The following is a 115,343-nucleotide window of genomic DNA, read 5'->3' on the forward strand; positions in this document are numbered from 1 at the left end:
TCGTTGTGCGCGATGCTCGTGGCGAAGGCAATCGCTTTCTATTGCCCGCAGGGCCACTACGTGAACCCGCCACTCGTGAACGAGATGCCACTCTATTTACAGGCAATTCAAAGCCAGTAAAAAGTATTGATGGATTGAGCGACTATTTTCTTGGTCGAAGAGCCTTTGCTTTAAAAGCACAATTAGGCACTCCCTATCAACTCATTAATCAAAGCAATACCAAATCTCTCGGAGAAATTGCCCAGTCCTACTTGCCAAACAAAATTCAGGCCGTTGCTGCTTTAGGAAATCCTCAAGGATTTTTTGATGATTTACTTCATCATGGTATAGCTGCTAAGTGCATTCCTTTACCGGACCATGCAACTTACACCCCTGAATTTTTTGCCAATATGAAAGCTGCATGCATTCTGATTACCGAAAAGGATGCCGTGAAGTGCACTCATATCCATGATGAGCGTATTTGGGTGGTGCCTATGAGTTTACGCATTCCAGACGACCTGGCTGATTGGCTGCAGTCCATTCTGCAAAGACCCGATCCAAACCGTTACACTTTGTAAACATCTGCAACTTCATACCTCACACTACACAAGATCATGGATAAACGCCTTCTCGATATTTTGGTTTGCCCTTTATGCAAAAGCCCCCTGCACTTAGATGCCGAGAAAAAAGAATTGATCTGCAAAGCCGATCGTTTGGCCTACCCAATTCGCGACGATATTCCAGTCATGCTCGTGGACGAAGCCCGCAGCCTGACTGCTGATGAAGTTTGAGAACACTCTAGTAACATGCCTGATTTTTTAGTCGTCATTCCTGCAAGGTTGGGCTCTACTCGTTTACCGAGAAAGCCACTAGCTGATATCGGCGGAAAACCGATGGTTGTCAGAGTTGCGGAACGCGCCAAACAATCTCTTGCGCAAAACGTAGTCGTTGCTACTGATTCTCCTGAAATACAGGCGGCGTGCGATGAGCATCGCATTGAATGCTTACTTACTAGCCCCAATCATCTAACAGGCACCGATCGAATTGCTGAAGTAGCGCAGCTACTCAAATTACCAGGTAGCGCCTTAGTTGTAAATGTGCAAGGTGATGAGCCCCTTATTCCGCCCGAACTCATTAATGAAGTTGCAAATGCTTTAGCTAACAATCCAAACTGCGCTATTTCTACCATTGCGACACCGATCACCCATTCATCTGAAATTGAAAATCCGAATGTTGTGAAGGTAGTACTCAATCGCGCCAATGAGGCACTTTACTTCTCCAGGGCGCCGATACCGTTTGTTCGCGATGAAAGCGCGGCATCAGCAACCACCCACTTACGCCATTTAGGAATTTACGCCTACCGAGCTGATTTTTTACAGGCCTATACCCGCCTTGAACCAGCACCTCCTGAGCAAGTAGAGGCTCTAGAGCAATTAAGAGCACTATGGAACGGCTATCGTATTGCCGTTCATACCACCCTAGATGCGCCTCCTGCAGGGGTAGACACCCCAGAAGACCTAGAACGGGTCCGCCAGATTTTTGCAAATTCCCAATAGCTACAGGTTCTTGGGGATAATCCTAGGAACAAGATGGATGGGTACTACCCAAAATACGCGACAATTACAGGTCTTCAAAGGGGAAAATAATGCGATTAATTCTGCTCGGTGCACCAGGTGCTGGCAAGGGCACACAAGCTCAATTCATTTGCGCAAAATTTGCAATTCCACAAATCTCCACTGGAGATATGTTGCGTGCTGCAGTTAAAGCTGGAACAGAATTAGGAATTGCAGCCAAAAAAATTATGGATGCAGGCGGCCTCGTGTCAGATGACATCATCATCGGCTTGGTAAAGGATCGCTTAACTCAGCCTGATTGCAGCAAAGGTTATTTGTTCGACGGCTTTCCAAGAACCATTCCTCAAGCGCAAGCCATGAAAGATGCTGGCGTGCCAATCGATTACGTTTTAGAAATTGACGTGCCATTTGATGCCATCATCGATCGCATGGGTGGACGTCGTGTTCATCCAGCCTCCGGTCGCACTTATCACATCAAGTACAACCCACCTAAGGTGGCTGGTAAAGACGATGTTACAGGCGAAGATTTGATTCAGCGCGATGACGACAAAGAAGAAACTGTGCGTAAGCGCTTGCAGGTATATGACGATCAAACTCGTCCATTGGTTGAGTACTACTCCACTTGGGCAACACAAGCCAGTCCAAGCGACAAAGTAAAAGCGCCTGCCTACCGCAAAGTTAGCGGCACCGGCAGTGTTGAAGACATTACGGCATCTATTTTTGCTTCACTAAAATAGAACTCTGTTGGCGTGACAACATCTAAGAAGCCAATTTACGCACATCGGCTAGTATTACTGCTTTTTTTAGGGGTCGGAGTACTTGGGTATTTAATGAAAGCCATCGATGGCTTTCATGCCACCCCAGGAGATCTGATTGACGCCAGATTCAATAGCGTCATTCTTGAACATCTTTACAACTGGCTTCGGCATGGACTAAATGGCAATTGGGCTGATATTTGGAGTCCTGCCTTTTTCTATCCCTATCAAAACGTTTTAGCTTTTAGTGACAATCATTTTGGAACGGCTTTCAGCTATATCCTTCTGAGGTACTTAGGACTTTCACGAGAAATTTCTTTTAGTGGTTGGTACGCCATTGGGTTTTGCCTAAACTTTGCCTGTAGCTTTTTAGTCTTTAGACGCCTTCAATTTAGCGCATTTGCCTCGAGCGCAGCAGCGTTTGTATTTGCATTTGCACTACCAGTAATTGCACAGGATGGGCACAGCCAATTTAGTTACCGTTTTGCTATCCCATTTGCATTTTTAGCATTGTGGAATTTTGGAATGAATCGAAACTTGCGCTCACTTGCATGGCTAGCATTTTGGACGAGTCTTCAGTTCTTATGCTCAATCTATATGGGTGTATTTCTTACCATCTTTCTAGCTACATGCTTGTTGCCCATATACCTATTAACAAGGAATACTGGCGTGATCTCAGCTGCAGGGGCACGGGTAACATATAACTCCAAATCTAATTGTATCTATCTTGCGTTACTCATCGTCAGCGTCTTAGCAAGCCTGACCCTCGTCATGAAATACCAAGCCGTTTCTCAGGAATACGGCTTTGTTTCAGATCCGTGGGAAATAAATCAAATGACGCCTAGGCTTGAGAGCTATTTAATCGCAGATCGCTCTGAATTAAGCGGCTTTATTGGCAAGGCTTTAGCAGAAAATCTCTCAACATCACCTTATCGAAGTGAACATCAACTCTTTTTAGGTGTTGGGGTAGTAATTTTTTTACTCCTAGGCACCCTCTTTTGTTGGACAAGCAAGACAACGCAGAATAGTCACCCAAATCAGATACAAATTCAGGCGGGCAAAATTGCTTGCATAGCTCTTATTACACTTTTTTTTGGCACATTAATGTATGGTGTTGGGAGTATCTGGATGTCATTAACTATCATCCCCGGGCTTAATGCTATCCGCGCTGTTACACGAATTATTTTAATCATGGTATTTCCAGTCTCCATCATGGTCGCGATAGCATGTGAAAAACTTTATTACAGCGAGACTTTCAACACCGACGCAAAAAAGACCTGCCTCATCATCGGAACCGCTATTTTGCTTTGCAGTGAGACTGTATTGTTTCAAAACAGTAGAACTCCAATTGAAGCATGGTCTCAAAGAATTCACATTCTTGAAAATGGCCTTGAGGCTCCATTGAATAGAGATCATATTTTGTTTGTAGTCAAAGATGAAGCAAAGCTCGGCTATGAACTTCCAGAGGTTGATGCCATGGTCTTTGCACAGGACAGGGGCATACCCACAATCAATGGTTATTCAGGCAAATTTCCGCCAGGCAATGACCACAACCCCATTGAGCGATGTATTTCTGCACAAGAAAGGCTCAGTAGCTATGCAAAATTTACAAAGGTAGAAAGTAACTCTACAATAGTGACATTAATGAAAAAAATTATTACCACTCCAAATATATCTTGTGGTCTTAAAAAGTAAGCATCACAACAACTAGTTGCCTGGAATTTAATGCGCCTCTCCATCATCATCCCTTGCTATAACGAAGTAAATACCATTGACACCATTATTAATGCCGTCAATGCCGCCCCTTATCCCGATAAAGAAATCATCATCGTTGATGATTGCTCAAAAGACGGCACTCGCAACAAGCTCAAGAATGAAATTGAAAATTCTGGCCGGGTAAGTCAAGTGTTATATCACGAAGTGAACCAAGGTAAGGGCGCTGCGCTACGTACTGGCATTGCTGCGGCTACAGGCGATCTAGTCATTATTCAAGATGCCGACATGGAATATGATCCCAATGAATATCCTTTGCTGGTAGAGCCCATCCTGAACAATCGCGCTGACGTTGTATTTGGTTCGCGCTTTTTAGGTGGGCATGCACACCGCGTTCTATATTTTTGGCATCGCGTAGGCAATGGCTTCTTAACTCTCCTCTCAAACATGTTCACTAACTTGAACTTAACTGACATGGAGACTTGCTACAAAGTTTTCAGAAGAGAAATAATTCAAAGTATTAGCATTGAAGAAAATCGTTTCGGCTTTGAGCCCGAGATCACAGCAAAAATCGCAAAATTGCATTGTCGAATTTATGAAGTTGGCATTTCCTATTACGGTCGCACCTACGATGAAGGCAAGAAAATTGGCTGGCGCGATGGTTTTAGAGCCATTTATTGCATTGTTAAATATCGCTTCAAATAATGCGGATTGTTAAGTATTTTTTTGTTGGCGGAGCAGCCACCGCAGTTGATTTTGGAATTTTTGCTCTTTTTGCAGGCTACTTAGATTACCCGTGGTTTATTGTTTCCATCTGCAGCATGATTGCGGGAACTTTAACCAACTATTTTCTATCGATTCGCTTTGTATTTAAAAGTGGATCTAAGCACAGCAAGCATTTAGAAGTTATGGGTGTTTTTATTGTTAGTGGTTTAGGCATTCTTGCAAATCAATGCATCCTTTACATTGCGATTGAATTAGTCGGTCTTGGTCTAATCCTCTCAAAATGTATCGCCACGGGAATTGTTTTTTTCTGGAACTACCTAGGACGAAGCAAGCTCATCTTTAGCAAATAGAATTATTTCAATTCTTTTAGGGCGCTCTCAAAAGACTCAATATCGGCAAAGCTTCTGTAAACAGAGGCAAAGCGAATATAAGCAACCTTATCAAGACGCTTGAGCTCACGCATCACCAACTCACCTACGCGCTCACTAGGGATTTCTTTTTCACCCAGACTTAGGAGTTTCTCTTCGATACGGGCAATCGATTCATCTACTGAATCAGATGAGACTGGGCGTTTGCGCAAAGCCAACTTTAGTGAGCTGGCTAATTTATCGTGACTGTACTCAACTCGGCTGCCATTTTTTTTCACAATGGCGGGGAGCACTAATTCAACACGCTCATAAGTCGTGAATCGCTTGTCACATTTAGCGCAGCGGCGGCGGCGGCGAATGGTATCGCCCTCGTCAGATACCCGGGTATCTAGAACCTGGGTATCTTCGTTATGGCAAAAAGGGCAGCGCAATGAACTCTTCTTTTCTTAGTTGGGTTACTTATTGCTTAAATAGTGCTTAACCGTAAACCGGGAAACGCTTAGTCAGCTCAGAAACCTGTCCGCGCACTTTAGCGATATTTTCTGGATCATTTGGATTATCCAAAACATCGGCGATAAAGTTACCTACTTGTCTAGCTTCCGCTTCTTTAAATCCACGAGTAGTCATCGCCGGGGAACCCAAACGAATGCCACTAGTCACCATCGGTTTTTCTGGATCATTTGGAATGCCGTTTTTGTTACAAGTGATATGAGCCTCACCTAATACTCGTTCAGCCTCCTTACCAGTCATTTTCTTGGCACGTAAATCTACCAACATCACGTGTGAATCAGTGCCGCCTGAAACAATACGCAAGCCACGCGCAATTAAAGTTTCAGCAAGCGCTTTAGCATTAGCAACTACTTGCTTTTGATAATCTTTGAAGCCTGGCTCTGCTGCCTCTTTAAATGCCACTGCTTTAGCAGCAATGACGTGCATTAAAGGACCGCCTTGTAAACCTGGAAATACTGCAGAGTTAATTGCTTTCTCGTGCTCCGCCTTCATCAAGATGATGCCGCCACGCGGGCCACGCAAGCTCTTGTGGGTTGTAGAAGTCACGATGTCTGCGTGTGGCACTGGGTTTGGATAAACACCAGCAGCAACCAAGCCAGCATAGTGGGCCATGTCCACCATAAAGATTGCACCCACCTCTTTTGCTAATTTTCCAATGCGCTCAAAGTCAATTTTCTTTGAGTACGCTGATGCACCAGCAATAATCAATTTAGGTTTGTGCTCGCGAGCAAGACGCTCCATTTGCTCGTAATCAATTTCTTCATTCTTGTCCAGGCCATAAGCAATAGGATTGAACCACTTACCACTCATATTTAAAGCCATGCCATGAGTTAAGTGGCCACCTTCAGCCAAACTCATGCCCATGAACGTATCGCCTGGCTTTAAGAAAGCCAAGAACACCGCTTGATTCGCAGATGCGCCGCAATGGGGCTGTACGTTTGCTGCTTCAGCACCAAATAAGGCTTTAACACGATCAATTGCCAATTGCTCAGCAACGTCAACAAACTCACAGCCACCGTAATAACGCTTGCCTGGATAACCCTCGGCATACTTATTTGTTAACTGGGAACCTTGAGCTTCCATAACCGCTGGTGAGGTATAGTTTTCAGAGGCAATCAGCTCAATATGGTCTTCTTGGCGACGATTTTCGTTCTGAACGGCTGCCCACAATTCTGGGTCGGTTTTAGATAAAGTTTTTTGACGGTCAAACATAGCGATAATCCTGGTGTAGTTGAGCTGCTTTAGTAAAATCAACCTACATCATACAAAATCCACCATGAACCCTACACAAGACCTCTCATTCCTCTCCCTAGTCCTCAATGCCAGCCTATTAGTCCAGTTAGTAATGTTGTTATTACTCAGCATGTCTATCGCCTCTTGGACCATTATTTTCAAAAAAACAGCTGTTTTGCGAGGTGTCAGACTGGATACCGAGCGTTTTGAGCGCGATTTCTGGTCTGGTGGCGATCTAGGCACCCTCCTAGAGGCTGCACAACGTAATACCCGTAGTGATGCGGTTCTAGAGCACATTTTTGAAGCTGGAATGCAAGAGTTCAACAAGGGTCGTGAGATTGATGCTGCCCGCCGCGCCATGAAAGCAACTTACCAGCGTGAAATGGATACCCTGGAAGCCAACCTCCCATTTTTGGCCTCAGTTGGCTCGGTTTCCCCTTACATCGGCCTTTTTGGCACCGTATGGGGCATCATGCACTCCTTCCGCGGCTTAGCAAACGTTCAAAACGCCACTTTGTCTGCAGTAGCACCTGGCATCGCTGAAGCATTGATCGCAACAGCTATTGGTCTTTTTGCCGCGATTCCAGCAGTAGTTGCCTATAACCGCGCCGCAACCGATGTTGATCGCCTATCAATTCGTTTTGAAACTTTTATCGAAGAGTTCACCAACATCTTGCAACGTCAAACTGCAGCACGCTAAAAAATAAGAGATCAATAAGTTATGGGTGCTTCCTCTTTGCGTAAATCTAAACGTCGAGCAATGTCTGACATCAATGTAGTCCCCTACATCGATGTGATGCTCGTTCTATTGGTGATCTTCATGGTTACCGCGCCAATGGTCAATCCAGGGGTCGTGAATTTACCCACAGTGGGCGGCGCTAAAGTGCAATCACTACCTCCTGTCTTTTTAACCATCGATGAAAACGAAAAAGTGATTGTTCGTAAAGATGGGGAACCAGTACAAACATTAGATAAATTTGAACTTGGCGCCTTCGCGCACTCCCAAGCAGAAAAATCCGCTGAGCAGCCAGTAGTATTAGCTGCCGACAAATCCATTAAATACGAAGTTGTGATGGATGTGATGTCCAAACTCAAAGAGAATGGCGTCAAGCGGGTTGGCTTAGCAGTAAAGAGCCAATAAGTAATACCAGTTTGCCAATAGCGATGATGCAATGACCGGCGCACAACTTTCTCAGAATCCATTTGGTCGTGGAAGCAATGGCGGGCGAGAGCGTGGTCGCCTCACAAAAGCAGAAAGCACTAAGCGTGCTTTTACTTTCTCTTTAGTTGCGCATTTAGGACTCCTTGCTTTTCTAGTGATTGGCATCAGCTGGAACAACAGCACGCCTTCAGGAGTAGAAGTAGAGCTTTGGGATTCAACTCAGCAAGTTGAAGCACCGCCTGTACCAGAACTCAAAACTGAAATGAAAGAAGAAGCTGCTGATATTGCCATCAAGAAAAAGAAGGTAGAAAAAGAGCCGCCTAAGAAGGAAGTAGTTAAGGAGGCACCAAAGCCAATAAAACCACCTCCTCCCAAAGAGATCCCCAAGAAAGTTGAACCGCCTAAGAAGGAAGTCGCCAAAGAGACTCCTAAACCAGCAGCTCTGACACCAGCTCAGATCAAAGCTAACGCAGAGGCTGACAAACGCAGAGAAGCGAATATTGCCAGCCTACGTGGCATGGCAGCCAAAGATGGTGGCACTGGGGGATCTGTTGGCAGCGGTGTGGGCGGTGGCGGAAACGCACCCCCAGACTGGAGTGATAAGGTGATTAAAAAGGTGCGAGCCAATATCACCTTTAACGCCGATTCTTTTAAAGGCAATAAGCAAACCATCATTCAGGTACGACTTGCGCCAGATGGAGCCATTCTATCTAGGACAATGACCAGCAGTAGCGGTGATAATGCATGGGATCAAGCAGTTTTGAGTGCAATAGATGCTACTCAAAGCTTGCCTAGAGATGATGATGGCAAGCTTCCAACATTAACCCCTGAACTTAAATTAAAACCAAAGTAAATTTAAAGACATGATGAATTTAATCGCACGCACTTTGCAAAAAATTATTTTGACTCTCGGTGTGATTTTTCTCGGCACATTTAGCGTATCAAGCTTTGCTCAAATGAGTATTGAGATTACTGGCGTTGGACAATCACTTTACCCAATCGCTGTAATGCGTTTTAAGGATGAGAATAAGCTTCCCACCAATATCACCGACATCATTCGCCAAGATTTAGCGCGCAGCGGCTACTTTAAAAATACCGAAAATGGTAATGCTGCTGAAAGTGACGATGGCACACCGAATTACAAATCTTGGGCAGCGCGTGGTGCAGACGCCTTAGTAGTTGGCTCTGTAGTGCAAAAAGGTGACCAATACGAAATCCATTACAAGTTGTTTGATATTCGGAAGTCACTAAGCTTAGGCGGTTTAAACCTTACCTCTAGCGCCGACAATTTACGTTCTGTTGCCCATAAGATTGCAGACGACATTGTCATGAAGTTATTGGGTGAGCGCGGCATCTTCTCTACCCGCCTCTCCTATGTCATCAAGGACGGCAAGCGCTATCGCCTCGTCATCTCAGATGCGGATGGACAAAATATTCGTAATGCCATGGCCAGTGGTGATCCCATCATTTCTCCATCTTGGTCTCCAGATGGCAAAAAAGTTGCTTATGTATCTTTTGAAGATCGTAAGCCAGTTATTTACGTTCATGAATTAGCAACTGGTCGCCGCATTTCCCTTTCTAATCAAAAAGGAAATAACAGCGCACCTGCATGGTCGCCAGATGGCAAGAAATTAGCCATCTCATTATCTAAAGACGGTAACACCCAAATCTATGGCATCAATGCGGATGGCACTGGTTTGCATCGCCTTACTCGCGGCAACACCATTGATACGGAGCCACAGTATTCGCCCGATGGTCGCTTTATTTATTTCACTAGCGATCGTGGCGGCAATCCTCAAATCTATCGCATGAGCTCTGAAGGAGAACAAGCAGAGGGTGCAAAACGCGTGAGCTTTAAGCAAGGATTTGTGACCTCGCCTCGTATTTCTCCAGACGGGAAATATCTCGCCTATATCGCGAACGTAGGTGGCGCATATCGCTTATACATTTTGAACTTAGCGACCGGCGACTCACAGGCACTCACCGATGGCACTAGCGATGAATCCCCATCGTTTGCTGCCAACGGCAAATATGTTCTTTATTCCACCAAGGTGGGCGGTAAGCGCGTGTTGGCAGCAGTTTCTGTAGATGGAAATTCTAAGCAGGTGTTAAGCATTCCAGGATCTGACGTTCGTCAGCCATCCTGGGGTCCATTCATGGATTAAGTGTTCTGAGCGAGAGGAAGGATTTCAACCCTGAAATCCCCTCATGAGATCTTCCCTACCACTTACCTCAACTTTTTGAAGCGAATTAGCCACTTTTATGCCTCTTAGGGGCATAATATTGAGTATTAACTCGTTTAGTTAACCAGTTTGTAGGTGGAAGAAATAAAGGAAAAATCATGAGCTTGTCTATTACCCGTCGTTCAGCAACACTTCTCTTGCTAGGTGCAACAGCGCTAGCTTTATCCGCCTGCTCTAGCGTTAAGTTAGACGACACTGATGGTGATGGTAGCGGAAGCGGCAGCTATGGTTCGCAACCTTGGAATGATCCAAAGAGCCCATTATTTGAGAAGAGCGTTTATTTCGGCTTTGACGAATACACCGTCCAAACCAAATATCAAAAAATGTTGTCCGCTCATGCTAGCTACCTCAAAGCCAATCCAAAGCAAAAAATTATTATTCAGGGCAATACCGATGATCGCGGCACAGCTGAGTACAACTTAGCTTTGGGTCAACGTCGTTCTGAGGCAGTGCGCAAGTCTTTGAATCTCATGGGCGTATCTGACAACCAAATGGAAGCAGTAAGCTTTGGCAAAGAAAAGCCTAAGGCTGACGGTGATAACGAAGCGGCATGGGCAGAAAATCGCCGTGCTGATATTGTTTACATTACAAACTAATGCTGACACTGTTTACCTCCAACAAACAAACGCTCTCACGAGCGTTTTGTTTAAGTACTTTTGTAATTTGCGTTGGTGCCTCTAGCAATGCTTGGGCACTCTTCTCTGATGATGAAGCTCGCAAAGCGATTCTAGATCTGCGCAAGTCAGTAGCTACGACCCAGCTTGAGCTTCAAGGTCAAATTGATAAAATCAAGCAGGAGAATGCAGAGCTACGCGGCAAGATTGAAAACCTTGAAAAGCAAGGCGAGGATATCAGCACTAGTCAAAAAACCTATTACCAAGATCTCGATAATCGTCTGGGTAATTTTGAACCACGCACTATCACGATTGAAGGCGTCAGCGGCGTAGTTCAGCCGGCCGAAAAGAAAGCTTACGACGAAGCATTAAAAGCATTTCAGACGGGTAATCTCAAAAAGGCAGATGATTCATTTTCTGCATTTGCCGCTCGCTATCCAAAGAGCCCCTACTATCCCCTCGCGTTATTCTGGGGTGGCAATAGCAAATACGCGAACAAGGATTACAAAGGCGCTATTACTCAGCTTCAAACCTTAATTACACGCTTCCCAAATCATCCTCGCATTCCTGCGGCGATGTTGACTTTAGGCAATTCCCAATTGGAAAGTGGTAACAAAGCGGCAGCTAAGAAAACTTTTAGCGACATCATCGCTAAATATCCGGATACAGAGGCTGCACAACAAGCGCAATCCCTCTTACCAGCTACCAAGTAAGCTGTCACAGCCCTCCTTATGTCATTGTTGTCTGCGGCCTTTGAACAGTTTGCTCCTCGCAAACCCAATGCGCCTGCAGTCATTCTTTTTTCAGGCGGCTTAGATTCCAGCACTATTTTGGCTCTGGCAAAAGATTTGGGCTACGCGCCCTATGCTCTCTCTGTTGGTTATGGTCAAAGACACTCCTCAGAGTTAGCTGCAGCAAAACATATAGCCAAAAGGATGGGGGTCATTCGCCATGAAGTAGTGAATTTAGATCTCACTCGCTTTGGCGGTTCAGCGCTAACAGACTCTGCAATAGCGGTACCCACTACACCGAGCGCTGACCAAGAAATTCCAGTGACTTATGTGCCTGCTCGTAACACCATCCTGCTTTCACTAGCACTAGGATGGGCAGAATCATTAGGCGGCTTAGATATTTTCTACGGCGCTAATGCCGTAGATTATTCTGGTTACCCAGACTGTCGCCCTGAATACGTAGCCTCATTCGAAAACATGGCTAACCTAGCCACTAAAGCGGGTGTTGAGGCAATCAATCATGACAATCGCTTCAGAGTACATGCACCAATCATCGAGATGAGCAAGTCTCAAATTATTAAATTAGGCAATACTTTAGGTGTTGACTACTCACAAACAGTATCTTGTTACCAGGCCAATGATTTGGGAGAAGCCTGTGGAGAATGTGAGTCTTGTCGTTTGAGACAAGCAGGGTTTAAACAAGCCAAACTAGCTGACCCAACCCGCTATAGATAAACCCGCTTTAATAAATTAAATCCATGGGGCCATAAGGCCCCTTTTTTTGTTTGACATTTCTAAAAAAGCACATAATAATGCACTAAATTATGAGTATTTTTATATGAGCCTTACACAGACTATTCACGCCAAAACTACAGTCAGCATGACTGACTTAAGACGCAATCCCAGCAAGATCATGGAAATCGCTGGTGATCTTCCTGTGGCTGTCTTAAACCACAACAAGCCAGAAGCCTACCTTTTGTCGGCAAAGGCTTATGAAGCACTGCTCGACCTGATTGACGATGTCTCGCTTATTAAAACTATTCAGGCTCGCAAAGGCGGCAAAACTGTGAAAGTGAAGCTTGAAGAGCTTTAATCTTGAGTTTCATACTCTTGCGCTAAAAGAATGGCAAAAATTAGATAACTCAATAAAAGAATAATTTAAAAAGCAGCTACAAAAACGTCTGGTTAATCCAAGAGTACCTTCAGCAAAACTTCATGGTGACTTAGACAACTTTTATAAAATTAAACTGAGAACCGTTGGCTACAGACTCGTTTATGAAGTTATTGATCACAGGCTTATAGTTCTTGTGATTGCAGTCGGTAAGCGAAATCAAGATGCGGTATATCGAAAAGCAGAAACCAGAAAATAAGCAGTAAATCTTATTTACCTTGAGTTTCAAGCATCCGAGCTACATAGCGCGCAATGAGATCCACTTCCAAGTTTACAGCATCGCCTGGTTTTAAATTACCAAGCGTAGTGTTTTCTAATGTATGCGGGATGATGTTGATATTGATGATGCAAGAATTTACCGTGTCTTCAACTTGATTTACAGTAAGTGAGACGCCATTAACAACAATGGATCCTTTGTAAGCTAAGTATTGCCCCAGTTCTTTTGGCGCTTCGATACGGAGCAACCAAGATCCATATGCATCGTTAGCTACTTGAGAAAAGTGAGAAACCTTTCCAACGCCATCTACGTGACCGCTGACCAAATGACCCCCAAGCCGATCATTTAAACGTAAGGCCTTCTCTAAATTAACTGCGCCTACTTTATCCAAGCCGACTGTTTTATTCAGAGATTCACGAGAGATGTCTAAAGAAAATGAATTTTTTGTTAATTGGGTAGCGGTCATACACGCACCCTGAATCGCAATACTGTCACCTAAAGCGACATCATCAAGGTAGCCTTCTGGCACCTCCACAAGAAGATGAAGACCATCGCCTTTTGCTTGGGCGCTTTTGATTTGACCGATGGCCGTAATAATTCCTGTAAACATGAGGTGATTTTAGTTCTTAATTAAACGCAAGCGCAGATCGGAGCCAAAAAGAGCTTGATCAATCATCTGCCAATTCTGGCGCTGGCTCAATTCATTTAATGGGCCGACATTAGCCATGCCAATACCGTCGCCCATTAGAAATGGGGCGTAATAAAGCAACAGTTCATCTACGCAATCTTCCCTGAGCATTGAACCGTTTAACTTAAAGCCAGATTCGACATGGATTTCATTCATCTCTCGCTCTTTGGCAAGATAGGAGAACAGGGTGGGTAAATCCACCTTACCGAAGGGATTTGCCATTGCAATCACTTGAATACCGCGCGCTTCAAAATTCTTAGCCTTTGCTTGTATCTCAGGACTATCTAGACCTGCACACACGATCAAGACATCAGACTGCTCTGCGTTTTGCAAAATCTTAGCTGTTAGCGGGACCTCTAATTTGGAATCAACAATAATTCGCATCGGTTGTCTTTGAGTCTCAACCTCTCTCACATCCAGACTGGGATCATCCTCCTTTACCGTGCCAACACCTGTGACGATTGCACATGCTTGTGCGCGCCAGTGGTGGCCATCAGCTCGGGCAAGTTGACCTGTAATCCATTGACTGCGACCATCTTGCAAGGCAGTTTTGCCATCTAGGCTAGCCGCAATCTTCATGCGCACCCATGGTAAGCCGCGCGTCATCCTGGAAATAAAGCCACGATTAAGTGATTGCGCTTCTGACTCCAGCAAACCACACTCCACTTCAATGCCGGCAGATTTTAATTTTTCCAAACCTTTACCCGCCACAAGAGGATTGGGATCTGACATTGCCACAATTACTTTGGCAGGCTTTACTGCTAGTAAAGCATCGACACAGGGGGGCGTTCTACCTGTATGGCTGCATGGCTCTAGGGTTACGTAGATTGTTGATCCAGCAGCATCATTGCCTTGGGCCTTAGCATCTACAAGGGCTTGTATTTCTGCATGGGCATTTCCGACTGCTTGAGTAAAGCCGCGACCAATCACTTTTCCATCTTTCGCAATAATGCATCCTACCCGCGGGTTCGGATTAGAAAGATAAAGTGCTTTTTGAGCTTGTGCCAAAGCTTCACTCATCATTTGGTGGTCAACTGCGCTGTACATAGGGTCTATTAAACCATTCAATGGCAGCGCTTTGCATCCCTAGCGGGATCACAGATACGCCAACGTCCACCACTGCCCAGAATCATTTGCCTTTCTAGATGGGGGGCCCTTTGGTGGCCGAGTATCAGGCGATTGGCCACAAATCCACCTTTATCGGTCTTGGCAGCGCCAGCAGCATTAAACAATATGCCCCTCTTACCAGAGTGCGGGTCAGAAAATTGCCTGCCTCCCCCCTTAAAGTAAACGGGATGAATATTGCCTTGGGAAAGCCAATTTTTAGGATAGCAGTTGGAGCTCGAACGCTTATTAATGCAGCCACTTTGAATAACCCAGCCATCCTCCCAGAGTTCACCATTCATAGGAGTAAGTTTGACAGACTCCCTTATATGTAACGCTTGCTGACGTGCAAAGTGGGCATGCATGATAAAACTACGCGCAGCAGTATCGATTTCACGAGCGGCAATTTGTTCTTGCAAGAGCGGCATACCCATCGTCGCACTAATAGCAATAATGAGTACAACAGCCATTAACTCAAGCAAGGTCGATCCTTTTTGACATACGTAGTTTTTACTCAAAGACTTGCCGCCAATTTAAGCGAGTAACAATCCCTGTTTTTTCATCGACTGCAACACCAATCTGAATGCCTGGTTTTTCTTTACTGGATATGAGCCAACGATAATTACCAGCCGGTTGTATAAAACAGCGATTGCTTTGTAATTGAGTAAGCGCAGTGATATTTTCTTCGCACTCTTGAACTACTTTTTCTGCAGCAATAAATGCTTTCTGGGATTCGGTCATCGCATTAACCTCAATGATGCGCAATGTCCCAAGGCGCTCAATGCATGAGATGAGAGAAGAGTAAAGTAATAACAAAGAAACCACCCAAGCCAAAATCACGGCATATTCCTAGTGGCAAAGGTTCTCTCAAAATCCAATTTGATCAGTGCACCATCGGTCATTTGCAGGCTGATTTTATATAGCCTGGGGGCGCTATCACCCATACCAACTGTGCTTTGAGGAGGGCTAATATCATCAACTAGCAAATGATTAATGCCATTCATGAGTGTGGTGTTTTGCACTCTTCCTTGCCGATCAAGCGACTGACAAATGAGCGAACCCCCATTCACTTTCGCACCTTTAGCGATACCTGCTTGCCGCTCAACAATAAAACCTTGAAACGCCAAATCTTTTCTGGTCCGCTCTTTACTCAGAACATTTCCAATGCAATCAAAATCAACTCCATCAGATAAACCATGTTGAATACTTAACGAATCTGATCCTCTGTAGCCTACTTTTTTATTTACCTGAATAAACCACTTTGAATCAGTGGGTTTATTAGATGAATTTTTAGTTCTGATGTTTTGATATCCAGCTACTCGAATAGCGTGTCCCATGAGTTCAAAAGCGCGCTCCGCTTCTGAGATTAACGATTGGGTCTTTTCATACTGCATTTGCTTAGTTGCTAGTTGAGCGCTTGCCCTTAGCAGAGGATTGAGAAGAAGAGCGCAAAGCATGATTCCGACCAGACAATCTAGCAAGCTCATTCTTTATACCCCCTGCGTTATTTGAGGCGACTGTCTTAGAGTAAATTTCAATTTCATGTGCATCCATTTCTCTCCTAATCTGAGATCTTTTGCTTTCTTGCTGGCTCAGGGTCAATGCCAATCGCTGATAAGCATTGGTGGAGACCGTCCAGGCACCCATAATCAGACTCATTGCCACCAAAACCTCAAGCAAGATGAACCCGTCCGACCCTGAAACCTGGCTAATTGTGTGACAGCAGTTTTGCGTGATCATTGCCCATTTTCTAAGGGCTATAGCCTTGCTAAAACAGTCCTGTCTAGCTCTTGCCGTCTGAATGGCTGGATATTGCCGTGAGACCTCACGACAACCCTGTCCTGAGCTTAAAATAGAGGGCTATGCCAAATACCCTAGCCTCCACCGAAGAAATCATTACCGACATGCGTGCCGGCAAAATGGTGATCCTTGTCGACGAAGAAGATCGTGAAAATGAGGGGGACTTGGTACTGGCTGCCGATCATGTGACTGCAGAAGCGGTTAATTTCATGGCCAAACATGGCCGTGGTCTCATTTGCCTCACCCTGACCCGCGAGCGTTGCCAACAACTCAATTTGCCCTTGATGGTGAGAGATAACGGCACCTCCATGGGGACCAATTTCACAGTTTCGATTGAAGCTGCCACCGGCGTTACTACTGGCATCTCTGCAGCAGACCGTGCGCTCACGATTAAAACTGCGGTTGCATCAAATGCAAAGCCCAGCGATTTAGTGCAGCCCGGGCATATTTTTCCTTTGATGGCTCAACCTGGCGGCGTATTGATTCGTTCAGGTCACACAGAAGCCGGTTGTGATCTCGCCGCTATGGCTGGCTGCTCTCCTACTTCAGTCATTTGTGAAATCATGAAAGACGATGGCAGCATGGCGCGCCTTCCGGACTTGCTAGAGTTTGCAAAAGAACATCAACTGAAGATCGGCAGTATTGCTGACCTTATTCAATATCGCAGCCAACATGAGAGCATTGTGGTGCGCGAGGGTGCTCGTGAATTTATTACCCCTTGGGGAAAATTCCAGGGAATTATTTACCGCGATACCCCAAGCTCATGTGTGCATATTGCATTAGTCCATGGCAAGCCTTCTGAAGCGCAAGAAACTTTAGTGCGAGTTCATGAGCCCGTTACTGTTCTGGACTTTTTAGACTCGAATGTGAGCACCCATTCATGGCCACTAGCTCAAGCACTACAAGCGATTGCTGCAGCCCCTGCTGGCGTGGCTGTATTGTTAAATGCCTCTGGAATTGCAGCGCCAAGCGATACCGATTGGCTCGCGCAATTTGAGAAGCTCAATCGCTCTCATGATGCTGAACAAAAGCCTTTGGCGCGAAAAACGGATTTTAGAAGCTATGGTATTGGCGCGCAAATTCTAAAAGATATTGGCGTAGGAAAAATGCGCTTGCTAGCCAATCCAAGCCCTGTACCAAGTCTCTCAGGCTACAAGTTAGAAGTAACAGGCTACACCCCATTTAAACCTTTAATCTAAAAATACCATGACTGACTCCACTAATGATTTTGTAGGCGTATTAGAGGCCGATTTAAATGGGCAAGATCTACGTATCGGCGTTGTACAAGCGCGTTTCAATGAAGATCATTGTGTAGCCCTCACAAATGCCTGTATTAATGAATTAATTTCCCTAGGTGTCAATCAATCGGATATCAAGCTCGTCACTGTGCCAGGTGCATTAGAGATTCCATTTGCACTACAAAAAATGGCTGAGACTGGTGAATTCGATGGCTTAGTCGCCTTAGGAGCCGTAATCCGTGGCGAGACCTATCACTTTGAATTAGTCTCCAATGAATCTGCAGCAGGCATTACTCGTATCTCCATTGATTCTGGCTTGCCAATTGCAAACGGCGTGCTCACTTGCGATACCGATGAACAAGCTCAAGCACGCGTACAAGTCAAAGGTGCTGAATGCGCTCAAGCTGTTGTAGAAATGGCTAACTTGGCGCTAGCACTGACACCCGATATTGATATCGAAATTAATTCGAGCCAAGACCAAGAATAACTACATGCCTAAATCCATCCAAAATCCAGAAAACTTAGTAGCAGCCAAGGATGCCAAGGCTCCAGCTAAGCGCTCTTTAACTCCACGTCGTCGTGCTCGTGAATACGCCCTTCAAGGCGTGTATCAAAGTCTGGTCATGCGTCGTGCTGGCAGCATTCCAAATGCCGTAGCTATTGCCAAACAGCTATCCGAAGATCCTGCATTCCGCCGCTGCCAACTGGATTTGTTTCAGGGCATCTTTGATGGTGTTTTAGCTCGCACAGATGAGCTTGAAGCAATCATCACCCCAGCACTTGATCGCCCTATTAATGAACTGTCTCCTGTAGAGCACGCAGCCCTCTTGATTGGCGCTTATGAACTGGCAGCAGATCTATCAGTGCCCTACAAAGTGGCAATCAATGAAGCGGTTGAGCTTGCCAAAACCTTCGGTGGCACAGATGGTCATAAGTACGTCAATGGTGTATTAGATCTACTCGCCCAAAAACTACGCACTGCAGAAACACAAGCAAAGTAAAGCTGCTAACCTAATAATTTAGTAACTTTGTAACTTAGCGTCCCAGCCTCTAGGTCTAAAGCCTGGAGGCTTTTTTACTTACAAAGGGATAAAATGATTTGTATTCTTATCTAGGTCAGACATCATGCAAAAAGTAGATATTCGCGCGCATCTAAAAGACGCCAGCCTTTTTAAAGAGGCTGCCTTTATAAACGGTCAATGGCATGACTCAAAAAATACCTTTGCAGTTCACAATCCCGCTACCGATGAAGTCATCGCCAATGTTGCCAATCTTGAAACGCAGGATGCCGAACTAGCCATCACTGCCGCAGAAAAAGCCCTACCAGCATGGCGCAGTAAGTTAGCAAAAGAACGCGCGCAAATCATGCGTAAATGGTTTGATCTGATTATTGCTAACACACAAGATCTCGCCACCTTAATGACACTAGAGCAAGGCAAGCCCCTTGCTGAAGCAGCGGGCGAAGTAGCCTACGGCGCCTCTTTTGTTGAATGGTTTGCAGAAGAAGCTAAACGTGTTGAAGGTTCTATTTTGAGCACCACCTGGGGCGATAAGCGCTTGATGGTTCTCAAGCAACCGATCGGGGTTTGTGTAGCGATCACTCCTTGGAACTTTCCGATTGCCATGATTACTCGCAAAATTGCTCCAGCTATGGCTGCTGGCTGTACGATTGTGATTAAACCTGCAGAACTAACACCCCTATCAGCATTGGCATTAGCTGAACTGGCAAAACGTGCCGGTGTACCTGATGGCGTCATCAATATCCTCACGGCCGATGCCAATCAATCGATCGCCATAGGCAAAACACTCTGCGCATCACCTATGGTTCGCCACCTTTCTTTTACGGGATCAACAGAAGTCGGGCGCATCCTCATGGAACAATGTGCGCCTACAGTTAAGAAATTGGCTCTCGAGTTAGGCGGGCATGCGCCATTCATTGTGTTTGAAGATGCCGATATTGATGCAGCCGTGACTGGCGCCATGTCTTCTAAATTCAGAAACTCGGGCCAAACTTGCGTTTGTGCGAATCGTTTTTATGTTCACAAAAAAGTACATGATATTTTTGTGGAAAAATTTGCTAAAGCCCTCGAAGTGATCAAGGTGGGCAATGGTATGCAAGCAGGCGTTACCCAGGGACCACTGATTGAAACGGCTGCACTTGAAAAAGTGAAAAAGCATGTAGCAGACGCAATTAGCAAAGGCGCCAAATTGGTTACTGGTGGCAAACCATCCATTGAGGGCAAAAACTTTTATGAGCCCACCATCCTATCGAATGTAAATGGCCAAATGCTCATTACTTATGAAGAAACCTTTGGCCCTATTGCACCAATTATTTCTTTTGAAAGCGATGAAGAAGTTATCCAGCTAGCGAACAGCAGTCAATTTGGTCTTGCTTCTTACTTCTATAGTCGTGACATCGGTCATGTCTGGAAGGTAGCCGAGGCTTTGGAATACGGCATGGTGGGTGTGAATACCGGCCTCATCTCCAATGAGGTTGCTCCATTTGGCGGCATAAAGCAGTCAGGCCTGGGGCGCGAAGGCAGCGTCTACGGCATGGATGAGTATCTGGAAATGAAATACGTCTGCGTAGGTTTGTAAATCCAACTACTTAAATCACTGCTTATTTTTTCTTGTAAACCAAGTCCCAAACACCGTGGCCAAGTTTGATGCCACGGTTTTCAAACTTTGTAACTGGGCGATAAGCTGGTCTCTGAACATATCCAGCGTGCAGTGTATTTAACTGATCAAGGCTTGGCTTAAATTCATTTGGCATTTCGTTTGGTTTGGCAATGTCGGAAACATCAAAGGTCTCAATCTTTACTAAGTCACTTGAAGTATTTTGTAAAGTGGACTCAGCATTCAATACCAAAAGCATTTGCTCAGCATAGTTATGCCAATCGGTAGCCAAATGTAAATAGCCGCTAGGCTTTAATCTAGAAACCAGGAGACGAACAAACTCCGCCTGAATCAAGCGACGCTTGTGGTGACGCTTCTTATGCCATGGGTCTGCAAAATAAATATGAATGCCATCTAAAGAATCTGACGCAATCATCTGCTCTAGCACTTCAACAGCATCGTGGCGGATGAGCCTTAAGTTAGTGAGGTCGTTTTCGCCTATGAGCTTTAGTAAAGCACCAACGCCAGGTGAATGCACTTCAATAGCCAAAAAGTCTTCGCTAGAACGTAACGCTGCAATTTTGGCAGTGGTTTCTCCCATGCCAAAACCAATCTCTAGGACCTTTGGTTTTGTGGATCCCCCAAAAGCTGAGGGCAAATCCAGTAATGCGTTTTGGAACGGAAGCAGGAACTGAGGTCCCAGCTCGTCTAGAGCACGTTGTTGACCGGTGGTAACTCTGCCGGCCCTTAGTACAAAAGAACGGATGCGCTCCATTGAGTGAGACGACAACTTACGCTAAAACCTTTTTGAAATAAGCGATCGTTTCTTTGAGACCATCTTCAAGATTAACTTTTGGCTCCCAACCTAACTTCGATTTAGCCAATTCAATATTAGGCTGACGTTGTTTTGGATCGTCGGAGGGAAGTGGTTCAAATACGAGTTTTGATTTGCTGCCAGATAACTTAAGAATAGTCTCCGCGAGTTGCAGCATAGTGAACTCACCTGGATTGCCAGTATTTACTGGGCCAGTAAAACCTTTTTCAGTATTCATCATGCGTACAAATGCTTCAATCAAGTCATCCACATAACAAAAGCTTCTAGTTTGCTGGCCATCACCATAAATCGTAATGTCTTTACCTTGCAGCGCTTGAACAATAAAGTTGCTGACAACACGCCCATCATTGGGATTCATGCGCGGGCCGTAGGTATTGAAAATACGTACTACTTTGATATCTAAACCATGCTGACGATAATAGTCAAAAAATAAAGTTTCAGCGCAACGCTTTCCCTCGTCATAGCAAGAACGAATTCCAATTGGATTCACTCGTCCCCAATATTCTTCTGGTTGTGGATGTACTTCTGGATCGCCATAGACTTCACTGGTAGAGGCTTGCAAAATACGTGCTCTCGTACGCTTTGCCAAACCCAGCATATTGATTGCGCCATGTACGCTGGTTTTAGTCGTTTGCACCGGGTCATATTGGTAATGAATTGGTGATGCAGGGCAAGCCAAGTTATAGATTTGATTGGTTTCTACATAGAGCGGGAAAGTAACATCATGACGCATCACCTCAAGGCGACTATCTCCCAATAAATGGGCTAAATTTTGTTTAGACCCCGTAAAGAAATTGTCGACCACTAAAACCTCATTCCCATCCTTGAGTAGCCTTTCGGTGAGATGGGAGCCTAAAAAGCCAGCACCGCCGGTAATAAGGATTTTGTTCATAAGTAGTCTTAAATTAAATGATCAGTCAATTTTAACTGCATAAAACAGTCATTGGCCTGGCGATTCCCAGCCTGCAGAGCGGTAGGCATAGACGATCTCCGCCAAAATAATACTTAAAGAGGTCATAAAAGACATGAGACCCAAAACAAAGGTCCAAATGACATAGGCAGTCTGGAGAGAACGCACTGCGCCTGCCTGAAAGAAGAATAGTTCCAATACAGTCAGAGAGATAAAAATTCCGCTCAAAACATCAAAGAAAATTGCAGCAGTACACAATCTTCCCCGCATCTTTGCCTCATTTGCCTCAACAATGAAATGCTGTCGTGATCCATCCGATATCACTTCACCAGAGTGAATAATTTTTTGAATAGCGCGCATCCGATCTACCGATCTCGCTAAACGCGCAGATATAGCATTGAGCAAAGTAGCAACTGCAGTCAGCAGAAAAACGGGGGCAAGCGCTAATTGAATATTATTTGTTATAGCGTCAATTGATACATCCATGTCAAACCTATCAATCTTGATTGTTAATACGATTAATGAGACCAGGCAATTAAGCCGGTATAGGACGTGAATAAGATTACTAAACCAAATGCTATGCGATACCAAGCAAAGGGTTTGAAATTGTGATGCGCCACATAATGCAAGAGCCAGCGCACACAGATAAATGCTGAGATAAATGCCGCTACAAAGCCGATAGCTATTGCAATTCCAAAATCTCCGGAGATAGCAACTGGTGACTTCCACAACTTGAGTGATTCATAAAGGGTTGCAGCTCCAATGACCGGAATAGCTAAGAAAAAAGAAAACTCCGTTGCAACTGTACGCGGCAAACCAAACAACATGCCGCCAATAATCGTTGCGCCCGAACGAGAGGTTCCCGGAATTAACGCAGCGCATTGAGCAAGGCCGACCTTTAATGCATCCAAAGAAGTCAAATCATCTACAGATTGAATATATGATTTTTGATTAGCTTGGCCGGACGCTTGTCGCCTCTCAGCCCAAAAAATAATCAAGGCCCCGACAATGAAAGCAGTAGCAACCGGAATGGGAGCAAAGAGAACGGCCTTAATATGTTTACCAAATACAAAAGCCAATGCCATAGCAGGGGCTGAGGCAATCAATAGATTAAGCACAAAACGTCGTGAGAGAGCGCTAGTTCTGATTGAACCCAACACACTCCAAAACTTGGCACGAAACTCCCAGCAAACTGCCAAAATGGCACCAAACTGAATGATGACCTCAAAAGCTTTGCCCCGCTCATCATTAAAGTCGAGTAAATCCCCCACCAAAATCAGGTGACCGGTACTCGAGATGGGTAAAAACTCGGTTAAGCCCTCAACCACCCCTAAAATTAAGGCCTTTGCTAGCAATATTAGTTCCATGGTTGAATTTTATAGGCAAGCCACCCAAAGCCATAAATTTGGCAAAATGAGTGGTCCAAATTAAAGCCTTTATCTGAAATAAGCCTTAAACTTCACTGCACAAATTAAAAGTAGCTGAAATTACATGACTGAAGCACGCTTTAGACTTTCGAGACAAACCTTTTTTAGCGTATTCCTGATCCAAGCGCTTGGATTTGGCGCCCCTATAAATTCGGCTTATGCACAGGTTGCAGTAGGCGGTCGCCCAGCCCTTCCTACCACCATTAGCCCACAATCACTGACCGGATTAGAGATGCCACCCCAATTTGTGGCAGCACCAAAATCTGCACTTCCAAATGATGCAGCACCTTCTAGCCTAAGCAACAATCCGAACTCCGCAGCTAACGTCGGTCAAATGGCGGATTTGATTCGTCTTTATCAAGATGCTGCTTTTAGTGATCCAGTTCTCAATGCTGCACGCTTCAATTACCAGGCTAGCAAAGAACTCTTTTGGCAGGGCTTATCACTCCTACTTCCTCAAGCGAGTGCATCGCCTGGGGGCACACGTTATTACCAGCATGGCGTAGGCTCTACAGTGGTACAAGCAGGACCGGGTAATTCACGGGTATTTGATCAGAAGAACTACACGGTGACTTTGACTCAACCCGTATTCAATATGGCGGCACTTGAGGCGTTTAAACAAGGCGACCTGAATACCAAAATTGCTGATATGAATTTCTTTCAGGCCCAGCAAGACCTCATTTTGCGGGTCTCACAGGCTTATTTTGATGCGCTTACCAGTCAGGATAATGTTGAGCTATATCGCAATAAGAAAAGCCTCATCAAACAGCAACTAGAGGTTGCTCAGGCGAAATTCGATGCTGGCTTAGCAACTATTGTGGATGTGAATACTGCGCAAGCCAGTTATGACTTGGCAAACTCGCAAGAGATTGGCGCACAAGCAGATCTTGTAGTAAAGCGTGGCATCCTTGAGCAATTGGTTGGCCATCCTGTCGGACTGCTTAAGCCTTTGGTAAAAGATGCCAAGATCGATGGCGTTCTCAAAGATCCTCGCACAATATCTAAGGATGCCAAAGGCAACATCATTGCTGAAAGTGTTAACCCGCAATTACCTCCCGGACAAACACTCAATGATTGGGTCAATCAAACAGAAGCGGCTAACTTTAAGGTGCTAGCTGGTCAACTATCGGTATCGCTTGCAGAGAGCACCTATCGCGCTGCGCAAGCACTAAATTACCCTTCGCTGAACTTGGTAGGCACAAGTGGTTACAACACCTCCAACGGCACCCCAAATAGCTATCAACCAGCCCAAACGAATGTTTATAACAACACTGTTGCCCTGCAATTGTCCATCCCCTTGGTGTCCGGTGGATTCAATAGCTCCGTGATACGCCAAAATGCAGCGTTAGTAGATGCTGCAAAAGCGAACTATGACAATGCACGCCGCACCGCCGCTCAAAATACCCGCGCCGCCTTTACTGGATTCTACGGTGGTCTAGCTAGCGTGAAAGCTTATGAGGCGGCTGAACGTTCATCACAATCCGCTTTGGACTCGAGCAAATTGGGCTTCCAAGTAGGTACTTTAATTAACATTGATGTACTGATTGCACTCGATACGCTGTTTACTACACGCTCACAATTGCAGCAAGCACGTTACAGCACTATTTTGAACGCACTTAGACTGAAAGCGAGCGCCTCATCTCTTTCGGACGAAGACTTATTGGCCATTAACTCACTATTGCGTTAAGAGTTCAAAAGATTTAAAGCCGCAGCTAAAACCTCATCTTCACTTGGTGGGGTTTGAATATCCCCTAAATTCACGATCCGATTTGACCAGTAGCCTTCGGTCTTCCAGAGCGGAGAGTCGCAATAGATTTCGATAGTAGGTTTGCCCAATACCGCAGCCAAATGGGTTAGACCAGTATCCACCCCAACCGTTAAAGCAGCAGAAGAAATTACTGAAAAAGCTTCCTCTATTGAAAAACGGGGTGGCACAAAAGCACCTGGAATTTGCTCAGCCAACTCTTGACTGATTTCTTTTTCAAACTCATTACCCCAGGGTAATACCACTTGATAGCCTTTGTTAGAAAGTGTTTTCCCTAAAGCAACCCAATCTCTATTGGACCAACGTTTTGCGGCTCTTGCAGTAGAGTGGAAAAAAAGAACGTAGGGATTTTTCAACCCCAAAATACTGCAAGCCCGAATATTGCTTACAAACTCAGGTGAATAAAAATGAGGTACTTCCGACCTGCTCAATAAAGGCCAATCCATAGCAGAACAGGTCACCCAACGAGAGCGATCTACCGCATGACATTGTGCTGGTACCTGAACCGCTTGGTTGTAAAACAATCTCGCTAGGGGTTCATAACCAGAAAACTGGGTGGCATTGGCAAGACCAGCCACCACGGCATCAGAACTCTTTTTTGTAAGGGCGCAAACTAAGGCAGACTTTAAAAGGCCTTGGGTTTCAATCACAACATCATATGAGACTTCTTGTAACTGTGATTTAAATGCAAAAAATTCTCGCCAAGTGCAGAGATTCAATAACTCTTTTTTCCAGCGACGTAACCCAAACGGAATAATTCGATCAATGCCCCGAAAGCCAGGTTTAGTTAGCAAAGGCTCCAGTAAGTGAACATACCCTTCTTCGACCACCCAATCAATTTGAGCATCAGGCAAACGTGCTCGCAAATCCCAAACAATCGGCAGATTGTGCAACACATCCCCTAACGAAGAAAGCTTCACCAACAATACTTTTGGGCGGCTGAGATTTAGAGATGAGGACGAAGAAATGCTCATGGAGGCATTATCGCCTGTTTGAGGCTCAACTAAAACTTGGGAATAGCATCCCAAGATAGCCCTGCTGCATCCTTAGCATTCACATTGGGCAATACACCCGAAGGCAATGGCCAATTAATGGCAATACTAGAATCATTCCACGCCAAGCAAACCTCGCTTTGGGGATGATAGTAATCAGTTGTTTTATACAGGAACTCAGCAGCCTCAGACAGCACCAGAAACCCATGCGCTAAACCTGGTGGAACCCATAGCTGCCGGTGATTTTGTGCGCTCAATTCAATCCCAGCCCACTTACCGAAAGTTGGAGATGTTTTACGAAGATCTACCACAGCATCAAAGACCGCACCAGCAATGACACGCACCAACTTACCTTGAACATGCTCTTGCTGAAAGTGCATCCCGCGCAAGGTCCATTGCTTTGAAAACGAATGGTTGTCCTGGACAAAATCAACTGACAATCCAGTTGCTTGTGCGAAATCTAGAGCATTGAAGGACTCAGTAAACCAGCCTCGCTCGTCACCAAACACCTTGGGCTCTATCACCAATACGTCATGTATGGCAGTAGCTTCGACTTTTAACTTATTCGATGTAGCTGGATTGGACACGTTAGACTTTATTGGAGTAATGTAATGTTATTGACAAAGACTAATGAGAGCTATTGAGCTCTTGCAGAATCTTATTTAGATATTGTCCGTAACTATTCTTGCTTAATTGAGAAGCTACTTTTTGAACAGCATCTGCAGTAATCCAACCTTGTCGATAGGCGATTTCCTCAGGACAGGCGACCATTAGGCCCTGACGCTTTTGAAGTGTGGCAATAAAGCCAGCAGCATCTAACAATGAATCGTGTGTCCCCGTATCAAGCCATGCGAAGCCTCGACCCATAATCTCTACATTTAATTCGTTTCTCTCGAGATAAAAACGATTTACATCAGTGATTTCAAGCTCTCCTCGAGGACTTGGCTTAATAGATGCAGCAATATCGCAAACTTGCTGATCATAAAAATATAAGCCAGTAACTGCATAACTGCTTCTTGGCTTTAGCGGTTTTTCTTCAATAGAAAGTGCTTTAGCATTCTGATCAAACTCAACTACCCCATAGCGTTCAGGGTCAGTTACGTGATAAGCAAAAACAGTTGCGCCCTTTTCTCGTTGATCACCACTTTGAAGATGATTGACCAACTCATGACCGTAAAAAATATTATCTCCAAGTACTAAAGCACTAGGATGATTGCCGATAAATGATTTACCCAAGATAAATGCTTGCGCTAAACCATCTGGTGATGGCTGAACGCAGTATTCAATATTGAGACCCCATTGAGATCCATCACCCAAGAGCTCAGAAAAACGCGGGGTGTCATGAGGGGTAGAGATAAGTAAGATGTCACGAATTCCCGCCAACATCAATGTAGTTAAAGGGTAGTACACCATAGGCTTGTCATACACCGGCATTAACTGCTTTGAGACCGCCTGAGTGACGGGATATAGGCGTGTTCCTGAGCCACCAGCCAAGATAATGCCTTTTCGCTTAAGTCCCATGATCACTCACCCTTTAAATAACTCACTCTTTAACCAGCTCTTGCACATAGGATCGAACCTGATCAGCCCAAGACATATTCCATCGCTGCAATTTTGACACATCAGCATCCATGGCGATGGCTTCCTCTAATTTTTTTGAAGACATTCGGGAATTCATAGGCCTTTGGGCTGGCGTTGGATACTCCACCGTCTGAATGGGTTTGATATTGGCAAGATCAATTTTGAGTGACGATCCAGCCTCAAGCGCTGCACTAATTGTCAAGCGAGCCAATTCATACCAATTAGTCTCGCCTGGAGGAACTGCGTGATAGATGCCGGAAGTAAATTTGCGCACTTGCCATTGCGAATCAAGTATTAAATCTAGACTTACAGCAGCAAGCCAGTCAGCTGCGGTGGGCACACCCCACTGATCCTGAATAACCCCAAGTGCTTCTCGCTCTTTTGCCAAACGCAAAATCGTTTTAATAAAATTACTGCCATCACCATATACCCAACTAGTGCGCAAAATGGCGTACTGGCCTTTTGAGGCACCTTCAAAAACTTTTTCAATAGCCTGCTCACCCTCAGCTTTACTCTTGCCGTATTGACCAAGCGGATTACGTAAATCATCCTCAATATAAGAACCTGATTTGCTTCCATCAAATACATAGTCAGTCGAGAAGTACAAAAGGGTTGCGCCATGATCTGCCGCATATTGAGCCATCAACTTAGGGGCGATAGTATTTATCGCTTTTGCTAACTCAGGCTCACTCTCCGCTCTATCAACGGCTGTATAGGCTGCAGCATTAATGATGAGATCGGGTTGAGCGTGATTTAATAGATTGGCAAGAGCGCTCGAATCAGCAAGATCACAATCTGCTCGGCCAACATATCGAATCTCAATATCGCGCGACCTCTCTGTGATCTCAAAAAATAGCTTTTGAAATGCCTTTCCTAGCTGACCATCTTTACCGAAAACAAGAATATGCATAGAAAGAGATGGATGATGTGAAGGAAATTAACTCGGCAGAATTTTAGTTGTAGTGCTTTTTTAACCAGTCACGGTAGGAGCCACTCACAACCCCCTCAATCCAGACAGGATTATCCAAATACCATTGCACTGTTTTGCGTATGCCAGTATCAAACGTTTCTTGCGGCTTCCAATTAAGCTCTCGCTCTATTTTTCTAGCATCAATTGCGTAACGACGATCATGCCCTGGACGGTCCGCTACAAAAGTAATTTGCTGAGAATATGACTGATGGTCAGAGCGCGGCCTTAAGGAGTCCAGCACCGCGCAAATGGTATTAACAACATCTAGATTAGCTTTTTCATTCCATCCACCAACGTTATAAGTTTCACCTATCTGACCGCTTTCCAATACGCGACGAATAGCAGAGCAGTGGTCTGCAACATATAGCCAATCTCGAATTTGCTGACCATCACCATAGACAGGCAATGGCTTACCATTCAATGCATTCAAAATGACCAGGGGTATCAGCTTTTCAGGGAAATGATAGGGGCCATAGTTATTGGAGCAATTAGTAGTTAATACAGGCAGCCCATAAGTATGAAACCAGGCTCGAACCAAGTGATCAGAAGCTGCTTTGGAGGCCGAGTAGGGGCTATTTGGTTCATAGGTATTGGTTTCGCTGAAAGGCGGGTCATCCGCTTTCAGTGATCCATATACTTCATCGGTGGAGACATGCAAAAACCGAAAAGAAGATTTTTGGTTGTCCGGCAAGGGGCTCCAATAAGCTCGAGCACTTTCCAACAAATTAAATGTTCCCAAAACATTCGTTTGGACAAAATCAGCGGGGCCATGTATTGAGCGATCAACATGACTTTCAGCAGCAAAATTAACAATCGCTCGGGGTTGATATTTTTGCAAGAGGCTCTCAACTAATCCACGGTCACCGATATCGCCATGAACAAAAATATGTCTAGGGTCATTCTCAAGAGAGGCTAGCGTAGCCAAATTACCAGCATAGGTCAATTTATCAAGGTTAATAATCTCTTCAGCTTTTGGATTGGCCAGCCAGTCCAAAACAAAGTTTCCCCCAATAAAACCTGCGCCCCCAGTAACTAAAATCATGATTCAATTGGCCTCAAAATAGACTCTGCGAATGCCTCGGAAGTAAATGGAGCAAACCTAGGAGAATTTAAAAAATCCCTACCTGCATGTTGATACCCTAAAAAAGTGGCTTCATTCATATTCTTGATGTAACTATACAGCTCTCCATAGGGGTCTGATTTATTCTGGAATTCCCTAAAATCAATAAAGCAGGCCTTAGGTACGAACTCTTCAATCGCTGAATCTCCCAAATAAATCGGTACGCAACCAGCAAACAAACAGTCAAATATTTTCTCGGTAATGTAACCACGAATGTCTTTAGCATTTTCAAAACATATACTGAATTTCGACCGGGAATACACTTCAAACTTGGTACTCGCTGGGCCTTGGTAACTAGGGAAAACCGATCTTCTGGTTACAAAGGGAATAATTTTTTCTAATCGGTATTGAAGCTTGCCGATGGCACCTAAGCGCTTTTGTGGGACGTGCCAGCCATTGCCAAATAAAGAAAAATCACCTGGGGCATGAGATTCAAACCAGCGTATGGCCTTCACTCGTTCCGAATAGAGCTCTCGAGAGTCCGCTACATTTGCATGGCGATTACTACCAATTAGCGCGCAAAATATATCGCGATTGGCAAAACCAGGATTCACAATCGCATTGAGTCTGAAGTCAGCAGGCGATACATTTGGATAAGTAATAGGAAATTTTGGAACTTCCCTCAGCTCTTGCGATAAGGCGCTTTTTGAATTGAGGTCTAGCAACTCAAAATCCCAGGTAAACACGCCATCAAATTGCTTCAGATAACTTGAATCACCATTAATTCTCACCGTTAATTCAGTCTCAAATCGAACGAGGTAATTTTTACAACCCTCAATCGGAATAAGCGGTAGCGATTCAATATAGAGATTGAAATTAGGTGAAATACCTCTATTAGAGAGAGTATCCAGAGTATGCAAATGAATATCGCGAGCTAGTGCCTGCGCGCGCAAAACCCTAAAAGGTTCAAGGCAGTTATCGCGATTTCTGAGGCTATTGGGGTCAAAGATGTCATCATGACCCTCCCCCCATCCGACAATCCCTCCAACTAACATAGACAGCCATTCATTTAAGGTTAAGCGCTGGAATGAGTTTTTTACTCGTGTTAATGGTCTAATTATATGGTTATGGCCATTTACTCCTACCTTCAAGGGGGGCTCGGCAATCAAATGTTTCAATATGCGATTGCTAGAGCTCTTTCAGAGCGCTATCAGACGGCATTTATCTTAAACCGTAGCTGGTTTAATGCGCCACAGGGTAACGCGACCCCCCGAGAACTGCAATTAAGCCTTTTAAATATTAAAGATATTCCGTTTACGGGTGAAGTCTTCCCTAAAAAGCTCGGCAAAATTTCCCGTATTCTGCAACCATTTCTACCAACACAGTCGCTAGTAATTTATCAGCGAAATGCATTTGATTTTGATCCAATGCTATTTAAGCTAAAAAATATCTCCACTAAAAATCTTTATCTTTCTGGTTATTGGCAGGCTTTCCCCTACATTGAAGCTATACGAGAGCAATTAAAAGAAGAATTTAAAACTAGAAGTGCTATTGCAGATTCATATCAAGATTATTTGCAGAAAATTCATTCTTCAGAATCAGTCATGGTGCATATTCGTAGAGGCGATTACGTCCACTCCCCTGCAGCAGCCCAATACCACGGCACCTTGCCAATTGATTATTACCAGACTGCCATTCAAGATTTATTAGCAACCAAGCCTAATGCCCATTTTTTTATTTTTTCTGATGACCTAACGTGGGCCAAAGAGGCTCTGGGGGCGAGTGCACAAAAGACTTATATTGAACACGCTTCTTCAGCTGATGCAGCCGCACAGGAACTTCAACTGATGTTTGCTTGCAAACATCATATTATTGCGAACAGCTCTTTAAGTTGGTGGGGGGCCTGGCTAAAGCAAGATACAGGTGGATTGGTATTTGCACCGAATCGCTGGATTAATGATCAACATCTTGATCTATCCAACCTACTGCCTGCTCAGTGGAATAAGGTGGCTATTGAATGATCAAGTTAGCCCTTAAAACTACCAACTAAGCTAGCAGTAGCGGCAACCAGCAATCGCTCTAAACGGGTAAATGGGGTCAATATTCCATTGCCACGAAATTGGAAGCGTGCATACAGCTCTTGATTAGTCCGAATAGAGATCCCAGAAATCTTTTTATTCATCAGCACCATAAATTTGACGCCATATTTCAAGCGCTCGAAAAAAGGCAGTGCTCGCGGTAAACAATCTTGTGGAATGTGCAGCCCCTTTAAATAGCTGGCCTGCGCCCCTGAAAATACATTTCGTGCAGCTTGAAGATGGTTAACGCTCGTCTGAGTTGAATGCAATCGATACGTAATCAACTTCTTTTTAATATTGGCAAACCGATAACCTGCAAGAGCGATTTCCGTCCACAAGCAATAGTCCTCGGCATGTAAATAAGAAGCTTTATAGGGAAACCGTCTAAAAATATCTAAACGACCCATCATTGCAGGATTGCAAACGGGGCTACATACGCTCAATAAGGCATGAATATCCGCATTGGCGTGCCTCTGTTTTGAGGACTTGAGTTGGCCAGTCACCTGATTTAAGGTCCAATGGTCGGCACCACACAAATCCGCATTATCAGCCTCCAAAAAAGCGACCTGTAAAGCAAGCCTCTCTGGGAATGCTCGGTCATCAGCATCTAACAAAGCAAGGTATTTGCCTTTAGCCAGTTGGGCAATTCGATTGCGGGTCGTAATAAGCCCTCGGTTCTGGTCAGAATAAATCTTAATAATGCGGGGATCTGTGAAGCCTTCAATAATCTCGCGAGTGCGATCAGTGGAGCCATCATCAACAATAATTAACTCAAAATTTTGATATGTTTGAGCCAAAATACTTTCGATTGCCTCAGCAATATAGCGCTCAGAATTAAAAGCGGGCATTGAAACAGTAACCAAAGGCATGACTTCGTCAGCAAACATATTATTCATTAGAGATAGCTTTGCAATAAACGAAGGAAGCGCTTTATTTTTCGCAATAATCTAGATAGCAAAGACTTGGTAGGCGCCCCAAAATCCATCTCAGCCTCCCAGGCAGACTGATAAATGACACCAATGAAGTTTTGCTGAAGCTTCTCTTTAGTTTCACCCCAGCGACGCGCCAAATAATATTGCCAATCGTAGTGATAAATTCGAAATAGAGGCTCAATCATCCGAACTGGGATCGCCTGATAAGCCAACAGAGTCTCTCCGTAAACTAAACTCTCTGGGTGTTCAGGGGTAATTAAGTCCCACAAAGTTATCCCTTTGGGTTCCAGATAATTGTGATCTAGGGATTCCCATACCTTAGCCGACCATATAAATGGGGCAGGCGCGCAATAGTAATTTGGACCAACTCTGCCAAATAATGCTTTTACTGTTTCTGCCTCAATACGTAAATCACGCTCTACCCTCAAATGGCCACGATTACTCGCCATCTGAAAAAATTCTTTGTTTTGATGAAGAACGGTATAAGGATCTCCATCGGGAGCAAGAAAATCAGATTTTGTGAAATCACGTATAAAAACACTATCCGAATCAATGCATAAATAATTCTGGGAAATACCCAAACGCCAAAACTCAGATTTAATGACTTGCTGCGCGATGCCACCAGGTTTGGTGCGTTGAATATCCTGAGGAACGCGAGGGTTGGCGCGCACAATCGATTCATCCGAAACCCACTGAAAATCGTTGCCCGTTCCTAACAGCCCAAATAATGCCTCTCGGTCCGACTCGGGGGTAGATATATAAAAAGGAATCGATTCAATATTGTGTCGACGCAAAGAATTTAATAGACGCTTAACACGCAGCAGATCTTTACGATAGGACTTGCAGTAGAGAGCGAAGTCAAGAGCCATCTAGGATTCGTAACCCATTGGGTTTTGTGATTGCCAGCGCCAACTATCTGCACACATTTGTTTTAAGCTGCGCTCCGCACGCCAGCCCAAAAGAGCCTCTGCAAGAGAGGGGTCAGCGTAGTAAAGAGCTACATCACCCGGCCGACGAGCAGTTACCTGATACTTAATTGGGCGCCCGATTACTTCTTCGTAAGCGCGAATGACATCCATTACGCTATACCCCACTCCCGTCCCAAGATTCACAGTTAATGAAGGTTTGCCTGATAATAAATAGTCAATTGCTTTGACGTGACCGCGAGCCAAATCGACCACATGAATGTAATCTCTCACACCAGTCCCGTCCGGAGTCTCCCAATCATTGCCGTATACCTTCAACTCCTCCATCCTTCCAGAGGCTACTCTCGCAACTAAAGGAGATAGGTTATTCGGAACACCCATTGGATCTTCTCCAATCAAGCCGGACTCATGTGCACCAATAGGATTGAAGTACCGTAAATACGCAACACGCCAATTGGGATCTGATTTTTCAAGATCGCGCAATATTTGCTCGCTCATGAATTTCGTTTGACCATAAGGATTTTCAGGTCTTAATGCAGCGTCTTCTTTAACAGGGCTCTCATCGGGATCACCATATACACAAGCAGATGAACTAAAAACAAAATTGCGGCAATCATGTGCTCGCATGATTTGCAAGAGGGTAATTAATCCGCCTAAATTATTCTCGTAATAGCGCAATGGATTAGAAGAAGATTCACCGACTGCCTTTAAGGCTGCAAAATGAACAACTCCTTTAATAGGATGAGACTGAAACACTGACTCTAAGAATGCAGGATCACAAACATCACCCTGAATAAATTCTAATTTTTGACCTGAGAGCGATTCGAGACGCGTCAATGCCTTTGGGCTAGAGTTAACAAAGTTATCCACGCCAAGCACTTGATAGCCAGCTAGCAATAACTCCAGCCATGTATGGGAGCCGATATAACCCGTTGCACCCGTTAAAAGAATCATCGCAATATTTCCGCCAATTAAGCCGCTTAATCAATTGGGCTAAACTGGAAATCTGCCTTACCCATCAACCTCTATTGGTCAACACTACATGGGAAGAGCCTAATAGGTCCAATTTAGCCGTTATTATTGAATTATATGAAACCCACCGGCTCAAACCGCTCTTTACCTGTTTTGAGCGTACTTTTGATTCTCATTAGCAGTATCTTGCTTGCCATATGGTCAATCAAAAATACGATTGCCTTGCGCAATAGCCTCTTGGCGCTTGGGGCCATCGCCGGTCTCCTATTTTTCATAAATTACCCAAAAGACTCTAGAAAAACTCCCCATTTAGGGCGCCTTTCCCAATTTACCCCCTTAATTCTTTCCGGCTGTATGTTTATCTGGGTGCTCATTCATTACATCGGGTTTAGCCAAGAGTTTGCACTCCAGTCGCAGGAGTTGACCAGTACTTGGTTGAGAGTCCTTCTAGCCACCATCATTGGCGCGGCTACTGGACTCATATTGCGCGACCACCCCATTCGAAGTCAATTTTTGTGGGCTGGACTACTTTCAAGCTTTATTTACTTACTAATCCACTACCTAGGGGCATACAGTCAGTCTGGTCTAGCCTTCATGCCCAACTATTACTTCTCTAGTCCTTTTGGCAACAAAATTAATACCGTGCTGATGGGCAACCTTTTTATCAGCGCAATCTGTGGCTGCTCTGCTGATGCCTTTAATCAAAAGCAAATCAAACTTACATGGGGACTATCTCTCTTTTGGTTATTGGGGGCTTTAACTATTCTATTTAGCTTTACCACCATCATTGATACACGCAATGGAATTGGTATAGCGCTTATTTTGATTGGTTCGTGGATACTTTATGTTGGAAGCTTTATTCTGAAACGACAACTATCAACACGAGAGCACAGCTGGAAATCCAGCATCATTTTGTTTATCCCCCTTTTGATTGGAGTTATTTTTGTACAGCAGCACTTAAGCATTAATCGCGGCTGGAATCACTTTATTGACGATGTGAGTGTTGCAGTTCAAATCAAAGAAGTACCAAACTGGCAGGATGTTAAGAAATATGGATACCCCCGGACCAATTCGGGAGAGTCGGTATATCCAAACAACTATGAGCGGGCCGCTTGGGCAACAGCGGGTATAGAAACGATTGCTGCAAATCCCCTTGGGTATGGACTTTTAGAGCACTCTTTGGGCAAACTCATCCGCAAGTCTTATCCAGAAGCAGTTATTCAATCAGCCCACAGCGCCTGGATTGATTACGGCCTTGCATTTGGATTACCAGGTTTAATTTTCACGATCGGAGCATTGCTCTCCATCATCGTAATCGCCATAAATTCTCAATCCCCTCAACGTCTAACAGCCATCTGGATAGCTGGGGGTATTTTACTTATCTTTACTTTTGCTGAAGTCAGCAGCAAACATACCATTGAGATTTTGTTTTTCTGTATTGCACTACTCAATACCATGGTGCTGAAAAAGAAAAACTAGTACGCGTTTTTATTTACAAAGCCACGGAAGATGGTTAGGAAGATAATTTTTAGATCTAACCACAAAGACCAATTTTCAATGTAGTACAAATCATGCTCAATGCGCGCGTGAAGATCAGTATCTCCACGCCAACCATGAATTTGCGCCCAGCCAGTAATGCCCGCTTTGACTAAGTGCTTCTTCATATAGTCCGGGATCTCCTTTTTGAACTGCTCAACAAAGATCGGACGCTCAGGACGCGGCCCTACAATCGACATCTTCCCTTGGAGCACATTAAAAAATTGAGGTAATTCATCAAGGCTAGTAGAGCGCAACCATCTGGAGAATGGGGTAACTGATTTTTTAGCTGAACCACCCCAAACTACTGCGCCCTCCTCTAGATCCACTGGCATCGTTCTAAATTTATAGATTTCAAATAACTCACCATTCCAACCCACCCGCTCTTGTCGATAGAGAATGGGTCCAGGGGAGCTCAGCTTTACGCCAATTGCCAAAATTAATAGAAGAGGGCTAATGAATATTAAGATCAAGGTGGATATGCAGAAATCCTCCAGTGATTTCAGGAATAAATTCATTCCCGTCATCGGGGTGCCATACAGATCGATCATCTGCATGCCTAAAACTTCGCTGACTCCATGATTAATGAGTCGGAATGAAAACCAGTCTGGCACAAAACGAATTGTTGCAGTACTCATCTTGAGGTGCTCCATCACCATCCGCATCTGTGATCCATCACCCATTGGCAATGCTAACCAGATTTCATTTAATGGCTCTTTTGCCAATTGATCCAATTGAGCTGGATCTAATTCTTTCATTACTTTTTGTATGCGATATCCAGACCAGGCAGACTCATGAATTCTGCGTTCGATCTCATGAGCAGTATCACCAGAACCAACGATCGCAATATGGCGAAGATTGATTCCCTTGCTGCGATAACGACGTATTAAGAGATAACCAAATAATCGACTGCTACACAAAACAAATAGACTAATTAGCGCCCATGAACCTAACCAAAGACGCGAATACATCTCGGTAGATTTACTAAACACCAACCAAATTAATATCAAGATCCAAGTTTTTAAAACGCCACTAGCAACTTGTCCAAATAGAGCCATTAAGTTGCCACCCCGCCAAGAACGATACGCTCGATTGGTCAAGAATAAATACGCCAAGCTTGCCAACAACATCAAAGAGGCATAACGCTGCAAATCTAAATCCGGATCCTTGAAAACCTGAATTGCAAAGAACGTGCAAAAACCCACCAAGTTAATGGCGACAAAATCAAAAATACGAATGATGTAAGAATTAATTAGATAGGATGCAGCCATCGCCGTATTTTGCAGTACTAAGCAATGTTTATGGAAAATTTGCGTAAGGCGTTGACTACCGCCTCCACAGAAATCCGGTCCATCAGGTAGATGGGATTATCTGGGTACTCAAATCCCAAATTAAGATAAGCGCCACCTTCTTGTGTACCGGGTCCCAAAATGATGGTTTTATGCTGATGTGCGCTACCTGGGTAGTTGGGGCCCCAACGATCTGGATTAGTAGGCCCATGCAAGGCGACCAATGGGGCGCCAAGCAAAGCAGCCAAATGCATCGTTCCCGTATTGACTGACACCACTGCAGCTGCCGATTTGAGATAGGCGGCCGTATCCAATAAGCTGGCCTTGCCGGCCAAACTCAACAACTCACCAGACAAAGTCCTGCCAATTAGATCGCATAGATCCTTGGCTCGACGCTCGTCACTTGGACCCCCGCTAATCACAATCTCATATCCTGCATTAGCCAGTTTTTGGGCTAACTCAACCCAGCGCGTCTGAGGCCACTCCCTCAACTCAAAATGATTGCCACTAGCCCAGGGATGTAAAACTACATAAGGTTGCTTAATTTTTAAGCAACCTGGTCCTAAAATCCGTGACATTGCCACTGGCGGCGTGAAGTTGGCTTTTATCCCCAAAGGCTTCAAAAGCGCGCCAAAATTACTCAATTCATGGACTTTTGAGCTGTGTTTTACTGCAAAATCAAAGACATAGTGACGTTTTTGACCCTCAGTCTCAAAACCAATGGTCCAACCGGCACCACTTAGACCGGCCACCAGAGCCCCTATTCGAGACCATTGGGACGTATCTATCAATATATTTACCGGATGCTCTCGCAACTTCTGAATAGCTGCCAAGGGCTTGGTAATGGGCACCAATACGAGATCGTCACAACCTTCCACTAGATCGAAAGCCACTTTATTTGCTTGAGTAGCAAAAACGGTGATTTTGACGCCTGGGAGGGCTTTTTTAAGGTCTGCAATTAGGCTGGAGGCCAATAAAGCATCTCCAATGGCAGCAAAAACACAGATTCCAACGCTCTGAAAATGTTGGGGTTTTGCTCTTTTCTTGCGAAAACGAGATAGAACCAGGAGGAGGGGTACGCCAACCCAGCGATCAAGCTTTCGCAAGAACCCTCTGCCACGTTCAGCCTTTTCTGACAAAGCCACCGATATCCACCCTTAGAATTTACGAAATCACTGATCCCATTGTATTTCCTCGGCTTTCTGGATGCCCGGCAACACGGAATGCTATTTAAAACAATTTACAATAACGCATTTACTCACGTATTGATTTACTAACCAATTTCTGAAGAAAATCCCATGTCAAAATCAAAAGTTGCCCTAATTACCGGTATTACTGGCCAAGATGGCGCTTATCTAGCAGAGCTATTGCTCAAAAAAGGTTATGAAGTTCATGGGATTAAACGCCGCACTTCTTTATTCAATACCGATCGTATTGATCATCTATACCATGACCCACACATTGAAGGTTCTAAGCTAACTCTTCACCATGGTGACTTAACTGACTCCTCTTGCTTGATTCGTATTATTCAGCAAACTCAGCCAGATGAAATTTATAACTTGGCAGCGCAATCTCACGTTGCCGTTTCTTTTGAAGAGCCCGAGTACACCGCCAATTCAGATGCATTAGGCGCATTACGCATTCTTGAAGCCATTCGCATTTTGAAGCTTGAGAAGAAAACCCGTTTTTACCAAGCTTCTACTTCTGAACTCTATGGCTTGGTACAAGAAATTCCACAAAAAGAAACAACCCCTTTCTATCCACGTAGCCCTTATGCAGTTGCAAAACTCTATGCTTACTGGATCACAGTGAACTACCGCGAAGCTTATGGCATGTATGCCTGTAACGGCATTCTCTTTAATCATGAGAGCCCAATTCGTGGTGAAACATTTGTTACCAGAAAGATTACTCGCGCTTTAGCGCGCATCAAGCTCGGTCTCCAAGAATGCCTATACCTCGGTAACCTCGACGCTAAACGCGACTGGGGTCATGCACGCGACTATGTAGAAATGCAATGGCTGATGTTGCAGCAAGAACAAGCTGAAGATTTTGTTATTGCTACTGGCGTTCAGTACAGCGTACGTCAATTTATTGACTACGCAGCTGAAGAGCTCGGCATGAAGATCACCTGGAAGGGTGAGGGCGTTAATGAAAAAGGTTTTGATGCGACTGGTAAGTGCATTGTTGCTGTTGACCCACGCTACTTCCGCCCAACTGAAGTAGAGACCTTGCTCGGTGATGCTACCAAGGCAAAAGAGAAATTAGGTTGGACTCCTGCAACTTCATTCCAAGACCTAGTTAAAGAAATGGTTCGCGAAGACTTAAAAGGTGCGGAGCGTGATGAATTAGTTAAAAAGCATGGCTACACCTCTTTAAGTCGACATGAATAAAGCAGCAAAAATATATGTAGCAGGCCATCGTGGCATGGTTGGAAGTGGTATCACGCGTTTACTCAAAGCCCGCGGCTATGAAAACGTCATTACTCGTACCCATGCTGAGCTCGATCTTCTAAATCAAGCAGCAGTACATGACTTCTTGACCACCGAAAAGCCTGACTACGTCTTTATTGCCGCTGCCAAAGTGGGCGGTATTCAGGCGAACAATATTTATCGCGCTGACTTCATTTATCAAAATTTAATGATTGAGTGCAACCTCATTCATGGCGCCTATCAAGCTGGTATTAATCACTTAATGTCATTGGGGTCGAGCTGTATTTATCCAAGAGATTGCCCGCAGCCAATCAAAGAAGAATATTTATTGACGGGGCCGCTCGAGCAAACCAATGAGCCTTATGCGCTCGCCAAAATTGCCGGTATTAAGCTTTGCGAAAACTACAACCGCCAATACGGTACAAAGTATGTCAGCGTCATGCCAACCAACTTATATGGTCCTGGCGATAACTACGACTTAAATAACTCTCACGTTTTGCCTGCGCTCATTCGCAAGGCCCATGAAGCTAAACTCCGCAAAGACCCCCATTTAATGGTGTGGGGATCTGGTAAACCGCGTCGTGAGTTCTTGCACGTTGACGATATGGCTAGAGCCTGCGTCATGCTCATGGAGCAAGGTTACGATGGCTCATTTGTGAATATCGGTTGCGGCAACGACATTACGATCCGCGAATTAGTAGAGCAAGTGGTCTCCGTTGTTGGATTTGAGGGGGAGTTGCAATTTGACACCTCCAAACCCGATGGCACCCCACAAAAACTGCTTGACGTGAGCAAAGCAAATGGTTTGGGCTGGAAAGCTGAAATTGAGTTGCGCCCTGGCATCCAAGATGCCTATAACTGGTTCTTAGAGCAAATTGCCCCCAAACTCCAGCAATAAATTCCAATCCAAGGCAATTAATTGCATTTAGGGGTCTATATGACCTCTTTTCTTTGGGTAAAATTCCCCCATGAATCTGAACTTTTCGATGGTAATTATTTGTGGGGGAGCAGGCTCCCGTTTGTGGCCAGTTTCTCGTGAGAACCGCCCTAAGGTTTTCATGCCAGTTGCAAGCAAGCAATCACTGCTGAGCGAAACTGCCAATCGAATTGAATCCAACGATCCTTGGCTCTGTATTGTTACTTCCGAAAGTCTTGGCTTTCAGGTGGTGGCGGATCTCAAAAATTCCGAGCAAGCAGCCAAACTCACCATCATTGAGCCGCTTCGTCGCAACACTGCCCCTGCCGTACTCTTTGCCGCCTTAGCTGCCCAAGATGCTGGACGCGGCGATATTCCGATGTTGGTATTACCAGCAGATCACGTCATTCATGACAAGGTTGGTTTTGAAATGGCTGTTGCCAAAGCAGTTGATTTTGCCAAAGAAGGTAATTTAGTTACCTTTGGTATTCCGCCAACGCATGCGGAAATCGGCTACGGCTATCTGAAGCTGGGTAAAGCTGCACATACCCCGCGCAATGCCGAAGGTCGTATCGTAGAACAGTTTGTAGAGAAGCCAGCATTTGCCTTGGCTGAACAATACGTAGCGGCAGGCAATTATCACTGGAACTCTGGGATGTTCTGCTTTACCCCGAACACCCTGCTGAAAGTTGCTGGTGACATTGCACCCAATCTATTAAAGCAAGTCGAGAGCTGCTGGAGCGCAAGCATCCAGGGGAAAAATAATGCTACCTCGCTCACGCTAGATAAAACAACCATGACTGCAGTCGAAGATATTTCTCTCGATTACGCGATTATGGAAAAGGCGCCTAATGTTGTCTCCGTGAATGCCAGCTTTGACTGGGACGATGTGGGCTCATGGGATGCTATGGCAAAACATTTCCCCGAAGACGAGCACGGCAATGCCTCTCAAGGAAAAGCGATTTTTGTTGATTCAAAAAACAACTTTGTATTTGGTCGTGAGCGCTTAATTGCAGCAGTAGGCTTAGACAATTTAATCATCGTAGATACTCCAGATGCTTTACTTGTGAGCGCCAAAGGGCATTCCCAATCAGTCAAGAAAGTGGTTGATTCTTTAAATAAGGATCAAGACGAGCGCGCTAGCTATCACAGCACCGTGCATCGCCCATGGGGAACCTACACTGTCATTGAAGAAGGTCCTGATTACAAAATCAAAAGAATTGTTGTGCACCCAGGTGGCAAGCTATCCCTGCAAATGCATCACCATCGCAATGAGCATTGGGTTGTTATTACTGGTAAAGCGGAAATTGTTAACGGTGACAAAGTCTTGCATCTCAATGCCAATGAATCAACCTACATCCCCAAAGAGACTCAGCATCGGCTGACTAATTTAGGTGATACACCTTTGGTTATTATTGAGGCGCAGGTTGGGGACTACTTAGGCGAAGACGATATTGTCAGGTTTGAAGATCAGTACGGTAGAGCCTAAATACTCTCTAGGCTGCACTCTTTAAGTGGCGCTACACTGTTTCTAGAATTTTTTGGACCGCCTGATTGACCCCAATCGGACTTCCTAATACTGGATTCAGGTTTTTCTGTTGCCAGTCCCGCCAAATTTTCTCTAATGTAAAAGCAAGTTCTGATGCATCTCCGCTGGTGCTTAAATAGGCATTCCTAGCGCTGAGCATTTCATTTAGTTGTGGATTTCGATGGGTAACGGCCCAGATGGGGCGTCTCGTCCATAAATAGTCATAGAGTTTTGAAGGAATGTACTCTGCGCACTCCTCACCATTACCATGTAGCAATATCAAAATATCTGCCTGCTGCATTTTTTCAATGACTTGCTCTCTGCCGGATTTACCTAAAGCGGAATCCTTTTCTAAGCGACCATGTGCAATGACAAGGTCATCATATCCAAAGCGCTCAATCGCTTGGACCGTCAATGGATCCAAAGGTGCGCCATAGGCATGAATACGAATGCTTGCGCGCGCTTCAGGATACTTTTGCAACAAAGTATTAACTGCAGCCAAGATGACTGATAGAGAACGATCTTTTGCCAAAGAACCAAAGTGGCAAAGATTGAGGTGCTCGCCATATTGATGCTCAGCTGCAAAATTTGATTGGCTCGGCGGCTGTGCACCAGGCATCACCACAAAACCATGGGCATTTGCTGAGGTATTGAGATTGGGATTGCGAACCTTAGCATAATGCAAAGCGCCTTCAGTAAACCACCAGAGGTGATCTGCATGCGCACATAAATTAGTCTCAAGTTTCTGACGAAAAGCAGCATCTCGATTGCTTGGTTTTGCAAACCCCATATCTTCAGGGGTTTTTCGAATGACCAGTGGATCATGGATCTCAGAAATTAATTCAATACCAGTAGATTTTTTTAACCAAAGGCCTGCCAAGTGAGCAGACCAGGCCCCGCCAGTCGAATACACCACATCTACTTTGCCAGCTTTAATTAAACGGCGCCCATATATATAGGCAGGTAAGGCCCAAGACCACTGGCTAGAGTAACCCAGGCACAACTTCTCAATCGCAATCAAAGGCACCAACAATAAGGATACCGTTCTCGTGGTGACTTTATAGAATAAGCCTCGCCCATATTTATTGGCCACCCAATGACGAAAATCGAAACGGAAACCTGACGGGCCCCAAGCTAAAAATTGACGGTGCGGAAAACGTTGATCTTTAATGCCGGTAATGGCACTAAAAACAATTGGCTGAATTCCAGCATCTATTAGATATGGAATTTTATCGGTAATCGTTTGGCTCGCTGCACGTCCGTCCATATTGAAACCATGCGACAGAATGAGCCAGCGCTTTTCTGTCGTCATCGTATTTGAGTGAGTCTCGAGCAATTCAATGAATCTAGTTAGTTACTCGCAACAATCGACATCACAGCCATCCGCACTGCAATACCAAAGGTGACTTGATTCAAAATAACTGACTGTGGACCATCAGCAACAACTGAGTCAATTTCTACACCACGATTCATGGGGCCTGGGTGCATTACGATGGCATTGGATTTGGCTAAAGCTAAACGACCGGGGTTTAAGCCATACTGCTGAAAGAAAGCATCGCCTTCAGGAACCTGTCCAACTTCCATGCGCTCCTTTTGAATGCGCAGAGTCATTACAACATCTACATCCTTTAAGCCTTCTTCCATGCTATGGAAGACTTTGACGCCCAACATGTCTAGATCGCTTGGAAGCAAGCTTTCTGGACCAATGGCACGAATATCTTCACAACCCAAAGTCGTGAGCGCGTGGATATTTGATTTAGCAACACGGCTATGAACAATGTCGCCCACAATCGCCACCTTCAAACCTTTAAAGGTTTGCTTAAAGTGACGCATCGTATACATATCCAACAATCCTTGCGTTGGATGTTGATGGCTTCCATCACCTGCATTCACGACATGCACATGTGAGGGTACGTGATTCGCGATTTCAATTGGAGCTTTAGATACGCTATGACGCACAACAAAAATATCAGCCTGCATTGCTACTAAATTATCAATGGTATCGAGTAAGCTCTCACCCTTAGCGGTAGATGATGTTGAAATATCTAAATTAATCACATCCGCCGACAAGCGTTTAGCAGCAATCTCGAAAGTCGTTCTAGTACGTGTGGAGTTCTCAAAGAACAAGTTAAATACGCTCTTGCCACGCAATAGAGGAACCTTCTTCACCTCACGAGAAGGATCGGTGACACTCACAAACTGTTGCGCAGTATCCAAAATATGGAGAATCTGCTCTTTTGGGAGGCCCTCTAGAGTCAGAAGGTGCGTTAATTCTCCGGCCGCATTAAATTGATTCACTAGCTGATTCATTGCTCACGCTCCTCTAGCTGAAAGCTGAACTTGCCAGCGGTATCTTTTTCTAAAACCAGAATTTGGTTTTCTGGAACCTGCACCTGCTCACCAACAAAATTGGCAGTTACTGGTAATTCACGGTTTCCTCTATCAGCAAGGACCATGAGTTCAACTTGAGCCGGTCTTCCAAAATCAAATAACTCGTTCAAAGCTGCTCGAACAGTCCTTCCAGTAAGTAGCACATCATCAATCAAAATGACATTGGCACCGCTTACATCAAAAGGTAAATGCGTCGTCATGGTGCTAGCGGTACGCAAGGCAGTCATACCCTTCTCCGCATAGTCATCTCGATGAAAAGCGACATTAATAATCCCAAAGTGTGGAAGCCTTAAATCATGAGCGAGCCGCTCTGCAATCCATGCACCACCCATAGCAAGCCCAGCAAGCTCAAAAGAACCCGCTTGCACTCTCTTGCGCAAGTTCTCTAGTAATTTTTCGTATAACTGTTCTGCATTCATTCTTTAGTCCGGGCTTTATATGAGATCTATTTCTTTTTCTGGTGTTTAACTTAATCTAACTGAGGGGCTTCACGCTTTGTTCTGCAAAATACTGCTCCAAAATGAGCGCTGCAGAGTGCGAGTCTAGATTGTCGTGCATCTTGGAGTCCCCTTCCAAAACTGCTGAGGTATAGCGCTCATCCACCCAGGAAACCGGCAACTGGAAGCGGCCATGCAACTGATTGCCGAAGCGGACTGCCTTTGCAGTCATCGCATGAGAGCTACCATCTGGGTGCACCGGCCTACCAACCACCAATTGATTTGGCTGCCACTCTTTCAAAAGCTTTTCAATCGTCTGAAAAAGAACATCGCTACTTGGCGCTGTAATGGTCTTCAAGGCTTGGCCTGCTTTTGTAACAGAGTTTCCGACAGCCACACCCACTCTTCGCGTTCCATAATCAAATGCCATCACCGTCAACGCGTCATGCATGCCCAGCCTCTCCTGACAGATGAGACAAATCAAATCCTAAGTGACTTACAGATTTTTCGTAACGCTGACTTGATGGCGTATTGAAAATAATCTCAATCATTTGTTCGCATGCCAGAGGCACATTCATCCAGCCATTCAGAGTGATTTCTTCCTCGAGCTGACCAGCACCCCATCCGGCATAACCCAAAGTCATCAAAAAATGTTGCGGGCCTTTGCCTGCAGCAACCGCCTCAAGGACGTCCTTTGAAGTAGTCATCGTCAAGCCGCCTGGAATGATTAATGAGGAGCTATAAGGTGATAGTGAATCAGACTCATGTAAAACAAAGCCGCGCTCGATCTGAACGGGGCCACCAAAATATACTGGCTGCTTTAATAATGGAGCAATTTCTAATTTCAACTCAATCTTGTCAAAGAGAGTTTGCAAATCAACCTCGGTAGGTCGATTGATGACCAAACCCATCGCACCCCTCTCGGTATGCTCAAAGAGATAGATTACCGAACCAGCAAAATTGGGGTCCACCATACCAGGCATCGCAATGAGGAACTGATTGGCAAGATGATCTGCAGAAAAAGAAATGGATGACTCTGATACAGAAGCGCGTTCTGAAGCAGGGGGTGCTTTTTTAGCAGAAGTCATAAGGCTTATTTTACAGAATATCTAGATTTTTCCGGTAATCCAGTAAGCAAAAAGGCCAACTATTTCATGAACCAGGATGTTCCAGTTGTGAGCACCATCTACCAAGTCAAACATCGTCCACTGAAGGCTATTAGCCGTTTGATAATCGACCAACATTGGAAGCACTTCTAAACCCTGTTTTTGGAAAATCTTGGTAGAGCGGTACATATGGCTAGCGGAAGTAATTAGAAGCCATGGCTTAAGCTCCCCTGATTCTGTTTTTAAGCCAAACTCCTCAATCATTGGCTTCATATGAAGCACATTTTCATAGGTATTGCGAGACTGATTTTCGTAATGTGCGTTTTGCTCACTTAAGCCCTGCTCTTGAATCAGCCGCTTAAATGCATCTGCCTCAGAGATTCCCTTGGGAGTAATTCGCCCCGAGAATCCACTGTAGACAAAAGGCAAATCAGGATTCTTGCGGATCATCTCAAACGCCTTAGTCACTCTTTCGGCAGATGAGTAGATTGAAATCTCGCCACGGTCAACGGCTATCCCCCCTCCATCAATTGCGCCACCCAGAATAATGATGCCGCCTAATTCATTATTGGATGATTTTGAAATCTCAGTGTTTGTCACAGCATTTTCAAGCGCCCTAAGAAACACTTCAGATATAGGCAGCCAACCCACCAGAGCAAGATCTACCAAAGCCAGCACCAAAAATCTTTTGCAGAGATGCGGTTTTCGTAAGTACAAAAAGAAGAGCGCCAGCAATACAAAAATGGGCACCCAATTAAGCGGCTCAATGCAAAATTGCACTACCTTCGAGAGAATAAAAAAGATCGTATCCATAATTCCTTAGGATCTTAACCTGTCTTACCTGCCCAGCCGCCTGCATTTACCCTGAATAAGCCCTAATATAGAGGCTATGCAAAAAGCTCTCGTATGGCTCCGCCGTGACCTCCGCCTCTATGACAATGCCGCACTTCACCACGCCCTCAAAGAATGTCGCCAAGTTTGGCTTACTTTCATTTTCGATACCAATATTCTCAAGCCTTTATTGAAAGGTGATTTAGATGCCAACGGGCTCAAGCATGACCGCCGCGTGGATTTCATCTGGCAGGGCATAAAGCAAATTGATGATGAGCTTCGCAAGCAAGGTGGCGGACTCATCGTGCGCTTCGGAAAACCCACTGAATGCATTCCTGAAATTGCCAAAGAGCTGGGTGTCGAAACCGTCTTTACAAACCATGACTACGAACCTTCAGCGATTGAGAGGGATGAAGCTATAAAAGCATCCCTAGAAAAGTTGGGAATTCATTTCGAGAGTTTTAAAGACCAAGTCATTTTTGAGAAGAAAGAAATTCTCACAAACTCAAACACAGTCTTTTCAATCTTTACGCCTTATAAAAATAACTGGCTCAAGACTCTCCAAGAAAAGGATCTTGCTGCATATGAGTGCAACCCAAAACCTGGACAATTAGGTGCCTTACCAAAAAAATTAGATCAAATACTGCCCTCACTAGAGTCGATGGGATTTTGCCCCACCGGCATTGAAAGCTATCTACCGCCTGGCTCTGAGGGTGGTCAGGCTTTTTTAGAAGACTTCCTGCCCCGCATTGATCAATACCAAATCGGTAGAGACTTCCCAGCAATTAAAGGCGTCAGCTACCTCTCCACGTATTTACGCTTTGGCATGCTCTCTATCAGAGGCTTGGTACGTGAAGCCCATCGTCGTATGTTGGCTGGTAGCATGGGTGCAACCATTTGGTTAAGCGAACTGATTTGGCGTGATTTTTATTTCATGATTCTGGCTAATCATCCTCGCTTAGCCACAGGAGCATCTTTTAAGCCGGACTATGACAACATCGTTTGGGAATCTGGCTCTAAAGCAAAGAAGCTATTTGCCGCTTGGTGCGAAGGTAAAACAGGCTACCCTTTAGTTGATGCCGCTATGCACCAACTCAACAAAAGTGGCTATATGCATAACCGTTTACGTATGGTGGTAGCAAGCTTTCTGACTAAAGATTTGGGAATTGATTGGCGCTGGGGCGAAGCCTACTTTGCTGAACATCTCAACGATTTTGAGCTTTCTTCCAATAACGGCGGATGGCAGTGGGCTTCTTCCTCAGGATGTGATGCCCAACCCTACTTCCGTATCTTTAACCCCATCACCCAGTCAGAAAAATTTGATCCAGAAGGTAAATTTATTAAACGCTACCTGCCTCAATTGGAAAAGCTCTCCAAAAAGTCTATTCACGCCCCCTGGAAAGCTGGCCATATTGAGCTGGAGGCTGCCGGGATAGTAATCGGACGAGACTATCCACTTCCAGTAGTGGATCACGATGAAGCGCGCAAAAATACCTTAGTGCGTTATAGCGTGGTTAAAAAAGTCGCTCAATAAATAGAATCATTAGAGCCCTAATCACAGTTCCGATTTAAGATAGAGCATGAGCAAGATCTACGCCGTAGGCGATTTACAGGGCTGTGCGCCCTCTCTCAAAGCCCTAGTCAAGAAGCTTCCTAAAAAATCGAAGATGATTTTTTTAGGAGATCTCGTCAATCGCGGTCCAGACTCACTCGGAGCTTTACGTCAACTGAAAGCCCTACAAGAATCAGGTCGCGCCGAATGTATCTTGGGTAACCATGATCTACATCTCCTGGCTATCGACGCAGGTCTTCGAAAATCTAAGGGCTTAGACACTATTGAACCAATACTGTCAGCGCCAGATCGCAAAGAACTGATTGCTTGGATTCGCAATCGACCCTTGGCCTTGAGTAATGGCAAAGTACTAACGGTTCATGCAGGAGTGCTACCCCAATGGGATCTTCAGCAAACGATTGAATGCGCACAAGAAGTGGAAAAAACTTTACGTGGCAAATCCTATAAAGATTTTCTAGCCAATATGTATGGCAATACGCCAAATCAGTGGAGCAACTCACTGAAAGGTTATGAACGCCTTCGTGTGATTACCAACACCCTAACTAGAATGCGTTTTTGCACACCAACTGGAAAAATGGAATTTGCAAGCAAAGAAGGCTTAGAGCAAGGTCCTAAAGGTTATATCCCCTGGTTCACAGTCCCAAATAGGAAGACTCAAAACATTCTTACCTACTTCGGCCATTGGTCAACCCTGGGCTTATTGCGCCAAGATAATGTGATTGGCCTTGATACTGGTTGTGTGTGGGGCGGTAAGCTCTCTGCCCTTGAAATCTCCAACTCAAATAAAGACTCTAAAAATCTGGAACTTATTCAAGTCAGCGGTTACGACCACCCACTCAGAATGTAAACAATCAGAAATCTTGATTATTTAATACTTAAAGCTCAAAGCTTTTTAAAGGATTTCTCTGCAGCAGCAATAATGGCGTCAACTACTGCATTGTCGTGCGCTATTGAAGTAAATCCAGCCTCATAAGCTGAAGGTGCCAGATAAACTCCCTCATCTAACATCAGATGAAAGAATTTCTTAAAAGACTCAATATTAGTTTTGGTAACCGCCTCGTAGGTAGTTGGCACTTGATCGGCAAAGTAAAAGCCAAACATACCACCAATACTATCCACAGCAAAAGGAACATTGACCTTATCTGCAGCTTGTTTTAAGCCTGCCATTAACTTTTCTGTTTGGCCAGTCAAGCATTCGTAGAAACCGTCGCGAGAAATAATCTCCAAAGTCTTTAATCCTGCAGCAACTGCTACCGGATTACCGGATAAAGTGCCCGCCTGATAAACATTCCCCAAAGGGGCAAGCTTATTCATGATCTCTTTCTTGCCACCAAACGCCGCCATAGGCATGCCGCCGCCCATAACCTTGCCAAGGCAAGTGAGATCAGGGGTTATGCCCTGCAAGGACTGAGCGCCACCTAAGGCGACTCTAAAACCAGTCATCACTTCGTCGTAGATTAAGACGCTGCCATGCTTACTCGTCAAACTTCGAATAGTCGATAAAAATTCTTTTGAAGGCTGAATGAGATTCATATTGCCGGCAATCGGCTCCAAGATCACGGCAGCGATCTGATCTCCCTGCTTTTTAAAGACTTCCTCAATTGCTGCCACATCGTTATACGGCAGAACTAAGGTGTGCTTCACCAAATCCTGCGGAACGCCACCAGAAGAAGGTGCATTTTGGGTAGAGTCTGCAAAGGTAAGTAAGCCCGAACCTGCTTTGACCAAGAGACTATCGGCATGGCCGTGATAGCAGCCCTCAAACTTAATGATCAAGTCACGACCAGTGTAACCACGAGCCAGACGCAAAGCACTCATCGTTGCTTCAGTTCCACTAGAAACCATACGTACCTGTTCGACGCTCGGCATAAGTGCACAGATACGCTCAGCTAATTCAATCTCGCCTTCAGTCGGGGCACCATAACTAAAGCTGGTCTCAGCGGCTTTCTGAACCGCAGCCACCACCTCAGGATTGGCGTGGCCCGCAATCATTGGTCCCCAAGACATAATTAAATCGATATAACGCTGATCATTGGCATCCCAGAAATAAGGGCCTTGGGCTCTGGTAACAAAACGGGGGGTTCCGCCCACCTGACGAAATGCTCGCACTGGAGAGTTGACGCCCCCAGGAATCGTCTTTTGTGCACGCTCAAATAAAACTTCGTTTTGATCTACTTTTGCCATCATGACTTCCGAATTAAATTGCCATCATTTCAAAATCTTCTTTACGAGCACCGCACTCTGGGCAAGTCCAGTTCATCGGAACATCTTTCCAAAGTGTTCCAGGTGCAATGCCTTCATCAGGCAGACCAGCGGCTTCGTCATAAACCCAACCACAGATCAAACACATGTATGTTTTAAATTCCATTACTTAGCTCTCCGAATATTTTTTTGCTGCTTGAATTTAGCTACATTAAGATTGGTCCATTATTTTAAGGTTTTTGAGTGCTTTAAGCCGGTCGCTTTGCATGCATCTCAAACTTGAATAATCGGCACTCCAAAGGACCATTAAATAAAGGTGTGCGCTTAGATTCTTTAATACGTAATTGGCCTGGCAAAGCCATGTCTGCTGTCAACACAAAGATATTCCAGCCACCAAAATCTTCTTTGAGGTGTTGGCCAAACTGACGCAAAAACTCCACAAACTTTGGATCCTGCTCTTCTTGAGCTTGAAGCTTCTTCAAGGACTCACGACTTGAACGCTTAGCACTTTGACGACCAGTCTCTAAATTCAATTCAAAACGATTATCAGGTTCGTCATCGTAATTAGCATCTTCACTAGAAGCTCGATCCTGACCGCGTCCACCTTTAATTACCAAACGCTCACCATAAGGAGGATTTAATAACATTACACCCTCACTAAGATTGCCTGGTGCTTTTGCAGCCAAGGCATCCACCTGACGTACCACCGGCTGATCGGGTAATTGGGCTCTTTGCCAATTACCTTTGAACATCGATACTAATTTCTCATTGATATCACCACCAGATATTTTCAGAGCATCAACACTTGGATATTGCTTGCGCTTTTCTAACATCAAAGCAAGTGCCGCTTCTTTCAAATCTACCCAGCGTTTTTGCTCGGCAGCTTCATTAAACGGCTTAAGTCTTAGAAATCCAAAGCCATGAGCAGATGTCACTAAAGGACGATAAGCCAATCGACTTGGCTTGGCATCGTCGCCATACATACCAGCACGAATTGCGCCCGGTGGAACACCTAATGCTATCTGCGCAGCCTCAATCAAGAAGGTGCCACTACCGCACATAGGATCAAATAAAGTCTGACCCGGCTTCCAAGAGGTAATCGATAAGATACCGGCTGCTAAATTTTCCTTCAGAGGTGCGTCGCCCTTTTCATCACGCCAGCCCCGCTTAAATAATGCCTCACCCGAAGTATCTAAATAAATCGTGATTTGAGTGGCTGTTAAATGGGCTTGCACTCGTACGTCCGGAAAGGCGGTATCGATGCTAGGGCGGTCACCAGTTACATCACGTAAACGGTCAACGATGGCATCTTTAATTTTGAGAGTTGCAAAATTTAAGCTCTTTAATGGGGAGCGATGGGCTGTCACATCAACTCGTAAAGTTTGCTTTGAGCTAAACCACTCCTCCCACGCCAAGCCGCTCGCCAATTTATATAAGTCCTCTTCCTGCCTATAAGGCGCTTGTGCCATTTGCAATAACACCCGACTCGCAATCCGGGAGTGCAAGTTTAGTGCCATGGCAGCAGAAATTGGCGCAGCAAGGCCAACACCTCCAGTAGGGCTTGTAGGCGTAGGATCAATTACCCATGTCCCCAAGGCCTTACATTCTGGGCGTCCAGCAATCTCTGCTAGCTCCTGGGCAAGCGGCACTTCCAAGCCACCTGGACAAACAACAAAAAATCTCATGGTGCTAACAGTCTATAAATGGGAGATTAAAAAAATAAAACAGTATTTAGCAGTATTAAAAAGCTGGGCTTAAGGCTTAATCAATACTAAGGCAACAATAATTACCAATAAGATCACTGGGACTTCATTAAACCAACGAAACCAAACGCCAGATCGTTTATTGACACCTGTACGAAACTTCTTGAGTAGACTAAAACAGGCATGGTGATAACCAATCACCAAAATTACAAAGAACAATTTGGCATGCATCCAGCTATCTCCAGCACCAATGCCAAAGTAAAGCCATAGCGTAAGACCTAGCAGCACCGCTGGCACAGCCAAGATAGTCATAAAGCGGAAGAGGCGATCCGCCATACCCAATAAGCGGACATAAGCGTCAGGGTTTTTCTCTTCGGCCAAGTTCACAAAAATTCTGGGCAGATAAAACAAACCGGCGAACCAAGAGGTGATGAATACGATGTGAAAAGTTTTTACCCAGAGGTAGGCATTGCTCATATGTGGTTTGCTCTATTTATCTTTTTACTTTATGTCCGAATCTCGCCATGACCCATGACCACATACTTCAATGAGGTCAGGCCATCCAGGCCTACAGGGCCACGCGCATGCAATTTGTCATTAGAGATACCGATTTCAGCCCCTAAACCATATTCAAAGCCATCTGCAAAGCGAGTGCTGGCGTTGACTATCACGCTGGCGCTGTCCACTTCACGCAAGAAGCGATCGGCCTGCGCTTTGTTATTAGTAATAATGGCATCTGTATGTTTGCTGCCATATTGCTCAATATGATTCATTGCTTCATCGATATTGGCCACCGTCTTAATAGATAAGATGGGAGCCAAGTACTCAGTTTGCCAATCTTCCACTTTGGCATCGACCAGATTCTGAAAACCATTTGCCTCAAGAGTTTTGCGAGTCAATTCATCAACCCGTAACTCCACACCTTTATCTTGATAAATCTTGCAAAGGGTTGGCAAGACTTTCTGCGCAATCTCTTGATTGACTAACAAGGTCTCCATCGCATTGCAAGGGGCATAGCGTTGAGTCTTGGCGTTGTCACATACCTTCACTGCCATTGCTATGTCTGCATCAGCATCAATATAGGTATGACAAATTCCATCCAAATGCTTAATCATCGGCACACGCGCTTCAGCCATAAGGCGGGCAATCAAACTCTTACCGCCGCGAGGCACGATCACATCAATAAATTGGGTCATGGTGATCATCTCGCCGACGGCACTTCGATCGGTAGTAGTCACCACTTGCACAGCATCTTTAGGTAAGCCAGCAGCAGCCAGACCTTCTTGAATAATCTGGGCTAGCAAAGTATTTGAATCAATTGCTTCGGAACCACCACGCAAAATCACAGCATTGCCAGACTTTAAGCATAAGGCGGCCGCATCAATAGTGACGTTTGGGCGAGACTCATAAATAATGCCAATAACACCCAGTGGAACACGCATCTGACCCAGCTCAATGCCAGAAGCCTGCTTTTGCAATGCGGAAATTTTGCCAATTGGATCATCCAAAGAAACAATTTGCTCTAAACCCAAAGCCATGGTTTCAATCGTTTTAGGAGTCATAGTTAGGCGATCAACAAAAGCAGGATCTTGCCCATTGCCTTTTGCCCGCTCTACATCCACTTGATTAATCTTCTGTATTTCAGCCGCTTGCTGACGAACTGCTTCAGCAATATGTAATAAAGCCCGATTCTTTTGCTCACTTGATGCGCGCGCCATTGCACGCGATGCGGCACGCGCTCGCATCCCAATGTCCTGCATCATTTCTTGAATGGATGAACTCATTTCATAATCTCTTATTTCTTAACGAAGTAAATTTCCAACTAAACGCAAACCATCCCATGGATCAGCAGGTAAATCAGCCGCATACAAACCCTTTACTTGGCGATCTAATCCTGCTGCAACCTGCATCGCTCTTCGCAGCTTGAGGGGCTGAACTCTTCTCAATGCCGCTGGGTATAAACGCTCTTTATTACCCCAAATTCGGTTGGCCCGCATCAAGTTCTGCACTGATTCACCGGCGTCGCTTGCAGACTTCAATTTAGATAGTATCCGAAGCTCTTCAGTTACGCTCCACAGAATCAATACCAGGGGCTCTCCCTCACCTTTGAGGCCATCAAGCATACGATTTAGCCTAGCGAGATCTCCAGCCAGCATTGCTTCAGTCAATTCGAATACGTTGTAGCGCGCTACTTTCAGAATGGAAGAACGAATTTGTTCCTCGCTTAGTTTTCCGACGGGATATAGCAATCCCAACTTCAAAATTTCTTGATGAGCAGCGATGAGATTTCCTTCTACCTGATCAGCTATAAATTCAAGTGCGCGCTGACCTTCTGGGCCCGCCTCCACTTCTTGATCTTGGCGCTTCAGTCGTCCAGCAATCCACTGTGGCAAATGGCTACGATCCAAAGAATCTATCTGAATAGCCATACCGGCATCGTCCAAAGCACTGAACCACGCAGAAGTCTTAGTCTTACCATCCAAGCGAGGCAACACAATACAGACAACGGTATCCGGGCCATCAGGCGCAACTGATTGTGAAGCAATTTGAGCGGCGAATTGTTTTAAAGCGTCAGCGCCATCACGCCCAGGCTTACCGGTCGGAATGCGCAACTCGACCCAACGCTTATCCCCAAACAAAGACATGGTTTGACCTGCGTTCATCAGGGCGCTCCAATCAAAACCACGCTCCTGAAGTAAGACTTCACGTTCGGTATATCCGTGCTTCTTAGCAAACAAACGCAGTTGATCCATTGCCTCCATCATCAATAGTGGCTCATCACCACTAAAGACATACAACGGTAATAAAGGATTGCCTGCCTGCGATTGCTTAAGATGAGTTAGTAGCGTGTCGACTTTAACCATAGGGTTTATTTAGTCTGCAAAATTTAGAAGCTTTTGTTTTTTGGCGCATTAGCAGAAGCTGCTACACGACGCAAAATTTGAATCGCTAAATCACGACGCATTAAGCCCAAGAATCCTTGAATCTGGGCATCGTTTGCCAAAACAGTAGAGACTGAAAAGTCCAAGTCTCGGGTAATATAAATTTCTGACTCAGGCACAACTTCGTTGCCGGCTGTATCAAAAGCTCTAAAAACTACACGAACATTTAAGCGATAAGCGGAAATCTGGCCATTGGCGTTAAAGGCCAAGATTTCTTGATTCGTAGTTTCATTCAGAATATCCAACATCAGATCTGCATCTCGTGGATTAATGGCGACCTTTACAGCAGTACCAGTCAACACGGCAGTTTGAATATCAGCCCGTAACTGAGGCGAAGGATTGCCCGTAATTGCAAGCGCCTTATAAGGCAGATCAACCGCTCCCTTCAAACGAAAGCCACAAGCTGTTACTGAGCCGATTACTGCAGCTCCAAACAGGGCTAATGTAGAACGTCGCGCTATATTAATCGGCAATACGCCGCGCTTTGCAATGTGCTCCGTCTTCATAGTTTTCTCATCTTCCCTAGGCAACAATGTTTACTAGTCGTCCAGGTACCACAATGACCTTTTTAGGATTGCCACCATTAATAGCCTTAAGGGCAGGCTCACTTTGCAAAGCTAGAGTCTCAATTTGCTCTTTTGATGAATCAGCAGGCACTTTAATTTCACCGCGTAACTTGCCATTAATCTGAAGCATCAAAGTCAGCTCAGTCTGCACCAATGCCGCTTCATCTACCGAAGGCCATGGAGCATCAAGCAAAGGCCCGTAAGTCTTTGTATAACCAAGATCTTTCCACAACACATGGGTCATGTGTGGAACTACTGGATAGAGTACACGCAATAAGATACTTAAGCATTCACGCAAGACTGGCGGGCTAATGGCAGTATTCTGCTCCAACTTGATAGGCTCAAGAATATTAAGCATCTTCATCGCAGCAGAAACCACCGTGTTGTATTGACGACGTTGATAGTCAAAGTTAGCTTGCTTCAAAATCGTATGCACTTCACGACGCAGTTCTTTTTCGGCATCACTAAAGTTACTAGGCAAGCCATCAGAAGCATCACTTAAAGCATTTGCCTGACTGCTGGAATATATCCAGACCCGGCGCAAGAATCTAGAGGCGCCATCTACACCAGCGCCAGACCACTCTAGCTGTTGCTCAGGAGGAGCAGCAAACATCACAAATAGACGCGCAGTATCAGCACCATGTTGATCTATCAGGGCCTGGGGATCAACACCATTGTTCTTGCTCTTAGACATCTTCTCAACACCACCAATAATTACGGGCGTATTGGAGGCATCACCTATCAACTTGGCACCTTGCGGACGACCCTTTTCATCAAGATCTAGTTCCACATCCAAGGGATTAAGCCAAGTCTTTTTACCCGAAGCATCTTCAGAATAATAGGTCTCATTGAGGACCATACCTTGGGTCAGCAAATTCTGAAAGGGCTCATCAAAAGTTATGAGATTGAGGTCGCGCATGACCTTAGTCCAGAAGCGCGCATAAAGTAAATGCAAAATCGCATGCTCAATGCCGCCAATGTACTGATCCATTGGCATCCAATATTCATTGCGCTCATCAACCATGGTTTTAGCATCAGGTCCGGTATAGCGCATGAAATACCAAGAGGAATCTACAAAGGTATCCATAGTGTCAGTTTCGCGACGCGCAGGCTTGCCGCACTTTGGACACTTCACATTCAAGAAGTCAGCGCGCTTATTGAGCGGATTACCACTGCCGTCAGGTACACAATCTTCCGGCAATACTACTGGCAGGTCTGCCTCCGGCACGGGTACGGCACCACAGCCAGGATTGCTCTCGTCGCCACAATGAATAATCGGAATTGGCGTACCCCAATAGCGCTGACGAGAAATACCCCAATCCCGCAATCGATAGGTAGTCTTAATTTCGCCAATGCCAAGCTTTTCAAATTCTTTCGCAACAGCGCTCACCGCTTCTTCATGGGATAAGCCATCAAACTGAGCACTGTTAAAACAAACTACACCTTCTTTTTGGGCATACCAATCTTCCCAACGGGTGGCATTAAACATTGGCGAGTCGCCATTGAGGGCAATTACTTGCTTAATTGGCAACTCATACTTCAGCGCAAAAGCAAAGTCGCGCTCATCGTGAGCTGGCACCCCCATTACCGCACCATCGCCATAAGACATTAATACGTAATTACCAACCCAAACAGGTACTGGCTCATGAGTCAAGGGATGCGTGACATACAAGCCAGTAAACATCCCCTCTTTTTCTTGAGTAGCTAAATCAGCCTCGATCACGCTACCTGTTTTGCATTTCTCAATAAATGCGGCGAGCTCTGGATTGTTAGCAGCTGCCTTGGCAGCCAATGGATGCTCCGCTGCTACTGCGCAGAAGGTAACACCCATGATGGTGTCTGCGCGCGTAGTGAACACATACAAAAGACCGTCTTGAATAAAGTTACCGTGATCATCAGCAATGTCATGCTTAAAAGCAAAACGCACGCCGCGGCTCTTGCCGATCCAGTTTTGCTGCATGGTCTTGACGCGCTCAGGCCAGCCTAAGCCATCTAAACCAGAGAGTAATGGTTCTGCATAAGCAGTGATATTGAAGTAGTAACCAGGAATCTCACGCTTCTCTACTAAAGCGCCAGAGCGCCAGCCACGACCATCAATCACTTGCTCATTTGCTAATACGGTTTGATCAATTGGATCCCAATTCACCACTTGTGTTTTGCGATAAGCGATACCCTTTTCGAGCATCTTTAAAAATAGCCACTGGTTCCAACGATAATAGTTAGGGCTACAGGTAGCAACTTCACGTGACCAATCGATTGCTAAACCCATAGCAGCCATTTGCTTTTTCATATAAGCAATGTTGTCGTAGGTCCATTTAGCGGGGGGAACTTTATTTTGTATCGCTGCATTTTCAGCCGGCATACCAAAGGCATCCCAACCCATAGGCATGAGAACGTTATAGCCTTGCATGCGGAGCTGACGTGCCATCACATCGTTAATGGTGTAGTTGCGTACGTGCCCCATGTGGAGCTTGCCAGATGGATAAGGCAACATTGAGCAGGCGTAATACTTTGGCTTCTGCTTACCCTGCGCATCCACTGCGTTCTCGGCTACTTGATAGACTTGCGCACTTTCCCAATCAGCTTGCGCTGCCGCTTCAATACTGCGGTAGTCGTAATCCTTACTCATTCTTCAACAACTCTTTTCTTCTATTTTTGATTGATTGACTAATTATTTACGTAAGCCAAGAACATCTTGCATGTCGAATAAACCTGCACTTTGGTTTTGCAAGAAACGGGCTGCACGCAATGAACCTTGCGCATAGGACTGACGGCTTGAAGATTTATGACTAATTTCAATACGCTCGCCATCACCAGCAAATAAAACAGTATGGTCACCAACAATATCGCCACCGCGAATCGTTGCAAAACCAATAGAGCCTTCTTTACGTTCACCGGTATGACCTTCACGTGCAAACACGGCAACGTCATCGAGCTTTTCACCTAAAGCATCCGCAATCACTTCACCCATCTTGAGTGCAGTACCAGAAGGAGCATCCACCTTATGCTTATGATGAGCCTCAATAATCTCAATGTCATAACCTTGATTGAGCATCTTTGCAGCGATCTCTAGTAACTTAAAAGTCGCATTCACACCCACACTCATGTTTGGCGCAAAAACGATCGCTAACTTTGCCGACGCTTTTTTCAAGCTAGCAATTTGATCGGTAGTTAGGCCTGTTGTACCGATAATCATTTTGGTGCCGGCCTTTTCCGCAAAAGCCAAATGGGCCATAGTGCCTTCAGGCCTAGTGAAGTCAATTAAGAATTGTGCATTAGCTAAAACCTGGGCAACATCAGAGGAAATGAGCACGCCAGTTTTTTTACCCAAGAAGGCGCCAGCATCTTCACCCAACTGTGGGCAAGCATTATGTTCAAGCGCACCAACCAACTGCGCATCAGTTGTATTGAGAACAGCCTCAATCAACATCTTACCCATACGGCCTGTTGCGCCTGCTATTGCAATCTTCATCATTTTTCTTCGCTTCTGATTAAAAGTGGCTGAAGAAACTGACTTCAGCATCAACACATAAGTAATTTCTACTTGGCTTCACTAGCCTGCGGAACATTAAGAGCGCCAGGCCCCAATGGCTCAGACTGAACATTTGGATCCTTTTTAGAAAAACTAAAATAGTCCCAGAATGAACTGCCAGTTTTAGCTGGCGGTATGGCTACACCAGCCGCTAAATTATCCGTTTTACTTGGCACCATCAGTTCAGGTTGCTGCAATGGCGGGGTAACTGGTGGCTTATTGGAGCCCGTGATGACTTCCCAGAACGAACGCTTGGTTTTGGCGTAGTTATCAATCTCGGCAACCATCTCAACTTCTGTAGGCAAAGCATCACCTTCAAACTTCACTACTTTGTCGCCATCAAAGAACACTGTGACATGACGATCTTTGCCCATGACCTGACCAGCGCGCTTGAATTCAAAAATATAATCCCAGCGATTCGCATGGAAATAACTTGCCAATAATGGTGTACCTAAAATTTGGCGCACCTGTTCACGAGTCATGCCCAATTGCAACTTAGCGTACTGCTCGCTAGAAATAAAGTTGCCTTGCACAACATCCGGAACATAAGGTCTAAAAACCTTATTCATCCAAGCGCGTTGAGTTTCATCAACGGCAGAAGTGCATCCAACCACCCCCATCAATCCCAATAGGGCCAGGGAGACCAGCCCCAATCGGGCAGGGGAATAAACACCCTTCAAAAACGGGTTCAAAAAGCGGGTAAAAAGTTCAAGGCAATTTTGCATGGCTGGCCGTATCATTAAGACATTGATTTTAGCTCCCAATGCCATAAATATGACCCAAAACCCTAGTCCTGAAGATTTACGCGATATTGGCCTAAAAGCTACCGGCCCAAGGATGAAAATCCTCGATTTTTTTCATCAAAACGGCGGAACCCACTTTAGCGCCGAAGATGTCTTCATGGCCTTAGCCAAAGAAGACAAAGAGATAGGCTTGGCAACGGTTTACCGGGTACTCACCCAATTTGAGCGGGCTGGCCTCCTATTGCGAAGCCATTTTGAATCCAGTAAGGGTGACAGCAGAGCCATCTATGAATTGAATGAGGGCCAACACCATGACCATCTGGTTTGCATTGATTGTGGGCATGTAGAGGAATTTGTGGACGAAGCCATTGAAAAAAGGCAGCGCGATATTGCCAAAAACCTGGGTTTTAAGCTCCAAGAGCATTCTTTGGCCATGTATGGCCAGTGCCTGAAGAAAAATTGCCGCAACAAACAAGCTAAATAAAACAGCCAAAATAAGCAGTTTTCAGCACTATAGAAGCAAAAAAGACCTCAAATTGAGGTCTTTTTTACAAAATGAAGCCTAAAAAGAAGATTTAAGCGTTTTTTAACAACTTTTAAGCACTCTTAACTACTCTCATCTATTTTTTCTTACTTGACAGCCATTAATGCTTCAGCAGCATTGAGCATCTGCACTGAATAACCCCATTCGTTGTCATACCAAGCTAGTACTTTGACCAACTTGCCGTCTGCAGAGACGCGAGTTTGGGAGGCGTCATAAATACTTGGGCGTGGGTCATGGTTAAAGTCGATGGATACCAATGGCAAAGTATTGAAGCCCAAAATACCTTTGAGATCACCTTCGCTAGCAGTCTTGAGAATGGCATTCACTTCGTCAACGCTGGTGGCGCGACTAGCAGCAAAAGTGAGGTCGACAACAGACACGTTAATCACTGGTACGCGCATCGCGAAACCATCAAAGCGACCTGCCAAAGCTGGCAGAACTAAACCAACCGCCTTAGCGGCACCAGTCTTCGTTGGAATCATGCTGGTAACAGCAGAACGTGCACGACGCATATCCTTGTGATACACATCTGTTAATACTTGGTCATTAGTAAATGCATGAATCGTAGTCATCAAACCAGATTCAATACCAATCTTTTCTAAGAGCGGTTTAACTAATGGAGCCAAACAGTTTGTTGTGCAACTGGCATTAGATACAACCACATCGCCTGGCTTCAATACATTCTGGTTTACGCCGTACACAATAGTTGCGTCTACATCTTTTTCGCCAGGAGCAGAAATCAATACTTTCTTCGCGCCCTGCTCAATATGAATCATGGCCTTTTCTTTTGAAGTGAACTTACCAGTACATTCCAAAACTAAATCAACGCCCAACTCACCCCATGGGGTTTCTGCGGGATTACGTGTGCAGAACATTTTGATACGGTCGCCATTGACCACCATGCAATCACCATCAACAGAAACGTCTGCTGGGAAGCGGCCGTGCGCAGAGTCATATTTTGTGAGGTGGGCATTAATTGCAATATCACCCATCGCATTAATTGCGACGATCTGGATATCACGACGCGGCTTACCGTTTACTTGATCTTCATACAAAGCACGCAATACCATGCGGCCAATACGCCCATAACCATTAATTGCGACACGAATTGTCATTTATTTCCCCTTACTAATATTGAATTTACTTTGTACCGTGAATTATTTCTTTGCGACGCATTGTTTAACTGTCTTCGCAATCTGATCAGCCGTTAGGCCAAAATATTCATACAACACTGGTGCCGGCGCTGATTCACCAAAGGTATCTACGCCATGAACTGCTGCACAACCATACTTCCACCAAAAATCGCTCACGCCCGCTTCAACTGCAATGCGCGGAATATTCGCAGACAATACTTTTGCTTTGTAGTCAGAATCTTGTTGATCAAAGACAGTGGTTGAAGGTATCGAGACCACTCGAATACCGAAGCCTTCTTTTTCTAACTGCTGCGCAGTTTGTAATGCAAGTGCAATTTCAGAACCAGTCGCAATAATGACTGCATCAATCTTGCCAGATGGATCACGCAAAACATAACCACCACGTGCGATTTCTTTAATTTGCGCAGGGGTACGAGATACAAATGGACAATTCTGACGACTAAAGATCAGGGCGCTAGGTCCATTTTTACGTTCAATAGCTGAGCCCCAAGCTACAGCAGTCTCTGTGGTGTCACAAGGACGCCAAACCATCAGGTTCGGTATGAGGCGCAAGCTAGCCACATGCTCCACAGACTGATGGGTTGGGCCATCCTCACCCAAACCGATTGAATCGTGGGTAAAGACAAAAATGCTGCGCAATTTCATCAAAGCAGCCATACGCAAAGCGTTACGACTGTAATCGGAGAAAGTTAAGAATGTGCCTCCAAATGGGATGTAACCACCATGCAAGGCAATGCCGTTCATGATGGCACTCATGCCAAATTCACGGACACCATAATTAATATGGTTACCCCATTGATCACCGCGCACAGGTTTACAGGTTGACCAATTAGTGAGGTTGGATCCTGTTAAGTCAGCAGAGCCGCCCATAAATTCTGGTAAAGCAGGTGCCAAAGCTTCGATCGCGTTCTGACTTGCTTTACGAGTCGCAATGGTTTCTGCTTTAGTTTGGCAAGTTTTTAAGTACGCATTTAATGTAGATGAAAAATCTTTGGATAGATCACCTGCCATACGACGTTGCAATTCAGCAGCAAGTTCTGGAAATTTATTTTTGTATTTCTGAAATTCTTTATTCCACTCATGTTCAGCTGCTTGACCACGCTTTTTAAAATCCCAAGCAGCATAAATATCTTTTGGAACTTCAAATGGTGCGTATGGCCAATTCAATGCAACACGAGTAGCTGCAATTTCAGTCGCGCCCAATGGCGAGCCATGCACTTTATCGCTGCCAGCCATATTTGGCGAGCCTTGACCAATCGCGGTCTTGCAGCAAATCAGGGTTGGCTTATCGCTCTTTTTAGCCTTGGCAATCGCGGCAGATACAGCTTCTGCATCATGCCCATCAACAGCACGAATCACATTCCAACCATAAGCCTCAAAACGCTTAGGGGTATCTTCGTTAAACCAAGAAACGACTTTGCCATCAATCGAGATGCCGTTGTCATCCCATAATGCAATAAGCTTATTGAGTTTGAGTGTGCCAGCCAAAGAACATACTTCATGGCTAATGCCCTCCATCAAACAGCCATCGCCTAAAAATACATAGGTGAAGTGATTAACAATATTAAAGCCAGGGCGATTAAATTCTTCTGCCAATAATTTTTCAGCAAGCGCCATTCCCACTGCATTCGAAATTCCTTGACCCAATGGACCAGTAGTTGTTTCTACGCCAGGAGTAATTCCATACTCAGGATGTCCTGGAGTTTTGCTATGCAATTGACGGAAATTTTTCAACTCTTCAATCGGCAAGTCGTAACCGGAAAGATGCAAGAGTGAATACAACAACATAGATCCGTGGCCATTAGATAAAACAAAACGATCGCGATCAATCCAATGGGGATCTGTTGGGTTATGTTTTAAATGTTCATTCCAAAGACCAACAGCAATATCTGCCATACCCATTGGCATGCCAGGGTGACCTGAATTTGCCTGCTGTACTGCATCCATGGATAAGGCGCGAATGGCATTGGCCATACGAATTTGAAGATTTGACATCGTAAAAGTGGTCTCTGGAAAATTAATTGGCTATATTTCAGTAATGCCTCAATTTTATCTTCCCGGACCATGGGAATCCCAAAAGCCAACCGCCCTCACCCCAGAGGTTGCCCACCATTTGCGCGTTAGACGCGTCCAAGTAGGGGAATTTTTCCCCGTATTTGATGGAAAGGGGCAAGTTGCCAAGGGTGAGCTCCTCTCTTTGAGTGGGAAAACGGGTCAAGTCCAGCTAACGGATATCCGCACCGACACCCATCGTGAGACCCCATATGCCATTACTTTGGCCCAGGGATTGGCTGGTGGCGACAAAATGGACTGGATTGTTGAAAAAGCGGTAGAAACTGGCGCCCAAAATATTGCCCCATTGCAATGCGAGCGCTCCATCCTCAAACTCACCCGCTCTAGCGACCAAGAACGCGGTCAAAAGCGTCTAGCTCACTGGGAAGGGATTATTCAAGCTGCATGCGAACAATGCGACCGCACCGTCTTTACCAGCCTAGAGCCCATTCAAACTTTTGAAAGTTATTTAATAGCGACTCCAAAACCCGCACTCAAACTACTACTCAGTCCTGATGCGTCGAAAAGCCTGTATTCAGTACTCTTTGAAAATGATCCACAAGATATCGTCTTAATGATCGGCCCTGAAGGCGGTCATTCGCCTGAAGAAGAGGCGCAAGCGCAAGCAGCAGGCTATCAATTGGTTTCACTGGGGGAGCGGGTACTCAGAACAGAAACAGCGGGTGTAGTGGCTATTACAGCCGTACACAGCATATGGAATCCTGAAATGCAAAATCGCCTCAAATAGAGGCGATTTATAAGGCTTGCAGGACTTTAGCGGTTAAGCAAAAGAATAGAAGACGCGGTATGGAGTGCGGCGCTCTGCCCAGAAATCAACGGCATCGCGGAAAACATCTAAAAGCGTTTCACGAGCTTCTTTGTCGAACTTCTGAGTGCAAGGCAGTCCTTCGAGCACCACTACAAATCCAGGTTGTGGACCAGACTTGTCTACGGTAGTTGTCAAAGCATCTAACAAAGGATCGTAATTTTTTGCCTGCTGCTTAGTAAATGAGTAAGCAATAGCAATAGATTCCAAAACCTCACCTTTAGTCATTGCATTTGCGCAATTGGCATAAATGAAGTGTTGACCCAATTCAGTTGCCGCTTCCTGCAAATCAGGAGTGCGGAAAGCGCGAATGGATTGAACGATATTAGGGCGCACACTGCGCAACATTGCCGGCGGTCCGGCATCGCGAACGGCCAAAGCGGCACGCCAAGAAGCTGTCACTTTTTTCCCCGAAACTTGATTTGCTGCATAGGTTTGTAAACGAGATAAACCGCCTTCGGCATAAATGTTGGCAGCGGATGATTCGGTTTCCAGTCGATCATTGCTATCCCAACTTTCAGCACGGCTATGTTCATCGAAGCTGGCTGTATTGCTGTTTTCAGAGCGATTATTCATGATGGGTGCTAGGTTACCCGTAACACGCCATCAAATCAAGCCCAAATACAGTGCATTTTATGTAAAGCACTGATTTATATAGAAATAATTTATGTAAGTTATTACTAACTTACATAAATTACCAATTCTTAAGAAATGCCTCTGGCGTTACTTGCTGCCTCTACAACCGCCAAAGTTGTCACATTCACAATACGGCGCACAGTTGCGGCCGGAGTGAGGATGTGAATTGGCTTAGCAACACCCAGCAACAACGGGCCGATTGCAATGCCATTGCCTGCTGCTGTTTTTAGCAAGTTGTAAGAAATATTTGCTGCATCAATGTTTGGCAAAACCAATAGATTGGCATCACCCTTCAGTGAAGACGAAGATACTGCACCTTCACGAATGCTTGCATCTAAAGCGCTATCGCCATGCATCTCTCCATCAACCTCTAAAGTTGGATCCGCCTTCTGAAGCAATGCCAATACTTCGCGCATTTTGACTGCGGAAGGGGCGTTGCTAGAACCAAAATTCGAATGGGACAGAAGCGCAACTTTAGGCGCTAGCCCTAGCTTTCTCATTTCGCTTGCCGCCATGAGAGTGAGGTCTGCTAACTGTTCAGCAGTAGGATCAAGATTGATATGGGTGTCCACTAAAAATACTTGGCGACCCGGAAGGATCAAACCTGACATCGCACCATATACATTTGCACCAGGCTCATGCCCAATCACTTCATCAATATATTTCAAGTGCGTAGCGATATTGCCGACCGTGCCGGAGATCATGCCATCGGCCATGCCTTTTTGAATCAACAAGCTTCCAATCAAGCTGTTGCGGCGACGCACTTCCAACTTAGCAAACGACTGAGTTACGCCCTTACGCTCTGTGAGTCCAAGGTAGGTTTGCCAGAAATCACGGAAGCGTGAATCATTCTCTGGATTCACAATTTCAAAGTCATCGCCCGCTTTCATGCGCAGGCCAAACTTCTCAATACGATGTTCGATCACCGCTGGGCGACCAATCAGAATTGGGGTTGCAAGATGCTCATCAATGATGATCTGCACTGCACGCAATACACGCTCATCTTCACCCTCAGCGAACACAATACGTTTTTGATTTGCTGGTACACGTTTAGCAATGCTAAAGAGTGGCTTCATCAAAGTACCTGAGTGGTACACGAATTGCTGCAACTGATTGCGATAGGCATCGAAATCTTTAATTGGACGTAGAGCTACACCATCATCCATCGCCGCCTTAGCAACTGCAGGAGCAATCACAGTAATGAGGCGAGGATCGAATGGCTTCGGAATTAAATACTCTGGGCCAAAGGATAAGTTATCGAGACCGTAAACAGACGCCACCACTTCGCTCTGTTCTGCTTGAGCCAATTCCGCTACAGCCTTGACCGCTGCGACTTCCATGCCACGGGTAATCGTTGTTGCACCCACATCTAATGCACCGCGGAAGATGAACGGGAAACACAAAACGTTATTCACTTGGTTCGGATAATCAGTACGACCTGTTGCCATCACTGCATCTGGACGAACCGCTTTTACTTCTTCAGGCAAGATTTCTGGGGTTGGGTTTGCCAAGGCATAAACTAATGGCTTTGGCGCCATCTTCTTCACCATGTCTTGCTTAAGCACACCGCCAGCGGAAAGACCTAAGAAAATATCTGCACCTTCAATCGCTTGATCAAGCGTGCGCAGATCCGTCTCTTGGCAGAATGGCTCCTTCTCAGGATCCATCAACTCTTTACGGCCCTTGTATGCAACTCCAGCCAAGTCAGTAACCCAAATATTTTTACGCTGAATACCTAAATCAACCAATAGGTCTAAACAGGCTAGCGCAGCAGCGCCCGCTCCTGAAGTAACTAACTTCACTTCTTCTACTTTTTTGCCAACCACCTTCAAGCCATTGAGGATGGCGGCTGCAACCACAATCGCTGTACCGTGCTGATCATCGTGGAAGACTGGAATCTTCATGCGAGCTTGCAACTTACGCTCAACGACAAAGCAATCGGGCGCTTTAATATCTTCTAAATTAATGCCGCCAAAAGTTGGCTCTAGTGCCGCAATAATTTCTACTAATTTATCGGGATCGTTTTCATTCACTTCAATATCGAAAACGTCAATGCCAGCAAACTTCTTAAAGAGAACTGCTTTACCTTCCATCACTGGCTTACTTGCCAGCGGTCCAATATTTCCCAAACCTAAAACGGCTGTACCGTTCGTAATAACGCCAACTAAATTTCCACGTGCTGTGTACTTGAATGCATTTGCAGGATCTTTCACAATCTCTTCGCAAGGGGCTGCCACACCAGGCGTATATGCGAGCGCTAAGTCTCGCTGATTGGTTAATTGTTTTGTTGGGGCAATTTCAATTTTTCCCGGAGTCGGAAACTCGTGGTACTGAAGCGCTGCCTCTCTTAAGGCTGCAATTTGTTGCTCTTTATTATTTTCTTTGCTCATCCACTAACTCGCTAAGTTCTGTCTTATCTTCGTTTATCTAAGACTTATAAGACTTCAATTCTATTCCTCTCGGACATTCACCCCATAACCACCATAAAATGGGGTATGTCTTCTCACTCTAAATCCCTTGGGGAATTTGATCTCATTGAGCGTTTTTTCAAAACGGGTGCGGATGCATTGCGCACCAATGTGGATCAAGGCATTGCCTTGGGTATTGGTGATGACTGCGCCCTGATCAAGCCACCAGCGAATGAAGAAATAGCCATTACTAGCGATATGCTGGTTGAGGGCAGGCACTTTTTTGCAGGCGCTGATCCTGCCCTATTAGCCCGCAAAGCCCTAGCAGTCAACCTTTCAGACTTAGCTGCCATGGGGGCAAGTCCGCTGGGCTTTACCTTGGCAATCGCTTTACCAAAAGTAGATGAAGTCTGGCTGGAAGCTTTCTCTAAAGGGCTTTTTGCCATTGCTAAGGAGTATTCCTGCCCCCTTATCGGCGGAGATACCACTGCAGGCCCCCTCACCATCTCTATCACCGCCTTTGGCAGCATCCCTGCCGGGAATGCTATTCGCAGATCTGAAGCAAAGATGGGTGATGACGTTTGGGTCTCGGGTACGGTTGGAGATGCCAGACTTACTCTTGCTGCACTGCGTCATGAAATAAATCTATCCAGTGAAGATTTACAAAGAATCGAAAACCGTATGCATCAACCAAAACCGCGCATTGAATTAGGCATTCAACTGAGAAATGTGGCGAGCGCAGCTTTAGATATCTCTGATGGCTTGTTAGGTGATTTACGCCACATCTTGAAGCAATCACAAGTTGATGCGCAAATTCATCTGGATCAATTACCAAAATCGAGCATCTTGAAAAAACAAGAATCTTCTATTCAAAATTTATTTGCTGCATGCGGTGGTGATGATTATGAGCTTTGCTTTACTGCACCATCAAGCCAGCAGAAAAAAATACAGGAGATTGGTAAGTCACTTAACTTGCCACTAACGCTCATTGGAAAAATACTTCCGAAAAAAGATGATCAGGCAAGGGTATATTTAATAGACGCATCAGGAGCCCTCCTGAGTGGTTTACAAGCAGCCTCTTTCCTCAACTCATTTGACCACTTCGCATGATGACTAATGTTGAGCATTCCGCAGAAGTGAAACCAAACTTCAAATGGGTTTTTAAAACCGCTAGTCGTACTATTGCCTTTGGCTTTGGAAGTGGGTTAAGCCCTATAGCTCCAGGCACTGCGGGCACCCTCTGGGCCTGGGCTGCATTTCTAATAGGCGAATACTTTTTCAGCACGGCAGACTTTCTCTGGATCATTGGTGGCGGCATGTTGCTCGGCTGCTGGATCTGCGGCCATGTCAGCGAAGATCTGGGTAAAAAAGATTTTGGCGGTATTGTTTGGGATGAAATCGTCGCGTTCTGGCTGGTGCTTATCTTCATCATGCCAGCTAATATTGGGATGCAGTTGATTGCTTTTGCGCTATTCCGATTTTTTGATGCCATCAAACCAGGCCCTATTGGCATGATTGATCGTCACTTTAAAAATACTTCGAGTGATAGCGCTCAGCGATCAAGCTTCTTGCAAATTATTTGGCGGGGATTTGGAATTGTGGTGGATGATCTTGCCGCCGCCTTTTGTACGCTGCTTGCAGTAGCCTTGATACAGTTTCTCATTAGATAATGAACTCAATTGATCTCACCAAAACCTTAGCCGAGATTTTGCTTTCCAGAAATTGGATAGTGTCGCTCGCAGAATCTTGTACTGGTGGTCTTGTATCTGCCAGCTTGACTGAACTTGCAGGCTCAAGTGAGTGGTTTGAACGTGGCTATATCACTTACAGCAATGAAGCAAAAACGGAGTGCCTGGACGTCCCAGCCCAGTTAATTGAGTCCCATGGGGCTGTCAGCGAGCCAGTGGCCAAAGCCATGGCCGAAGGTGCGCGGATCAATTCGGGAAGTGATGTGGCTATTTCTATCACTGGGATTGCCGGCCCTTCAGGCGGGACTACTGAGAAGCCCGTAGGTACAGTCTGTTTTGGCTGGGCGACTGAAAATCAAACCCTCACTAAAACCATGCATTTTGACGGTGATCGTCAAGCAGTAAGGCAGCAAGCAACCGAATTTGCACTGACTGAGTTAATCGCACTACTCAGAAGTTAAGCGCAAATCTAGGCCGCCAATTACTTCATCCATCCTTTGCTATGGAAATACCAAAGAGGGATGATTGCTGAAATTACCATTGCAACAATTGCCATTGGATAACCCCAAGTGGCATCTAGCTCAGGCATGTGCTTGTAATTCATTCCCCAAATACTGGCAAGCAAGGTTGGCGGCATTAAGGCTACGGATACCACCGAGAAGATCTTGATGATCTTGGATTGGTTCAAGTTAATGAAACCGACGGTAGCATCCATCAAGAAGTTGATCTTATCGAATAAGAAAGCAGTATGGTTTTCCAGGGAGTCAATATCGCGCAAAATTTGACGCGCTTCCTCTTGCTGCTCATCAGAGAGTAACTTGCTGCGCATGAGAAAGGATAAGGCTCTGCGGGTATCCATCACATTACGACGAATGCGTCCATTGGTATCCTCTTCCTTGGCAATAGTCTCTAAGACCTCTGCAGCATCAGCATCATTAATACTGTCAGAAAGTACTCGTTTACCAGCTTGCTCCAGGTTTTCATAAACCTCTTCCAAAGCATCGGCAGAATACTCAGCATCGGTTGAGTACAAATCTAGTAACACATCTTTTGCATTGCTCACTGAACCAGGACGCAAACGGGCACGCAAGCGAACTAAACGGAACACTGGCAAATCTTCGTCATGAATTGAGAACAATACTTGCTTGGTCAGAACAAACGCTACTCGAACGTTGCGAGAGGTTTCTTCTTCATCCAATAAGAAATCAGTACGGATGTGGAGGTGGCCATCATCTGCTTCAAAATAACGCGCAGATGCTTCTAAGTCACCCAAGTCATCTAACTCAGGCAAAAGTACGCCAAATGCCTCTTTAATCCAAATTAATTCCTCTTCTTCTGGATCAACCACATCAATCCAGATAGGATTGGCATATTGCAACAATTCATTGCGATCTTCGACTTGCTCTTGAGAGAGGCGGCCATTTTGCAGGACGAACAAGTTGATCATGGTGAACTCCTAAGGAATGTGCGCTAGTTTATCCTATAGGACATGACAGTTTCACTAAAATAAGCTAAAACCAATGAACTCTCGCTCAAATACCTTTAACCAGCAACTCCAGTCCGCATGGGCTTCCCAAGGCAGCATGCTGTGCGTTGGTTTTGACCCAGACCCAAAGCGTTTGCCCTCCTCCCTACAAGGGAATGCCGAAGGCATCTATGAGTTCTGCCGAGAAATTGCTGATGCGACCGCAGATTTGGTCTGCGCCTTCAAGCCTCAATTTGCTTACTTTGCCTCCCAAAGAGCAGAGGCTCAACTAGAAAAACTGGTCAAGCACCTCAAAGATAAATACCCACACATCCCAGTCATCCTGGATTCCAAACGAGGAGATATTGGCAGTACTGCTGACCATTACGCCTTGGAGGCCTTTGCTCGCTACGGCGCTGATGCTGTGACCGTTAATCCATACATGGGCTTTGATACGATTGAACCCTACCTAAAGTACACAGGCAAAGGAGTTATTGTCCTCTGCCGCACATCCAACCCTGGCGGGTCAGATTTGCAGTTTCTGAATGTGGGGCCCAATGGCGAGTCTCTTTATCTGCATGTGGCTAAGCTGGCTGCACAACAGTGGAATAGTTCTGATCAGATCAGCCTAGTAGTCGGCGCTACTTTCCCAGAAGAAATTGCCAAGGTACGCGCCATTGTTGGTGATATGCCCTTATTGATTCCAGGGATAGGGGCTCAAGGTGGTGATATTGATGCCACTGTCAGCGCAGGAAAAATAACCGGTAAACCAGGGACAGGGATGATCATCAATTCTTCCCGAGCGATTCTGTATGCCAGCTCAGGCGCTGATTTTGCTGAAGCAGCTAGAGTTGTTGCCATGAGTACTCGGGATGCACTTCGAGCTGCTGCAAACAAATAGTTAAGTAAAAAAATTATTTACCCGAACCGCTCTTTGGGTAAGGGGCCAAGGCAACTCTATCCATGTTTTCTAAGACAAATTCTTGGCGAGCGGAATAGTTAATACTTCCTCGACGGCAATACTGCTGCTTGTCAAAACACTTTGGCGCTGGGAGCGCTGAAGCTAGAGCGGCAGCTTGGTCCCGATTCAGGGCTGCTGGACTTGTAGCGAAATAATGCTGAGAGGCAGCACCAACTCCAAAAATGCCTTCACCACACTCTACTAAATTGAGATAAATCTCAAATAATCTCTGCTTAGAAAGTATTAATTCCAAAAGCCCGGTGATGATGAGCTCCTGGCCCTTGCGCAAATAATGTTGCTCCGAAGAGAGAAATAAATTTTTTGCTAATTGCTGAGTAATCGTAGATCCACCCCGTAACGCTATTTTGGATTTATTGCCTGCTTGGGTTTTTTGCCGATTCTGCTGTTGATTTTTCTGCCAGGCTTTTTGCATATCCTCAACTCGCACACCCTTGTGTTGAAAGAAGATATCGTCTTCACTGACTAAAACAGCGCGCTTGAGATTGTTCGAGATCTTGTCATAAGGCACCCAATGAGACTGCACCGGACAGGTCCAATGCCAAGTACATAAGCGCCAACGCTCAGACCTCTGAAACGCAGTACTACTGGGATCTAAGCTCATCCATAAAGCAATCTGCAGGGCGAAAAAGATTTGCATGGCGATAAACCCTGCAAGCAAACACTTCACTGGATATAGAAGCCAGCGCATCAGGGCAAATTAACTGCGTAACTTTGCTAAGACTGCGCGGGGGTCAATTGCACTCCCTAATTGCGCGCCCCGCCATAGCAAGAATGCATCAGCCGCTTGCTCAACCAACATTCCAAGACCATCACTCACGCGCGCACCTCGTTGTAAGGCCTGCTGCATGAAGGCAGTAGTTTTGCCGTAAACCATGTCATAGGCGAAAGAGCTGGGCACAAAAATATTAGCTACCGCTTCGGGCGTCAATGGGGACTCATCGGCTAAACCAGCAGCAGTAGCGTTAATGACCAAATCAAATGGGTGCTGAGTTTTTGCAACATCCTCCAAATCCGCCAAAGTACGCGACTCTAGCGCTACCTCCTTAGAGCCGGCTAAATCTGCAAATAGCTTAACCAACTCATCCGCCTTTTTGTTGGAACGATTGGCAATGATAAGGGACTTAGGAGATTGCTCCAGCAAAGGGCCAATCACACCACGAGCGGCCCCACCAGCACCGACCAATAAAATGCGAGCGCTATTTAGTGCGATACCTTGAGCCAGTAAATCGCGCACTAGACCAGCACCGTCGGTATTGTCACCAAAAATTTTACCTTCCGTCTTCCACAAAGTGTTGACGGCACCAGCCAATTGAGCGCGTGGTGTTAATACATCAGCCAGATTTTGAGCATCAAGCTTGAAAGGCACAGTGACATTCATGCCTTTACCACCCGCAGCAAAAAAAGATTGCGCTGCTTGAGCAAATGAGTCTATATCCGGCTGAAGACGGCCATAGTGCATTAGTTGCTTTGCTTGTTGCGCAAAGCGTTGGTGTATTGCTGGGGACTTGCTGTGAGAAATCGGATTACCCGCAACCGCATAGACATCCACGCCAGCAAAAAGGCTTGGATCGGTGTGTAGGGAGGCGGTATCAGTAGAGCTCATGATGACTACAGAATAAGCTAATTTGTAAGCTGAGTTAGTAAACTTTTTAAATAGTATTAATGGCGTAGCTCTAGACGATCCACACCATCACGCGTGAACTCAAAGGTAGAGATCCAATCTAAGACATCGATTTGATTGCGCATTTCTGAAGGAAAAGGGCCAAATGGTGCGGAGGCTCTCACAATTGCCAGCGCTTGGCGGTCTAACTCGGGATTGCCAGAACTACGTCCAATCGAGAGCCCATCCTTGCCTTGAGCATTTGTAGTAATTCTGCCTTGGTTATCAACACTGACAACAATCACTAGACTACCGTACAAAGGGCGTCCATTCGCCCTTGGGAAAAAAGCACTACCGTAAGCTTCAATCTTCTGACGCATCGCATCGTAATAATGCGCAAACGTGACTGCTTTGGTATTGGCTCCAGTCAATACCTTACGTCTAGGCTCTTTGCCATCAGCCTGTAAGCGTTTAGCTAACTCAGCCTCTAAAGAATTTAATTGGGGAGTAATTTTTTGTTCGTCGCCACTTTTTCGACCACCTGAAAGAGTGCGCTGCTCATCTAGCTTAGCGAGCATTTGCTTTTGCTGCTTTTCTAAAACCTCAAGCCTAGCTTCAGCTCCCAATCTGGCGCGGTGCATTGCTGTGGCATCTTGAGTTTCTGTTTTGCCGCCACCCTGCAAATCAGCCTGCGCCAACTTATTTGCTTTTTGAGGTGGCGTTTTATTGCTGGCGTTTACTAAAACCACGCTCAGCGGGGTATTGAGTCTGCGATTCTGGATCTCTCCCACACCCCAACGGAAAGATAAAAAGAGAATATGAATCAGTATCGAAGCGCACAAGGCAAATCGGAATGGGTAGCGATTCCAGGCGCTGCGTAAATAACGCAAAGCCTTGCCAAGCCTTTGGGGGCATGGAAACTCTAGCGATTTAATCTGGGCTAGCATCTTCTTCAGAATTTTCTGATGGCCCCTGCTCTACAGCCTTTTCAGGAGCGTCGACCTTAACTTCGATCTCCAATACACGAACTCCGGCACTTAGCTGCAGCAAATCTACATCTGCGATCACCACTTCCGCACGGGTCATGCGCGGATGGGTTGCCAATTCAGGGATAGGTAGATTTAGAGGTACTAACTCCACTCTGGACATACCCTCTTTTAAATGGTGCGCATGCACTGTTTTCGAATCACCGTCTTGAGTGATCCAACGTAAACACCAATACTTTTCCAAGCGATCCTGAAACTCGCCATAAGCTTGATAGCAAGATTCAAAGTCAGCAGCAATACCCATCAAGGTAGCGTCTCTCGGCGGGAAAGGGGCAACCATCTTGGCAGTGACACCATGCTTTGCCAGCGCAATTAATTGCCACTGATTCACCAAATCAGAATATCGACGTAAAGGAGATGTACACCAGGCGTAATAGTCCAAACCAAGACCCTCATGAGGTCCAGGAGTGGTTTGCATCCGGGTACGCAATGGACCCCAACCCTTTTGAGTTCTGAATAATCCAGGAAGACCATGATCTGCTAGAAGCTGTCCTGAGGCGCTATTACAGAAAATCATCCACTCAGCAACGATCGTATCCAAAATAGAACCGCGTTGACGTGGCATGATTTCTACGCGCTGCACCCCATCAACATCTTGAATCTGAAAATGAAAGTCTCTTGCCAGGGCATTTGGATCTATGACCCCTAACTGCTCAGCACGCAAACCATTTGATATGCGCTTCTCTTGACGCCCTGCATGCAGATGTTTAGCCGTTTGCCATAGAGTCGCCAGCTCTTTGCGATAAGGATATTTAGAACCCTCATCCAGCAGACTCTCTTCGCTTACGAGATGCTCAATATTTTCCAGGCGCAAATTGGCAGCCATCGGCACCATCTCAGCACGCATCTGCAAACTCGATCTATTGACAATACCCTCAGCATCAATATCAACATAGATTGATAGGGCTGGTCTAGGCATACCCTCATCTAATGAAAATTGCTCAATTACTGAATCGGGCAGCATTGTAATTTTGTCACCCGGAAAGTACACCGTGGACATGCGATTGCGTGCGGCTAGATCTAATGGATCATCTTTTGCAATGACCAATCCAGGAGCGGCGATGTGAATACCTACTCGATGCCCACCCTCGATTACCGTAACGGATAGAGCATCATCAATCTCTGTAGTGCCCGAATCATCAATGGAGAATGCCTGCACCTGAGCAAGCGGCAGCTCAGCAATAGCAGATGCATATGCCGCTTGATCAACTCCGATAGCAAGGTTGTGATCCGCTCCATTCGGAAAATGTGCCTTTAGGAACAAGCCCTGGTGATACGCTAAAGGTGAGTCAATTGCGCCACAGCGAATCATCAGCTGCGCCGGAGACTCCCCGGTTTCAGTGCAGGCTGCGATCAATGCCTTATAGGCAGAGGTATTTTTATCGGGCGAGAAAAGTAATTGCTTGGCTGAAGACTTCAGCACTTCAGGGAAGGTACCAGCAACCAACTCTTGCTGCCAAATGGATTGCTGTTCGAGCTCTTTTTGCTTGCGATCTAAAGCAGCCAAACCAGCCTGTAACTGCTCTAGTGGAGCTCTCTGAAACCGTCCACGCCCCTTGCGACGGAAAAATACTGGCGCACCTTGCAAGGCAATTGCCAGAGCAACTTGCTGCGGAATACTAGCTTGTGAGCCAAAGTACTCATGCGCCACATCAACCAAGCCAAACTCTTCATCAGGTGCACAGTCCCAAAGGAACTGCAAATCAATATCGGCAGTGAGTGTGCTGGCTTCATCCATAGCCTTTTGAGCTTCAGGCTTTTCAAAACGCAGCCACACTTCCTTGGATTTGAGTTTGATCTTTTTTCCAGACAGACTGGTTGCTTGCCAAGACTCTGCATCACCAACTCCTGAGGCAGACTGGACTGTGGCGATCTTAATATCGCCACCTTCTTCGTATAAAAGATTCATACTTAGAGCGAGATCCCGCCGCTGGCCTCTAATGCCACTCCATTGACATAGCTTGCCTCATCGCTCGCTAAGAATAAATACACATTTGCCATTTCTGTTGGGGTGCCTAGACGACCAAGCCAACTGCGCTTTTCAATGTCTTGCACAATATTTGCTGGCATGGCCATGACCATTTCAGTGGCGATAAAACCAGGGCACACCGCATTGACTCGAATGCCTTTAGGCCCCAATTCACGCGCCCATGTTTTTGTAAAACCAATCACACCAAATTTAGTAGCTGAGTAATTGGTTTGGCCAAAATTACCGTAGAGACCCACAACGCTTGATGCATTAACCACTGCGCCAGAGCCAGCCTCCAGCATATGCGGTACGATTAACTGAGTGCAATTGAATACGCCCTTCAGATTGACATCAATCACGGTATCGAACTGTGCTTCGGTCATCTTAATCAAGCGTGCATCTTGAGTAATGCCAGCGTTATTGATTAAGATATCAATCCGTCCGTGCTTTTGCATTACCTGGTCTACGACTGACTGAATGCTAGCGCGATCGGTGACATTCATGGCATAGCTTTCTGCATTAGGCGTTTTTTCAGCCGCGCTATTAACAGCCTCCAGGCCAATATCCGTAATGATGACTTTTGCACCTTCTTCCGCAAAACGCTGAGCAGTAGCAAAACCAATACCCTTTGCCGCGCCGGTAATGATGGCTACTTTGTCTTTTAGTCTATTGCCCATGATTTGCTTTCTATTTTTGCTTTTGTTATTAATTCTTATTTTTTTACTGCGCCGAAATGGCTTTTAATATTTTCTGATGTACGCCACCAAACCCGCCATTGCTCATTACTAAAATATGATCACCAGGCTTAGCCTCATGCGCAACTGCCTTCACTAATGCCTCAAGATCATCAAAGGCATGTGCTTTACCCTCTTCTAGCTTATTGAGTGGAGATAAGACATCTGCCAAATCCCAACCCAATGATTCCTTGCCGGCATTAGCGCCATAGGCAAACACTTTGTCAGCAGCCTCTAGACTTCCAGGAAGTTGGGCTTTCATCACACCGAGCTTCATCGTATTTGAACGTGGCTCTAGTACCGCTAAGATACGCGCCTTACCAACACGGCGACGAAGACCATCAACTGTAGTCGTGATCGCGGTTGGATGATGGGCAAAATCGTCATAGATCGTGATGTCATTTGTAACACCAATCGTTTCCAAGCGACGCTTGACATTCTTAAATTCCGCCAACGCACGTGCACCATCTGCTGGAGAGATGCCAATATGATTTGCGCAAGCAATCGCTGCAAGTGCATTGAGTTGATTGTGTCTACCCATCACACCAGAATCAGGCGCCCACTTCACAGTGGCCACTTCTTCACCTGTCTTGCGCACGATGAAGCCATCAGCCTCTTGAGCAATCAAAGACCATTCGTTTGTGAGTTCTTGCCCGAACCGCTCTACAGGCGCCCAAGCGCCACGCGTGATCACGCTCGCCAATGCAGGCTCCTCACCATTTACGACCAGTAAACCATCGCCAGGAACAGTGCGCACTAAATGATGAAATTGCGTTTCAATTGCCGCAAGATCAGCAAAAATATCGGCGTGATCAAACTCTAAGTTATTCAATAGGGCAGTACGTGGTCGATAGTGAACAAACTTACTACGCTTATCAAAGAAAGCAGTGTCATATTCATCAGCTTCAATAACAAAATATTTACTTTCACCTAAACATGCAGACACTGTGAAATTCAGAGGTATGCCACCAATGAGATAACCCGGCTTGTAACCGTTGAATTCCAAAATCCAAGTCAACATAGCTGAAGTGGTTGTCTTGCCATGCGTACCCGCTACGGCCAAAACATTTCGTCCATACAAAACTTGTTCGCCCAACCATTGCGGGCCCGAGATATAGGGTAGCCCTTGATTGAGAATTGCTTCCATCAATGGATTGCTTCGAGAAACCACATTGCCAATCACAAATAAATCGGGCATGGTCTCAAACTGAGATAATTGCTCAGGTGAGAATCCCTCAATCAGTTCGATGCCTTGAGCTTCAAGCTGCGTACTCATTGGGGGATAGACGTTGGCATCGCAACCAGTAACACGATGCCCAGCCTGCCTCGCGATTGCGGCAATGCCGCCCATGAAAGTACCGCAAATGCCCAAGATATGTATATGCATTAGCGAATTTTAGCGAAGGAGTTGCAATGAACCGTAGACAATTGATCATCATCGTCGCAATTAGTCTTTTGGCACTCCTTGGGGGCGTACTAACCTCCCAGTGGATTTATAAAACTGGTTTGGCCAGCGATCCTGCTGTGAAAGCATTTTTTGCCAATTCTTGGCAAACGCCGGATGGAAAAACAGTCAATACCCAAGATTGGCAAGGAAAAGTGCTGGTGGTGAACTTTTGGGCCTCCTGGTGCCCCCCTTGCGTTGAGGAAATGCCAGCTTTAGATAAACTTCAGCAAGAGTTTTTGCGGCAAAATGTCTTATTTGTCGGCATCGGCATTGATTCACCCTCTAATATTCGTGAATTTCTTTCAAAAACCCCAGTGAGCTATCCGATTGTGATTGGCGGTCTTGAAGGTAGCAATCTTTCTAAGCAACTAGGAAATTCCCAAGGCGCCCTTCCATACACCATCATCATCAATGCCAAGGGAAAGGCCAGCTATAGTAAATTAGGTAAGATAAGCGAAGATGACATCAGAAGTGCCATTAAATCTGCTTTATAGGAATTTTTAAGCTGTAAATGGATTTATCGAACCATTAATTTTTGCCTAAAAATTAAGCATTTATTTTGATATCCGCCCCTAAAAGCGATGAAAATTCCTATTTTTGCAGCGAGTTTTTGGTCTTTTTCTAGCTTTTAAAAGGTATACTTCCCTTCATAAGCAATCGAGCATGAAGTTATTTAGCAATTTACGCTTAACTGCCTCTAAAAACAGGGATCTATGTCGAAAAAAGCTTCAATTCTCGTAATTCAAGGCCCAAACCTAAATCTATTAGGCACCCGTGAACCCGATGTTTACGGAAAAACTACCCTAGAAGATATCCACCAAAGGCTCGGCGAACTGGCAAAAGCGCAGTCCGTTGATCTCGATACCTTTCAAAGCAATCATGAAGGTGAGTTAATTGACCGCATTCAAAAGGCTAAACAAGATGGGGTTGATTTCATCATCATCAACCCAGGCGCCTTTACCCATACAAGCGTTGCATTACGCGACGTCTTGGCCGGGGTAGCTATTCCCTTTACCGAAATCCATTTATCCAATATTCATCAGCGCGAAGAATTCCGTAAACATTCCTATTTGTCCGATATTGCGACTGGGGTGATTTGTGGTCTTGGCGCGATTGGCTATGAATTAGCCCTTCATGCAGCTATTGCTCGCTTGCAGAAATAAAACTATTTAAAGAATTAGAAGAGAGGAAGTACTCATATGGATCTGAGAAAACTAAAAACCTTGATCGACCTAGTTTCTGAATCAGGCATTTCAGAGTTAGAGATAAATGAAGGCGAAGATCGCGTTCGCATTGTTAACGCCGGATCTCCTGCACCCGCTGGACAAATGGTTTACGCCAATCCAGCACCTGCGATGCAAGCCGTACCAGCAGCTAATGCACCTGTTGCAACAGCTCCTATCGCTGAAGCTCCCGCGGCTGAAACTGGCTCTATTGCACGCTCACCAATGGTTGGTACTTTCTACCGCGCCCCAAATCCAGAGTCTCCGAACTTCGTCAACATTGGCGACACTGTCAAGGTGGGTCAAACGCTTTGCATTATTGAAGCAATGAAGTTACTCAATGAAATCGAATCTGAGCACGCTGGTGTGATCAAAGAAATTCTTTGTGAAAACGGTCAAGGTGTTGAATTTGACCAGCCGCTTTTCATCATCGCTTAATTGACTACCTTTAGTTCAATTCCAATTCACTGCTACTTAACTCAGAGCCGACATGTTCGATAAGATTCTGATTGCCAATCGGGGAGAAATTGCTCTCCGCATCCAACGCGCATGCCGCGAGTTGGGAATTAAAACTGTGGTGGTGTACTCCACAGCAGATAAAGAAGCCAAGTATGTAAGGCTTGCTGATGAAGCGGTTTGTATCGGGCCAGCGCCATCTCCGCTCAGCTATTTGAATATGCCAGCGATTATTTCTGCAGCGGAAGTTACCGACGCAGAAGCAATTCACCCTGGTTATGGCTTCCTTTCTGAAAACGCAGACTTTGCAGAGCGGGTTGAGAAATCTGGCTTTGCCTTTATTGGCCCTACAGCTGCATCCATTCGCTTGATGGGTGATAAGGTTTCCGCAAAACGCGCCATGATTAAAGCTGGCGTGCCTTGCGTACCTGGATCAGAAGGCGCACTTCCTGAAGACCCAAAAGAAATTATTGCGACAGCAAAAAAAGTTGGCTACCCGGTAATCATTAAAGCTGCTGGTGGTGGTGGTGGTCGCGGTATGCGAGTGGTTCATACTGAAGCTGCCCTGATCAACGCTGTCAATATGACTCGGGAAGAAGCTGGCCGTGCGTTTGGTAATCCAGAAGTCTATATGGAGAAGTTTTTAGAAAAACCTCGCCACGTTGAGATTCAGATTCTTGCCGATACTCATGGCAATGCGATTTGGTTGGGTGAGCGCGATTGCTCTATGCAGCGTCGCCACCAAAAAGTGATTGAAGAAGCACCGGCACCAGGCATTGATCGTCGTCTTATCGCCAAAATTGGCGAGCGTTGTGCAGAAGCCTGTCGCAAGATTGGCTATCGTGGCGCCGGTACCTTTGAGTTTCTCTACGAAGATGGCGAATTCTTCTTCATTGAGATGAATACCCGTGTTCAGGTAGAACATCCAGTGACAGAAATGATTACTGGTGTGGATATCGTTCAGGAACAAATTCGTATTGCGGCTGGCCTGAAACTCAGCTATCGCCAAAAAGACATTGTTTTCCGTGGTCATGCCATTGAGTGTCGTCTGAATGCTGAAGATCCATTCAAGTTCACCCCGAGCCCAGGCAAAATTGGTTCATTCCACATGCCTGGAGGCCCTGGCATTCGGGTTGATTCGCATGCTTACAGCGGCTACGTAGTGCCATCAAACTATGACTCCATGATTGGTAAATTGATTTCTTACGGCAATACTCGTGAGCAAGCCATTCGCCGCATGCAAATTGCGCTCTCTGAGATGGTGATTGACGGCATTACAACCAACGTTCCACTCCACCGTGAGCTCATGCTAGATCCGAACTTCATTGAAGGCGGGACCAGCATTCACTACTTAGAGCATCGCTTAGAAGAGCAAGCTGCGAGTCGCGGTAAATCCTAATGATGAAAGCGCTTCATGTCTTATCGTGAGCTGGTATTCACGGTAGCTGCTGAAACTGCGGAGCCTTTGGGTGACGCGCTTTTGGATTTGGGCGCCCTGTCCGTCACTGTTGAAGATGATGCTGCTGGTGGCTATGACGAAAACCCACTTTACGGTGAGCCAGGCCTCTCTCCAGAAGTGCAAGCGTGGGATAGATCAGCAGTAACCGCTCTCTTTAATCCAGAGATTGATGCTTCAGGCAGCGCAGAATTTATTCCCGAACTACTCGCATCCCTTAAAGAGGCAGGCTTTCATCTAGCACCTCCTCAAGAAAAAACAGTTGAAGAACAAGACTGGGTTCGCTTAACCCAAAGTCAATTTGCACCCATTCAGATTGGTGAGCGGATTTGGGTAGTGCCATCTTGGCACGATGCACCAACCGATCCCAATGCGATCTGCCTTGCAGTGGATCCAGGTCTCGCATTTGGCACTGGGAGTCACCCAACCACGCATTTATGCCTTCTTTGGCTTGGACAACAAAGTCATTTGCAAAATCAAAGTCTCCTGGATTACGGTTGTGGCTCAGGCATATTGGCAATTGCTGCCGCAAAGCTGGGCTGTAACCCAGTGATTGGTACCGATATTGATCCACAAGCGATGGTTGCTGCTCGCAGCAATGCAGAAATCAATAACACCACCATTCGCTTTGTCTTGCCAAACGAAGGCGCACTCGAACTGGCTGCCGAAACCAAATACGACATCGTGATGGCCAATATTCTGGCAAATCCATTGCAAGTGCTGGCTCCTGCCTTAGTCAACAAGATGAAAGTAGGCGGACGTATTGTTTTATCTGGTGTACTTGCCCGCCAAGCAGAAGAAGTAATTGCTACCTATAGCCAATGGCTAAAGCTCTCCGTTTGGAAAGAGAGTGAGGGTTGGGTTTGCTTGCACGGCACCTTAAACAAGGATTTGCAAAGCAACTCTGAATCTACTTTTGCTGCACCTGCTCAAAAAAAAAGTCTTAAGTTCGCCCTTCTAACTGCTTTACTTCTACTACTCCTAGTTTTTGGAGAGCATCTCTCCAGAAATTCATTGCTTCCCGCATTAGCGCCACGCATTGATGAAACATCGAATTCCATTTCCGTTAGTGCATTTCATTTTTTACAGCGCATCGATGCAAAACTTTGTCGTGTACTAGGATGTCTAGATCGCACTGTGAGCGATTTTTCTGCATGGAAAATAACTTCAGCCGCACTTGCGCCAGAAAACGCGCGAGAAGGCCTTAAAAACCCTGCAAATCAATCTTTGTTGCAAGTGGAGATACAAAATCGTCTAGCTATTGCCGTTTTAGCTCCAAATTTAGAAATTTCTTTGACTGATGCAGAAGAATCTGAAATCAAATCACTGCAATTCACTCCGCAAGAGTGGCTACCGAAAGCTTGGCAAGAATCTCATCCTGATTTTTTAAAAAAAGGGATTCCTTCTGGCGAATTGCTTCAACTTGAGTTGCCTATTTCTCTGCCACCAAATGCTGCGGGCTATCGTGTTCGAGTGCTCTATCCCTAAATCGATTCATAAACACTATATTTACCCCCAATTTTTTATAAAGAAAGTAATTTATGGCTAGCTTAATTTGTGGCTCTATCGCCTACGACACCATCATGAACTTTGAAGGCAAATTTGCCGATCAAATCCTGCCTGAGCAGATTCATATTCTGAATGTAGCCTTTTTGGTACCAACTATGCGCCGTGAATTTGGCGGATGCGCTGGCAATATTGCATACAACCTCAATCTTTTGGGCGGCGATCCGATCATCATGGCTACGGTGGGTGGTGATGCTGCGCCCTACATGAGCCGCCTTGAGCAACTCAAAATTGATGCAAGCCATATTCGCCAGATCGATCAAGCCTTTACTGCGCAAGCGATGATCACCACCGATCAAGCTAATAACCAAATCACTGCTTTCCACCCGGGCGCCATGGATGAATCCCACCTGAACCAAGTCTCGGCAGTTATGACTGAGCGTAGCAAGAACGCTAAGGCTCCAGCGAAATTAGGAATCGTTGCGCCCGACGGTCGCCAAGGAATGTGGGAGCACTGCCATCAACTAGCCGATGCCAATATTCCTTTTATCTTTGATCCAGGCCAAGGTTTACCAATGTTTAATGGTCCCGAGCTTCTGGAATTGGTAGATATCGCTAGCTACTTAGCGGTAAATGACTATGAGGGAGAAATGCTTTCTCAAAGAACAGGCTTGAGCTTGGTCAAAGTGGCTGAGCGAGTCAAGGCACTGATCGTTACTAAAGGCGCCGAGGGGGCGGATATTTATGTTGATGGCAAGGTTATCGCGATTCCACCGGTACCGGCTGCAAAAGTAGTGGATCCAACAGGTTGCGGAGATGCATTCCGCGGTGGATTGCTCTTTGGTTTAGAAAATGGCATGGACTGGGACACCACTGGCCGCCTCGCTAGTCTCATGGGTTCAATCAAAATTACCCACCAGGGACCACAAAATCACCAACTCAGCAAAGATCAAATCGCAGAACAATTTAAAGCGGCGTTTGACTTTAGCTTCTAAATCGAAATAATCCTAGGCAGCATAGGATTACTTATTTCTTCTTCTAAAAATAAAAAAGGGGTCTCGTGAGAGACCCCTTCTAGTAACACCCATCCGATTAAGGACGTGTGCCAGTTGGGAAGGGCCAAGCAGCAGCAGGATTCAACGCACTAGTCGCTGGTGCAGCTTTCTTAGCCACGGGCTTTTTTACAGCAGAGCCCGCTTTCTTCGCAGTAGGCTTACTTACTTTTTTTTTGCTACTTTACGAGCTACTTTTTTAGCAGCAGGCTTCTTAGCAGCAGGACGCTTTTTAGCAGCTACTTTTTTAGCAGCAGGCTTCTTAGCAGCTACACGCTTCTTAGCAGCAGGACGCTTTTTAGCAGCTACTTTTTTAGCAGCAGGCTTCTTAGCAGCTACACGCTTCTTAGCAGCAGGCTTCTTTTTAGCTACTTTTTTAGCAGCTGGTTTCTTTGCAGCAGGTTTTTTCTTGGCGATTGCCATATTAATACTCCTTCACGTGAGGATTAGTACAAACTACATTAAGAAGACCCGACCATTCATTTCCACCTGGTTTTGCAACCTTTTGGATCTGACGAGCGAGCCATTCATCGGCGCACGGCTTGATGCTAGGTGCTGCACGCTAATGAATCCTGGAAAAAAAGCCGTGGTCCCAAAGGACAACGGCTTCTTAAATGTGCTGGAAAAAATGGAGAGAATAGCCCTGGCACCCTTGAGCAAGGGTTTTCGGATTTGAGTCTGTTTTTGCTGACTTCTTAAACTATCCAACCGTCTAATCTCCAATTTAGCCGGCTATGCGCTTACTTACTGCTGACTACTCCCAACTTAGCGCACCGCCAGTTTGATACTCAATAACGCGTGTCTCAAAAAAGTTTCTTTCTTTCTTAAGATCAATCATTTCTGACATCCATGGAAATGGATTCTCTTCATTTGGGAACATCGCGTCAAGTCCTATTTGCAAACATCTGCGATTACAGATGTATCTTAGGTACCCTTTGAACATCGGAGCATTCAATCCGAGTACTCCGCGAGGCATCGTATCTTCGGCATAACGGTACTCTAATTCAACTGCTTTTTCGAAGATGGATTTGATCTCGTCTTTGAACGCAGAAGTCCATAACTGCGGGTTCTCCAGCTTGATTTGATTAATCAAATCGATACCGAAATTGCAGTGCATTGACTCGTCGCGAAGGATGTATTGATACTGCTCAGCAGCACCCGTCATTTTGTTTTGACGACCCATTGCAAGTATTTGCGTAAAACCAACATAAAAGAACAAACCTTCCATCACGCAAGCAAAAACAATAAGTGATCGGAGCAACTTTTGATCGTTTTCTAATGTGCCAGTCTGAAAATTCGGATCAGTTAAAACATCAATAAACGGAATTAAGAATTGATCTTTAGCGCGAATAGATTCAATTTCGTTGTACGCATTGAAGATTTCAGCCTGATCTAAACCTAAAGATTCCACAATATATTGGTACGCGTGGGTGTGAATTGCCTCTTCAAAAGCCTGGCGCAATAGGTATTGACGGCATTCTGGAGCAGTAATGTGGCGATAAGTACCCAAAACAATGTTGTTTGCTGCCAAAGAATCTGCAGTTGTAAAGAAACCCAGATTGCGCTTGATGATGCGACGCTCATCTTCTGTCAGGCCATTCGGATCTTTCCAAAGCGCGATATCGCGGTTCATATTGATCTCTTGTGGCATCCAGTGATTTGCGCAACCAGCTAAATACTTTTCCCAAGCCCATTTATATTTAAATGGAACCAACTGATTTACGTCAGTCTTGGCATTAATGACGCGCTTGTCAGCCGCATTAACACGCAAGGCAGCGCCACCAACTGCAGCAGCTTGCGCTGGGGCAGTAGCAGCAACTTGAGGGGCTACTTGAGCAACCTGATCTACCTGTGGGCGCTGTGGCTCGACCGCAACCGGTTGCGGTGCAAGATTCGCCTTGGCTAGTGCCGGAGCGACTTCTTCTTCCCAATTCAACATAACGTTCTCCTAATTCTTCTATTCTGACCAATAAGCAAATCGCTTATTGACATGCTTCACATTCTTCGAAACCAGCATCGCCTGGGCGCATTGTGCAAACTGGGCCATCAGCTTCTTGTGCGGCTGCCGCATCTGTACCATTTACGCCACCACCGCTAGAAACCGAGTTCAACTGACCACTAGCAACGGTTGATTTCTCAACGTGAGTTGCAGCCATTGTGCGGAGGTAATAAGTGGTTTTCAAGCCACGTAACCAAGCCAACTTATAGGTGTCATCCAATTTCTTACCGGAAGCGCCACCCATGTAGATGTTGAGTGACTGAGCTTGGTCGATCCATTTCTGACGACGTGAAGCAGCTTCAACCAGCCAGCTTGGCTCAACTTCAAAAGCAGTTGCATACAAATCACGTAAATCTTGTGGAATGCGGTCGATTTTGGACAAAGTGCCGTCAAAGTACTTCAAGTCAGCAATCATCACTTCATCCCAAAGACCGCGATCTTTCAAATCACGAACCAAGTACTCATTTACCACTGTGAATTCGCCTGAAAGGTTGGATTTCACGAACAAGTTTTGGAATGTAGGCTCAATACAAGCTGAAACACCAATGATGTTTGAAATCGTTGCTGTTGGGGCAATCGCTACGCAATTAGAGTTGCGCATACCGTGTTGCTTGATGCTTGCACGTAAACCGCTCCAATCCATAGTAGAAGAGTTATCCACCTCAACATAACCACCGCGCTCAGCCGCCAACATGGCTACTGAATCCTGCGGAAGAATGCCACGATCCCACAAAGAACCCTTATAGGTGCTGTAAACGCCGCGCTCAGCTGCCAATTCATTTGATGCTTGGTATGCGTAGTAGCAAACCGCTTCCATTGAAGAGTCAGCAAACTTCACAGCCTCATCGCTAGCATAAGGAATACGCTGCATATGTAAGCAATCCTGGAAGCCCATGATGCCCATGCCCACTGGACGGTGCTTCAAGTTGGAGTTACGCGCTTTAGCTACTGCGTAGTAGTTGATATCAATCACGTTATCCAACATACGCATTGCAGTACGAACGGTTCTTTGGAGCTTCTCGTGATCCAAAATCATCTTGCCGTTGGCATCTGTAGTCATGTGAGCAGTTAAGTTCACAGAACCCAAGTTACAAACCGCAATCTCAGTCTCGTTTGTATTGAGGGTAATCTCAGTACAGAGGTTAGATGAGTGAACTACGCCAATGTGCTGTTGTGGGCTACGGATATTGCAAGGATCTTTGAAAGTAATCCATGGGTGACCTGTTTCAAACAACATACCGAGCATCTTGCGCCACAATTGCTGCGCTGGAATACGACGGAATGGCTTCAATTCACCACGATCTGCTTTTTGTTCATAGGCAACATAAGCCTCTTCAAATGCTCTGCCGAATTTGTCATGCAAATCTGGAGTATTTGATGGTGAGAACAACGTCCAATCGCCACCTTCCATTACACGTTTCATGAACAAATCGGGGATCCAGTTTGAGGTATTCATATCGTGGGTACGACGACGGTCGTCACCAGTGTTCTTACGTAACTCCAAGAACTCTTCGATATCTAAGTGCCATGTTTCTAAGTAGGCACATACCGCACCTTTACGCTTACCACCTTGGTTCACAGCAACTGCAGTGTCGTTCACCACTTTCAAGAATGGCACAACACCTTGTGATTTACCGTTAGTTCCTTTGATATGGCTTCCCAACGCACGAACATTAGTCCAGTCATTACCCAAACCACCAGCAAACTTAGACAGCAACGCATTTTCTTTCAATGCTTCGTAAATTCCATCCAAATCATCATCCACTGTCGTCAAGTAGCAGCTAGAGAGCTGTGGGCGAGTTGTTGCTGAGTTGAACAATGTTGGTGTGCTGGACATGAAATCAAATGTAGACAGGATTTCATAGAACTCGATTGCACGACGTTCGCGATCCATCTCATTCAAAGACAAGCCCATTGCAACGCGCATAAAGAAAGCCTGTGGCATTTCAATACGGCGCTCTTCAATATGCAAGAAATAGCGGTCATACAAAGTTTGCAAGCCAAGGTAGTTGAACTGCAAGTCACGGCTGGCATTCAAGGCTGCAGCCAGGCGTGGCAAGTCAAACTCACGCATGCGTGGGTCCAGCAACTCAGCAGAGATACCTTCATTGATGTACTTCGCAAAGTAAGTGCTGTATTCAGCTTGTGTATCACCTTGCAATACTTCCTTGCCAAAGATTTCTTTACGAATCACGTGCATCAAGATGCGTGCTGTTACTTGGCTGTAGGCCGGATCTTTTTCAATCAAAGTACGGGAAGCCAAAATAGCAGAGTCATATACCTGCGCCATTGGTACGCCGTCGTACAAGTTCTTGATAGTCTCAGTAATGATTGGAGTAGCGTCAATATGAGTACCCAAACCTTCACAGGCTGCCTCAATTACAGTACGCAAAGCGGCCATATCAAGCCACTTCTCAACACCGTTGTCAGTTACCTTGATGCCAGACTCGCCAGCTTGATTTGCGTTCTGTGCTTCTTGGGAAACTTCTTGCTGAGCGGCGCGCTCTTGATTGCGCTTTTCACGATAGAGAACGTAAGCACGAGCAACGTTGTGCTCGCCACTTCGCATCAAAGCCAATTCAACTTGGTCTTGAATATCTTCAATATGGAAGGTTCCACCGTTTGGACGACTACGCAACAACGCTCGCACAACAGAGTGAGTCAACTGCTCTACCTGTTCACGAACACGTGCTGATGCAGCACCTTGTCCACCATTAACCGCTAAAAATGCCTTCGTTACTGCAATCGCAATTTTGGATGGCTCAAATGCTACAACTGAGCCATTACGGCGAATAATTTTGTAATCAGACAATTGAGTTGCCTGAGTGCCACCAACACCACCAGCCATAAAGCTGGCAGAAGGAGCTTGGTTTACCGCCCCTGCAGGACTCATTCCTGGATTATTCGCTCCAGCTGCTTGGCCTGCTGTCTGTGGATTAGCGTATGTCATGTTGCTCCTGCGTATATATAGTTATTTGGACAAAATATTGTTAAAAAACAATGGGGTATTGCTAGATTCAAACACTACATCTAGTGTCTTGAAGCGGATTAGGCACTAAGTATAGGGAAATATTTGATAATTGGTAAGCTATTTATGACAAATATTTATTAGTACTTTTACTAAGTTTTCCACTTATTTTGGGGTGATTTTGGTGTGGGATTTTTAGCCCGTTTTAGATAAAGGCTAAAAAAGTAAGCGTACGCTCACATACAAAAGGAAGACTATCGAGGACTTAGACCAAAAGGTAGTCGTTCAGAAGGAATGCTTGTCTCTTTTTGGAACTTTTTCCAGTCAAAATAAATTCCAGGATCTGTTTTGCGATCAGGTGCAATGTCGCTGTGTCCAGCAAATTGCAAATGAGGATATGTGACTGCCAATTTCTGAATGAGATTTACCAAGACTTGATACTGAGTATCTTCAAATGGCGAATCTCCATCCCCCTCTACCTCAATACCAATCGAAAAGTCATTGCACTTTTCCCTGCCAAAAAATGATGAAACACCAGCGTGCCAAGCCTTGTTCTGTGTAGAGACAAACTGGATTAACTCTCCAGAGCGGGCAATCAAGAAATGGCTGGATACCTTTTGGTCAGCAATCTCTGCAAAATAAGGATGCGCATTTGAGTCCAGCTTATTTTGGAAAAAATCCACAATATGCTGACTAGACGATTGATTTCTAAACTCGCCTGGCGGAAGACTGATGTGATGAATCACCACTAGATCGGGGATAACACTTTCTGGTCTAAAGTCTTGGTTAGGTGAAATTCTCCAGCGCGCATCACCGACCCAACCTTGCGAATCCAAAGTCTGGAGATGTTCTTTTGAGCAATAAAAACGGTCGTCATAAGTTAAGGCTTCTGACTTGGGTAGGTGCACTTTGCAGCACTGACATTGAACCATCACTTCAGGTGTAGCCGGCTTCTCAGCCTTATTTTTATTGGGCTCAGAGGTATGCCCTACATTCGTTGCGGCCTGCTTCTTGCTCTTAATCCAGAGGTAAAAAAGTCCAGCACCTGCAAATAATAAAAGCCACTTAAACAAAGCTTAAGCTCTCTGAAGGATGACTTCAACTACAAAGCGACTACCGACATATGCAAGCAATAAGGCGGTGTAAGCGCTCAATACCCAGCGAATAGCAGCCCTGCCACGCAATCCAACTCGCCAACGTGCTATCAATAGACCTGCAAATAAAAACCAAGAGATCAAAGCAAAAATCGTTTTGTGATCAAACACTAGAGGTTTACCAAACAAGGTTTGCGAGAACAGTAATCCGGAGAAAACAGTCAAGCTAAGCAATCCAAAACCAACGTAAAGCAAATTAAATAGGATACTTTCCATAGTCATTAAGGGTGGAAGTTCTTCCAGCCAATGCGCAAAACGACTGTTAGGAATAATGGCCAACTGACGATGCAAAGCACGATCTTGTACGCTCATCAGCATGGCATGCATTGCCGCTAAACTCAGCAACCCCACCGCGACCGTTGCAACAACAAAATGGCCTTTAAACCAAGGATCTGCAACAGCCTTGGGAGAAATTAAGATACCTGGGAAAACACTGGGAAGAAACGCGCAAATCATTGCAAACATTAATGCCATCCAACGCAAGCTGGAAATGGGTAAAAACCAAGACTGAAACCAATAAAAAGCCAAGCCAACCCACGCAATTAAGGACAAATCTTGTGCAAACCCAAATACAAAGCCTTGTGGGGTGAATACGGAATCATGAAGTTGCGCCCCATGAATCACCAAAATTACAAAAATTGCAGCTTGCACCAAAGTGCCAGACACCCCAGACTCAACGCCGCTCTTGGCTTTGAAGCTCAAAATGAGTAAAAGCGCTAAATAAAGTGCGGAAGGAAGCCATCCGTAACTTGAGTAACCTAAAATATCCATGTGGAAAGTCTAATCGATAAATGCTAGAAAACCTCACCGACCGTCTATCTCGCGTTGTTAAAACAATGCGGGGCCAAGCCCGCCTCACCGAAACCAATACAGCAGAAATGCTACGGGAAATCCGTTTAGCCCTATTGGAAGCTGACGTAGCGCTACCGGTAGTCAAGTCTTTACTGGAACAAATTAAATTTAAAGCCCTTGGCGAGGAAGTGGTTGGAAGCCTCAGTCCTGGACAAGCTCTGGTTGGCGTAGTTCAACGTGAACTCGCCCAAGTCATGATGGGTGACACCAATCAAAGCGGCGAACTCAATCTTGCTACCCAACCTCCTGCAGTCATCTTGATGGCCGGCCTACAAGGTGCGGGTAAAACGACATCCGTTGGCAAACTCGCCAAGTGGTTGCAAGAGAAAAAGAAAAAGAAGGTTCTGACTGTTTCTTGTGACGTCTATCGTCCAGCTGCGATTGAGCAATTAGAAACTGTTACTAAGCAGGTTGGTGCTGAGTTTTTCCCGAGCGACATTAGTCAAAAGCCAAATGACATTGCTGTAGCTGCTCTGGATTGGGCACGTCGTCATTACTTTGATGTGGTAATTGTGGATACCGCAGGACGTCTTGGCATTGATGAAGCTCTGATGCAAGAAATCAAAACTTTGCATGCCAACCTCAATCCAATCGAAACCTTGTTCGTAGTTGACGCCATGCTTGGTCAAGACGCGGTCAATACTGCTAAAGCCTTCCATGAAGCGCTCCCACTCACCGGCGTGATCCTAACGAAGCTAGATGGTGACTCTCGCGGTGGCGCGGCACTTTCAGTACGTCAAGTAACCGGTGTACCACTCAAATTTATCGGTGTCGCCGAGAAGATGGATGGTCTAGAGGCATTTGATGCTGAACGCATGGCCAATCGCATTCTGGGCATGGGCGATATTCTGGCTCTAGTTGAGCAAGCCCAGCAACACGTTGACGTTGCCAAAGCAGAAAAATTAGCTAGCAAGATTTCTAAAGGTGGTTTTGATCTAGAAGATTTTCGAGATCAACTCATGCAAATGCAAAAGATGGGTGGCATGGCTAGCCTGATGGACAAGTTACCCAGCCAAGTTGCCCAAGCGGCCTCCAAAGCAAATCTCAGTAATGCAGATAAACAAACTACGCGTATGCGCGGCATTATTGATAGCATGACTCCTCGCGAGCGCAGAAAGCCTGAATTACTGAAAGCCAGTCGTAAGCGTCGCATTGCTGCCGGCTCCGGCGTAGAAGTGCAAGAGGTCAATCGTCTGCTAGCTCAGTTCGAGCAAATGCAAACCATGATGAAGCAATTCAAGGGTGGAAAAATGGCGCGCACCATGGCCACCATGGCTGCAAAAGGAGCCGCCAAGGGTATTGGCGGGCTCTTTAAGAAATAATTAATTAACTAAGCTCTTTGCTGCTTGAACTGCAGCAAGCACTTTTGCTTTGATGTCATTTAGTGGGATGTTCTGGGACTCTGCATCAGTCCGACCCTTAAATTCCACTTGAGAATCTGCCAAGCCGCGATCGCCAATCACTACGCGGAATGGCGCCCCAATCAACTCCCAGTCAGCAAACATCGCGCCTGGACGCTCATTTCGGTCATCCAGGATCACATCAATTCCAGCCGCTAAGAGCTCATCGTGCAACTGATCGCATGCGGCTTTAACTGCTTCTGATTTCTCGTAACCCATTGGGCAAATGACCACCTCGAATGGCGCCATTGAGATTGGCCAGATAATGCCTTTCTCGTCATGCCCCTGCTCAATGGCAGCACCAAGCAAACGAGTAACACCAATCCCGTAACAACCCATCACCATTGGCTGAGCTTTGCCCTGTTGATCTAAGTAAGTGCAACCCATTGCTTCTGAATAACGAGTGCCCAATTGAAATACGTGCCCGACTTCAATACCGCGGCAAATATCCACAACCCCTTTGCCATCCGGTGAGGGATCACCTATCACCGCGTTACGAATATCCAGCACCAAAGGCTCAGGCAAATCACGACCCCAGTTCACGCCAGTCAAGTGATACCCAGCATCGTTAGCGCCACAGACAAAGTCAGCCATATTGGCAACGGTGCGATCAGCAACAACAGCCACTTCAGTGCTTACCCCAACAGGACCTAAATAACCTGCTGGCGCATTGCAAGCTTGTTTGATTTCTGCTTCAGTAGCAAAGCGTGATTCTGCCATGCCAGGAATCTTGGTCGCCTTCACTTCATTAAGCTCGTGGTCGCCACGCACTAGCAACATAAATAGTTTGGCCGGACCTTTTTCTTGATCAGCAGCAAACAATAATGACTTCACTGTGTTCTCAAGAGGAATATTTAAGAACTTCGCTACCTCTGCGCAATTTGTCTTGTCAGGCGTTGGCACTTTGGCCATCGCAGCAGCTGCAGCGGGACGTGTGGCAAGTAAAGCCAAAGACTCGGCCGCCTCTAAATTAGCTGCGTAGTCAGAGCTAGGGCAATACACAATCGCATCCTCACCAGTATCGGCAATCACGTGAAACTCTTGACTACCAGAGCCCCCAATGGCGCCATTGTCTGCGGTTACTGCACGGAACTGCAGACCCATACGCTTAAAGATGCGGGTGTAAGCATCAAACATCATTTGATAAGACTTCTTGAGACCCTCAACATCGCGATCAAATGAGTAAGCATCTTTCATGCTGAATTCGCGACCACGCATGATGCCAAAACGAGGGCGACGCTCATCGCGGAATTTTGTTTGAATTTGATAGAAGTTCACTGGCAATTGCTTGTAACTCTTAATCTCATTGCGAGCCAAATCAGTGATCACCTCTTCAGAAGTTGGCTGAATCAAAAAATCACGATCATGGCGATCTTTGATGCGCAGCAACTCTGGACCCATCTTTTCCCAACGACCAGTCTCTTGCCACAATTCAGCAGGCTGAATTATTGGCATGAGCAATTCAATTGCGCCAGCACGATTCATTTCTTCGCGAATGATGTTTTCTACTTTGCGAATCACCTTCAAACCCAGCGGCAAATAGTTGTAAATGCCTGCGCTGAGCTTACGAATTAAACCTGCACGCACCATAAGTTTGTGCGAAACCACCTCAGCGTCGGAGGGGGCTTCTTTTAGCGTGGCGAGAAATGATTGTGAGGCTTTCATGTATGGATATAATCAAATCGTTGATTTTAAAGGATTTGAGGCACGATCATGCTTGACCGTGAAGGGTATCGCCCGAATGTCGGCATTGTCCTCCTCAACAGCCGTAACGAGGTTTTCTGGGGAAAACGCGTTGGGCAGCATTCGTGGCAGTTCCCGCAGGGCGGGATTCAGCATGGTGAAAGCCCTGAACAGGCTATGTACCGCGAATTGCAAGAGGAGGTTGGCTTACTGCCGGAGCATGTCCAAATTATTGGACGCACTAGGGATTGGCTTCGCTACGACGTCCCTGAGGAATACTTGCGCCGTCAACACGCCACTCGGGTCCATAGGGCAGCATACCGCGGTCAAAAACAAATTTGGTTTCTCTTGCGCCTAGTAGGCCTAGATAGCGATATCCAATTACGCGCTTCAGAACACCCTGAATTCGATGCTTGGCGCTGGGTCCCCTTCTGGATTCAATTAGATGCCGTCATTGGCTTTAAGCGTGAAGTTTATCAACTAGCGCTTTCAGAATTAGCGCGTTTCCTATCCCGTGGCATGCGCATGCAGCAACTCGCCTGGGGATCCCCTCTTGATTTAATTCAGTCTTTTTACGGTGGCCCTCACGAACATCCGAAAGACGACAACCCAAACGATCAATCCACATGACTATTTCTTTAAAGCGCTTCTATCTCTCATGCAGTACCGCAATCCTCGGCCTTGCATTATCTGCATGCGGTGGAGACGCCCTTATTAGTGGTGTAGATCCTTTTGCGCCCATGGTGTTTAAAGAAGGTACAACCGCCATGCCCCTGAACCCACCAAACCAATCTACCTTGGTGCCCTTTTACGTTTCTCAACGCACTATCTTTAAATTTGCAGTGGATACTGACTCAATATTGATTGGCGCAGATGGTATCACTCGATATATTGTTGTTATTAGCAGCCCCAGTGGAAGTCAACAAACTCAATATGAGGGTATTCGCTGCGATTCTTTTCAGTGGCGTCTTTATGGCAATCTAGAGAGCGGTGTTTGGAAAGAAAATCCTTTAGGTAGCTGGAAAAATATTCAAAGCGATATACCTAATCGCTATCAGGCTTCGTTAGCTCAAGGCGCTTTTTGCAACTTTAGCAATCAAGAAAAGAACATCAAAACCATTTTGCATTCTCTCAATCCGAATGGCTTTATTGGCGGGCAAAAGCCAACGAATTCAAACGGTATTCAATAAAAATTTGAAGTCTGCGTAACTGGCGCTTACTGAGCGCTCAAGTGGGTACCTATTTTCTCGCCTGCCATTAAGCGGGTAAGCACATGGGGTTCGCGCCCAGAGGCAATCACTGTTGCTGCGCCAGTTTGCACTGCAATCTTTGCTGCCAGCACCTTAGTCAACATGCCGCCCTTACTGAGCTCACTAGCAGCGCCGCCTGCCATTTTTTCTAAAGCAGGATCTCCCGCAATAGCATCCGCAAGCAAGGTGGCATTTGGATTTTGACGTGGATCCGCAGTAAATAGGCCGCCTTGATCAGTCAAAATCACCAAAAGATCTGCATGAATTAAATTGGTTACTAAAGCAGCAAGACTATCGTTGTCGCCAAACTTAATTTCATCAGTTACTACAGTGTCATTCTCATTGATGATGGGAACTACACCCAATTTCAATAAAGTATCGAGGGTAGCTCTAGCATTGGCATTACGCTCAGAATCGGCCAAGTCTGCGTTGGTTAGCAAGACCTGAGCACTGCGAAGATTGAAACGCGCAAAACAACTTTCATAAACCTGAACCAAGCCCATCTGACCAACTGCAGCAGCGGCTTGCAGTTGATGAATTTCTTGTGGACGCTTAGTCCAACCCAGACGCTGCATACCTTCAGCAATAGCACCTGAGCTCACCATCAATACCTCATGACCCGCCTTTAATAGCCCAACCATTTGCTCAGCCCACATCGCAATCGCAGCGTGATCCAAGCCTTCACCATTATTGGTGACTAGGCTAGATCCCACTTTGACAACAATCCGTTGAGTTTTTTTAGTATTCATAGCAAAAGGCGAGTGAAATATTTAATCTGGTTTTTTATCTTCTAGCTGACCTTGATAACGCGGATCTTGAGCGCGCTCATCCGCATCGTCTCGGTCACGACGTACAGAATCTAAATAATCCTGCAAAGAATAGCAAAGCTTATCGCAACCCAAGCCTGTTAAGGCTGAGATCTCAAAGACGGGGCCTTTCCATTTGAAGCGCTTTATAAAGTCAGCAACTACTGTCTTGCGATCTTCTTCGGGAATCATGTCCACTTTATTTAAGACTAGCCAACGTGGCTTCTCAACCAAAGCTTCGTCGTACTTAAGCAATTCATTCACAATCGCTACAGCATCTGCCACTGGATCAATATTCGCATCAAATGGAGCAATATCAACCAAATGCAGCAATACCCCTGTGCGTTGTAAATGGCGCAAGAAGCGATGGCCCAAACCAGCGCCTTCAGCCGCACCTTCAATCAAACCAGGAATATCGGCAATCACAAAACTGCGCTCAGCTCCCACACGCACTACACCCAAATTTGGATGCAAAGTGGTAAATGGATAATCCGCAATCTTTGGACGCGCATTCGAAACTGCAGTAATCAAGGTAGATTTACCTGCATTAGGCATGCCCAATAAACCAACGTCGGCCAATACTTTTAATTCAAGCTTGAGCTTACGACGTTCGCCTTCTTTGCCATTTGTCTTTTGGCGTGGCGCTCTATTCGTACTACTCTTAAAGTGAATATTGCCCCAACCACCAACACCGCCCTGCGCCAAACAAAGGCGCTCACCATGTGTAGTTAAGTCAGCAATGGGTTCACCAGTTTCATAGTCGGCAATGATTGTGCCAACCGGCATCCGCAACTCGATATCATCGCCAGCGCGACCATAGCAGTCAGCGCCACGACCAGGCTCACCATTTTTTGCGGTGTGCGTTTTTGCGTAACGGTAATCAATCAGAGTATTGATATTGCGATCGGCTATCGCCCAGACGCTTCCGCCCTTGCCGCCGTCACCACCATCTGGACCGCCAAATTCAATGAACTTTTCGCGGCGCATGGAGGCACTTCCGGCACCACCTTGCCCGGCAATCACTTCAATACGTGCTTCGTCTATAAATTTCATGAATAAAAAAGGCCTCGCTTAGCGAGGCCTGTTCCTAAGAGTTAAATTCGGAATAAATCTGAATCAAACGTGTCTCAGTCAGGCAGCCTTATGAACGAGGCAAGACTGAAACTTGGGCCTTCTTCAAAGCACCCTTAACGCCGAATTCCACTTGTCCGTCAATCAAGGCAAACAAAGTGTGATCCTTACCAATACCAACGTTAGCACCTGGATGAACACGTGTGCCACGTTGACGAATGATGATGCTGCCAGCATTAATATGCTCGCCGCCAAATACCTTAACGCCTAAGCGCTTCGATTCTGAGTCGCGGCCATTTCGTGTTGAGCCGCCGCCTTTTTTCTGTGCCATATCTTTCTCCTACCCTGAATTAGGCTTTAATCGTGTTGATCAAAATTTCAGTGAAATTCTGACGATGGCCTTGGTGCTTTTGATAATGCTTGCGACGGCGCATCTTAAAGATTGTCACTTTATCGTGACGTCCCTGGGAGACGACAGTGGCCATCACAGCTGCACCATTAACCAATGGATCACCTAATTTCAGTGAAGCGCCTTCGCCAACGGCGAGGACTTGGTCAAGAGTGATTTCGCTGCCGATTTCCGCTGGTATCTGTTCTATTTTCAATTTTTCGCCTGCAGCAACTTTATATTGTTTGCCACCGGTTTTTATGACCGCGTACATGGTTTGAAACCTCAATTAATATCTACATTTAAGCTAATCCACCCTGGACCAGCTAAGCCCATTATTATATCTTGCATGACGAGCACTGTCAAAACCAATGACTTAAGCCAAATTCTGGCCCCAATTGCCTTAGATTTCAAGGCCTTAGACGAGGTAATCCGTCAGCGTTTAGCCTCAAAAGTCGCATTAATCGACCAAATCTCGAGCTATATCATCCAGGCTGGCGGTAAGCGGGTCAGACCCGCCCTCTTGATGTTGGTGGCCAAAGCTCTGGCCAACGGCAAAGAAGCACCCCACACCCTGGAAATGTCGGCTGTAGTTGAATTCATCCACACCGCTACCCTGCTTCATGATGATGTAGTTGATGAATCTACCCTCAGAAGAGGTCGTGAGACTGCCAATGCCGCTTTTGGCAATGCTGCCAGTGTTTTAGTGGGCGACTTCTTATATTCCCGAGCCTTCCAAATGATGGTTGGCCCAAATGACCTTCGCGTCATGCAAATTTTGTCAGACGCAACCAATACGATTGCCGAAGGCGAAGTTTTGCAACTTCTCAATATGAATGACCCAGAAGTGGATGAAGCAAGTTATTTACAGGTCATTCGCTATAAAACAGCCAAGCTTTTTGAAGCCTCTACTGAGCTAGGTGCCATCCTGGCTAATGCCACCGATGCACAGCGTGAACAAGCTGCTGCATTTGGACGTCACATCGGCACTGCTTTTCAGTTAATGGATGACTTGCTAGACTACACCGCCAATGCTGCACAGATGGGAAAAAATGCTGGGGATGATTTACGCGAAGGTAAGCCTACGCTGCCACTGATTTACTTGCTAGAAAACGGCAGTAATGAAGAGCGTCTTTTAGTACGTGCAGCAATTGAACAAAACCAAGATTTACCAGATGATGTGTTTGCGCAAATCCTTGCCGCCGTCCAAAATTCTGGTGCTCTTGATTACACCCAAGCTGCAGCAAAACGTGAAGCAGATCTCGCCTTGGCTTGTCTTAAAGACTTCCCGGCAAATCAAGCCAGCACTGCGCTACAAGCCCTGTGCGCATACTCTCTCACGAGACAAACTTAAGATCCCAAAGTATTCAATCTGAGTTCACGCGCAGTCATTCGCACCTGTTCGGCCTCTTCACGCAAACGTGCAATTTCTTGCGGTGATAACTGCTCTAGATTGGAATAATTCAATTTCCACGACGGATCTTCTGACCATACCAATGGCGATTGAACCGTTGTGCGGGCTGCAGGAGCCGACTCTAAAAGCCGCAAGGCCAACTCAAAATTCAAATCCTGCGAAGGCACATCATTTGGTTTTGCAGCCGCATTACCCAACGGCAAATCACTAAATAAAAGTCGTGGCACACCGCAATACTCAACAATATCTTTAGCGGCGCCCATCACAACTGTTGAAATTCCTGCAGTCTCTAAATAACGTGCTAATAAACTTTGGCTCTGATGACATATTGGACAATTCGGAATTAATACCGCTACATCGACACCGTCGGCTTTCATCATTTCTAAAATGCGAGGGGCATCACTCTCTAATGTGTGGCGCTGACTGCGATTAGTTGGTAAGCCATAGAAGTTTGCTGAAACCGCGCCTATCCTTCCAGCTGTAAGCGCTCGTTTGGCAGCGTCCAGTGGGAACCAGCAATTGCCGTCTTCCATATTGGCATTCTTGCGATCAACCCCCACATGGGCAATTCGTAAATCGATACTTCCTTCGCTCGATTGTTGATATGGCTGATAAAACTTGGCTGCGGCATTGTAAGAAGCTCCCTGGCCCTGCGGCCCTTTACTGGGATCATGAGGAACGGCTGTAGTAATGAGGCCCAAAACAGATTGTGCAAGTGGCCTTTTCAGCGGAGTAAATGGCACATCACCATAGTGAGCCCAAACATAAGGATTCTCATAACCCAAACCCAAGTAGTAGCTGCGGGTGCGATCCATATAGCGAATCGGCTGATCCTGTTCTGGTGCAAATATGAGCTCAGAAGTCTTAGACATCAATTCATCCCTGTAAGATATTGCATATCAAATATTTAACCTCATAGGAACTCATTATGGCTCAGTGGCTTAGATTTCAACATCAAGGAAAAAGTGGTTTAGGACAAGTACAGGGCGACCAAATCGCAGTGTATGAAGGTGACTTATTTAAAGGACCTAAGGCCACCGGCGAAACCCTCAAGCTGGCTGATGTAACGATTGATATCCCATGCACTCCTTCCAAGATGGTTGCCATGGTCGATAACTTCCATGCACTGGTAACGAAGCTTGAGCATGCCGTACCTGTAGAGCCTTTGTACTTTCTCAAAGGAAATAACTCCTTCTTAGCAGCCAACCAAGTGATTCGCACTCCCAAGTCCTATTCCGGAAAAGTCGTTTATGAAGGGGAGCTTGGTATTGTGATCGGCAAACGCTGTCATGAAGTAGATGAGGCGGAAGCAGCTAAAGCCATCTTTGGCTATACCTGCATCAATGATGTCACCGCAATTGAAATCCTGAACCGCGACCCTGGTTATGCACAGTGGACTCGCTCTAAGAGTTTTAATACCTTTGGCGTATTCGGCCCCTACATCACTACCGATGTAGATCCGAGCAAGCTAACGATCAAAACCATTCTCAATGGTCAAGAGCGTCAAAACTATCCGATTACGGACATGATTTTCGCGCCCGCAAAATTAGTGAGTCTGATTACCCAGGATGTGCCGCTTGAAGCTGGAGACATCATTGCCTGCGGCACTTCCGTTGGTGTTGGCTCCATGAAACCTGGTAGCAATGTCAGCATTATTATTGATGGTGTTGGACAACTAGATAATCGCTTCGAGTAATACTTCGAATAACTTCTAGTGCCAAAAAAACCCTTGCCATGATCAGTAGCAAGGGTTTTTTATTTGGAGAAACTTTACTTTTTTAGTAGCCCGATACCGATGGCAAGGCCAAGCTTCCTTTAGAAGCCTGAACATTTTCATCCAAGTACTTGGTCAAAGCAAATACAGTATTTAAGCAAGGTGTTGGGGTTTGGGTGATCTTGCCTAACTCAATCACCGACCCTAACAAAGCATCAATCTCCAAGCTACGGCCCGCTTCCAAGTCTTGCAACATCGAGGTTTTGTGCTTACCCACTTTTTCAGCACCAGCGATACGACGCTCGATATCCACACGGAAAGTCACGCCCAACTTCTCAGCAATCGTCTGCGCTTCGGCCATCATGTTGCGAGCCAGCTCTTTGGTCAATGGGTATTGGCAAATACCTTCCAAGGTGCCGTGCGTCAGAGAGCTAATTGGATTGAAAGTCATATTGCCCCAAAGCTTGAGCCAGATCTCTGAGCGAATGTCATCCAAAATTGGAGACTTAAATCCAGCTGCGCCCATCATCTCCGATATCTTCTGAATGCGCTCAGTATTCTTGCCGTCCAACTCACCCAATGGGAAACGATTCCCTTCAACGTGACGAATGACCCCAGGAGCCTGCGTAAAGGTGGCTGGATATACGACGCAACCAATAATGTTTTCTGGATTGATGGCGTTCTTAGCAACACCACCAGCATCTACTGTTTCCACTGCATGATCTTGATACTCGCCGCTCAACTTCTGGAAATACCACCAAGGAATTCCGTTCTGCATTGGGATCAAAATAGTTTCGGGAGCCATGATGGCCGCCAAATCATCAATGATCGGCTCCACTTGATGAGCCTTCACCGCTAGAATCACAACATCAGGAGTTTCAGCATCACGAATTTTTTCTACCGCTTTAACTTGTGCAACCAAAGGTTCTGGTTGGTCATCCATAATTAAAGCCAGGCCACGCTCTTTAATTGCGGCTAAAGTAGCACCGCGCGCAACAACCGTTACCTCATTGCCGGCGCGCGCCAACATGACAGCCAAGTAGCCGCCAATAGCGCCACCCCCGCCGATCACACAGATTTTCATAGGAACCCCTTAAGAACAAAAAATTTTGAATTAGTTTCATATTAGAGGAGATTTTTTTGCAATGGAAATTAATCTCATTTGCCTAAATATTAGGCAAATCGCACTCTAAACCGCTTTTAAGGAGTCTTTTGGAACCAAGCTTCCTAAAATCATACCAACAATACTAGCCATTAGGCCAGCTAATTGAGGCGGAAGAATGGCATTCGGAGCCAAAATCTCACAACTGATCCAGATGGTTAAGCCTCCAACTACAGCTAATAATCCCCCCAAGGAGTTTGCTCTAGGCCAGTAAACCCCAAACGCTAACGGCACAAATGCGGCAACTAGAGTCACTTTATAGGCGCTTTCCACCATCTTAAAAATAGAAAGCTCCGAGTTCACCGCAAAGAAAGTGACCACTACAGCAAAACATAAAACCGTAATCCGCATGACCTTTAACAAATCATGATCAGATAAATGTTTGAAAAAACCTCGCACAATATTTTCAGCAAACGTTACCGATGGCGCCAATAGGGTAGCGCTGGCACAACTCTTAATGGCTGAGAGGAGTGCACCAAAGAACATCACTTGAGCAATCAGTGGCGCGTGATTCAGAATCAGCTTAGGCAAGATCATCTGTGGATCAGTGGTGAGGTATTCCTTGACCAAATCCGGGCTAATCAAGGTTGCCGAGTAAGCCAAATACATAGGCACAAAAGCGAAAATAAAGTAAAGCACGCCACCTAGCAAAGCTGCTTGGACGGCAATGTTCACATTCTTAGATGAGGTAATTCGCTGAAAGACATCTTGCTGCGGAATGGATCCCAGCATCATGGTGCATAAGGCAGCAACAAAGCCTAAGATCGAAGCTAAATTCATATCCGGCCAGAAGTTGCTAAATTGGCCAGCAGCAGCAGCATGCTCAATGACCACGCCTATGCCGCCAGTCTGCGAGGTCATCTCACCACCGATATAGAGCATGCCAACCACGATAATGATCATCTGAATGAAGTCCGTAATGGCAACGGACCACATGCCGCCAAATAGGGTGTAAATCAATACGCTAGCAGCACCAATCATCATGCCACCCGTCTGAGAAATACCGCCTTCAGAGACAACATTAAACACCAATCCCAGAGCTTTAATTTGTGCAGCAACCCAACCCAAGTAAGAAACAACAATACAAAGGGTTACTAAAACCTCAACTGTGCGGCCATACTTTTCACGAAAGAAGTCACCGATAGTGAGCATGCGACGGTTATAAAGATGGCGAGCAAAAAAGAGCCCTACCAAAATTAAACAAAGAGAGGAGCCAAAGGGATCTGCAACCACTCCCCCCAAGCCCTCTTTGAGAAAAGTGGCTGGAATTCCTAAAACGGTTTCAGAGCCAAACCAGGTCGCAAATACAGTGGCGGTCACAATCGGCAAAGGAAGGCTATGACCAGCCGCCGCAAAGTCAGCAGTATTTTTAACTCTGAGGGCTGCCCATAAGCCAATGCCAACTGAGATAACCCAGTAAATAATTACAAACCAAATTAGCACGCCCAAATACTCCTTGTGAAATTTGATGAAATTATATGGCTATGTCACTTTTGGTAGTTAGTAAAAAGTACCAATTTGGATCGCTCCACTGAGAGCATCGGTCTGACATAATTCAAGAGTGAGAACACCTGAGCAAACCCCGACATTGAGCCCAACTAACGATTTGGCCTACCAAAAGGCCATTCTAGGATCTGTCTCACGTACTTTTGCTCTTACCATCCCACTTCTACCCCCAAGCATCGAAAAGGTAGTCGGCAACACCTATTTGCTGTGCCGCATTGTTGACACCATTGAGGATGCCGCAGATTTAAGCCCGCAGAGCAAGCAAGCTCTTTCGGCGCTATTTTTAGATGCGGTGCTTGAGAAGGCTCCAGTTGAGACATTTGTTGCGCCTTGCCTCAACGCATTAAAAAATTACAGCAATCAAGATGAGTTGGATTTAATTTCTCATACACCCACTGTTCTGCGAATTTTGCATACCTGCTCTATCCAGGATCAAGTAGCAGTCAGTCGTTGCGTTTCCATCATGTCTGAAGGAATGTCGTTCTTCCATGGAAGACAAAACCAAGCCGGCCTTCAAGATCTTGCTGAGTTTGAGCAATATTGCTATGTCGTGGCAGGTGTAGTTGGCGAACTGCTAACAACCATCTTTAGCAATCATTCCCAAGCCTTTAAAGAAAAAATGGCCGGGCATGAAAATTTGGCAATCGCATTTGGTCAAGCGCTGCAAATGACTAATATTCTCAAAGACTCGCCAGAGGATAAGGCCCGTGGCGTCTCCTGGAAGCCAATCAATGTTAGTCATGAAGCACTTCTAAGGCTGGCCTATGAAAAGCTACAAGAATCGCTGCATTACATTCTGTTGATTCCTAAAGAGGAGCCGGGTATGAGACGTTTTTGCTTCTTGGCTTTTGGCTTAGCGGTAATGACTCTGTCAAAGATTGCAGATCGCAAAGAATTCGATAGTAAAGATGAAGTAAAGCTTTCCAGAAACACCGTCTTGAGTTTCTACGGCTTTACAAAGTGGGCCGTTAAAAGCGATATGGTGATGAAGATTTTTTTCAGCCTTAGCAGCAGATCACTCGCTAAATAAACAAACCTACAAAGCACCCTCATGCTTTAAAAGCCAGAGCTTGATTTGGCGATATAGGCCTGGGGAGTTTTCTTTCATGAAGCCGCCAATACCCTGAGCAGAAACCACTCGATGGCAAGGTGCTATTAGGGGGTAGGGATTGGCACCGCACGCTGTACCTACTGCACGCGCCCCACTCTGAATCTTCCGCGCCAATTCACCATAGGTTCTTGTTTGGCCGGCGGGTATATCTTGAATGCTCGCCCACACTTTTCTTTGATGCTCAGTACCCACAGGTTTTGTGGGTAAGTCAAATTGCCAATGAGGATCCTGGAAGTAAGCCTTGCACTGCCGCGCAACCTCTTTAGCCAGCTGATTCTGTGGGGTGATTAACGCTGTATTGGCGGGCAAATAATCCATTCTAGAAAGCATCAGGCTGCCCTCCACCATTTCCGTCGAAATGCCTAGACACCCAAAAGGTGCCGCAATAACACAGTAGTTAGCGCCATTTGAGCTCAAAGGGGTTGGTATGGAAGCCATATCAAGTGATTCTTACACAAATAAACAAGAGGGATGACAGGCCTTTATTCCATGGCTATAGCTTGAGAAATGCCACTTTGCTATATTGACTCATCCTTACTTTTTTCAGGCAGACCTCATGGACACCTTTTTTGACGATTGGCCGCTTTACAGCCAAGTTGCTCTAGTCCTATTTTTACTTGCACTATCTGGCTTTTTCTCGATGGCAGAAACCAGCATGCTGTCCTCGAATCGTCATCGCCTACGTGCGATGGCCAATGGCGGCAATGCCGGTGCAGCGCTAGCTGAGAGACTCCTAAAGCGTATTGATTCATTGTTGTCGGTGTTACTGATTTCGAACAACCTGATCAATACCGTTCTTCCTATTTTAGTAACGGGGATTGCGCTGCATATTTTTGGTGATAGCGGTCTCGTACTCTCAATTGCTACTTTAGTTGTGGCCTTACTCATCATTATTTTTAGCGAGATTACTCCGAAGGTCATTGGCGCCGCTTTTCCAGAAAAGATTGCCTCCCATGTTGGCTGGTTTATTTTGCCACTCACTTTTGCATTAAAACCTTTGCTTTGGTTTATCAATAACTTTGTTTCTGGTCTTATGAAAGTATCTGGCCTGCAATCCTCTTCCGATAGCAGGGCTATGAGCAAAGAAGAGTTACGCAGTCTCGTTTTAGAGTCAAATCGTTTTGTCTCCAATCATCATCGCAACATCCTACTCAACTTATTCAACTTGGAAAACATTACCGTTGATGATGTGATGACACCCAGGTCCAAGATTGAGGTTTTGGATCTCTCAAGACCTATTGATGAAGTAGTCCAACAATTGGAAACTTGCTATCACAACAAATTACCCGTTTGCGATGGTGACTCTGAGCGTATTGTCGGGATCCTTTCTGTCAAAAAGGCCTTGTCCTTGCTAGGCGATACAGACCTTAAGCATGAAGACTTTAGGGTGTTATTAAACGAGCCTTACTTCATCCCCAGTAGCACCCCCGTATTGCAGCAAATGCAGTTTTTCCAAGATAACCAACAGCGCTTAAGTTTGGTTGTAAATGAATATGGTGAAGTTCTGGGGCTAGTGACTTTTGAAGATATCGTAGAAGAGCTCATTGGTGAATTTACGACCTCTTTCTCCAACCTCTCAACTGATCCTCATTGGCTCCCGAATGGAACCTATATAGCAACAGGTGGTGCCTCGCTACGAGATCTCAATCGCTTACTCAACCTCGACCTCCCCTTGGATGGGCCGCGCACCTTAAACGGGCTCATTCTCGAAAAACTCGAGGCTATCCCCGATCATGATGTCAGCATTCGCATTGCTGGCATCGTCATGGAAATTGTTCAATTTGACGAACATGGTGTTAAAACAGTGAAGCTTTATCGTCCCGCCATTCGGACTCAAGACCAAGATTGAGCGTTGCCGCTGATGACTCACTAATCATTCGCACTTGGTATGAAATCGCTACATATGCCCTAGATGCTAGAGCGAGTGATATTCATATAGAGGCTGGGGCTCAAGCCACACTCATTCGTATTCGGGTCGATGGCCTGCTACAAATACAGTCGCATTACCCGATTGAATTTCATGACCGCCTCATCACACGAATCAAAGTTCTGGCGCGCTTAGATATTGCAGAAAAACGCCTGCCGCAAGATGGACGCCTTTGCATTGGCCATAATTTTTCCAAACCCAATATTGATTGCCGGGTCTCAATCTTGCCAACTCTTCATGGAGAAAAGGCGGTTATTCGCATACTGCCCAGTTGCTTAGAAGAGCTTGATCTTAAAGACATTGGCCTGCTCTCGGAACAACTTGAGATATTCCAGCAAGCCCTTGCTCAATCCAACGGGCTGATTCTAGTGACAGGACCGACTGGGAGCGGCAAGACTCGAACGCTCTATAGCTGTCTGCGTCAGCTCAATCAAAATCATCGCAATCTTTGCTCGATAGAAGACCCCATTGAAATTCGTCTTGCTGGAGTCAACCAAGTGGCCTATCACCCGCGGGCAGGTTTGGATTTTCCAACGATCATTCGCGCCCTTCTTCGACAAGATCCGGATGTCATCATGATTGGAGAAATCCGCGATGCCGCTACAGCTCAGCTTGCTATTCAGGCGGCTCAAACTGGGCATCTTGTTCTCAGCACCTTGCATACCCGCAATGCTTGTGGAGCAGTTCCTAGACTTGGCCATCTAGGAGTAGATCAACAATCTCTGGAGTCCTGTCTCTTAAGCGTCAGCTCACAGCGTCTCGTTCGTAAAACCTGCACTCAATGTCTTGGATTAAAGATCAAAAATAACGTGCCATGTTCATTCTGCAAAGGCAGCGGCTACCTTGGGCGCATTGGAGTTCATGAAGTACTAAGCAAAACCCATTTATTTGACTCATCCACCTCATACGTCAGCATGCGAGATGCCGGATTAATCCATATGCAAGCAGGTCTTATTAATCAAGCAGCCCTAGATTCAGAAGTGGGCACATGGCATTAAACAAGCAGAACCAACTTCATTTTGCCGAGCAACTTGTAACTTTGCTAGAGGCAGGTCTACCGCTCCTCAATGCGATTGAACTCATTTACTCAACCGCCCCAAAGGCCTGGATTCCTTGGGTGACTAGCATTCACACCCAGCTCAAAAAGGGTGAAAGTTTTTCTCAATGCTTGCGTGCCCAAGGAAATCTATTTTCTATGGAATTTATTAATCTGATTCGCGTCAGTGAGCGTACTGGTGACTTTCATCTGGCGCTAAAAACCATCTGCCAGCAACTGGAAGCCCAAATTGAATTGCGTCGAAAAATTCAACAGGCAATGAGTTATCCCGCCATCACCCTTACTAGCTCTTGCCTTCTGGTGATAGTAATGATGATTTGGGTTGTACCCGTCTTTAAGGATGTTTTTGCTCATTTTCAAGCGGAGTTGCCAGCCCCGACTAAAGTGTTAATTCAAACATCCTCATGGTTTCAAGCGTTCTACCTTGAAATAGTGATAGCCCTCATTGGCTTTGCTGTGCTCTTTAGCCTTGCTTGGTCCAGGATCCCCAAAATTCAAAAATATTGTGATCGACTGAGCTTCTCTATACCGATGATTGGCCAGCTTCTCAGATTAGCAACACTTACCTACTGGTGTCGGACATTGGGTCATCTCCTAAAGTCTGGATTACCCCTTCCAGATGCATTGAGAGTTACCGCACAATCATCTAACCACTGGCTCAGCCATGATTTCAGCGCTGATATATTCAAACACCTCACTCGCGGCTGGTCACTCGGAGATGCCATAACAAAAGCAGATCCCAAGCACCTACTATTTGATCAGGAAACATTGCAGCTCTTACGAATAGGATCTGAAAGTGGTGCGCTCGCTGAAATGCTACAAAAGCGCGCATCAATATTGGGCTCTCAATTAAGCAATCGCTTAAGTACCCTTAGCCAAAGCTTGGAGCCCTTGTTAATCATTATCGTTGGACTCATTATTGGAAGTCTGGTCATAATCTTATATCTCCCCATCTTTAACCTAGGACAGATTGTTTAATGGGTAATTTTGTTTTGCTCGACTGGATCCGAATATCCCTTATAGCGATCTTGGTGTACTTAGCGTATTACGATTTGCGCACCTTTCGTTTGCCTGATGTCATCACCTTACCGCTCATCTTGCTGGGTCTCTTGTTTAATAGTCTTTCAAATCAACGCTTTATTTCTTCTCAAGACGCAATCATTGGAGCGATCCTAGGCTACACCTGTCTTTGGCTCCTCAACCTTCTTTATCGGATAGTCAAAAAGCAAGATGGGATTGGAATGGGTGATGCCAAACTATTGGCAGCCTTGGGTGCTTGGCTTGGCTGGTTTGCATTACCCAGTATTTTACTAATGGCATCCCTGACCGGACTGATTGGCGGCATTTTCTGGCTGGAGTGGAATAAACAAAATCATCGCTCAGCTTTTCCGTTTGGCCCTTTTCTGACTATTGCTGGCATTATTGAGTTGTTATGGCCACAAACCCTACAAACCCTCCTTCTGAGCAAGCTGATCTAGGCATCCTCAAAGGGCATGTACCCTTTGTAGGTCTAACTGGTGGCATTGGCTCAGGAAAGACCGCCGTGAGCGATCAGCTCGCTCAACTGGGCGCAGGTATTGTTGACACCGATCTCATCGCCCATCAGATCACCGCCCCAAATGGAGTGGCTATCCCCTTCATTCAAAAACAATTTGGCTCTGATTTTGTTGGTTCAAGCGGGGCGCTTGATAGAGTCAAGATGCGTACATTGGTCTTTGCCAATCCCCAAGCTAGAAAGTCTCTGGAAGCAATCACCCACCCCCTTATAAGGGAAGAAACCATTCGGCAAGCCAAACAGCTCATAGAAGATCAGGTGCCTTACCTTGTTTTTGTGGTCCCTCTGTTGGTTGAATCAGGCAATTGGGCGCCCCTTTTGGACTACCTCATAGTAGTGGACTGTCCAGAGGAAACTCAAATTGAACGTGTGATGCACCGCAGCAAATTACCCCGAAACGAGGTTGAGAGGATTCTGAAGGCTCAAGCCAGCAGAGAAGAGCGTATTTCCAGGGCGGATATGGTCATTGAGAATCAGGGCTCTCTTGAGAACTTAAAAACTGAAGTATTAAAGTTGAACGAAAAAATCTTACAGATTCAGAAAGATCGCACCAGTTCGTCATAGAATATGGGCTTGTGATTGTTTACGAATACCCCTTTAACGAATTAGTTCGAAGCATGCTTCGATTGGAGTATTTGTTCGCCCGCTTCAACCACTTTGTCCGCTCTGATGACCCAGAGTTGCACCACAATGCCATCTCTATTTTGTTTGATCTTGGTGACATCGGTGCACGCGGTGACATCAAGTCTTTACTACTCAAAGAATTTGAGCGTCAAAAATATACACTCAATGGATTGAAGTCATCCCAAAAAGTTGATCAAGAGGCGCTGACACAAACGCTTTCAGAAATTGATTCCGTTGCTAAGTGTATTAATCAATCAACAGGCAGACCCAACTCTGTGATTACTGAAAGTGAATGGTTAAATGCGATTCGCACCAGATTAAATATTCCAGGTGGCACCAGTCCAATTGATTTGCCTAGCTATCATGCCTGGAAAAATAGTCCATCATCTGAGCGACGTGAATTGCTTGAAAAATACGTTGGGCCGCTCTTGCCATGGCATGAGGCATGCCAATTATTTTTACGGCTGTTACGTCAATCAGGCGAGGCTAAAGATGTGGTCGCGCACAATGGATCTTTTCAGCAAGCTCCATCTGGCAAGGTGTATCAGTTAATGCGCATTGCCGTAGAAGATGATGCTTTGTTTTCTGAAATTAGCGCAAATAAATATTTACTCTCAGTTCGCTTCTTAAAGTCCGAACGCGATAAAAAAGCACAGTTGGTAAGTGCTGATGTGCCATTCAAACTCACCCTCTGCCAGTTTTAAGTCAAAAGGGCTCTTAGCCTTTCTAGCATGGGCCAGGCGGCCGGCAATAAGGGCTCAACACTAGGCTTTTCGGCAGCAAGTAACTCCCACGATAAGGCTTGATTCTCACAACCTTTGGGAACCCCTCTCCAATCGCGAATAATGCTCACATGCAAGCGAACATAGGCATGCGGGTAATCATGCTCTAAAACGGTAAGCTCTTCACTAGATTGAATATCAATACCGAGCTCTTCTTGAAGTTCTCGCCTCAGCGCCTCGAAAACCGTTTCCCCTTTTTCAATTTTTCCACCGGGAACTTCCCAATAACCAGCGTAGGGCTTGCCTTCAGGTCTCTGCCCTAAAAGATAGCGGCCATCAGAATCCAGCAAAATTCCTGCTGCCACTTCAGTAACTGGGCGCTTGACTTCACTCATCAAAAAGATCTTAAGCTTTTGAACCAGTCCAATGCTTAGCAAATTGCCAAGCAACGCGGCCCGAGCGTGAGCCGCGCTCCAATGCCCAAACCAATGCTTCTGAACGCGCCGCTTCAATTTGCTCAGCACTTAAACCAAAATGCTGCAACCAATGCGCCACAATCGCCAAATACTCATCTTGTTTTGGCGGGTAAAAAGACAACCAAAGACCGAAGCGCTCTGATAAAGAAATCTTTTCTTCAACTACCTCACCAGGATGAATTTCGCCATCATCGTTATGAACGTATGTCTCGTTGTCCTTCATATACTCAGGCAATAAATGACGACGATTAGAAGTGGCATAAATCAAAATATTGTCGACTTGAGCTGAAACTGAGCCGTCTAGAGCAGATTTCATGGCCTTATAGCCGGATTCGCCATCCTCAAACGAGAGGTCATCACAGAAAATGATGAAACGCTCTGGGCGATCGGCCAAGAGCTCGGTAATATCAGCCAAATCAGCTAGATGCTCCTTCTCAACCTCAACCAGACGCAAGCCTTGGCTGGCAAACTCATGCAAACTCGCCTTGATCAGCGAGGACTTTCCAGTTCCCCTGGCACCAGTCAACAAAATATTGTTAGCAGGCTTTTTTTGAATAAAGTTTTTAGTGTTATCGCGTATGGCGTCACGCTGACGATCAATATTCTGCAAATCCTCAAAAGTAATGTCCGCAACATGCTTTACAGGTTGCAAAAATCCAATGCTGCCAAAGATACTATCGCGCCTACGCCATCTATATGCAGTAGAAGATTTCCACTGCTCCTCAGTCAAAGGCTTTGGTAAAAAAGTATCGAGATGGTCTAAAAGACGGTCTAATTTTTCATTCATATTTCGGAGAGTCTTTTATGAGCGGTAATCTGCATTAATAGATACATAGTCATGCGACAAGTCACAAGTCCACATAGTTTGTGTAGCGTTGCCGCGACCTAAGTCAATCTTGACGGTGATTTCTGGAGCCCGCATGACCCTCTGACCATCAGCCTCCTGGTAATCGGGATTACGGCCACCATTTTTAGCAACCCAAACATCACCCAGCCACATTTGCACACGATTTACATCTAAATCGGTGATACCTGCATAGCCAATCGCTGCCAGGATGCGGCCCAAATTAGGATCACTTGCAAAGAAAGCAGTTTTAACCAAGGGCGAATGCGCAACTGCCTTGGCAACTAAGTGACACTCATCTTGAGTCTTGCCACCAAGTACTTCGATCGTTATAAATTTAGTTGCACCTTCACCATCGCGCACAATCATTTGCGCTAGTTTTCTGGCCAAGGAAATTAATGCATCTCGCAAGATGGCATAACTAGGATCGTTCGCTGATTGAATTTGCACTGACGACTGACCTGTCGCCATAATGATGAAAGAGTCATTAGTAGATGTATCACCATCAATAGTGATCGCATTAAATGAAAGGTCCGCTATCTCACGAGTCAGACTACTCAAGAGTCCAGGCGCAAATCCAGCATCAGTAGCAATGAATCCCAACATGGTTGCCATATTAGGGTGAATCATGCCAGCACCTTTGCAGATACCAGTAATAGTCACCATCCCCGCGGGCGTTTGCACAGTTACTGAAGTTGCTTTAGGCTGAGTATCCGTGGTCATGATGGCTTCAGCCGCATCAAACCAATTGTCCTCACCTAGATTTGCTACTGCCTTTGGCAAAGCGCTAATAATTTTCTCAATCGGAAGCGGCTCAAGAATCACGCCCGTTGAAAAAGGCAGAATCTGCTCTGGATGAATCTTCAGATCTTTAGCTAAAGCTGCACAGGTTTCTAGGGCGTGTTTCATGCCAGATTCGCCAGTCCCAGCATTAGCATTACCGGTATTCACCACCAGAGCTCGAATTTCACCATTACGACCTTCTCGCGCCAGATGCTCGCGACAAACTTGAACTGGAGCAGCACAAAAACGATTTAAAGTAAAAACACCGGCAACCTGGGAACCAGGAGCTAAAGTCATCACCAATAAATCTTTACGATTTGCCTTCTTGATACCGGCTTCGGCGATGCCCATCTCAAAACCTTTGATAGGCTTTAATTCGGCTTTTTGGGGGAGGGGTAAGTTAACAGTCATAGTCTGATAATTGTAGATGAGGCTCAAAAATAAAGCGCACCTTCTAGGCGCGCTTTATTGCTTAAACCCCATCACAGATGCTATGCCTTGATTGGCAACTCCCGAATCCGCTTACCAGTTGCTGCAGCAATTGCATTTACTAGAGCTGGGGCTACTAAAGGCACCCCAACTTCGCCCAAGCCACCCGGTTTCTCCAGACTTGGCACCAAATGCACCTCAACCACAGGCACTTGATTTTGTCGCAAGCTAGGATAGTTGTTGAAGTTATTCTGCTGGACTCGGCCATTCTCAATCGTAATTTCGTTACTTAATGCTGCACTCAAGCCGTAAATCACACCACCAGTGAGCTGCGCTCTTGCTTGATCAGGATGCACTGTAATTCCGCAATCGGATACGAAAGTGATTTTCTTAACCTTGGTTTCTTTGGCTACAGGATCCAATTCAAGTATGCAAGCAGAATAAGTGTCATAACACTCCATCTGTGCAACACCAAAACGCTTACTGCCAGGAACATATCCGGATTTTTTCACTGCCAACTCAAGGACGGCCTTTGCTCGCGGGTGCTTGCCTAAAGATGCCATCCGATACGCAACAGGATCTTTGCCAGCGGCTTTAGCGGCCTCATCTACAAAACTCTCAATTGCAAAAGCATTTAACGCATTACTGACTGAGCGCCAATAACCCACTCGAAGTCCAGTATCTGTGATCACGTTAGTAATTTCTAGATTAGGTATTTCATAAGTAATATTGTTGGAGCCCTCCACCATGAATGGGTCAAAGCCATCCTTCACAAAACCAGGAAAGGCTCGTGCTGTCACTGACTGAGAAACCATTTTGGCTTTCAAGGAAGCCAGCTGACCATTAGCACCCAAGACTCCATCCACTTTATGAATACTCATAGGACGATAGAAGTCATGAGTAATGTCATCTTCCTTGGTCCAGAGCATCTTGACTGGCATGCCAGCTGCTTTAGAAATTTCAGCAGCCTGACGAATGAAATCCAACTCTAATTTACGGCCAAATCCACCGCCCAGAAAGGTGGTTTCAATAGTGACATCCTCAGGCTTAACCCCAGCTGCAGCAGCAGCCACCGCTTGACCACCCTGCTGAAATTGAATTGGCCCAATAATTCTGCACTTGCCATTAGATACATCGGCAGAACAGTTCACAGGCTCCATGGTGGAGTGGGCTAAGTATGGCAAAAAGTATTGGGCACTAAGCGACTTACCATTTACAACGGTAGCGTTAGCATCGCCCACCGCTTTAATCACGGCACCTTTTTTAGCTAAACCATCTTCTAATGACTTACGAACAACCGCATTGTTGAGGTTTGCATTAGATCCTTCATTCCAGGTAATTTTCAGGGCATCCCTACCCTTACGCGCCGCATAAAAATCTTTAGCCAATACTGCAACGCCATCTGAAATCTGGACAACTTTAATTACTCCAGATACTTTCATTGCAGCGGAAGCATCAAAGGATGTAGGCGTACCTCCAATAACAGGGCACTGCGCTAAAGATGCAATTGCCATACCCGGAATCTTGACGTCAATTCCATAAACTGCTTTGCCGGCAACTTTACTTGGCGTGTCCAAACGGCGCATCGAT

Annotated in this window: 116 protein-coding genes and 4 pseudogenes (2 of these 120 cut by a window edge); 53 read left to right on the plus strand and 67 right to left on the minus strand. The window is 45.6% G+C overall.

Features of this window, described 5'->3' with window-relative positions; all coding sequences use genetic code 11:
* From lpxK to ICE89_RS06720, 7 genes are all read left to right on the plus strand, one after another.
* A protein-coding gene (gene lpxK, locus ICE89_RS06690; RefSeq protein ID WP_216265327.1) for a tetraacyldisaccharide 4'-kinase crosses the window boundary here: on the plus strand, positions 1–557 show its 3' portion. The gene continues 532 nt to the left of window position 1, outside the view; 557 of the gene's 1,089 nt are visible here — the last part of the coding sequence; its start codon lies off the left edge, out of view; it ends in the stop codon at positions 555–557.
* 36 nt (positions 558–593) lie between these two features.
* Positions 594–770, plus strand: a complete 177-nt coding sequence (locus ICE89_RS06695; protein ID WP_216265328.1) for a Trm112 family protein — start codon at positions 594–596, stop codon at positions 768–770.
* A gap of 15 nt (positions 771–785) precedes the next feature.
* Entirely contained in the window at positions 786–1,535 is a 750-nt protein-coding gene (gene kdsB, locus ICE89_RS06700) for a 3-deoxy-manno-octulosonate cytidylyltransferase (RefSeq protein ID WP_216265329.1), read from the plus strand.
* 89 nt (positions 1,536–1,624) lie between these two features.
* Positions 1,625–2,290 carry an adenylate kinase gene (gene adk / locus ICE89_RS06705; RefSeq protein WP_216265330.1) on the plus strand — a complete coding sequence of 222 codons (666 nt, stop codon included), beginning with the start codon at positions 1,625–1,627 and terminating at the stop codon, positions 2,288–2,290.
* Between the two features lie 93 nt (positions 2,291–2,383).
* The gene (locus ICE89_RS06710) at positions 2,384–4,003 is read left to right on the plus strand and encodes a hypothetical protein (protein WP_216265331.1); all 1,620 of its coding nucleotides are present in this window, start codon (positions 2,384–2,386) and stop codon (positions 4,001–4,003) included.
* 30 nt (positions 4,004–4,033) lie between these two features.
* A complete protein-coding gene (locus ICE89_RS06715) occupies positions 4,034–4,726 on the plus strand; it encodes a glycosyltransferase family 2 protein (protein ID WP_216265332.1) in 693 nt (230 codons plus the stop codon).
* Entirely contained in the window at positions 4,726–5,097 is a 372-nt protein-coding gene (locus ICE89_RS06720) for a GtrA family protein (protein WP_216265333.1), read from the plus strand. The genes ICE89_RS06715 and ICE89_RS06720 overlap by 1 nt, the downstream gene beginning before the upstream one ends.
* Before the next feature lie 2 nt (positions 5,098–5,099).
* Here the strand turns inward: ICE89_RS06720 and nrdR are convergent, their stop codons facing one another.
* Complete coding sequence (nrdR, locus tag ICE89_RS06725; RefSeq protein WP_216121648.1) at positions 5,100–5,546, minus strand: transcriptional regulator NrdR; 447 nt, start codon at positions 5,544–5,546, stop codon at positions 5,100–5,102.
* Between the two features lie 46 nt (positions 5,547–5,592).
* Positions 5,593–6,837 carry a serine hydroxymethyltransferase gene (gene glyA / locus ICE89_RS06730; RefSeq protein ID WP_216265334.1) on the minus strand — a complete coding sequence of 415 codons (1,245 nt, stop codon included), beginning with the start codon at positions 6,835–6,837 and terminating at the stop codon, positions 5,593–5,595.
* A gap of 64 nt (positions 6,838–6,901) precedes the next feature.
* On the opposite strand from glyA, the gene tolQ reads away from it, so the two are divergent.
* The 9 genes and pseudogenes from tolQ to ICE89_RS06775 all read left to right on the plus strand — a co-directional run.
* On the plus strand, positions 6,902–7,558 hold the full coding sequence (gene tolQ, locus ICE89_RS06735) for a protein TolQ (RefSeq protein WP_216265335.1): 657 nt from the start codon (positions 6,902–6,904) through the stop codon (positions 7,556–7,558).
* 21 nt (positions 7,559–7,579) lie between these two features.
* Positions 7,580–7,999 (plus strand): protein TolR, encoded by a 420-nt coding sequence (tolR, locus tag ICE89_RS06740; protein WP_216265336.1) that lies wholly within the window; start codon positions 7,580–7,582, stop codon positions 7,997–7,999.
* A gap of 31 nt (positions 8,000–8,030) precedes the next feature.
* Entirely contained in the window at positions 8,031–8,873 is an 843-nt protein-coding gene (locus tag ICE89_RS06745) for an energy transducer TonB (protein ID WP_216265337.1), read from the plus strand.
* Between the two features lie 10 nt (positions 8,874–8,883).
* Positions 8,884–10,185 (plus strand): Tol-Pal system beta propeller repeat protein TolB, encoded by a 1,302-nt coding sequence (gene tolB / locus ICE89_RS06750; protein WP_216265338.1) that lies wholly within the window; start codon positions 8,884–8,886, stop codon positions 10,183–10,185.
* A gap of 176 nt (positions 10,186–10,361) precedes the next feature.
* On the plus strand, positions 10,362–10,859 hold the full coding sequence (pal, locus tag ICE89_RS06755) for a peptidoglycan-associated lipoprotein Pal (RefSeq protein WP_216265339.1): 498 nt from the start codon (positions 10,362–10,364) through the stop codon (positions 10,857–10,859).
* The gene (gene ybgF, locus ICE89_RS06760; protein ID WP_216265340.1) at positions 10,859–11,590 is read left to right on the plus strand and encodes a tol-pal system protein YbgF; all 732 of its coding nucleotides are present in this window, start codon (positions 10,859–10,861) and stop codon (positions 11,588–11,590) included. Before pal ends, ybgF begins: the two co-directional genes overlap by 1 nt.
* Before the next feature lie 18 nt (positions 11,591–11,608).
* Positions 11,609–12,343 carry a 7-cyano-7-deazaguanine synthase QueC gene (queC, locus tag ICE89_RS06765; protein WP_216265341.1) on the plus strand — a complete coding sequence of 245 codons (735 nt, stop codon included), beginning with the start codon at positions 11,609–11,611 and terminating at the stop codon, positions 12,341–12,343.
* A gap of 103 nt (positions 12,344–12,446) precedes the next feature.
* Entirely contained in the window at positions 12,447–12,701 is a 255-nt protein-coding gene (locus ICE89_RS06770) for a type II toxin-antitoxin system prevent-host-death family antitoxin (protein WP_215362623.1), read from the plus strand.
* A gap of 76 nt (positions 12,702–12,777) precedes the next feature.
* A pseudogene (locus ICE89_RS06775) lies at positions 12,778–12,978 on the plus strand (type II toxin-antitoxin system RelE/ParE family toxin); the annotation flags it as partial.
* 10 nt (positions 12,979–12,988) lie between these two features.
* Here ICE89_RS06775 and ICE89_RS06780 read toward each other — a convergent pair.
* The 5 genes from ICE89_RS06780 to ICE89_RS06800 are packed head-to-tail and all read right to left on the minus strand — an operon-like array spanning position 12,989 to position 16,275.
* The gene (locus ICE89_RS06780) at positions 12,989–13,606 is read right to left on the minus strand and encodes a riboflavin synthase (RefSeq protein WP_216265342.1); all 618 of its coding nucleotides are present in this window, start codon (positions 13,604–13,606) and stop codon (positions 12,989–12,991) included.
* Positions 13,607–13,615: 9 nt separating this feature from the next.
* Positions 13,616–14,731 (minus strand): bifunctional diaminohydroxyphosphoribosylaminopyrimidine deaminase/5-amino-6-(5-phosphoribosylamino)uracil reductase RibD, encoded by a 1,116-nt coding sequence (ribD, locus tag ICE89_RS06785; protein ID WP_216265343.1) that lies wholly within the window; start codon positions 14,729–14,731, stop codon positions 13,616–13,618.
* A gap of 17 nt (positions 14,732–14,748) precedes the next feature.
* Positions 14,749–15,306 carry a Tfp pilus assembly protein FimT/FimU gene (locus ICE89_RS06790; RefSeq protein WP_255558740.1) on the minus strand — a complete coding sequence of 186 codons (558 nt, stop codon included), beginning with the start codon at positions 15,304–15,306 and terminating at the stop codon, positions 14,749–14,751.
* The gene (locus ICE89_RS06795; protein ID WP_216265344.1) at positions 15,299–15,628 is read right to left on the minus strand and encodes a hypothetical protein; all 330 of its coding nucleotides are present in this window, start codon (positions 15,626–15,628) and stop codon (positions 15,299–15,301) included. The genes ICE89_RS06790 and ICE89_RS06795 overlap by 8 nt, the downstream gene beginning before the upstream one ends.
* Positions 15,625–16,275 (minus strand): hypothetical protein, encoded by a 651-nt coding sequence (locus ICE89_RS06800; protein WP_216265345.1) that lies wholly within the window; start codon positions 16,273–16,275, stop codon positions 15,625–15,627. Before ICE89_RS06800 ends, ICE89_RS06795 begins: the two co-directional genes overlap by 4 nt.
* Before the next feature lie 375 nt (positions 16,276–16,650).
* On the opposite strand from ICE89_RS06800, the gene ribBA reads away from it, so the two are divergent.
* The 4 genes from ribBA to ICE89_RS06820 all read left to right on the plus strand — a co-directional run bounded on the left by ribBA (position 16,651) and on the right by ICE89_RS06820 (position 20,424).
* Positions 16,651–17,787, plus strand: a complete 1,137-nt coding sequence (gene ribBA / locus ICE89_RS06805; protein ID WP_216265346.1) for a bifunctional 3,4-dihydroxy-2-butanone-4-phosphate synthase/GTP cyclohydrolase II — start codon at positions 16,651–16,653, stop codon at positions 17,785–17,787.
* Positions 17,788–17,794: 7 nt separating this feature from the next.
* Entirely contained in the window at positions 17,795–18,313 is a 519-nt protein-coding gene (gene ribH / locus ICE89_RS06810) for a 6,7-dimethyl-8-ribityllumazine synthase (protein WP_216265347.1), read from the plus strand.
* A 4-nt stretch (positions 18,314–18,317) separates the two neighbouring features.
* Positions 18,318–18,827: a transcription antitermination factor NusB gene (gene nusB, locus ICE89_RS06815; protein ID WP_216265348.1), complete on the plus strand. Its 510-nt coding sequence runs from the start codon at positions 18,318–18,320 to the stop codon at positions 18,825–18,827.
* A 124-nt stretch (positions 18,828–18,951) separates the two neighbouring features.
* Positions 18,952–20,424 carry an NAD-dependent succinate-semialdehyde dehydrogenase gene (locus tag ICE89_RS06820; protein ID WP_216265349.1) on the plus strand — a complete coding sequence of 491 codons (1,473 nt, stop codon included), beginning with the start codon at positions 18,952–18,954 and terminating at the stop codon, positions 20,422–20,424.
* 22 nt (positions 20,425–20,446) lie between these two features.
* On the opposite strand, the gene trmB is transcribed toward ICE89_RS06820, so the two are convergent.
* From trmB to ICE89_RS06840, 4 genes are read right to left on the minus strand one after another with little or no spacing between them, the layout of a single operon-like run.
* Entirely contained in the window at positions 20,447–21,217 is a 771-nt protein-coding gene (gene trmB / locus ICE89_RS06825; protein WP_216265558.1) for a tRNA (guanosine(46)-N7)-methyltransferase TrmB, read from the minus strand.
* A gap of 16 nt (positions 21,218–21,233) precedes the next feature.
* Positions 21,234–22,169, minus strand: coding sequence for a UDP-glucuronic acid decarboxylase family protein (locus ICE89_RS06830; protein WP_216265350.1), 936 nt, complete (start codon positions 22,167–22,169; stop codon positions 21,234–21,236).
* Between the two features lie 48 nt (positions 22,170–22,217).
* Positions 22,218–22,673: a DUF2721 domain-containing protein gene (locus ICE89_RS06835; protein WP_216265351.1), complete on the minus strand. Its 456-nt coding sequence runs from the start codon at positions 22,671–22,673 to the stop codon at positions 22,218–22,220.
* 32 nt (positions 22,674–22,705) lie between these two features.
* Entirely contained in the window at positions 22,706–23,554 is an 849-nt protein-coding gene (locus ICE89_RS06840; RefSeq protein WP_216265352.1) for an undecaprenyl-diphosphate phosphatase, read from the minus strand.
* A 124-nt stretch (positions 23,555–23,678) separates the two neighbouring features.
* Here ICE89_RS06840 and ICE89_RS06845 point away from each other — a divergent pair, with 124 nt between their 5' ends.
* Positions 23,679–25,301 (plus strand): TolC family protein, encoded by a 1,623-nt coding sequence (locus ICE89_RS06845; protein WP_216265353.1) that lies wholly within the window; start codon positions 23,679–23,681, stop codon positions 25,299–25,301.
* Here ICE89_RS06845 and waaC read toward each other — a convergent pair.
* The 6 genes from waaC to ICE89_RS06875 are packed head-to-tail and all read right to left on the minus strand — an operon-like array spanning position 25,298 to position 31,037.
* Positions 25,298–26,353 (minus strand): lipopolysaccharide heptosyltransferase I, encoded by a 1,056-nt coding sequence (gene waaC / locus ICE89_RS06850; RefSeq protein WP_216265354.1) that lies wholly within the window; start codon positions 26,351–26,353, stop codon positions 25,298–25,300. The genes ICE89_RS06845 and waaC overlap by 4 nt on opposite strands.
* Positions 26,354–26,382: 29 nt before the next feature.
* A complete protein-coding gene (gene rfbC / locus ICE89_RS06855) occupies positions 26,383–26,958 on the minus strand; it encodes a dTDP-4-dehydrorhamnose 3,5-epimerase (protein ID WP_216265355.1) in 576 nt (191 codons plus the stop codon).
* Positions 26,959–26,998: 40 nt separating this feature from the next.
* Positions 26,999–27,892 carry a glucose-1-phosphate thymidylyltransferase RfbA gene (rfbA, locus tag ICE89_RS06860; RefSeq protein WP_216265356.1) on the minus strand — a complete coding sequence of 298 codons (894 nt, stop codon included), beginning with the start codon at positions 27,890–27,892 and terminating at the stop codon, positions 26,999–27,001.
* Positions 27,893–27,914: 22 nt separating this feature from the next.
* Complete coding sequence (gene rfbD, locus ICE89_RS06865; protein ID WP_216265357.1) at positions 27,915–28,862, minus strand: dTDP-4-dehydrorhamnose reductase; 948 nt, start codon at positions 28,860–28,862, stop codon at positions 27,915–27,917.
* Between the two features lie 43 nt (positions 28,863–28,905).
* On the minus strand, positions 28,906–29,964 hold the full coding sequence (gene rfbB, locus ICE89_RS06870; RefSeq protein WP_216265358.1) for a dTDP-glucose 4,6-dehydratase: 1,059 nt from the start codon (positions 29,962–29,964) through the stop codon (positions 28,906–28,908).
* A complete protein-coding gene (locus ICE89_RS06875) occupies positions 29,961–31,037 on the minus strand; it encodes a glycosyltransferase family 10 domain-containing protein (protein ID WP_216265359.1) in 1,077 nt (358 codons plus the stop codon). The genes rfbB and ICE89_RS06875 overlap by 4 nt, the downstream gene beginning before the upstream one ends.
* Before the next feature lie 72 nt (positions 31,038–31,109).
* Here ICE89_RS06875 and ICE89_RS06880 point away from each other — a divergent pair, with 72 nt between their 5' ends.
* Positions 31,110–32,003, plus strand: coding sequence for an alpha-1,2-fucosyltransferase (locus ICE89_RS06880; protein ID WP_216265360.1), 894 nt, complete (start codon positions 31,110–31,112; stop codon positions 32,001–32,003).
* A 5-nt stretch (positions 32,004–32,008) separates the two neighbouring features.
* Here the strand turns inward: ICE89_RS06880 and ICE89_RS06885 are convergent, their stop codons facing one another.
* Genes ICE89_RS06885 through galE form a run of 3 tightly spaced genes read right to left on the minus strand, consistent with a single transcriptional unit; the run spans position 32,009 to position 34,872 of the window.
* On the minus strand, positions 32,009–32,956 hold the full coding sequence (locus tag ICE89_RS06885) for a glycosyltransferase family 2 protein (protein WP_216265361.1): 948 nt from the start codon (positions 32,954–32,956) through the stop codon (positions 32,009–32,011).
* Entirely contained in the window at positions 32,956–33,861 is a 906-nt protein-coding gene (locus tag ICE89_RS06890) for a DUF6492 family protein (protein ID WP_216265362.1), read from the minus strand. Before ICE89_RS06890 ends, ICE89_RS06885 begins: the two co-directional genes overlap by 1 nt.
* The gene (galE, locus tag ICE89_RS06895) at positions 33,862–34,872 is read right to left on the minus strand and encodes a UDP-glucose 4-epimerase GalE (protein WP_216265363.1); all 1,011 of its coding nucleotides are present in this window, start codon (positions 34,870–34,872) and stop codon (positions 33,862–33,864) included. It lies immediately after the preceding gene.
* Positions 34,873–35,007: 135 nt separating this feature from the next.
* On the opposite strand from galE, the gene ICE89_RS06900 reads away from it, so the two are divergent.
* On the plus strand, positions 35,008–36,369 hold the full coding sequence (locus ICE89_RS06900) for an O-antigen ligase family protein (protein ID WP_216265364.1): 1,362 nt from the start codon (positions 35,008–35,010) through the stop codon (positions 36,367–36,369).
* On the opposite strand, the gene ICE89_RS06905 is transcribed toward ICE89_RS06900, so the two are convergent.
* Both ICE89_RS06905 and ICE89_RS06910 read right to left on the minus strand, forming a co-directional pair.
* Positions 36,366–37,697, minus strand: a complete 1,332-nt coding sequence (locus tag ICE89_RS06905) for an undecaprenyl-phosphate glucose phosphotransferase (RefSeq protein ID WP_216265365.1) — start codon at positions 37,695–37,697, stop codon at positions 36,366–36,368. The genes ICE89_RS06900 and ICE89_RS06905 overlap by 4 nt on opposite strands.
* A 17-nt stretch (positions 37,698–37,714) precedes the next feature.
* Complete coding sequence (locus ICE89_RS06910; protein WP_216265366.1) at positions 37,715–38,860, minus strand: glycosyltransferase family 9 protein; 1,146 nt, start codon at positions 38,858–38,860, stop codon at positions 37,715–37,717.
* A gap of 153 nt (positions 38,861–39,013) precedes the next feature.
* Between ICE89_RS06910 and gmd the strand changes: the two genes are divergently transcribed.
* From gmd to ICE89_RS06925, 3 genes are all read left to right on the plus strand, one after another.
* A complete protein-coding gene (gene gmd / locus ICE89_RS06915; protein ID WP_216265367.1) occupies positions 39,014–40,105 on the plus strand; it encodes a GDP-mannose 4,6-dehydratase in 1,092 nt (363 codons plus the stop codon).
* Complete coding sequence (locus ICE89_RS06920) at positions 40,098–41,042, plus strand: GDP-L-fucose synthase (protein ID WP_216265368.1); 945 nt, start codon at positions 40,098–40,100, stop codon at positions 41,040–41,042. The genes gmd and ICE89_RS06920 overlap by 8 nt, the downstream gene beginning before the upstream one ends.
* 70 nt (positions 41,043–41,112) lie before the next feature.
* Positions 41,113–42,549, plus strand: a complete 1,437-nt coding sequence (locus tag ICE89_RS06925) for a mannose-1-phosphate guanylyltransferase/mannose-6-phosphate isomerase (RefSeq protein ID WP_255558742.1) — start codon at positions 41,113–41,115, stop codon at positions 42,547–42,549.
* Between the two features lie 31 nt (positions 42,550–42,580).
* Here ICE89_RS06925 and ICE89_RS06930 read toward each other — a convergent pair whose 3' ends face one another.
* The 6 genes from ICE89_RS06930 to ICE89_RS06955 all read right to left on the minus strand — a co-directional run bounded on the left by ICE89_RS06930 (position 42,581) and on the right by ICE89_RS06955 (position 47,335).
* A complete protein-coding gene (locus tag ICE89_RS06930) occupies positions 42,581–43,900 on the minus strand; it encodes a hypothetical protein (RefSeq protein ID WP_216265369.1) in 1,320 nt (439 codons plus the stop codon).
* Positions 43,901–43,938: 38 nt separating this feature from the next.
* Positions 43,939–44,898 carry an aspartate carbamoyltransferase catalytic subunit gene (locus ICE89_RS06935; protein WP_216265370.1) on the minus strand — a complete coding sequence of 320 codons (960 nt, stop codon included), beginning with the start codon at positions 44,896–44,898 and terminating at the stop codon, positions 43,939–43,941.
* The gene (pyrR, locus tag ICE89_RS06940; protein ID WP_216265371.1) at positions 44,895–45,398 is read right to left on the minus strand and encodes a bifunctional pyr operon transcriptional regulator/uracil phosphoribosyltransferase PyrR; all 504 of its coding nucleotides are present in this window, start codon (positions 45,396–45,398) and stop codon (positions 44,895–44,897) included. The genes ICE89_RS06935 and pyrR overlap by 4 nt, the downstream gene beginning before the upstream one ends.
* A 55-nt stretch (positions 45,399–45,453) precedes the next feature.
* Complete coding sequence (ruvX, locus tag ICE89_RS06945) at positions 45,454–45,867, minus strand: Holliday junction resolvase RuvX (protein ID WP_216265372.1); 414 nt, start codon at positions 45,865–45,867, stop codon at positions 45,454–45,456.
* Positions 45,860–46,399: a YqgE/AlgH family protein gene (locus ICE89_RS06950; RefSeq protein WP_255558777.1), complete on the minus strand. Its 540-nt coding sequence runs from the start codon at positions 46,397–46,399 to the stop codon at positions 45,860–45,862. Before ICE89_RS06950 ends, ruvX begins: the two co-directional genes overlap by 8 nt.
* A gap of 126 nt (positions 46,400–46,525) precedes the next feature.
* Positions 46,526–47,335 (minus strand): YdcF family protein, encoded by an 810-nt coding sequence (locus ICE89_RS06955; RefSeq protein ID WP_216265374.1) that lies wholly within the window; start codon positions 47,333–47,335, stop codon positions 46,526–46,528.
* Between the two features lie 76 nt (positions 47,336–47,411).
* Here ICE89_RS06955 and ICE89_RS06960 point away from each other — a divergent pair, with 76 nt between their 5' ends.
* Both ICE89_RS06960 and ICE89_RS06965 read left to right on the plus strand, forming a co-directional pair.
* Entirely contained in the window at positions 47,412–48,887 is a 1,476-nt protein-coding gene (locus ICE89_RS06960) for a deoxyribodipyrimidine photo-lyase (RefSeq protein WP_216265375.1), read from the plus strand.
* 46 nt (positions 48,888–48,933) lie between these two features.
* Entirely contained in the window at positions 48,934–49,773 is an 840-nt protein-coding gene (locus ICE89_RS06965) for a symmetrical bis(5'-nucleosyl)-tetraphosphatase (RefSeq protein WP_216265376.1), read from the plus strand.
* 35 nt (positions 49,774–49,808) lie between these two features.
* Here ICE89_RS06965 and hemL read toward each other — a convergent pair whose 3' ends face one another.
* From hemL to ICE89_RS07015, 10 genes are all read right to left on the minus strand, one after another.
* Entirely contained in the window at positions 49,809–51,110 is a 1,302-nt protein-coding gene (gene hemL, locus ICE89_RS06970) for a glutamate-1-semialdehyde 2,1-aminomutase (RefSeq protein ID WP_216265377.1), read from the minus strand.
* A 13-nt stretch (positions 51,111–51,123) separates the two neighbouring features.
* On the minus strand, positions 51,124–51,294 hold the full coding sequence (locus ICE89_RS06975) for a rubredoxin (protein ID WP_071464595.1): 171 nt from the start codon (positions 51,292–51,294) through the stop codon (positions 51,124–51,126).
* Positions 51,295–51,376: 82 nt separating this feature from the next.
* On the minus strand, positions 51,377–52,813 hold the full coding sequence (locus tag ICE89_RS06980) for a class I SAM-dependent RNA methyltransferase (RefSeq protein WP_216265378.1): 1,437 nt from the start codon (positions 52,811–52,813) through the stop codon (positions 51,377–51,379).
* Positions 52,814–52,882: 69 nt separating this feature from the next.
* Complete coding sequence (locus tag ICE89_RS06985) at positions 52,883–53,308, minus strand: CopD family protein (protein WP_216265379.1); 426 nt, start codon at positions 53,306–53,308, stop codon at positions 52,883–52,885.
* Positions 53,309–53,337: 29 nt separating this feature from the next.
* Positions 53,338–54,615 carry a glutamate-5-semialdehyde dehydrogenase gene (locus ICE89_RS06990; RefSeq protein ID WP_216265380.1) on the minus strand — a complete coding sequence of 426 codons (1,278 nt, stop codon included), beginning with the start codon at positions 54,613–54,615 and terminating at the stop codon, positions 53,338–53,340.
* 18 nt (positions 54,616–54,633) lie between these two features.
* Positions 54,634–55,695, minus strand: coding sequence for a DNA polymerase III subunit delta (gene holA / locus ICE89_RS06995; protein ID WP_216265381.1), 1,062 nt, complete (start codon positions 55,693–55,695; stop codon positions 54,634–54,636).
* Positions 55,696–55,718: 23 nt separating this feature from the next.
* Positions 55,719–56,279 carry an LPS assembly lipoprotein LptE gene (gene lptE, locus ICE89_RS07000; protein ID WP_216265382.1) on the minus strand — a complete coding sequence of 187 codons (561 nt, stop codon included), beginning with the start codon at positions 56,277–56,279 and terminating at the stop codon, positions 55,719–55,721.
* 16 nt (positions 56,280–56,295) lie between these two features.
* Positions 56,296–58,968, minus strand: coding sequence for a leucine--tRNA ligase (gene leuS, locus ICE89_RS07005; protein ID WP_216265383.1), 2,673 nt, complete (start codon positions 58,966–58,968; stop codon positions 56,296–56,298).
* A gap of 42 nt (positions 58,969–59,010) precedes the next feature.
* On the minus strand, positions 59,011–59,811 hold the full coding sequence (gene dapB / locus ICE89_RS07010; protein WP_216263482.1) for a 4-hydroxy-tetrahydrodipicolinate reductase: 801 nt from the start codon (positions 59,809–59,811) through the stop codon (positions 59,011–59,013).
* 68 nt (positions 59,812–59,879) lie between these two features.
* Positions 59,880–60,596: an outer membrane protein assembly factor BamE gene (locus ICE89_RS07015; protein ID WP_216263415.1), complete on the minus strand. Its 717-nt coding sequence runs from the start codon at positions 60,594–60,596 to the stop codon at positions 59,880–59,882.
* A 49-nt stretch (positions 60,597–60,645) separates the two neighbouring features.
* On the opposite strand from ICE89_RS07015, the gene fur reads away from it, so the two are divergent.
* Positions 60,646–61,098 carry a ferric iron uptake transcriptional regulator gene (gene fur / locus ICE89_RS07020; protein WP_216263481.1) on the plus strand — a complete coding sequence of 151 codons (453 nt, stop codon included), beginning with the start codon at positions 60,646–60,648 and terminating at the stop codon, positions 61,096–61,098.
* 146 nt (positions 61,099–61,244) lie between these two features.
* Here the strand turns inward: fur and gap are convergent, their stop codons facing one another.
* Both gap and tkt read right to left on the minus strand, forming a co-directional pair.
* Positions 61,245–62,273, minus strand: coding sequence for a type I glyceraldehyde-3-phosphate dehydrogenase (gap, locus tag ICE89_RS07025; protein ID WP_216265384.1), 1,029 nt, complete (start codon positions 62,271–62,273; stop codon positions 61,245–61,247).
* A gap of 42 nt (positions 62,274–62,315) precedes the next feature.
* Positions 62,316–64,307 (minus strand): transketolase, encoded by a 1,992-nt coding sequence (tkt, locus tag ICE89_RS07030; protein WP_216265385.1) that lies wholly within the window; start codon positions 64,305–64,307, stop codon positions 62,316–62,318.
* 43 nt (positions 64,308–64,350) lie between these two features.
* On the opposite strand from tkt, the gene ICE89_RS07035 reads away from it, so the two are divergent.
* On the plus strand, positions 64,351–65,112 hold the full coding sequence (locus ICE89_RS07035) for a 16S rRNA (uracil(1498)-N(3))-methyltransferase (protein ID WP_216265386.1): 762 nt from the start codon (positions 64,351–64,353) through the stop codon (positions 65,110–65,112).
* Between the two features lie 33 nt (positions 65,113–65,145).
* Here the strand turns inward: ICE89_RS07035 and ICE89_RS07040 are convergent, their stop codons facing one another.
* Both ICE89_RS07040 and ICE89_RS07045 read right to left on the minus strand, forming a co-directional pair.
* A complete protein-coding gene (locus tag ICE89_RS07040; RefSeq protein WP_215321414.1) occupies positions 65,146–65,766 on the minus strand; it encodes a barstar family protein in 621 nt (206 codons plus the stop codon).
* Between the two features lie 128 nt (positions 65,767–65,894).
* On the minus strand, positions 65,895–68,216 hold the full coding sequence (locus ICE89_RS07045; protein ID WP_216265387.1) for an NADP-dependent malic enzyme: 2,322 nt from the start codon (positions 68,214–68,216) through the stop codon (positions 65,895–65,897).
* 105 nt (positions 68,217–68,321) lie between these two features.
* On the opposite strand from ICE89_RS07045, the gene thiL reads away from it, so the two are divergent.
* From thiL to ICE89_RS07060, 3 genes are read left to right on the plus strand one after another with little or no spacing between them, the layout of a single operon-like run.
* Positions 68,322–69,344: a thiamine-phosphate kinase gene (gene thiL / locus ICE89_RS07050; protein WP_216265388.1), complete on the plus strand. Its 1,023-nt coding sequence runs from the start codon at positions 68,322–68,324 to the stop codon at positions 69,342–69,344.
* On the plus strand, positions 69,341–69,904 hold the full coding sequence (locus ICE89_RS07055; RefSeq protein ID WP_255558743.1) for a phosphatidylglycerophosphatase A: 564 nt from the start codon (positions 69,341–69,343) through the stop codon (positions 69,902–69,904). The genes thiL and ICE89_RS07055 overlap by 4 nt, the downstream gene beginning before the upstream one ends.
* Positions 69,904–70,383, plus strand: coding sequence for a CinA family protein (locus ICE89_RS07060; protein WP_216265389.1), 480 nt, complete (start codon positions 69,904–69,906; stop codon positions 70,381–70,383). The genes ICE89_RS07055 and ICE89_RS07060 overlap by 1 nt, the downstream gene beginning before the upstream one ends.
* Positions 70,384–70,403: 20 nt before the next feature.
* On the opposite strand, the gene corA is transcribed toward ICE89_RS07060, so the two are convergent.
* Positions 70,404–71,369 (minus strand): magnesium/cobalt transporter CorA, encoded by a 966-nt coding sequence (corA, locus tag ICE89_RS07065; protein ID WP_216263406.1) that lies wholly within the window; start codon positions 71,367–71,369, stop codon positions 70,404–70,406.
* A 73-nt stretch (positions 71,370–71,442) separates the two neighbouring features.
* Here corA and pyrF point away from each other — a divergent pair, with 73 nt between their 5' ends.
* On the plus strand, positions 71,443–72,288 hold the full coding sequence (gene pyrF / locus ICE89_RS07070) for an orotidine-5'-phosphate decarboxylase (RefSeq protein ID WP_216265390.1): 846 nt from the start codon (positions 71,443–71,445) through the stop codon (positions 72,286–72,288).
* 13 nt (positions 72,289–72,301) lie between these two features.
* Here the strand turns inward: pyrF and mtgA are convergent, their stop codons facing one another.
* The 6 genes from mtgA to mpl are packed head-to-tail and all read right to left on the minus strand — an operon-like array spanning position 72,302 to position 79,105.
* Positions 72,302–73,057: a monofunctional biosynthetic peptidoglycan transglycosylase gene (gene mtgA, locus ICE89_RS07075; protein ID WP_216265391.1), complete on the minus strand. Its 756-nt coding sequence runs from the start codon at positions 73,055–73,057 to the stop codon at positions 72,302–72,304.
* Between the two features lie 9 nt (positions 73,058–73,066).
* Positions 73,067–73,972 carry a shikimate dehydrogenase gene (gene aroE, locus ICE89_RS07080; RefSeq protein WP_216265392.1) on the minus strand — a complete coding sequence of 302 codons (906 nt, stop codon included), beginning with the start codon at positions 73,970–73,972 and terminating at the stop codon, positions 73,067–73,069.
* A 56-nt stretch (positions 73,973–74,028) separates the two neighbouring features.
* A complete protein-coding gene (locus ICE89_RS07085) occupies positions 74,029–74,916 on the minus strand; it encodes an energy transducer TonB (protein ID WP_216265393.1) in 888 nt (295 codons plus the stop codon).
* Positions 74,900–76,924 carry a ribonuclease catalytic domain-containing protein gene (locus ICE89_RS07090; RefSeq protein ID WP_216265394.1) on the minus strand — a complete coding sequence of 675 codons (2,025 nt, stop codon included), beginning with the start codon at positions 76,922–76,924 and terminating at the stop codon, positions 74,900–74,902. The genes ICE89_RS07085 and ICE89_RS07090 overlap by 17 nt, the downstream gene beginning before the upstream one ends.
* Before the next feature lie 2 nt (positions 76,925–76,926).
* A complete protein-coding gene (gene fabG, locus ICE89_RS07095; RefSeq protein ID WP_216265395.1) occupies positions 76,927–77,661 on the minus strand; it encodes a 3-oxoacyl-ACP reductase FabG in 735 nt (244 codons plus the stop codon).
* Between the two features lie 43 nt (positions 77,662–77,704).
* Complete coding sequence (gene mpl / locus ICE89_RS07100; RefSeq protein WP_216265396.1) at positions 77,705–79,105, minus strand: UDP-N-acetylmuramate:L-alanyl-gamma-D-glutamyl-meso-diaminopimelate ligase; 1,401 nt, start codon at positions 79,103–79,105, stop codon at positions 77,705–77,707.
* A 26-nt stretch (positions 79,106–79,131) separates the two neighbouring features.
* Between mpl and ICE89_RS07105 the strand changes: the two genes are divergently transcribed.
* The 7 genes and pseudogenes from ICE89_RS07105 (at position 79,132) to ICE89_RS07130 (ending at position 84,801) form a co-directional block, all read left to right on the plus strand.
* Entirely contained in the window at positions 79,132–79,659 is a 528-nt protein-coding gene (locus tag ICE89_RS07105) for a TlpA disulfide reductase family protein (RefSeq protein ID WP_216263398.1), read from the plus strand.
* Positions 79,660–79,878: 219 nt separating this feature from the next.
* Positions 79,879–80,328: a type II 3-dehydroquinate dehydratase gene (gene aroQ / locus ICE89_RS07110; RefSeq protein ID WP_216265397.1), complete on the plus strand. Its 450-nt coding sequence runs from the start codon at positions 79,879–79,881 to the stop codon at positions 80,326–80,328.
* A 36-nt stretch (positions 80,329–80,364) separates the two neighbouring features.
* On the plus strand, positions 80,365–80,826 hold the full coding sequence (gene accB / locus ICE89_RS07115) for an acetyl-CoA carboxylase biotin carboxyl carrier protein (RefSeq protein ID WP_216265398.1): 462 nt from the start codon (positions 80,365–80,367) through the stop codon (positions 80,824–80,826).
* Positions 80,827–80,878: 52 nt separating this feature from the next.
* Positions 80,879–82,243, plus strand: a complete 1,365-nt coding sequence (gene accC, locus ICE89_RS07120) for an acetyl-CoA carboxylase biotin carboxylase subunit (RefSeq protein ID WP_216265399.1) — start codon at positions 80,879–80,881, stop codon at positions 82,241–82,243.
* Between the two features lie 15 nt (positions 82,244–82,258).
* A pseudogene (gene prmA / locus ICE89_RS11730) lies at positions 82,259–83,179 on the plus strand (50S ribosomal protein L11 methyltransferase); the annotation flags it as partial.
* A 12-nt stretch (positions 83,180–83,191) separates the two neighbouring features.
* Positions 83,192–83,788: a DUF3426 domain-containing protein gene (locus ICE89_RS11735; RefSeq protein ID WP_255558778.1), complete on the plus strand. Its 597-nt coding sequence runs from the start codon at positions 83,192–83,194 to the stop codon at positions 83,786–83,788.
* A 53-nt stretch (positions 83,789–83,841) separates the two neighbouring features.
* A complete protein-coding gene (locus tag ICE89_RS07130) occupies positions 83,842–84,801 on the plus strand; it encodes a carbohydrate kinase family protein (RefSeq protein WP_216263395.1) in 960 nt (319 codons plus the stop codon).
* Positions 84,802–84,898: 97 nt separating this feature from the next.
* Here ICE89_RS07130 and ICE89_RS07135 read toward each other — a convergent pair.
* From ICE89_RS07135 to ICE89_RS07155, 5 genes and pseudogenes are all read right to left on the minus strand, one after another.
* Positions 84,899–85,275, minus strand: a pseudogene (locus tag ICE89_RS07135) (histone); the annotation flags it as partial.
* Between the two features lie 337 nt (positions 85,276–85,612).
* A complete protein-coding gene (locus ICE89_RS07140; protein ID WP_216263394.1) occupies positions 85,613–86,797 on the minus strand; it encodes a ribonucleotide-diphosphate reductase subunit beta in 1,185 nt (394 codons plus the stop codon).
* A 43-nt stretch (positions 86,798–86,840) separates the two neighbouring features.
* Positions 86,841–89,705 (minus strand): ribonucleoside-diphosphate reductase subunit alpha, encoded by a 2,865-nt coding sequence (locus ICE89_RS07145; protein ID WP_255537522.1) that lies wholly within the window; start codon positions 89,703–89,705, stop codon positions 86,841–86,843.
* A 374-nt stretch (positions 89,706–90,079) separates the two neighbouring features.
* Positions 90,080–90,898, minus strand: coding sequence for a 1,6-anhydro-N-acetylmuramyl-L-alanine amidase AmpD (gene ampD, locus ICE89_RS07150; RefSeq protein WP_255537499.1), 819 nt, complete (start codon positions 90,896–90,898; stop codon positions 90,080–90,082).
* Positions 90,899–90,901: 3 nt separating this feature from the next.
* Positions 90,902–91,750, minus strand: coding sequence for an inner membrane protein YpjD (locus tag ICE89_RS07155; RefSeq protein ID WP_216265401.1), 849 nt, complete (start codon positions 91,748–91,750; stop codon positions 90,902–90,904).
* A gap of 20 nt (positions 91,751–91,770) precedes the next feature.
* Between ICE89_RS07155 and ffh the strand changes: the two genes are divergently transcribed.
* Positions 91,771–93,153: a signal recognition particle protein gene (gene ffh / locus ICE89_RS07160; protein ID WP_216263391.1), complete on the plus strand. Its 1,383-nt coding sequence runs from the start codon at positions 91,771–91,773 to the stop codon at positions 93,151–93,153.
* Here ffh and ICE89_RS07165 read toward each other — a convergent pair whose 3' ends face one another.
* A complete protein-coding gene (locus tag ICE89_RS07165; RefSeq protein ID WP_216263390.1) occupies positions 93,154–94,896 on the minus strand; it encodes a proline--tRNA ligase in 1,743 nt (580 codons plus the stop codon). It lies immediately after the preceding gene.
* Positions 94,897–94,944: 48 nt separating this feature from the next.
* Between ICE89_RS07165 and ICE89_RS07170 the strand changes: the two genes are divergently transcribed.
* Positions 94,945–95,544: an RNA pyrophosphohydrolase gene (locus ICE89_RS07170; RefSeq protein ID WP_216263389.1), complete on the plus strand. Its 600-nt coding sequence runs from the start codon at positions 94,945–94,947 to the stop codon at positions 95,542–95,544.
* The gene (locus tag ICE89_RS07175) at positions 95,541–96,104 is read left to right on the plus strand and encodes a CNP1-like family protein (protein ID WP_216263388.1); all 564 of its coding nucleotides are present in this window, start codon (positions 95,541–95,543) and stop codon (positions 96,102–96,104) included. Before ICE89_RS07170 ends, ICE89_RS07175 begins: the two co-directional genes overlap by 4 nt.
* Before the next feature lie 29 nt (positions 96,105–96,133).
* Here the strand turns inward: ICE89_RS07175 and proB are convergent.
* From proB to rplU, 4 genes and pseudogenes are all read right to left on the minus strand, one after another.
* Positions 96,134–96,913: pseudogene (proB, locus tag ICE89_RS07180) on the minus strand (glutamate 5-kinase); the annotation flags it as partial.
* A gap of 21 nt (positions 96,914–96,934) precedes the next feature.
* Positions 96,935–98,023: a GTPase ObgE gene (obgE, locus tag ICE89_RS07185; RefSeq protein ID WP_216265402.1), complete on the minus strand. Its 1,089-nt coding sequence runs from the start codon at positions 98,021–98,023 to the stop codon at positions 96,935–96,937.
* A gap of 88 nt (positions 98,024–98,111) precedes the next feature.
* A complete protein-coding gene (gene rpmA, locus ICE89_RS07190) occupies positions 98,112–98,372 on the minus strand; it encodes a 50S ribosomal protein L27 (RefSeq protein WP_011902041.1) in 261 nt (86 codons plus the stop codon).
* A gap of 19 nt (positions 98,373–98,391) precedes the next feature.
* On the minus strand, positions 98,392–98,703 hold the full coding sequence (rplU, locus tag ICE89_RS07195; protein ID WP_011902040.1) for a 50S ribosomal protein L21: 312 nt from the start codon (positions 98,701–98,703) through the stop codon (positions 98,392–98,394).
* Between the two features lie 75 nt (positions 98,704–98,778).
* Between rplU and ICE89_RS07200 the strand changes: the two genes are divergently transcribed.
* Complete coding sequence (locus tag ICE89_RS07200; RefSeq protein WP_216263386.1) at positions 98,779–99,783, plus strand: polyprenyl synthetase family protein; 1,005 nt, start codon at positions 98,779–98,781, stop codon at positions 99,781–99,783.
* On the opposite strand, the gene ICE89_RS07205 is transcribed toward ICE89_RS07200, so the two are convergent.
* Positions 99,780–100,715: a glycine/sarcosine/betaine reductase selenoprotein B family protein gene (locus ICE89_RS07205; protein WP_216263385.1), complete on the minus strand. Its 936-nt coding sequence runs from the start codon at positions 100,713–100,715 to the stop codon at positions 99,780–99,782. The two genes, ICE89_RS07200 and ICE89_RS07205, sit on opposite strands and share 4 nt — an antisense overlap.
* Before the next feature lie 56 nt (positions 100,716–100,771).
* On the opposite strand from ICE89_RS07205, the gene ICE89_RS07210 reads away from it, so the two are divergent.
* Positions 100,772–101,539, plus strand: coding sequence for a fumarylacetoacetate hydrolase family protein (locus tag ICE89_RS07210; protein ID WP_216265403.1), 768 nt, complete (start codon positions 100,772–100,774; stop codon positions 101,537–101,539).
* 82 nt (positions 101,540–101,621) lie between these two features.
* On the opposite strand, the gene ICE89_RS07215 is transcribed toward ICE89_RS07210, so the two are convergent.
* A complete protein-coding gene (locus tag ICE89_RS07215) occupies positions 101,622–102,641 on the minus strand; it encodes a 2-dehydropantoate 2-reductase (RefSeq protein WP_216263383.1) in 1,020 nt (339 codons plus the stop codon).
* Between the two features lie 105 nt (positions 102,642–102,746).
* Positions 102,747–104,162 (minus strand): sodium:solute symporter family protein, encoded by a 1,416-nt coding sequence (locus ICE89_RS07220; protein WP_216263479.1) that lies wholly within the window; start codon positions 104,160–104,162, stop codon positions 102,747–102,749.
* Between the two features lie 118 nt (positions 104,163–104,280).
* Here ICE89_RS07220 and ICE89_RS07225 point away from each other — a divergent pair, with 118 nt between their 5' ends.
* Positions 104,281–105,255 carry a squalene/phytoene synthase family protein gene (locus ICE89_RS07225; protein WP_216265404.1) on the plus strand — a complete coding sequence of 325 codons (975 nt, stop codon included), beginning with the start codon at positions 104,281–104,283 and terminating at the stop codon, positions 105,253–105,255.
* Positions 105,256–105,261: 6 nt separating this feature from the next.
* Here ICE89_RS07225 and ICE89_RS07230 read toward each other — a convergent pair whose 3' ends face one another.
* Positions 105,262–105,774 carry a methylated-DNA--[protein]-cysteine S-methyltransferase gene (locus ICE89_RS07230; protein ID WP_216263381.1) on the minus strand — a complete coding sequence of 171 codons (513 nt, stop codon included), beginning with the start codon at positions 105,772–105,774 and terminating at the stop codon, positions 105,262–105,264.
* Between the two features lie 118 nt (positions 105,775–105,892).
* Here ICE89_RS07230 and ICE89_RS07235 point away from each other — a divergent pair, with 118 nt between their 5' ends.
* The 6 genes from ICE89_RS07235 to zapD are packed head-to-tail and all read left to right on the plus strand — an operon-like array spanning position 105,893 to position 111,203.
* Positions 105,893–107,185 (plus strand): HlyC/CorC family transporter, encoded by a 1,293-nt coding sequence (locus tag ICE89_RS07235; protein ID WP_216265405.1) that lies wholly within the window; start codon positions 105,893–105,895, stop codon positions 107,183–107,185.
* Positions 107,182–108,261: a GspE/PulE family protein gene (locus ICE89_RS07240; protein WP_216263379.1), complete on the plus strand. Its 1,080-nt coding sequence runs from the start codon at positions 107,182–107,184 to the stop codon at positions 108,259–108,261. The genes ICE89_RS07235 and ICE89_RS07240 overlap by 4 nt, the downstream gene beginning before the upstream one ends.
* On the plus strand, positions 108,252–109,298 hold the full coding sequence (locus tag ICE89_RS07245; protein ID WP_216263378.1) for a type II secretion system F family protein: 1,047 nt from the start codon (positions 108,252–108,254) through the stop codon (positions 109,296–109,298). Before ICE89_RS07240 ends, ICE89_RS07245 begins: the two co-directional genes overlap by 10 nt.
* Positions 109,298–109,798: an A24 family peptidase gene (locus ICE89_RS07250; protein ID WP_216265406.1), complete on the plus strand. Its 501-nt coding sequence runs from the start codon at positions 109,298–109,300 to the stop codon at positions 109,796–109,798. Before ICE89_RS07245 ends, ICE89_RS07250 begins: the two co-directional genes overlap by 1 nt.
* Entirely contained in the window at positions 109,753–110,439 is a 687-nt protein-coding gene (gene coaE, locus ICE89_RS07255) for a dephospho-CoA kinase (protein ID WP_216263376.1), read from the plus strand. Before ICE89_RS07250 ends, coaE begins: the two co-directional genes overlap by 46 nt.
* Before the next feature lie 11 nt (positions 110,440–110,450).
* A complete protein-coding gene (gene zapD / locus ICE89_RS07260) occupies positions 110,451–111,203 on the plus strand; it encodes a cell division protein ZapD (RefSeq protein WP_216265407.1) in 753 nt (250 codons plus the stop codon).
* On the opposite strand, the gene ICE89_RS07265 is transcribed toward zapD, so the two are convergent.
* The 4 genes from ICE89_RS07265 to ICE89_RS07280 form a co-directional block, all read right to left on the minus strand.
* Positions 111,200–111,616, minus strand: coding sequence for an NUDIX domain-containing protein (locus ICE89_RS07265; RefSeq protein ID WP_216265408.1), 417 nt, complete (start codon positions 111,614–111,616; stop codon positions 111,200–111,202). The two genes, zapD and ICE89_RS07265, sit on opposite strands and share 4 nt — an antisense overlap.
* Positions 111,617–111,626: 10 nt before the next feature.
* A complete protein-coding gene (locus ICE89_RS07270; protein WP_216265409.1) occupies positions 111,627–112,484 on the minus strand; it encodes an ATP-binding protein in 858 nt (285 codons plus the stop codon).
* Positions 112,485–112,499: 15 nt separating this feature from the next.
* Complete coding sequence (gene argJ / locus ICE89_RS07275; protein WP_216265410.1) at positions 112,500–113,735, minus strand: bifunctional glutamate N-acetyltransferase/amino-acid acetyltransferase ArgJ; 1,236 nt, start codon at positions 113,733–113,735, stop codon at positions 112,500–112,502.
* Positions 113,736–113,815: 80 nt separating this feature from the next.
* A protein-coding gene (locus ICE89_RS07280) for a molybdopterin cofactor-binding domain-containing protein (protein WP_216265411.1) crosses the window boundary here: on the minus strand, positions 113,816–115,343 show its 3' portion. 596 nt of this gene lie beyond the right edge of the window; the window shows 1,528 of its 2,124 coding nt (coding positions 597–2,124); its start codon lies beyond the right edge, outside the window; its stop codon occupies positions 113,816–113,818.

Origin of the sequence: Polynucleobacter sp. AP-Kaivos-20-H2 (assembly GCF_018882215.1) — a bacterium.
Lineage (GTDB): Bacteria > Pseudomonadota > Gammaproteobacteria > Burkholderiales > Burkholderiaceae > Polynucleobacter.

Coding starts and splice junctions, on each gene's coding strand:
- coaE (WP_216263376.1), top strand. CDS start 109,753: ATGGCCACAAACCCTACAAACCCTCCTTCTGAGCAAGCTGATCTAGGC.
- ICE89_RS06830 (WP_216265350.1), bottom strand. CDS start 22,169: ATGAACAAAATCCTTATTACCGGCGGTGCTGGCTTTTTAGGCTCCCAT.
- rfbB (WP_216265358.1), bottom strand. CDS start 29,964: ATGATTTTAGTTACTGGGGGCGCAGGTTTTATTGGGGGAAACTTTGTT.
- ICE89_RS06875 (WP_216265359.1), bottom strand. CDS start 31,037: ATGTTAGTTGGAGGGATTGTCGGATGGGGGGAGGGTCATGATGACATC.
- dapB (WP_216263482.1), bottom strand. CDS start 59,811: ATGAAGATTGCAATAGCAGGCGCAACAGGCCGTATGGGTAAGATGTTG.
- ICE89_RS06720 (WP_216265333.1), top strand. CDS start 4,726: ATGCGGATTGTTAAGTATTTTTTTGTTGGCGGAGCAGCCACCGCAGTT.
- ICE89_RS06710 (WP_216265331.1), top strand. CDS start 2,384: ATGAAAGCCATCGATGGCTTTCATGCCACCCCAGGAGATCTGATTGAC.
- nusB (WP_216265348.1), top strand. CDS start 18,318: ATGCCTAAATCCATCCAAAATCCAGAAAACTTAGTAGCAGCCAAGGAT.
- obgE (WP_216265402.1), bottom strand. CDS start 98,023: ATGAAATTTATAGACGAAGCACGTATTGAAGTGATTGCCGGGCAAGGT.
- ICE89_RS07040 (WP_215321414.1), bottom strand. CDS start 65,766: ATGAATAATCGCTCTGAAAACAGCAATACAGCCAGCTTCGATGAACAT.
- ICE89_RS06745 (WP_216265337.1), top strand. CDS start 8,031: ATGACCGGCGCACAACTTTCTCAGAATCCATTTGGTCGTGGAAGCAAT.
- ICE89_RS07210 (WP_216265403.1), top strand. CDS start 100,772: ATGGCTCAGTGGCTTAGATTTCAACATCAAGGAAAAAGTGGTTTAGGA.
- rpmA (WP_011902041.1), bottom strand. CDS start 98,372: ATGGCACAGAAAAAAGGCGGCGGCTCAACACGAAATGGCCGCGACTCA.
- tolB (WP_216265338.1), top strand. CDS start 8,884: ATGATGAATTTAATCGCACGCACTTTGCAAAAAATTATTTTGACTCTC.
- ICE89_RS06960 (WP_216265375.1), top strand. CDS start 47,412: ATGCAAAAAGCTCTCGTATGGCTCCGCCGTGACCTCCGCCTCTATGAC.
- rfbD (WP_216265357.1), bottom strand. CDS start 28,862: ATGCATATTCTTGTTTTCGGTAAAGATGGTCAGCTAGGAAAGGCATTT.
- ICE89_RS07155 (WP_216265401.1), bottom strand. CDS start 91,750: ATGGATATTTTAGGTTACTCAAGTTACGGATGGCTTCCTTCCGCACTT.
- ICE89_RS06885 (WP_216265361.1), bottom strand. CDS start 32,956: ATGAATAATATGTTTGCTGACGAAGTCATGCCTTTGGTTACTGTTTCA.
- ICE89_RS06950 (WP_255558777.1), bottom strand. CDS start 46,399: ATGCCTGGTATGGTGGACCCCAATTTTGCTGGTTCGGTAATCTATCTC.
- ribH (WP_216265347.1), top strand. CDS start 17,795: ATGACTGACTCCACTAATGATTTTGTAGGCGTATTAGAGGCCGATTTA.
- ICE89_RS06920 (WP_216265368.1), top strand. CDS start 40,098: ATGAATAAAGCAGCAAAAATATATGTAGCAGGCCATCGTGGCATGGTT.
- ICE89_RS07140 (WP_216263394.1), bottom strand. CDS start 86,797: ATGTTGAATTGGGAAGAAGAAGTCGCTCCGGCACTAGCCAAGGCGAAT.
- ICE89_RS06695 (WP_216265328.1), top strand. CDS start 594: ATGGATAAACGCCTTCTCGATATTTTGGTTTGCCCTTTATGCAAAAGC.
- aroQ (WP_216265397.1), top strand. CDS start 79,879: ATGTCGAAAAAAGCTTCAATTCTCGTAATTCAAGGCCCAAACCTAAAT.
- adk (WP_216265330.1), top strand. CDS start 1,625: ATGCGATTAATTCTGCTCGGTGCACCAGGTGCTGGCAAGGGCACACAA.
- ICE89_RS06905 (WP_216265365.1), bottom strand. CDS start 37,697: ATGGCTGCATCCTATCTAATTAATTCTTACATCATTCGTATTTTTGAT.
- tolQ (WP_216265335.1), top strand. CDS start 6,902: ATGAACCCTACACAAGACCTCTCATTCCTCTCCCTAGTCCTCAATGCC.
- waaC (WP_216265354.1), bottom strand. CDS start 26,353: ATGAGCATTTCTTCGTCCTCATCTCTAAATCTCAGCCGCCCAAAAGTA.
- gap (WP_216265384.1), bottom strand. CDS start 62,273: ATGACAATTCGTGTCGCAATTAATGGTTATGGGCGTATTGGCCGCATG.
- pyrF (WP_216265390.1), top strand. CDS start 71,443: ATGAACTCTCGCTCAAATACCTTTAACCAGCAACTCCAGTCCGCATGG.
- ffh (WP_216263391.1), top strand. CDS start 91,771: ATGCTAGAAAACCTCACCGACCGTCTATCTCGCGTTGTTAAAACAATG.
- ICE89_RS06975 (WP_071464595.1), bottom strand. CDS start 51,294: ATGGAATTTAAAACATACATGTGTTTGATCTGTGGTTGGGTTTATGAC.
- ICE89_RS07015 (WP_216263415.1), bottom strand. CDS start 60,596: ATGCAAAATTGCCTTGAACTTTTTACCCGCTTTTTGAACCCGTTTTTG.
- rfbA (WP_216265356.1), bottom strand. CDS start 27,892: ATGGGACTTAAGCGAAAAGGCATTATCTTGGCTGGTGGCTCAGGAACA.
- leuS (WP_216265383.1), bottom strand. CDS start 58,968: ATGAGTAAGGATTACGACTACCGCAGTATTGAAGCGGCAGCGCAAGCT.
- fur (WP_216263481.1), top strand. CDS start 60,646: ATGACCCAAAACCCTAGTCCTGAAGATTTACGCGATATTGGCCTAAAA.
- hemL (WP_216265377.1), bottom strand. CDS start 51,110: ATGGCAAAAGTAGATCAAAACGAAGTTTTATTTGAGCGTGCACAAAAG.
- kdsB (WP_216265329.1), top strand. CDS start 786: ATGCCTGATTTTTTAGTCGTCATTCCTGCAAGGTTGGGCTCTACTCGT.
- pyrR (WP_216265371.1), bottom strand. CDS start 45,398: ATGAATGCAGAACAGTTATACGAAAAATTACTAGAGAACTTGCGCAAG.
- ICE89_RS06900 (WP_216265364.1), top strand. CDS start 35,008: ATGAAACCCACCGGCTCAAACCGCTCTTTACCTGTTTTGAGCGTACTT.
- ICE89_RS07105 (WP_216263398.1), top strand. CDS start 79,132: ATGAACCGTAGACAATTGATCATCATCGTCGCAATTAGTCTTTTGGCA.
- ICE89_RS06990 (WP_216265380.1), bottom strand. CDS start 54,615: ATGAGTTCATCCATTCAAGAAATGATGCAGGACATTGGGATGCGAGCG.
- thiL (WP_216265388.1), top strand. CDS start 68,322: ATGTCTTCTCACTCTAAATCCCTTGGGGAATTTGATCTCATTGAGCGT.
- holA (WP_216265381.1), bottom strand. CDS start 55,695: ATGGTTAAAGTCGACACGCTACTAACTCATCTTAAGCAATCGCAGGCA.
- ICE89_RS06820 (WP_216265349.1), top strand. CDS start 18,952: ATGCAAAAAGTAGATATTCGCGCGCATCTAAAAGACGCCAGCCTTTTT.
- lptE (WP_216265382.1), bottom strand. CDS start 56,279: ATGAAGACGGAGCACATTGCAAAGCGCGGCGTATTGCCGATTAATATA.
- ICE89_RS06780 (WP_216265342.1), bottom strand. CDS start 13,606: ATGTTTACAGGAATTATTACGGCCATCGGTCAAATCAAAAGCGCCCAA.
- ICE89_RS06925 (WP_255558742.1), top strand. CDS start 41,113: ATGAATCTGAACTTTTCGATGGTAATTATTTGTGGGGGAGCAGGCTCC.
- ICE89_RS06840 (WP_216265352.1), bottom strand. CDS start 23,554: ATGGAACTAATATTGCTAGCAAAGGCCTTAATTTTAGGGGTGGTTGAG.
- tkt (WP_216265385.1), bottom strand. CDS start 64,307: ATGTCAAATCTTCAAATTCGTATGGCCAATGCCATTCGCGCCTTATCC.
- galE (WP_216265363.1), bottom strand. CDS start 34,872: ATGATTCTTTTAACGGGTGCAACGGGTTATATCGGCTCCCATACATGG.
- gmd (WP_216265367.1), top strand. CDS start 39,014: ATGTCAAAATCAAAAGTTGCCCTAATTACCGGTATTACTGGCCAAGAT.
- ICE89_RS06980 (WP_216265378.1), bottom strand. CDS start 52,813: ATGAGATTTTTTGTTGTTTGTCCAGGTGGCTTGGAAGTGCCGCTTGCC.
- ICE89_RS06985 (WP_216265379.1), bottom strand. CDS start 53,308: ATGAGCAATGCCTACCTCTGGGTAAAAACTTTTCACATCGTATTCATC.
- glyA (WP_216265334.1), bottom strand. CDS start 6,837: ATGTTTGACCGTCAAAAAACTTTATCTAAAACCGACCCAGAATTGTGG.
- ICE89_RS07235 (WP_216265405.1), top strand. CDS start 105,893: ATGGACACCTTTTTTGACGATTGGCCGCTTTACAGCCAAGTTGCTCTA.
- ICE89_RS07035 (WP_216265386.1), top strand. CDS start 64,351: ATGCCTCAATTTTATCTTCCCGGACCATGGGAATCCCAAAAGCCAACC.
- ribD (WP_216265343.1), bottom strand. CDS start 14,731: ATGTACAGCGCAGTTGACCACCAAATGATGAGTGAAGCTTTGGCACAA.
- ICE89_RS06835 (WP_216265351.1), bottom strand. CDS start 22,673: ATGGATGTATCAATTGACGCTATAACAAATAATATTCAATTAGCGCTT.
- ICE89_RS07245 (WP_216263378.1), top strand. CDS start 108,252: ATGGCATTAAACAAGCAGAACCAACTTCATTTTGCCGAGCAACTTGTA.
- accB (WP_216265398.1), top strand. CDS start 80,365: ATGGATCTGAGAAAACTAAAAACCTTGATCGACCTAGTTTCTGAATCA.
- ruvX (WP_216265372.1), bottom strand. CDS start 45,867: ATGCATGACGCGTTGACGGTGATGGCATTTGATTATGGAACGCGAAGA.
- ICE89_RS06715 (WP_216265332.1), top strand. CDS start 4,034: ATGCGCCTCTCCATCATCATCCCTTGCTATAACGAAGTAAATACCATT.
- ICE89_RS06965 (WP_216265376.1), top strand. CDS start 48,934: ATGAGCAAGATCTACGCCGTAGGCGATTTACAGGGCTGTGCGCCCTCT.
- ICE89_RS07045 (WP_216265387.1), bottom strand. CDS start 68,216: ATGAGCAAAGAAAATAATAAAGAGCAACAAATTGCAGCCTTAAGAGAG.
- ICE89_RS06800 (WP_216265345.1), bottom strand. CDS start 16,275: ATGAGCTTGCTAGATTGTCTGGTCGGAATCATGCTTTGCGCTCTTCTT.
- ICE89_RS07055 (WP_255558743.1), top strand. CDS start 69,341: ATGATGACTAATGTTGAGCATTCCGCAGAAGTGAAACCAAACTTCAAA.
- ICE89_RS06930 (WP_216265369.1), bottom strand. CDS start 43,900: ATGACGACAGAAAAGCGCTGGCTCATTCTGTCGCATGGTTTCAATATG.
- ICE89_RS07270 (WP_216265409.1), bottom strand. CDS start 112,484: ATGAATGAAAAATTAGACCGTCTTTTAGACCATCTCGATACTTTTTTA.
- ybgF (WP_216265340.1), top strand. CDS start 10,859: ATGCTGACACTGTTTACCTCCAACAAACAAACGCTCTCACGAGCGTTT.
- ICE89_RS07130 (WP_216263395.1), top strand. CDS start 83,842: ATGGCTAGCTTAATTTGTGGCTCTATCGCCTACGACACCATCATGAAC.
- ICE89_RS07250 (WP_216265406.1), top strand. CDS start 109,298: ATGGGTAATTTTGTTTTGCTCGACTGGATCCGAATATCCCTTATAGCG.
- aroE (WP_216265392.1), bottom strand. CDS start 73,972: ATGAGCTCTACTGATACCGCCTCCCTACACACCGATCCAAGCCTTTTT.
- accC (WP_216265399.1), top strand. CDS start 80,879: ATGTTCGATAAGATTCTGATTGCCAATCGGGGAGAAATTGCTCTCCGC.
- corA (WP_216263406.1), bottom strand. CDS start 71,369: ATGATCAACTTGTTCGTCCTGCAAAATGGCCGCCTCTCTCAAGAGCAA.
- ICE89_RS07200 (WP_216263386.1), top strand. CDS start 98,779: ATGACGAGCACTGTCAAAACCAATGACTTAAGCCAAATTCTGGCCCCA.
- ICE89_RS06880 (WP_216265360.1), top strand. CDS start 31,110: ATGGCCATTTACTCCTACCTTCAAGGGGGGCTCGGCAATCAAATGTTT.
- ICE89_RS07085 (WP_216265393.1), bottom strand. CDS start 74,916: ATGCTAGCCCAGATTAAATCGCTAGAGTTTCCATGCCCCCAAAGGCTT.
- tolR (WP_216265336.1), top strand. CDS start 7,580: ATGGGTGCTTCCTCTTTGCGTAAATCTAAACGTCGAGCAATGTCTGAC.
- fabG (WP_216265395.1), bottom strand. CDS start 77,661: ATGGGCAATAGACTAAAAGACAAAGTAGCCATCATTACCGGCGCGGCA.
- argJ (WP_216265410.1), bottom strand. CDS start 113,735: ATGACTGTTAACTTACCCCTCCCCCAAAAAGCCGAATTAAAGCCTATC.
- ICE89_RS07145 (WP_255537522.1), bottom strand. CDS start 89,705: ATGGCTGGTGGTGTTGGTGGCACTCAGGCAACTCAATTGTCTGATTAC.
- ICE89_RS06935 (WP_216265370.1), bottom strand. CDS start 44,898: ATGAATCAGCTAGTGAATCAATTTAATGCGGCCGGAGAATTAACGCAC.
- ICE89_RS07265 (WP_216265408.1), bottom strand. CDS start 111,616: ATGAGTGAAGTCAAGCGCCCAGTTACTGAAGTGGCAGCAGGAATTTTG.
- ICE89_RS07165 (WP_216263390.1), bottom strand. CDS start 94,896: ATGAAAGCCTCACAATCATTTCTCGCCACGCTAAAAGAAGCCCCCTCC.
- rplU (WP_011902040.1), bottom strand. CDS start 98,703: ATGTACGCGGTCATAAAAACCGGTGGCAAACAATATAAAGTTGCTGCA.
- ICE89_RS07175 (WP_216263388.1), top strand. CDS start 95,541: ATGACTATTTCTTTAAAGCGCTTCTATCTCTCATGCAGTACCGCAATC.
- ICE89_RS06845 (WP_216265353.1), top strand. CDS start 23,679: ATGACTGAAGCACGCTTTAGACTTTCGAGACAAACCTTTTTTAGCGTA.
- ICE89_RS07215 (WP_216263383.1), bottom strand. CDS start 102,641: ATGAAAATCTGTGTGATCGGCGGGGGTGGCGCTATTGGCGGCTACTTG.
- pal (WP_216265339.1), top strand. CDS start 10,362: ATGAGCTTGTCTATTACCCGTCGTTCAGCAACACTTCTCTTGCTAGGT.
- ICE89_RS07170 (WP_216263389.1), top strand. CDS start 94,945: ATGCTTGACCGTGAAGGGTATCGCCCGAATGTCGGCATTGTCCTCCTC.
- trmB (WP_216265558.1), bottom strand. CDS start 21,217: ATGGAGCGCATCCGTTCTTTTGTACTAAGGGCCGGCAGAGTTACCACC.
- queC (WP_216265341.1), top strand. CDS start 11,609: ATGTCATTGTTGTCTGCGGCCTTTGAACAGTTTGCTCCTCGCAAACCC.
- ICE89_RS07090 (WP_216265394.1), bottom strand. CDS start 76,924: ATGAATCTTTTATACGAAGAAGGTGGCGATATTAAGATCGCCACAGTC.
- ICE89_RS06770 (WP_215362623.1), top strand. CDS start 12,447: ATGAGCCTTACACAGACTATTCACGCCAAAACTACAGTCAGCATGACT.
- ICE89_RS07205 (WP_216263385.1), bottom strand. CDS start 100,715: ATGTCTAAGACTTCTGAGCTCATATTTGCACCAGAACAGGATCAGCCG.
- mpl (WP_216265396.1), bottom strand. CDS start 79,105: ATGCATATACATATCTTGGGCATTTGCGGTACTTTCATGGGCGGCATT.
- ICE89_RS07060 (WP_216265389.1), top strand. CDS start 69,904: ATGAACTCAATTGATCTCACCAAAACCTTAGCCGAGATTTTGCTTTCC.
- mtgA (WP_216265391.1), bottom strand. CDS start 73,057: ATGCGCTGGCTTCTATATCCAGTGAAGTGTTTGCTTGCAGGGTTTATC.
- ICE89_RS07230 (WP_216263381.1), bottom strand. CDS start 105,774: ATGGCTTCCATACCAACCCCTTTGAGCTCAAATGGCGCTAACTACTGT.
- ICE89_RS06955 (WP_216265374.1), bottom strand. CDS start 47,335: ATGGATACGATCTTTTTTATTCTCTCGAAGGTAGTGCAATTTTGCATT.
- ICE89_RS06890 (WP_216265362.1), bottom strand. CDS start 33,861: ATGGCTCTTGACTTCGCTCTCTACTGCAAGTCCTATCGTAAAGATCTG.
- ribBA (WP_216265346.1), top strand. CDS start 16,651: ATGCCAAATACCCTAGCCTCCACCGAAGAAATCATTACCGACATGCGT.